The sequence below is a fragment of the Bacillus sp. ISL-7 genome, from assembly GCF_018613065.1.
In genome coordinates, this window is record NZ_JAGGQW010000021.1 from 57,672 (window position 1) to 152,250 (window position 94,579).

A 94,579-nucleotide genomic window follows, 5' to 3' on the forward strand; every position below is an offset into this window, starting at 1 on the left:
CAAGCAGGACTTGCAGGTTATGGTACGTTACTATTATTTGTGGCAGGATTATTGCTGATTTTCTTGGAGTTCTTTTTACCTGGAGCTATTTCTGGCACACTTGGTGTTGCCGCTTTAATTTTAAGTCTTTTTTTAGCAGGAGCTGACACCATTCAAATCGGGGTATCCATCTTAATTGCGATTTTCTTATCTGTCCTAGTTTTCTTTATGATGATTAAGATTTTTGATAAAAAGCTTGTTTTATTTAATAAAATGGTTCTTTTTGATTCAGCCAGAAAAGAAGATGGATATGTTTCTAATATTAATCGTACCGATCTATTGGGAATGGAAGGGATTGCATTAACCATATTACGCCCAGCAGGAACCGTTATTATTAACAACGAAAGAATTGATGCGGTAACCGAAGGCGGCTTTATCGAGCAGAATGTAATCGTTAAAGTCATTAAGGTTGAAGGAGCGCGTATTGTTGTAAGAGAATTAGAATAAAAGAAGGGGGTTAAAAAATGATTGTAGGCAGTGGAACGATTTTTATCATTGCAGTTGTCGTTGTTGCTTTAATCTTATTAGGGATCTTATTATCCTTTGTACCAGTCATGCTCTGGATCTCTGCGCTTGCGGCAGGAGTCCGTATTAGTATCTTTACGTTAGTTGGGATGAGGCTTAGAAGGGTAACGCCAAGCAGAGTGGTTAATCCACTCATAAAGGCCCATAAAGCTGGTTTAAACGTTACCACCAATCAACTGGAAAGCCATTATCTTGCCGGCGGGAATGTTGACAGGGTAGTCAATGCTCTAATTGCTGCACATCGGGCAAATATTGAATTATCGTTTGAACGCTGCGCTGCCATTGACTTAGCAGGGCGTGATGTTTTAGAGGCGGTACAAATGAGTGTTAATCCGAAAGTAATTGAAACTCCATTTATTGCCGGGGTTGCTATGAATGGTATCGAAGTAAAGGCTAAAGCGAGAATTACCGTTCGAGCTAACATTGAGCGTCTTGTCGGTGGTGCTGGGGAAGAAACCGTGGTTGCTCGTGTCGGTGAAGGGGTTGTTTCCACTATCGGTTCATCGGATAGTCATAGCAAGGTGCTCGAGAATCCAGATTTAATCTCGCAAACAGTTCTTTCAAAGGGACTAGATGCCGGAACAGCTTTTGAAATCCTATCGATTGATATCGCTGATGTGGATATCGGTAAAAACATTGGGGCTGAACTACAAACCGAACAAGCTGAAGCGGATAAGAAAATTGCCCAAGCGAAAGCTGAAGAGCGCAGGGCAATGGCTGTGGCGTTAGAACAAGAAATGAAAGCTAAGGTCCAGGAAATGAGGGCAAAGGTCGTGGAAGCGGAAGCGGAGGTTCCTCTTGCAATGGCTCAAGCGCTCAAATCAGGAAATATTGGTGTAATGGACTATATGAACTTTAAAAATATTTCAGCAGATACTGAAATGAGAGGTTCAATCGGTAAGATAACGGGAGACAAAAAAGACGGACAATAAAGCCCGCGTTGGGATAATAAAGGGGTGGTGATTTTTGGAAACCTTAGTATTTTTGATTGTCATGGGTATTGTCTCTGTTGTTTTCCGTAAGGCAAAAGGTAAGACAGGTCAATCTCGCAATAGAACATTTTCAAGGGATACTTTTGAAGAAATTCGGACACTAGTTAAAAAGCAACTCAATTATGATGAAATTCCAACAACCAGCACCTTAAAATCAAAGAATATACAATCGGAAATTCCACTGGATCAACTCGAAAAGCTCGAAAATAAATACCAGCAGTTGAAACAAGAGTCTGAGGTTAAACGGATTGGAATGTCAGTAGCCCAGCCAAAGGTCGAGAAAGTAGAAGTTAAATCCGGGCAAGAGGAAGGTAGCATCATTTCTCTTTATCCAGATGAAAAAACGCTCATTAATGGTATGGTTTGGTCAGAAATTCTTGGTGAGCCGCGTTCCAAAAAGCCCTTTTTCCCAAGAAAAGGTTAGTTATAAATCAACATAGCTAAATAGAAAAAGGTGTGCTAGAACCTCCTTTCATTTCATAAATATGAGATGAAAGGGGGTTCTTTTTTTATGGCGAAAAAATGGGGCCAACGGGTCCGTAACTGGATGGCTGAAAAAATGGATCTTCCTCAAGATGTCATGATGGATTTACCCCGCATTACGATGGTTGGGCAAATTCATATATATATTGAGAACCATCGCGGCTTGCTTGTGTTTACTGATAAAGAACTCCGTCTGCTATTAAAGCAAGGGCAGTTGTTAATAAAAGGTAAATATTTTGTGATTAAAACGATTTTACCTGAAGAAATTTTGCTCGAAGGGAAAATTGAACAGGTCATTTATATAACTGATAATCCGGGAGGAACAAAATGAATAACCAGTGGGTCGAATTTTTATATGGCAGGGTTACTGTTAAAGTATCAGGAAAGGGTATTGAACGCTTTTTAAATGTCCTTACCAGGAATGGACTTCATATTTGGCATGTCAAACGGCATGGAACAGAAACAATTACTTTTAAGATGAGACTTAGAGATGCCAAGAACATCAGACACTATGCAAGGAAAAGTGAATGCTCCATTTCCTTCCTGCGAAGGAGCGGAGTGCCTTTTTTAATTAAGAGAGTGCTTAAAAATAGTGGCTTTTTAGCGGGGGCAGGAATTTTCTTGCTTATCTTAATGGTTTTATCAAATGTTATTTGGGGGATTGAAATAAAAGGGGCAAAACCAGCGACAGAATATCAAATTCGTAAAGAATTGGACAAGATGGGTGTTAAGATTGGAAAGTTGCAATTATTTGTAGATAATGTGGAAGGTATTCAAAGGCAACTGACAAATAATGTTGGGGATCTAACATGGGTAGGAGTGGAATTAAAAGGGACAACCTTCCACCTTCAAGTTGTCGAGAAAAATGAGCCAAAAAAGCCAGAGAAATTATCACCGAGGAACCTTATCGCAAAAAAGAAAGCGATAATCGTAAATATGTATATTGAAAATGGCCAAAAAATGGTAGAAATTAATGATCATGTGGTGCCGGGGCAATTACTCGTTTCAGGTGAATTTGGGCAAGAAGGTACTCCGGAATTGGTTGCGGCCAAAGGAGAGGTTTGGGGAGAAACTTGGTATAAAAGTCATGTGGAGCTCCCGTTAGTAACCAACTTTAAAGTATATAATGGCAAAGAAAAGGAAAAGCATTTTATTTTACTGGGGGATTTCGAACTCCCTGTTTGGGGCTTTGGTAAGCCTGAATTCTTGAAATATGAAACAGAAATGAATGTTCATAAAATTCATTTCCTAAAGTGGGAATTGCCAATTTCTTATCTCAACAAAACCCTTCGCGAGCGGGAAGAAGTTCAGCGTACCTATTCAAATAAAGAGGCCCAACAAATTGCAATTGAGCTGGCAAAAAAACAAATAAAAGGTCGGTTAGATGAAGATGCTATGATAAAAGATGAAAAAATTTTACACAAAGCAATTAAAAATGGTAAAGTTATACTGGATATTCATTTTAAGGTAATTGAAAATATTGCAGTCGGACAACCGATTTCCAAGGAGACTAGTGAATGACAGAAAAGTTAACTACCATAAATGTACAACTTGAAAATCCTGCAGAAGCAATTAGTTTGCTAGGGAATTCTGATACCAATTTAAAAATTATTGAACAAGAGCTTGATGTTACCATCATTACTCGGGGTGAAGGTGTCAGTTTATCCGGTGATGAGGAAAATGTAAATCTGGCCGGACAAATATTAAATAAATTAATGATTGTGATTCGAAAGGGAATTAATATTAGTCAAAGAGACGTCCTATACGCGGTTCAAATGGCGAAAGCAGGGACACTTGAATATTTTGTGAATTTATATGAAGAAGAAATTGGCAGAAATGTTAAAGGTAAAACCATTCGGATCAAGACGCTTGGACAAAGAGAATATGTAACAGCAATTAAAAAAACAGATCTTGTATTTGGTATTGGCCCTGCCGGAACCGGGAAAACATATCTTGCTGTTGTCATGGCCGTGGGCGCACTCAAAAATGGGCAAGTGAATAAAATACTTTTAACAAGGCCTGCTGTTGAGGCAGGCGAAAGTCTTGGGTTTCTTCCAGGTGATTTAAAAGAAAAGGTAGACCCATATCTGCGACCACTATATGATGCTCTCCATGATGTGCTTGGGGCTGAACATACGCAAAGGTTAATTGAACGAGGAACCATTGAAATTGCTCCGCTCGCCTATATGAGAGGTCGAACATTAGATGATGCTTTTGTTATACTGGATGAGGCCCAAAACACAACCCATGCACAAATGAAAATGTTTTTGACAAGACTTGGCTTTGGGTCAAAAATGGTCATTACAGGTGATCAAACGCAGATCGATTTGCCAAAAGGTGCAAAATCAGGCTTAATTGCAGCCGAAGGAATTTTAAAAAATGTAAAGGGCATTTCCTTTGTCTTTTTAGAAACAACTGACGTGGTTCGTCATCCGCTTGTTGGCAGAATTATTGAGGCATACGAGAACAAAGCGAATCAAGAGGGGTAAACCTATTTGTGGTTTACCTCTTTTTGGTATGGAAAAGTGAACTTCAAACCAATCTTCTTCCAAAGAGGTGAAACTTCTTCGAAAAACTGTTATCATTTTACATAAAGCAGGAACAGTGAAAATATGACAATTTTTGAGAAATGATTTTTTTAATATAAAATCATTTTCATGGGCCGTGGTTGGAGGGATTTAGTTGGGTAAACTACAGCAATACTTCATACGGATACGCAAACTGCTAGATATCACCTTTTTTCTAGTTCTCTTTTTTATCATGTTAGGTACCGTATTATTTGCAGCGATGTATAGTAATGTAAAACCTGAAAAGTTGGATTTAAGCCTGTTTTCAGTAGCAGAAAAAACTATCCGTTCCCCTGGAACAGTGGAGGATAAGAAAAGTACTGAAAATAAGCGTAGGGATGCACTTGACCAAGTACAAGATGTGTATGCCTTGAAAAAAGAGTATACGCAAAATCGGGTCGATTTAATTAGCTCCATTTTTCAAGCAGTTACAGAAGTGAATGATGAAATAAATGCAGAAATCAAGAAGTTTGAAGAACTGGCCCCAGAAGAAAAACCAGCAAAAACGGAACCTAGTGATTCTGAAAAAGTGATCAGGTTAAAGGCAAAATTAACATCGAATGTATCAAAGGGGCTTTCTGACCAGGTTTTTACGGCCTTAGTCCAAGCTAGTAATGATGAATTATCGATCGCGAAGGATTTAACTGTTACTGCGATTAACAATGTTATGGCCCAACGGATTTCTGCTGATGAAGTAGAGAATGCCAAAAAAAGAGTGGAGGAAGAATTAAAATATACAACTTTAAATGATAATTTAAGAAATGGTGTCATTGAACTCGGAAGGTATGCTGTTATTCAAAATGAATTTTATGATCCCAATGCAACAGAAGAGCTGCGACAGCAAGCGGTAGAAAGTGTGGAGCCTGCCAAAATTCTTCAGGGTCAAATTATTGTTGAAGAAGGAGAATTAATCAACCAGGATATTTATAGACAGTTAAAATTAGTCGGCCTTCTTGATAATGAGAGATCCTTTAAGCCTTTTATTGGATTAATGGTTTTGATAACCATTATTCTGTCTTCAATCTATTTTTATTTTTACCAAATAAAATCAATTCCAGGAAAGAGACAGACAGACTTGTTGTTGTATGGGATTGTTTTCATACTTTCAATCTTTATTATGAAAATAATCAGCATGCTGCAAATTTTTAATTTTGCTGGAATTGGCTATCTTTTCCCTGCAGCTTTAGGGGGAATGTTAATTAAGATCTTGATTGATGAAAAGCTTGCCATTCTTATGTCGATTATTATGGCGGTATGCGGAAGTATTTTATTTAACGAGGGAATTACAGGGACACTAAATTTTTCAGAGGGGATTTACATCCTATTCAGTGCCTTAGCAGGAATTTTGTTTCTTAGTAACCAAAACCAGCGTTCAAAAATCTTGCAGGCTGGCTCGTTTGCGGCAATCGTAAATATTTTGTCTATATTAGCGTTAATATTTCTTCCAAATGGCCAATTTTCTGGTATGGAGTATGGATATTATATAACCACTGCTCTTGTTTCAGGTATAGGTTCTGCTGTGTTAACGATTGGATTACTTCCTTTTTTTGAGGCGAGTTTTGGCATTCTGTCGACGATGAGGCTGATTGAACTATCCAATCCAAACCATCCACTATTAAGAAAAATATTGATGGAAGCACCAGGTACATATCACCATAGTGTGATGGTTGCTAATTTATCGGAATCTGCATGTGAAGCAATCGGTGCAAATGGACTTTTAGCAAGAGTGGGCAGCTATTACCATGATATTGGAAAAACACGACGTCCGAATTTTTATATCGAGAATCAGATGCATCTAGAAAATCCTCATGATCGTCTGCCGCCAGATAAAAGTGCAAACATTATTATTGCCCATGTAACAGATGGCTCTAATATTTTAAAGAAGTACCATATGCCAAAAGAAATTATCGATATCGCTGAACAGCATCATGGGACAACCTTGCTAAAATTCTTTTATCATAAGGCAACCCAAGGTGAGACTGAAGTAAAGGAAGAGGATTATCGTTATCCTGGTCCAAAGGCAAAAACAAAAGAGTCTGCGGTGGTTGGTATAGCAGATAGTGTCGAGGCGGCAGTCCGCTCATTATCCCAGCCTACGCCAGAATTAATAGAATCACTGGTTAAAAAAATCGTTGCTGATCGTCTTCAAGATGGACAATTAAATGAATGTGATATCACAATGAGAGAAATTGAAACCGTATCTGAAGCTTTATGTGAGACTTTAAAGGGGATTTTTCACTCCAGAATTGAATATCCAGAAATGATAAAGAAGGTGAAGCAAGCATGACATTACTAATTGATTGTATCGACGAAACGGAAAAACTGACAGAAGAACAAATGCTTGAAATCGAAAGGATCCTTACCTTTGCGGCTAGAAAACAGGATGTTGAAGAGCATAGCGAAGTTTCAGTAACATTTGTTTCAAATGATAGAATACAGGAGATCAACAGGGAATACCGCGATAAAGACAAGCCTACGGATGTTATTTCGTTTGCAATGGAAGAGCTTGGGGAAGGTGAGGTAGAGCTGGTAGGGGTTGATATGCCTCGTGTCTTGGGGGATATTATTATCTCTATACCAAAAGCAATTGAGCAAGCAGAAGAATATGGACATTCTTTTATACGTGAGCTTGGATTTCTAGCTGTACATGGTTTCCTTCATCTCCTTGGTTATGATCATATGACCGATGAAGAGGAAAAAGAAATGTTCACATTGCAAAAGGAAATATTAGACGAGTATGGACTCAAACGATAAACGATCACAGCAGTCATGGTTGGGAACATTTTCAAATGCAATCGCCGGGATTTTAGTGGCCCTGAAGTCAGAGAAAAATATGCGGTTCCATTTCTTTTGCTCCATTCTTGTTGTACTCGTCTCTTATTATATTTCCATTACAAAGACTGAATGGATAATCATCCTGTTTGCTATTGCGGGAATGTTTGCATTGGAATTAGTCAATACCGCAATCGAACGAGTTGTCGATCTTGTTACACAAGAGTATCATCCATTAGCAAAACAAGCGAAGGATATGGCAGCTGGAGCGGTGTTAGTTTATGCCGTTCTATCGGTTGTAATTGGCCTATTAATATTTTTACCCTATGTACAAAAGCTTTAAAAAATTAAGCTGAATAGAGTTTATTTACCAGCATTTGAAATGGGATACTGAATTAGGTAAAATAACTTATCAGCAAAATAATTAAGACTTGCTGATTTGTGAGAAAATTCTAATTTTTATAAATTTTTTGCTTCAACCTAATGATTTTCAATCAATTTTGAGGTAAAATAAAGAAACAGCAGATTCCTGCTGGAAGGGAAGAACACTAGTGAACATCGATCAACTAATTAAAGAAACAAAAAAGGCAAGTTCCTTCATAACAGGAGGATCTATATGCTGAATAATGACAACGGAAGCAAAGGATACAAGTCCGGTTTTATTTCGATTATTGGCCGGCCAAATGTAGGTAAATCCACGTTTCTTAATCGCGTGATTGGCCAAAAAATTGCCATAATGAGTGATAAAGCACAAACAACTCGTAACAAAATCCAAGGTGTGTTAACAGTAAATGATGCTCAGATGATTTTTATAGATACACCAGGTATCCATAAACCCAAGCACAAATTAGGCGATTTTATGATGAAGGTTGCTGTAAATACGCTAAAAGAAGTTGATTTGATTTTATTTATGGTAAATGCTGAAGAAGGATTTGGACGTGGTGAAGAATTTATTCTTGAAAAATTCCAAACAGTTAATACGCCAATCTTTCTTGTAATTAATAAAATTGATCAAGTTCATCCTGATAAATTATTGCCGATTATTGAATCCTATAAAGAAAAATACCCGTTTAAAGAAATTGTCCCAATATCTGCGCTTGAAGGAAACAATGTGGAGCCATTGTTAGGACAGATTAAGTCCTTCTTGCCGGAGGGACCACAATACTATCCAGCAGACCAGGTCACAGATCACCCAGAACGGTTTATTATTACCGAGTTAATAAGGGAAAAAGCACTCCACTTAACACGCGAGGAAATTCCCCACTCTTTAGCTGTGGTTCTTGACAAAATGGAGCGGAGAGAGGGTAAAGAAATTATTGATGTCATGGCAACCGTCATAGTCGAACGTGATTCACAAAAAGGAATTATTATTGGTAAGCAAGGCAGCATGTTAAAAGAAATAGGCAAACGTGCACGAGTTGATATTGAAAATCTACTAGGGTCAAAAGTATATTTAGAGCTATGGGTAAAAGTTCAAAAAGATTGGCGCAATAAGATGTCCCAGCTGCGAGATTATGGCTTCAATGAGGATGAATATTGATTAATAATGGCCGACCAAGGCGTTTCAGCTTTTCTAATAACCCTAACTAAAATATTACCGATTATTTCAAATTATGCATGGACAACATTAACAAATATTTCGTCTTATGATTTTTGCGCTGGCAGGCTATGATAATTGTAAGGTTTGGGACCGAATGAAAGCTAGTCTAAATATGAAAGGTGGGGTTTTCGATGATGGATTTTACGTGGAAAGTATTCCTCCAAACAGGTAATATTGACACATATCTTCTCATTAAAGAACTTGAGAAGGAAAACCAAGAAATACCCGGAAATCTGAATGATGAGCTAGCACAAATCGATTTTCCCGTTTCATAAGTTTGTCTTCGTGCTACTTTAGAAGGTGACAATAATGCTTCAGAAGTGTGAAGGCATCGTTATTAGAACAACAGATTATGGTGAAACAAATAAAATAGTGACAATATATACAAGGGAATGGGGAAAGATTGGTGTGATGGCGCGTGGTGCAAAAAAGCCAAACAGCCGCCTTTCCTCCATTACACAACTTTTTACACATGGTTATTTTCTAATTACTAGAGGATCTGGTTTAGGAAGCATGCAGCAGGGTGAAACGGCTACATCCTTAAGATCGATTGGTGAAGACATTTTTTTAACTGCCTATGCTAGTTATATTGTCGAGTTAACCGATAAATGCACGGAAGAAAAAAAACCAAACCCTTTTCATTTTGAATTGCTCTATCAAACATTGAATTATTTAAATGAGGGCTATGACCCGGATATTCTCATGAATATTTATGAGATGAAAATGTTAAATGTATTGGGATTAAACCCAATCTTAAATCAATGTTCCGTTTGCGGCAGTACAGACGGACATTTTTCTTTTTCCATTCGTGAAGGTGGGCTTATCTGTCATCGTTGTCTGGATAAAGATCCGTACCATTTCAAATTAACACCGAGTACGATTAAATTATTAAGGCTATTTTATTATTTTGATCTTTCAAGGTTAGGAAATATTTCTGTTAAAGAAGAGACTAAGGCTGAACTTAAGAATGTTATTACTTCTTACTATGAAGAGTATTCGGGACTTCATCTCAAAACAAAGAAGTTTCTTAATTCCATGGATAAATTCAGAAATCTCTTATAAGCACACTGTTGACAATGTTTGGAGTTTTCGTTATTATTTTCATTAATAAAATATTTGCATTGACGGAGAAGAGTACTTAGCCATCTCTATAAAAGCGAACCTAGGGTGGTGGAAGCTAGGGTATAGGGCACTAAGGAAGGCGTTCCTGAGCAATCTTTGTGTTTATTAACACGATTAAAGAGGCTGTTTTTTACAGCAAATAGGGTGGAACCGCGGGTAACTCTCGTCCCTATGCTTACAAGCATAGGAACGAGAGTTTTTTTGTTTGAATAAAATTTATTAAAAGGAGCAATTTCAATGAATGTAACAATGGAACAAATCGTCTCACATGCAAAACACAGAGGATTTATTTTTCCAGGTTCAGAGATTTACGGAGGACTTGCAAATACTTGGGATTACGGCCCGCTAGGCGTTGAATTTAAAAACAATATTAAACAGGCATGGTGGGAAAAGTTTGTTCAAGAGTCGCCTTATAATGTTGGCTTAGATGCAAGTATTCTGATGAATCCTCGTACATGGGAAGCGTCAGGGCATATTGGGAACTTTAATGACCCAATGATTGATTGTAAAAATTGTAAAGCACGCCATCGCGCGGATAAATTAATTGAAAATGCACTAGATGAAAAAGGCATTGAAATGATTGTCGACGGCTTACCATTTGAAAAAATGGAAGAATTGGTTAAAGAACACAATATCGCATGCCCGGACTGTGGCAGTCATGATTTTACTGGTATCCGTCAGTTCAACTTAATGTTTAAAACCTTCCAAGGGGTAACAGAATCAAGTACGAATGAAATTTTCCTTCGTCCTGAAACGGCCCAAGGTATTTTTGTTAACTTTAAAAATGTTCAGCGTACGATGAGAAAGAAAATGCCGTTTGGAATTGCTCAAATAGGAAAGAGTTTCCGAAATGAAATTACTCCGGGGAATTTTACATTCAGGACAAGAGAGTTTGAACAAATGGAACTTGAATTTTTCTGTAAGCCTGGTGAAGAACTTAAATGGTTTGATTATTGGAAACAATTTGCAGAAGACTGGTTAATGTCCTTAGGTCTTACCAAAGAAAATCTAAGGCTACGAGATCACTCTGAAGATGAACTATCCCATTATAGTAATGCGACTACTGATTTTGAATTTAAGTTCCCGTTTGGTTGGGGGGAACTTTGGGGTGTCGCTTCAAGAACAGATTATGACTTGAAGCAGCATATGGAGTATTCCGGTGAAGATTTCCATTATCTTGACCCTGAAACAAATGAAAAGTATGTCCCATTCTGTATTGAACCTTCCTTAGGAGCGGATCGGGTTACGTTAGCATTCTTGATTGATGCCTATGATGAAGAACAGCTTGAAGATGGTACATCTAGAACGGTCATGCATTTCCACCCTGCTCTAGCCCCATTTAAGGCTGCAGTCCTTCCATTATCGAAGAAGCTGTCTGAAGAAGCACGAGAAGTTTTTGCTGCTTTAGCGAAGCACTTTTCAGTGGATTATGACGAATCAGGTTCCATTGGGAAACGCTATCGTCGTCATGATGAAATTGGTACACCTTTTTGTATCACTTATGATTTTGACTCTAAAGAAGACAATATGGTTACTGTTCGAGACCGTGATACAATGGAACAAAAACGGATCCCAGTAAGTGAACTTGTTAGCTTTTTGCAAGAAAAGATGACGTTTTAATGGAAAACTCGCCAATTGGCGAGTTTTCTTAATACATTCCATAGTATATAATATTCCTAATAAAGTATGACTTTTAGAAGGTTGTGGGTAACCCTTCATGATGTCATACAAAGGTGGTGTGTACAATCGAACTGACCAAACGGCAAGAACATATTTTACAAATTGTAAAAGAAAATGGGCCGATTACCGGAGAGCATATTGCCGATCAATTAAGTTTGACTAGAGCAACATTAAGGCCGGATCTGGCAATTTTAACAATGGCTGGCTTTTTAGATGCAAGACCGCGTGTGGGTTATTTTTATACGGGTAAATCTGGGACACAGCTGTTAACTGAAAATTTACAAAAAATATATGTGAAAGATTATCAATCCATCCCTATTGTGGTGAATGAAAATATTTCTGTATATGATGCAATCTGTACCATGTTCCTTGAAGATGTGGGAACATTATTTGTAGTGGATCAAAATACCATCCTTGTTGGGGTGTTGTCCAGAAAAGATTTGCTCAGAGCAAGTATAGGCAAACAAGAGCTTTCCACCATTCCTGTCAATATTATTATGACTAGAATGCCGAATATAACTATGTGTGAACGGGACGATTTATTAATCGATATCGCCAAAAAATTAATTGAAAAACAAATTGATGCCCTGCCAGTGGTTCGAAAATCAGAAAATGGATATGAGGTTATCGGCAGATTAACGAAAACAAATATTACAAAAGCGTTTGTTGGACTGGGTGATGAGTAAGTCACAAGTTAACTTGTAGAGGGGTTGTGTAGGGAGAATGGGTGTACCAATTATTTATGTTGTATCTGATTCAGTGGGGGAAACGGCTGAATTAGTTACCAAAGCAGCAATAAGCCAGTTTAATGGCTCTGGAATGAATTTAAAAAGATTTCCCTATGTAGAGGACCAGGAACATATTGATGAAGTTCTTTCACTTGTTTTACTAGATAAAGCTATGATTGCATTTACGCTTGTCAAACCTGAAATGCGTACCTATATCAAGGAAAGAGCGGAACAAGAAGGGATTCTGGCAGTCGATTTAATTGGTCCAATAATGGACAAGATTCAAGCTTTCAGTGGGAAGACACCTTTATGTGAACCAGGACTTGTTCGAAAACTTGATGAGGATTATTTTAAAAAAGTAGAAGCGATTGAATTTGCCGTGAAATATGATGATGGCCGTGACCCAAGAGGAATCCTAAAAGCAGATATTGTCCTAATTGGCGTTTCAAGAACTTCAAAGACACCACTTTCCCAGTACTTAGCCCATAAACGTTTAAAGGTCGCTAATGTCCCGCTGGTACCTGAAGTGGATCCGCCAGAAGAACTATATAGGGTTCCGATCGAGAAATGCTTCGGTTTAAAAATAAGTCCTGAAAAGTTAAACAATATCAGACGAGAACGATTAATTTCCTTGGGATTAAATGATAAGGCAAGTTATGCCAATATTGAACGGATTAAAGCGGAGTTAATCTTTTTTGAAAAAGTAGTGGAGAAAATAAGTTGTCCCGTTATTGATGTAACCAATAAAGCAGTTGAAGAAACAGCAAATGTTATCCTAAATTATATTCATAAAGGGAGACCTTAACACATAATCATTTGATTATGTGTTTTCTTCTGAAAGAAAGTGGAATAATAATGATAAAAAGTTATGGTAAAATGATAATAAATGTACTATAATAAAAAATTGTGATAAAAATATATCTTTTTAGGTTTAGACTTGCTTGTGAACGAATAAACTATTTATTGTTAGATGTCAAGGGGACCCCCTAAAAAGAATTCGACATAAATCCTTTTACAAAAGTTATTTGTTAAAGAAGGAATATGCGGAGAGATGTAGAATTAATACTAATGTAGAAGGCAATCCGACTATTTTTGTCGATGCAGATTCATGCCCACTGGGCAGAGATTGTCGAAATAGGATCCAAGTTAAGCGTCCGTGATCTTTTTGATGCTTCCTCCGTCTCCATATGAATGAAGAAAAATCTACATAGGAAGAGGAAATATGTTGACGCTGGGAAGGGAGAGGCCCTAAATCCTTCCAAACTGAAGATCGTTCAAAATTTATGACAAAATTAACAAAAATTTTGTCGAAATTTGCAGGAATTTAAAGATTGCCTGCCGAATACCTGATAGTACAAATGGAGTTGTTTTCATGGCAGAGCGTATTGCCGAAGAAAAGATTAATCAAATTCGTCAGGCTGTTGATATTGTCGAAGTAATCAGCGATTATGTTCAACTGAAAAAACAGGGGCGAAATTACTTCGGATTATGTCCATTCCATGGAGAAAGTACCCCATCATTTTCAGTATCAATTGATAAACAAATTTTCCATTGTTTTGGCTGTGGCGCTGGCGGTAATGTTTTTTCTTTTTTAATGGAACTTGAAGGGATTTCATTTCAGGAAGCTGCCATTAAACTAGCTTCGAAGGTAAATATCGACCTTGAAATTAATTTATCTGGGGGACAAGGCGAGAAAAAGGTTTCTCAAGAGCACCAAGCTTTTTTAGGGGCTCATGAGCTGTTACAGAAATTTTACCATCACTTGCTTGTAAATACAAAAGAAGGCGGGCAGGCTTTAGAGTATCTGCTGAGCAGGGGATTTACTCGCGAATCGATTGATAAGTTTCAAATTGGGTATTCCCTAAATTCATGGGATTTTGTTTATAAATTTCTATCTAAAAGAGATTTCCCACCTGAATGGATGGAGAAAGCCGGATTAATTATCAAACGTGAAAGGGATGGGACTTATTTCGATCGATTTAGGGATCGAATAATGTTTCCGATTTTTGACCGAAATGGTAATACGATTGCTTTTTCAGGCAGATCACTTGGGGCCGAAGAGCCCAAATATCTAAATAGTCCTGAAACGCCAATCTTTAATAAAAGTAAAATTTTATATAATTATCATAATGCGAAGCCAAGTTTAAAAAAATTGCAATATGCTGTTTTATTTGAGGGATTTGCCGATGTAATTTCCGCAGATCGCTCGGGTGTGGAAAATGGCATTGCCACAATGGGGACATCCTTGACAGATGAACATATAGCCCTTTTAAGGCAAAGTGTCCAATCCGTAACCATCTGTTACGATTCAGATAAGGCAGGAATTGAAGCTGCTTTTCGAGCGGGGAACCATCTTAACAATGCTGGCTTTCAAATAAAGGTAGCGATGATGCCAGACGGCATGGACCCCGATGAATACATTAAAAAGAACGGTCCTGAGAAATTCCGAAATGAGGTTATCGCAGCCGGCTTAACATGGATGGCGTTTAAATTTCTTTACTTTCGCAGAGGTAAAAATCTTCAGCTAGAAGGAGATAGGCTTGCATATATCGAAGTGATAATTAAAGAAATCAGCAATTTGAATAAAGCGGTTGAAAGAGATCATTATTTGCGGCAACTTGCAGCAGAATTTTCACTCTCATTAGATGCATTGAAACAGCAGCAAAAGCAAATTTTCTTCGCTGATAAAAGAAAAACAACCGGAAAAAACCAACCTGTTGATAAACCTATTTTAATTCCTAAGAAAGTAAGTGAACTCAAGCCAGCGCATTACACAGCAGAAAGGCGATTAATCGCACACATGCTAAAAGATCGAGATGTTGCTTATAAAGTTCAGGATTTATTACAAGGAAACACGTTTAATATTGATGAACATCAGGCAATAATAACCTATCTGTTAGGATTTTATGAGGATCATTTCCAACCTGATTCAAGTGCATTTTTATCCTATATTCATGATGACAATCTTAGAAGAATGGTTGCTAATATTGAAATGATGTCCATAAATGACGAATTAAGCAATCAAGAATTAACTGATTATATCAAACAGGTGTTGAATTATCAAAAATTGTTAAAGATAAAAGAAAAAGAAGTGGAACAAAAAGAAGCAGAGCGACAAAGTGATCTTGGTAAAGCTGCTGCAATTGCAATGGAAATTATTCAATTGCGTAAATCTCTATAGATTCCATTTTACTGTCTTTGATTCTGGAAGGAGGGGGACATATGGCTGCTGAAAAATCAGCCCGTTCAAAAGAAGTTGAGAATGAATTCACTTTTGAACAAGTGAAAGACCAGTTAACGGTACTGGGTAAAAAAACCGGCGTCCTTGCCTATGATGATATTGCTGAGAAATTGGCTAATTTTGAACTAGATTCACACCAAATGGACGAATTTTACGAGTTCCTCGGTGATCAAGGTATTGAATTAGTTGGTGAAAGTGAGGAAGATCCAAATCCTAAGCAATTAGCTAAAGGTGATGATGATGAATTTGATCTAAATGATCTTAGCGTCCCTCCAGGGGTTAAGATTAATGATCCAGTTCGTATGTACTTAAAAGAAATCGGCCGTGTTGATTTGCTTTCTGCTGAAGAGGAAATTAAGCTGGCTAACCGAATTGAAGCAGGAGACGAAGAAGCAAAACGACGTCTAGCTGAAGCAAACCTCCGTCTTGTAGTAAGTATTGCAAAACGCTACGTCGGTCGTGGAATGCTCTTTCTTGATCTTATTCAGGAAGGTAATATGGGTCTAATCAAAGCTGTTGAGAAGTTTGATTATCGAAAAGGCTTTAAATTTAGTACCTATGCAACTTGGTGGATTCGTCAAGCCATTACACGCGCGATTGCAGACCAAGCAAGGACCATTCGGATACCTGTGCATATGGTTGAAACCATTAATAAATTAATTCGTGTTCAGCGTCAATTACTTCAGGATCTTGGCCGTGAACCAACACCAGAAGAAATTGGTGAAGATATGGATCTAACACCTGATAAGGTTAGGGAAATTTTGAAAATTGCCCAAGAGCCTGTATCACTGGAAACACCTATTGGTGAAGAAGATGATTCCCACCTTGGTGATTTTATTGAAGACCAGGATGCAACCTCACCTTCAGAGCATGCTGCCTATGAATTATTAAAAGAGCAACTTGAAGATGTCTTAGATACTTTAACAGACAGGGAAGAAAATGTCCTTCGCCTGCGTTTTGGACTAGATGATGGACGTACTCGTACACTCGAAGAGGTAGGAAAGGTCTTCGGTGTTACCCGTGAGCGTATCCGTCAAATTGAAGCAAAGGCATTGCGGAAATTACGCCATCCTAGTCGCAGCAAACGATTAAAAGATTTCTTAGAATAAAATATTTCTAATGAATAGTCTACTTCATAACTGAAGTAGGCTTTTTTCTTATGCATCAATTAATGAATACACAGATGAAACACTTAAGTAAATGTAAGCACTTTCTCTATTTGAATCCATTTTACTGAATTGTCTCTCATTTTGCAAATAGACTTAAGAAAATTCATGGTCCGCTTTTTATTCTTTTATTTTAGGAGATGGGCTTGAATTTATCAAATACAACCGAACGTTTGTTAGAAGATGCCTGAGTACCTGTTAAGAACCTTTTAGGTAAGCTTAGAGAGGCCTTAAACAGTTTTTAATTATGGTCGATGGCCGGACAACGTATAGGGATTGCTGCAATGGCCGTAGGGATTGCTCAGGGAGCCTATGATTAATAAAATAAATTAGCAAATTTATAAACAGGCTAAACTAGATATTTTCACTAATTTGGCTTGTTATCTTTTTTTTATTAAGATTATAGTGATAAAATAAGTTTAGGGCTTTTCCTTCTGTTCATTTTCAAGTAAAATAGTAGTTGTTTGTAGACTTTATTCAATATTTAACAGACGTTCGTACATAAGGGAGGTTATATCATGAAGCGAAATCCGGTTATTCCTTTCGTTCTCATCATGGCATTTGGAATTGTGTTAATTCTAATTTTGTCTTTCAAAGGCCTTGGTGATATGAAAGAAGTTGCTAAGGAAAATGGGGAAGGCAATGAGAAAACAGAGGTTGCCGCATCAAAGCCAGAAGACATTTACAAGCAATCTTGTATTGGCTGTCATGGCGATCAGTATCAAGGGGTAGTAGGACCTACATTAAAAGGTGTGGGCAGCAAGTATTCTAAGGAAGAACTTATGACCATTGTTACAAAAGGTAAGGGTACAGTCATGCCAGCAGGTCTTGTTAAACCAGAACAGGCTGCTGCAATGGCAGATTGGTTAGCAAACATTAAATAACTAGAAAAGGTCCTTTGCATCTGTAAAGGACTTTTTTTATACTAGGCGTTGTTGAATATACAAGGACATTTTTCCTTAAATTAATAATCGAAACACTTTGATGCCTTTTTCGGGATTTTTATTTTGAATTAGCCGAATTGGAGAGACTTTGATGCTTTTTTCGGGACATTGTGTCTCCAATAGCTCCTATTGGAGACACTTTGATGCTTTTTTCGGGATTTTTGTCTTCAATAGCCCTGGTTGGAGACACTTTGATGCTTTTTTCGGGACATTTTGTCTCCAATAGCCCGGATTGGAGAGACTTTGATGCTTTTTTCGGGACATTTTGTCTCCAATAGCCCTGGTTGGAGAGACTTTGATGCTTTTTTCGGGACATTTTGTCTCCAATAGCCCGGATTGGAGAGACTTTGATGCTTTTTTCGGGACATTTTGTCTCCAATAGCCCGGATTGGAGAGACTTTGATGCTTTTTTCGGGACATTTTGTCTCCAATAGCCCGGATTGGAGACACTTTGATGTTTTTTCGGGACATTTTGTCTCCAATAGCCCTGATTAGAGACAATTTGATGCTTTTTTCGTGATTTTTGTCTTCAATAAGCCCGATTGGAGACTCTTTATCATTTTTTTCGGATTACTGTCTTCAATAACCTATGAAGAATATAATTTGGTGGAAACCAATAATAAAATTTAACAAGCCTTATATTAAGTAAATTACATATAAAAAGTGGTGGTATGATTGAATACAGATAAATTGTCAGCAAGATTGGCTTCGGTTTCTAACTATGTTCCAAAAGGAGCGAGGCTCGCAGATATTGGCTCAGACCATGCTTATTTACCTTGCTACTTAGCAAAAAATGAAGGATTACCATTTGCCATTGCTGGTGAGGTTGCTAAGGGACCCTTCCAGTTGGCTGAGAGGAATGTATTAGCTGAAGGGTTAGCGGGGGTTATTTCCGTGCGATTAGGTGATGGTCTGGAAGTTATTCAACCGGGTGAAGTGGATTGTATTACAATTGCTGGAATGGGGGGTGCCCTAATTGCAAACATTCTAGAAAATGGTAAAGATAAGCTGACTTCTGTCAAGCGCCTGGTGTTACAACCAAATATTAGCGCGATTTCTATCAGAAAATGGTTTATTGAAAATAACTGGGAACTAATTGACGAAGAAATACTCGAGGAAGATGGGAAAATATACGAGATTTTAATAGGTGAAAAGGGCGATCCGAATAAGCCTTATAAAAAAAATCTTGATATGGGGCTTTTAGTTGGTCCATTCCTTCTACAAAAACAAGATAAAACCTTTAAGAAAAAATGGACAGCAGAAATAAACAATTGGCAGCGTATTTATGAAGCACTTGAGGGTGCCAGCCAATCTCCTGAAACGAATGAAAAAAAACAAGAGATGATCGCCAAAATTAAGCTGGTAGAGGAGGCTTTAAAGAATGAAAATTCCTAACGGTCACGAAGTCATTCAACTATTTGAACAGTTTTCCCCGAAAGGGTTAGCGATGGAAGGGGATAAGATTGGCTTACAAATAGGACGCTTAAATAAAAAAGTTGAGCGAATAATGATTGCCCTTGATGTACTGGAAAATGTAATCGATGAGGCAATTGAAAAAAATGTTCAGCTCATTATTGCCCACCATCCGATTATTTATCGCCCTCTTAAGAATTTGCTAACTGACACGGTTCAAGGGAAAATGATCGAAAAAATATTAAAACATGATATTGCCGTTTACGCAGCCCATACGAACCTTGATGTCGCAAAAGGCGGGGTAAATGACCTGCTTGCAACTGCTTTAGAGTTGGAAGATGCAGAGGTACTCGTGCCGACTTTTGATACAAAGCTAAAGAAATTAGTTGTTTTTGTTCCAGTAAGCCATGCAGAAGTTATTAGAAAAGTCCTTGGAAATGAAGGCGCAGGATTTATTGGAAACTACAGCCATTGTTCATTTTCCGCAAATGGGACGGGAAGATTTGTATCTGGTGAAAACACCAATCCTTTTGTTGGTGAGGCAGGCAGGTTAGAGGAAGTGGAGGAAGTAAGAATCGAGACCATTGTTCCTGAACCACTTCTAAAGAAAACGATAACTGCTATGATCAAAGCACATCCATATGAAGAGGTTGCCTATGATGTCTACCCGCTGGAGAACAAAGGTGAAGTACTCGGTCTTGGCCGAATCGGGAAAGTCCGTGAAATGACATTAGGAGAATTTGCGGAAAAAGTGAAATTAGCACTTGAAGTTTCAACTGTCCGTGTGGTTGGCGATTTAAGCACTAAAATCAAAAAGGCAGCTGTTTTAGGCGGGGATGGAAATAAATACTTCATGAATGCCAAGTTTCAAGGGGCAGATGTGTATGTTACAGGGGATATTTATTATCACACGGCCCATGATGCAGCAATGCAGGGCTTGAATATGATTGATCCAGGCCATAATGTGGAAAAGGTGATGAAAAAAGGCCTGACTGCAACATTACAAAAGATGTGTCAAGAAACGGGTTATACCGTGGAGATTTTTCCTTCTGAAGTAAATACAGATCCATTCCAATTTGTATAATAGCAAAGAACCGGTCCACAGACTCGGTTCTTTTTATTTACTGCGCTTCAGTTTTTTTTACCTTTGGTAATATTCTGCTTAATTGGACCTTTTTTCGTCGTTCCCATGTAGCTTCATTATTTGGGTTAAATTGTTCAAGGAATGTGATTACTTCCTTTGTTATCGGTGTTGGAGTAGAGGCTCCGGATGTTACCGCGACATTTTTGGCATCCTTAATCCACTCAATTTCTAACTCAGTTATATCAGCAATGCGATACGCTTTTGTTCCAGCAATTTCCTCAGAGACCTGTGCAAGGCGATTGGAATTATTACTTTTTGGATCACCAACTACAATCGTCACATCAGCTTCTGTTGCTTGTTCTGCAACTGCTTCTTGGCGAATTTGCGTTGCATGGCAAATTTCATTAAAGACTTCCACTTTTGGATATTTTTCCTGAACTTTTTTCATTGTATCAGCCACATCCCATTGACTCATCGTTGTTTGATTTGTGACAAGTAACTTGTCACAGTCAATCATTAATGCTTCTACATCATTTGGAGTTTCAACCAGATGGACCATATCAGGGGCCACACCAACTGCACCCTCCGGTTCTGGATGTCCTTTTTTTCCAATATAAATTACTTGGTAGCCTTCTTTTGTTTTTTCTTCAATCAAATCATGGGTTCTCGTTACATCAGGACATGTCGCATCTATCGTTACTAGCCCTTTCTGTTTTGCGAGTTCTCTAACTTCTGGCGATATTCCATGAGCAGTAAAGATAACAGTACCTGTTTCCACTTTATCGAGAATATCTTTACGGTTTTTTCCGTCTAGGGTAATAATCCCTTCTTCTTCGAAAGCATCTGTAACATGTTTATTATGAACAATCATCCCTAAAATGTAGATTGGGCGTGGTAATGTTTTATCTAAAGCAGCGTTTCGTGCAATGACCATGGCATCGACGACACCATAGCAGTAACCGCGTGGTGAAATTTTGATAATTTGCATATAAAAAGTCCTCCTAAAAAAGACAGTGTTTAATAGTTTTACGTGTTTATTATATAAAACTAATAGAAATAATACAAAGATACAATTTTCCTTAGCTTTTTTAGGAAGAAAAGAAAGAATGCCGTCTCCAGCATTCTTCATTTATATATACATTTTCGGAACAGAACTTCCTTTTTGATATGGACCTTTCTTTGAAGGTATTTGCTGTTGCTTATTTTTACGTTGCCCTTTTTTATTGGACGTACTATTTACAGGCTCTTCATGATTTGATGATTCATCGACGGCGGCATCAGTTGATTGGTTATTTTCTACTGTTGCTTCATCCGTAGATTTTGAAGCATTTTTGAATCCTTTATAAATTTTCCACATTGCAGGAAGATTTTTTATCATTGGGCTATATTGTTGGATCATCGGTCCAATCGACTGGGCTGTCTTTAGCACCTGCTGCGTATTGTTCAACATGCTAGTTAGTCCGCCAGGGTTACTTAAAGATTGGAGCAGTCCTCCGCCCCCTGATGCTGCTTTTCCTGCTCCTTGCATTCCCATAAAGCCGCCAGCTTGGCTTCTTCCTCCGAGAATTTTCGAAAGTAATCCCCCTCCGCCTTTGTTCATAGGATTAGACCTTCCCATCATTTGCCCCATCATGGGGTTATTTCTTCCTCCAAACGGATTGGAAGGGGCTCCCATCATTGGATTCCTGCCGCCAAAAGGGTTAAAACCAGGGTTCATCATCTGATTATGTGGTCCAAAAGGTCCTGGCCCCATTCGCCCCTGCATAGGCATTCTTGGTCTTGGTTGCATCTCGTTGCCTCCTTTCAATTGCCTCATGCTTTAAATTATGCATTTACCCTAATTTGGTTTAGGTATTATACACAGGACAAAGACCAAATTTAATTGTTTAAAAGTCAGTAAAAAGTAGAAAATGATATTAAAACGAAAGATAACTGGAGTTTTGATGAAATATTGACTATAATTGCATGATGGAATAGAAAGTGTTGCACTTGCTAAAGTAAGAAAACTACTCCAAAATCATGAGATTTTAACTATAAGGAGCAAATATATGAAAGAAAATCGTTTTGATCGTTTTACGTTTCAACCATTTATTATAGAAACAGTTAAGGAGTTCGGTTTTACTGAGCCGACTGAAATTCAGGAACGGATGATTCCTGTTGTTTTAAAGGGAGAGAGTGCTATTGGTCAGTCACAAACAGGGACGGGTAAAACGCTTGCCTATGTTCTTCCAATCCTCGAAAAAATTGACCCGTCACGACAGGAAGTTCAAGCTGTCATTACTGCACCTACAAGAGAGCTTGCCTCTCAAATTTATCACCAAATATTAAAAATAACGTCACATTGCAGCCCAGAGCAATCCATTATGACTAGATGCTATATTGGGGGGACGGATAAGCAGCGGTCGATTGAAAAATTAAAGGTTCAGCCACATATAGTTGTTGGAACTCCGGGTAGAATCAAGGACCTGATGAGTGAAAAAGCTTTATTTGTTCATACTGCGGGAATGCTTGTCGTGGATGAAGCTGATATGATGTTAGATATGGGATTTATTGAAGATTTGGATCGAGTAGCAGCTAAAATGCCAGAAAACTTGCAAATGCTCGTTTTTTCAGCAACGATCCCGGAAAAACTAAAACCCTTTCTTAAAAAATATATGGAAAATCCAAAAACTGTTCAGATAGAACCGAAAAGAAGAGCAGCAGAAAATTTAGAGCATTACCTTTTGCCGTCAAGACACCGGAGTAAAAAGCAGCTCGTTCATGATGCCCTTCTTGCCTACAATCCTTATCTAGCGATTGTATTTACGAATACAAAAAAAATGGCTGAAGAAGTGGCATACTTTTTAAATGAAAAAGGTTTAAAAGTTGGCCGAGTTCATGGTGATCTAAATCCTCGGGAACGGAAACAAATGATGAAGCAAATTCAGGATTTGGATTATCAATATATTGTCGCAACAGACCTTGCTTCTAGAGGAATTGATATAGAAGGGGTCAGCCATATCATCAACTATGAACTCCCATCAGACTTAGATTTTTATATCCATAGAGTCGGGAGAACAGCGCGTGCCGGAAATTCGGGCATTGCCCTCACAATTTATGAGTCATCGGATGAAGATGCGTTAAACCGGTTAGAAAAAATGGGGATTCAATTTAAGAATGTCGATCTTAAAAATAACGAATTTGTTACCGTCGATGAACGAAATAAAAGGAAGACACGTGTAAGGCAGGAGGATAAGGCCGATCAAAAAGCTAAATCGTTGGTTAAGAAGCCAAACAAAGTAAAACCGGGTTATAAAAAGAAAATGCAATGGGAAATGGATAAAATTAAAAAGCGTGAACGAAGGATTGAGCAAAGAAAAAAATAATCAAACCAGGGAGAAAAAGGTATGCTTAAATTAGGATCACATGTTTCGATGAGTGGGAAAGATATGCTGCTTGCCGCAAGTGAAGAAGCTGTTTCCTATGGTGCAAACACGTTTATGGTCTATACAGGGGCACCGCAAAATACAAGAAGAAAAAAAATCGAAGACCTCAATATTGAAGCAGGGCGGAGGCATATGGAACAGAACGGTATCTCCGAAATTGTCGTTCATGCTCCTTATATTATCAATATTGGAAATACAACCAATCCAGATACTTTTGAATTGGGTGTTAGATTTCTTCGAACAGAAATTGAAAGAACAGAGGCAATTGGAGCAAAGCAAATCGTCCTGCATCCTGGAGCACATGTAAGTGCTGGTACCGAGGCTGGTATTAAAAAAATTATCGAAGGATTAAATGAAGTACTGACTGGCAAAGAGCAAGTACAAATTGCCTTGGAAACGATGGCTGGAAAAGGCTCCGAGTGTGGAAAATCCTTCGAAGAAATAGCGATGATAATGGATGGAGTTAACTATAGTGATAAGTTATCCGTTTGCTTTGATACCTGCCATACTCATGATGCAGGCTATAATATTGTTGAGGATTTTGATGGTGTATTAAATGAGTTTGACAAAATCGTTGGCTTGAACAAATTGAAAGTACTGCATATTAATGATAGTAAAAATGCGGTCGGGATGCGAAAGGATAGACACGAAAATATCGGGTTTGGCCATATCGGTTTTAAGGCCCTAAATTATATTGTCCACCATCCACAGCTTACCGATGTTCCAAAGATTTTAGAAACTCCATATGTGGGTGAGGATAAGAATAATAAAAAAGCCCCATATAAATTTGAGATTCATATGCTTCGGGAACAAAAGTTCAATGAGAACTTGCTTGACCTTATCACGCAATCATAAAAAAGAGCTGTGCAAGTGCACAGCTTTTTACTTTTTAGTTAACTGTATAAATAATTTATTTACTTCTCGGGCCGTTGCTGGACCCGCAGTTTTAGCAATTTCTTTCACTAATTGAGCCCGCTGTGAATCATCAAATATATTCACATTTTTCCCTCTTAAGTATTCGGCAATTTTCACTGCCTGCTGCCTAGTAACTGATATATTAAATTGATCCGCATATTTTACCAGTTCTTCAGCTGTTATCGTGTTAATTTTATGATTAATGATGCTCTGAAAAATTGTCACCCTCACCACTCCTCACCTTAATGTATGAAGAAGTTCCAGGAGTGTGATTAGAGATTTTTGTGAATTAAATCGACGAATGCCGGAGTGGCAGACTTTACATTCAAGAATACCTATTGTATACTACTTTAGGTTAAATCGGAATGATTCTTATAATTAAAGGTGATGCGCTGACTATGCAATCAATTATAGAAGTAAAAAAACTTTCGTATCGTTATGAAAAAGATGTTGTTCTAGAGGACATTAACATTACTATTCCAAGTGGTTCTTTTTTAGCGATTGTCGGTCCTAATGGGTCCGGAAAATCAACACTATTGAAGTTGATATTAGGGTTATTAAAGCCGCAAAAAGGGGACATCTTTTTATTCGGTAAGGAAATTAATAAGTTTAAAGATTGGCAAAAAATTGGCTATGTTTCTCAAAAGGCTAATTCCTTCAACACAGGTTTTCCTGCTACTGTATTTGAAGTTGTCGAGAGTGGTCTAACCAAAAAGCTTGGGATGTTTAAGTTTTTTAAAAAAGAACATGCGCAAAAAGTAATCGAAGCCTTGGAGGCAGTCGGTATGGAAGGGTTTAGCAACAGAAATATTGGTGAGCTCTCTGGAGGCCAGCAACAAAGAGTTTTCATTGCACGAGCCCTCGTTAGTGAACCAAGTCTCCTCATTCTGGATGAACCTACGGTAGGCGTTGATGCCGAGAACGTTAATAATTTTTATCAAATGCTGGGTGATTTAAATAAAAGTCATGATATTACCCTTTTATTGGTTACTCATGATATTGGGACGATTTCGGATAAAGTCTCACATGTTGCGTGCTTGAATAAACATTTGCATTTTCATGGGGAAACAATGGAATTTGAACAGCTCCGGGCTGATGGTATTTCTAAAATTTATGGCCATGATGTTCACATGCTAGACCATCATCATGAGCACGGAGGCGTTGTAAAATGATTCAAGGAATTTTTCACTATGAATTTTTACAAAATGCTTTTTTAACGGGGCTTATGATCGGAATTATTGCCCCGTTACTAGGAGTGTTTGTTGTTGTAAGAAGACTATCGTTAATTGCGGATGCACTCAGTCATGTTACTCTTGCAGGCATAGCTGCGAGCCTGCTTCTTGAAAGAAATATTGCGATGATGGCAGGAGTAAATCCACTATACTTAGGAATGGTTTTTTCTGTTGGGGGATCACTGTTCATCGAAAAACTTAGAGGCGTTTATAAGCACTACCAAGAACTTGCGATTCCAATTATTCTCTCTAGTGGTATTGGCTTAGGGGTTATATTTATTTCGCTTGCCAATGGTTTTAATACTGATTTGTTTAGTTATTTATTTGGAAGTGTTTCGGCAGTTAGCAGAACCGATTTATGGGTCGTATTTATTATCGGTATCTTGGTAATTTTAGTGATTATTTTATTGTATAAAGAGCTTTTTTTATTATCCTTTGATGAAGAACACGCAAAAGCCTCAGGGATAGCTGCCAAAAGTATTCATTTTATTTTTATTGTCATGGTGGCCTTGGTAATTGCAGCTTCTATGAGAATTGTCGGAATTTTGTTGGTTTCATCTTTAATGACGTTACCTGTAGCTGCCAGTATAAGGCTAGCCAAAGGATTTAAGCAAACTATTTTTTTATCTGTCCTATTTGGTGAAGTGTCAGTACTTGGCGGCTTGTTTACTGCGTATTACTTAGATTTAGCTCCCGGTGGAACAATCGTGATGATTGCTGTTCTTATCTTAATTTTTTCTATTTTTTATAAAAAATTCTTAATTCGTAAGGGGGTGCCGTCAGGTGAACGTTAATGAGGCAATCCAATACTTAAAAGAAAAAGGGTTTAAACAAACTGGTAAAAGAGAAGATATGCTTCAATTGTTTGCTGACAGTGATAAATATTTAACGGCTAAGGACGTCTTGGATCAGCTTAAAGATGATTATCCAGGTCTGAGCTTTGATACTATCTATCGTAATCTTTCCTTGTTTGTGAATATGGGGATTCTTGAGATGACAGAATTATCAGGAGAGAAACATTTCCGTTTTACATGTTCAAGACATCACCATCATCATCATTTTATCTGTATGACCTGCGGAAAAACGAAAGAAATTGAAACTTGCCCAATGAACGACTTAAGTGAAAATTTAAAAGGATACGATATTTCAGGTCATAAGTTTGAGATTTACGGTCTTTGTCCTGAATGTCATTAAAAAACAGCTTGTCTGCATACAAGCTGTTTTTTTGTATCTAAAATTAAATGCTGGAACTAGCCATTTCCCTGTGGACCTGCTGCTGCTTTTCCCAGTTTTCTACCCAAATATAAGCTTCTTTCCAGTTGTTAACCCGGATGACACCTTTTGGAAGAGGATCCTGATTATATGGTGTATCAAATAATATGACAGGAATCTGACACTCTTCATGGATCATCACAGCATTATCGTGTTTATCCTCAAAAAAGATATCAACCGAATGCTTTTTCACTGTGGCTACTTTGTCATGTGATCCAATTAATTCAATGTGGTCAAAGGTTAAGCCTTTATCAAGGAACCATTGGATGGTTACATCGAGTAAATGGGAGCCGCGTGCACTAATGAAAAATAACTCATGCTCTTTTTCCCATTTATTTAATACTTTTCCCGCTCCATCTGCGAGAGGAGAGCCTTTATAAATCATGGGTTCATTTTCAGAAAACCATGTGGCGAACTCTTTTTCTGAAACATTTACGAATGGAGTTAATTCATATTGATTAACGTCCTCATACAAAATATTCAAGTCAAATGCTTTATTAATAAAAGGGATGATGGATTTGGGGCATGTAACCGTTCCATCAATATCGATTCCAAACCTTTTTCTCATTTTTGCTCTCACCTTCATATAGCTTTTAGGATTCTCCTTTTAGTTTACCAAAATTGAGTGGTCAACGGGGGAAAAGAAACAAAAAACTAATTTAGGCAAACATTAACATACTAAAAAACAGACAGAGGCAAACAATAATTAATGCTCCTATTACTGAAAGTGAGGGATTAGGATGGCAGATGAAAGAGACACGAAAGTGCAGGAAGCTCTTCAAAGTGCAAATATTGGCCAAGATATTCCCAATTCTCCTACATCATATCGGGAGGAAACAGCATCAGAAATTGCCGCACCTATTAAGGCCCATTACACATTGAAAAAAGATGACAATACCCCTAACATTGGTGCTTCTGTTCCGATACGATCTTCAGAATATAGGGAAGAAACAGCAGCGGAAATAGCTGCTCCTGTTCCACTTATTCGAAGAAAGGAACAGACCGGGCAAAAGGAAAATGCTGCAGGTGGTACAGGTCTAGGAACGCTTGCTTTAGCGCTTTCGATTTTATCACTGTTTGTATTACCTATTCTTTTTGGAGCTGCAGGTATTGTGTTAGGTTTTGTTGCCAGAAGGAGAGGGGCCACAGGACTAGGTGCCTGGGCCATTGGTATCGGTGCAATATCGATTGTTATTGGTATCTTTATTCTTCCGTTCTTTTAACAAAACCTGCATAGGAGCAAAAAGAAACCCGGTGAAAATACCGGGTTTCTTGATGTTAATTCGTAATTTTATCTTCGACTGCTTTTTTCTGAAAATATTCTTCGGCAATTTGGTCAATTTCTTTTTTCAATTCCTCAACTAATTGCGCTTCAGGAACCTTGCGGACGATCTCACCCTTCCTGAATAATAACCCTTCACCTCGAGCACCGGCAATGCCAATATCGGCTTCACGGGCCTCTCCAGGTCCGTTAACGGCACAGCCTAAAACAGCTACTTTAATCGGAGCTTTAATTTTTTCAATGTATTCTTCGACTTCATTTGCAATACTAATAAGGTCAATTTCAATCCGGCCGCATGTTGGGCAAGAGATCAATGTGGCCGCGTTAGAAGAGAGACCGAATACCTTTAAAAGTTCTCTAGCAACCTTTACTTCCTGAACTGGGTCTGCACTTAAGGAAACACGTAGTGTGTTACCTATTCCCATGTGTAAAATAGTGCCTAAACCTGCCGCACTTTTTATGCTGCCTGCAAAAAGGGTTCCAGACTCAGTGATCCCAAGATGAAGGGGATAATCGAATGCTCTTGATGCCTTTTCATAAGCTTCAATGGCAAGATTTACATCAGAGGCCTTCATGGAAACGATAATATCATGGAAATCTAAATCCTCAAGAATTTTAATATGGTGCAGCGCGCTTTCGACCATACCATCTGCAGTTGGATATCCGTATTTCTCTAAAATTCTCTTTTCGAGCGAGCCAGCATTTACCCCGATTCTGATGGGAATACCTTTCTCCTTCGCGGCTTTTACGACAGCCTCGACTTTTTCTCGTTTTCCGATATTACCGGGATTGATTCTGATTTTATCTGCTCCGCCTTCAATTGCTTTAAGAGCCAATTTATAATCGAAATGAATATCGACAACAAGTGGAATGTTGATTCTTTTTTTGATTTCAGGAATGGCATTCGCAGCCCGTTCATCCGGACAAGCCACCCGAACAATCTGACAGCCAGCTTCCTCAAGACGCTTTATTTCAGCAACGGTTGCTTCAACATCATGTGTTTTTGTTGTGGTCATACTTTGTATAAATAATTCGTTACTCCCGCCAATCGTTAAGTTACCAACTTTAATTGGTCGAGTTTTTGTGCGGTGTAATATTTCACTCACGAGTAATTCGCTCCTTCAAAATGGGATTCGAATAAGGTATATAAAAACAATCCGACTCTATTCTATCAGCCTTTCACTATTTTTGACAAGAATAAGCACTATCCTCTTTATTTTGAGTAATCAGGGAAATGATATGTAGACCCGATTTGAATTTTTTCTGGAGTCTCCCCAGGATTTAATTTTCGAAAGTCCTCGATTAAGTCGGAAATCGATACGGGAAGTGATTTATCCAGTTGATGTTCCACGATAGATAGCACTGTTTCACCTGGTTCAACTTGTGCTTCGAAAGAAGGTATATTTGTTTCTGTTTTCAACTCCGTATTTTGTGTTTCGATTTTAGCATCCACCTGCTGTGTGAATGAGGAAGGAAGCGTGCCAACAGTTAAATCAATATAAATTACATATATGATTAAAACGGCTAATAAGAAACCAAATAACTTTTTCATCGGACAAGCCTCCAAATAGACAGTTTGTACATTGCTATGCTTGTCCGAATGTAAAAAGAACAAGTTAATAAAAAAAACGCCCGCTTTGGGCGCCTCTTAGTTCACTTTTTTGGGTTTTGGAATTTCAATTATGGCTAGGTATAAAACGATGATCACAACAAACCAATTAATTAAAAAGCTGTTAGGAACGGTTGTTTTAATTGCCGCCATAATGGTAAAAAACAATGTTGGTAATGTTTCGCTGTATGCAGCCATTCGCCACAACTGCCTGTAATTTAGTTTCCTACCTAAAAGGTTCTTTAATAATAAACCAATTAGAGCCAAAACCGATACCTCGATAAAACTGCCAGCACATGCAAACAAGTAGATAAACACAGAAACCACAGGGATTATTATCCATTTTATTCCGCTAATTGTGTTAATAAAATCCACAATGTCTCCCTTTGCAATGTTTAGCCCTTCTAACATGGAATAAGGATATGTATCAAATCGGCCGCCTGCAGCTAAAACAAATTGATCTTCTAACATGGCAAAAGAATTTCCCTCATCTTGGATATCATCTGCAGAAATAGCTCCAGTTGGGTCTAAAATAATAGAAAAATCATCCTTATTTAATGTAATGGGCACTTTAGTATCAGCTGTTAGATGCCCGTCTTGAATTGAAAAATCAGGTAATTCGTCAGTAATAATGGTTCTAGCCGTATCGACACCCGTGGTAAGTGCCGTACTTAAGTAAATTACTGACGGCAGAATCGAAATTAATGTTAAGAAGAAAACATATAATATTGTTTTTCCTATCCCTTGGAATCGAAATAAGGCAATATCTTTAGGAGAGTAGATACTTTTATACAATTGCTTGAAAATATTCATAATGACCACCTTTATACATTAAATCACAAATGATTGCTCCAGCATCTATTGTATCTTTAGTAAAGGTTATATACAAGAATGACAGCAACTCAATTTTATTTTTGAAACCTATTCCAAGTTTTAATCGTATGAAGGAAAGTGTACACTGTATAAAATATCTAGAAAAATTTTTATGAGGGATGGATAAAATGGAATTGGTCTATTGGAGTATCATCATTTTGTTATTTATTGTTGCATTTGTTGGTTTGGTGTATCCGATTGTTCCAAGTGTGTTATTTATACTGGCAGGCTTTTTATTGTATGGAGTCTTTTTTAATTTTCAACCCTTTCGATGGTACTTTTGGTTGATTCAAGGTTTGTTTATTGTACTTTTATTTGTAGCCGACTATATTGCTAATATGATTGGAATTAAAAAATATGGAGGTTCCAAGGCCGGAATCTGGGGAAGTACGATAGGGATTATCGTTGGACCATTTGTTATCCCTTTTTTAGGAATCCTTATTGGTCCATTTATCGGGGCAATAGGAGCAGAATTAATCTTCAACAAAAGAAATTTCACAGATAGTATTAAAATTGGTTTTGGCTCGGTCATTGGATTTATAAGCAGTGTTATTACAAAAACAATTATTCAAATTCTTATGATAGTTTATTTTTTTATTTTAGTCTTGTAAAAAGCCACCTTTCCGGGTGGCTTTTGTTTGATTAATTTAAGCCGCAAATTTCAAAGGAACAATTTTGACAGTCAACTTCTTCTTTTAAATAGTTGAGTTTTTTTATGGTAAACTTTTGATTATCGTAGGTAATGATCTCTTTCTCGCGAAGATCTTTTAAGGCTCGTTGAATAACTTCACGCGTCCCATAGGTTAAATTAGCTAATTCCTGATGTGTTAGGGGCAGATCAATAAGAATTCCATCCTCTGTCTTAATTCCATAAGTATTAGATAAGCGGATGAGGATAGAATATAAACCGCCTTTTTTACCATTCATAATTAGGTCTTGGCATTTCATTTGTGCCTTTAAATAACCTGTACTTAGCCATGCAACAAGAGCGCTCATTGCTTCTGGATCATTTTTAATAAATTCTTCAAATTGTTCCTTCTTGATAAAGATCATTTCACAATCTGTCATCGTTTTTGCGTAAAATTGATAATGAGGTGATGGTTTGAAAAGTTGATACTCTACAATTAATTCCTGGTCATTTAAGATTTTTAAGATAAAATCCTTGCCGCGTAAATGAACTCTTCCAAGTGAAATACTTCCTTTAAGCAATAAGAAAACATACTGGGCAGGGTCCTTCTCTTGAAAAAGAACGGAACCGGCTTTAATCTTTTGAATTGGTTCTTTTTTTTCGTAAAAGTAAACTAGTAAATTATATATGGAATAACTACTTTTCTGCATGGAAAATCACTCCTTAGCACCCTTCTCTTTGATTAAAATAAATTATTAACAAGGTGTCAATAGAGCCTTTACATGAATTGGTAGTGACAAAAGTCGGATATGACAAAATCGTTGACAGATTGCCCCTTGGATGAAAGGTGACAAATTATCGAATATTTATTAGGAGCGGTAGTGGATTACGTTTTAGTAAAATTTAGAATAAAATCCTTCATTAAGGGCATGGTATTTATGTTAAGAGCCTAAGCATTATATTTGAAACTGAGCACTGACTTTGGTATCTTAAAAAGGAAAGCTTTAGAAATATTCTAAATTCTAAGGCTGAAAAAATCACCATATACATAGGAGGAATAATCATGGCATTTGAATTACCACAATTACCGTATGCAGAAAACGCACTTGAACCACATATTGACAAAGAAACAATGAACATTCACCACACTAGACATCACAACACATATGTAACCAATTTAAATAACGCTTTAGCTGGTAATGAAGAATTACTTTCTAAATCAGTTGAAGAAGTTATTGCTAATTTGGATGCGGTTCCAGAAGCTGCACGTACTGCAGTTCGTAACAACGGCGGCGGTCATGCTAACCATTCTTTATTCTGGCAAATCCTTTCTCCAAATGGCGGCGGCGCACCTACTGGTGAATTAGCTGACGCAATCAGCAGCAAATTTGGCAGTTTCGAAAGCTTTAAAGAAGAGTTTGCTAAAGCAGCAACTACTCGTTTCGGATCTGGTTGGGCATGGCTATCTGTGTCTGGCGGAGAATTAGAAGTATCAAGTACACCTAACCAAGACTCTCCATTAATGGAAGGTAAAACTCCAATTCTTGGTCTTGATGTATGGGAGCATGCTTACTACTTGAAATATCAAAACAAACGCCCAGATTATATTTCCTCTTTCTGGAATGTAGTAAATTGGGATGAAGTTTCAAAACGTTACAGCCAAGCAAAATAATAGCAATAGTAAGAAGGCAGCTTTGGCTGTCTTCTTTTTTTTTGGATTTGAATAAGTGAATAAGAAAAACTTGCTTGTTAAAGACTACCCATAAGATAAAGGGGAGTTTTTTATGGCAAAAAAATTTAAGATTCTAGGTGATGTTAAACTAACAAAAGATTTATTACTTTTGCTTATTATTGGTGGGTTATATTCATTAAGTGTTGCCTTATCCAATACGTTTGTAAATATTTATCTTTGGAAACAAACGGGTAAGTATTCAGATATCGCCCTTTTTAATTTATCGATTGTTGTTTTACAACTGCTCACCTTCATTTTAGCTGGCCGATGGGCCAAGAAAATTGACAGAGTAATCGTGCTTAGAATCGGTGTGATTTTTTTAGCGTTATTTTATGTCATGGTTTTAATCGCTGGCACAAAGGCTTCTACTTATTTACTTTTATTAGGAAGTCTGTTAGGAGTAGGATATGGTTTTTATTGGCTTGCATATAATGTGCTAACATTTGAAATCACCGAACCAGATACGAGAGATTTTTTTAATGGTTTTTTAGGGATATTATCGTCTGCGGGTGGAATGATTGGACCAATCGCTGCTGGAATCATCATAACTAGATTTGACAAATTCACTGGATATACCATTGTTTTTGGGATGTCGCTGGCTTTATTTGCACTTGCGGTTTTTATGAGTTTTTCCTTGAAACCACGACCATCGGCAGGAAGCTATTGTTTTAAACAGATTCTTAATGAAAGAAAACAAAATGAAAATTGGCGTTTGATTACAAACGCTCACTTTTTCCAGGGACTGAGGGAAGGGACCTTTGCATTTGTCATATCAGTGCTTGTTTATATTTCGACGGGAAGTGAACTGTCTTTAGGTACATTTGGTCTCCTTAATTCAGGAATATCATTTATAGCGTATTATCTTGCGTCTAGGTTAATTAAACAAAAGTTTCGAAAAAAAGCGATTCTTATTGGTGGACTTATCCTATATGCGTCTGTCCTGTTAATTGTATGGGACGTGAATTTTGTCAAATTGTTAATCTATGGCGGGATGATTGCAATTGCCTATCCGCTTTTGCTCGTCCCATATATGTCCACTACATATGATGTGATTGGAACAGGTTGGAAAGCGGCAGAAATGAGGATTGAGTACATTGTAGTTCGGGAAATATTCTTGAATTTGGGAAGGATTGTTTCCATATTATCCTTTTTAGCTGCTATCACTTGGTTTAATGCAGAAATCAGTATACCAATCCTACTTCTTGCTTTGGGTGCAGGGCACACATGCATCTATCTTTTTATTAAAAGAGTACATTTACCAGCATCGTAATGCGATGAGTATTTTATTTACTCACCGCATTTTTCATTTTTCACTGAGGCTTTTATGCTAAAAATGGTAAGGGTTTTTCATAGATAAAAGCGGAATTATCCTTTAAAATAGAGAAAGTGACTTTAAGCCGTGAAAAAAGGAAGTGTTTATATACCTTGAATAATAAAAAGAAAAAAAAGAAGCAACATGTGCCCTTTCGTTTAAACATGTTATTCTTTGTCGTGTTTTTGCTATTTTCTATCCTTATACTTAGACTTGGTGAATTGCAAATCGTATTTGGTGATGATTTTAAACGTGAAATTGAACGGACGGAAGCTATTACTGTTAATAATCCTGTACCCAGGGGGAAAATGTTTGACCGCAATGGGAAAATCATTATGGATAATAAACCATTGAACGCGATTACTTATACAAAATATCAACAAACGGATCAAAAGGAAATGTTGCAAACTGCAGAACGATTAGCAAAAATAATCAATATTGATACGAAAAAAGTTCAGATTCGCGATAAAAAGGATTTTTGGATATTAAAACATCCTAAAGAAGCCGAAGCAAAAGTTACCGAAAAAGAATGGGCATTATATGAACAAAAAAAATTGGACGATAAGCAAATATATAAACTTCAATTAGATAGAATTACTGAAAAAGAAATTAACAGCATTAAAGGTGAAACACTGAGAACTCTTGCCATCTACAGGCAATTTAATAGTGGTTATGCTTTAACCCCACAAATTGTTAAAGTTAATGTTACTGATAAAGAGTTCGCCATTGTTAGTGAAAATTTAGAAAGTTTACCTGGTGTTGATACAACTACAGATTGGGAACGAAAGAGAATTTATGGTGACACATTAAAATCAATATTAGGTGGAGTAACTTCTTCCGAAGCGGGGATCCCGAAGGATCAATTAGAAAAGTATATGGCCCGTGATTACAGCCGAAATGATCGTGTTGGAAAAAGTTATCTTGAATTGCAATACGAAGATGTACTCCATGGTCAAAAGGCAAAAGTCAAAAATGTAACAGATAAGTCGGGAAAAATTCTTTCTACAGAAGTGGTTTCGGAGGGGAAAAGGGGCAAGGACCTCGTTTTAACCATTGATATGGACCTTCAGAAGAAAGTAGAAAATATCATCGAAGAAGAAATGTGGAGTGCAAAGCAAAAACCAAATACCTCCCTTCTAGATCGTGCCTTCGTCGTTCTGATGGATCCACATACCGGTGAAGTCCTATCACTTGCTGGAAAACAAATTGGAAAAGATAAAAATGGAAAAACAGTCATGAATGACTTTGCTGGAGGAAATATTACCACTTCGTATAACGTTGGGTCAGCGGTAAAAGGGGCAACAATTTTAACTGGTTATAAAACAGGGGCAATTCAACCAGGTTCTACACAACTCGATGAGCCTTTGAGAATTGCTAGCTCACCTGTCATGTCTTCATGGAGGACATTTGGCCGGATCAATGATTTAAGAGCACTACAGGTTTCCTCAAACGTATATATGTGGAAAACCGTTATAGCAATGGCTGGTGGACAGTATAGACCAAATCAACCGCTGCCATTAGATTATTCTGCCTTTGATACTATGCGGCAGTCATTTAGTCAGTTTGGTTTAGGTACGCGTACAGGGATTGACTTACCTAATGAAATGAGCGGCTTTCCAGGTCCTGAAAGGACTCCTGGTTTACTTCTTTTCCTTTCGATTGGTCAGTATGATACGTATACACCAATCCAACTCGCGCAGTACGTCTCCACAATCGCAAATGGTGGAAATCGTATCCAGCCACATTTGGTTAAGGAAATTCGCGAACCAGAAATGGAAAATAATGAATTGGGTCCTATTGTCGAGGAAATTCAGCCGAAAGTATTAAATCGTTTAGATATGAAGCAATCTTGGATTAATCGGGTTCAAGAAGGTTTTCGGATGGTCATGCAGGTGGGTGACGGTACAGCTGTAAGTTCCTTTAAGGGTGCAGATTATTCCCCTGCAGGAAAAACAGGAACAGCACAGTCGTTTTATGATGGATCTGATAAATCAAAGCGTGGCACAGAAGTAATGAACCTAAGTCTCGTGAGCTATGCGCCATCTGATGATCCCGAGGTAGCCATGGCTGTTGTCGTACCGTGGGCATATCAAGGAAATAGCGGACCAAGTGTTAATAACAAAATCGGCAAAAGAGTATTGGATGCTTATTTTGAATTAAAGAAAGAACGTCAAAATACAGAAAAAAATGCAACCTCTGATCAACAGGAAGTAAATAACGAATAAACCAAAACCAGTAAGCAAGCTGATCATTAATATTACTGAAACACCTGTCTCAATTTGAGGCAGGTGTTTTTTATTATTTAAAGATCATCTACTCTGCATCAATTAAATTTTTTATGGACAATATATATCTAGAGAATTTTATCGATTTACACAAACTCAACATATCTTTACAAAACCTTTACATTTAATTAAAACTCGGTTAACAGTTTAGTTTTATTCTTAGACATGTAAGGCAGAACAAATAACTAACAAACCAAATTCACAGGGGGAATTAAACAAATGAAAAGCTTTAAGAAATTTGGCCTATTACTTACTCTAGCAGCATTAATGGTATTTGTTGCTGCTTGTGGGGGAGCCTCTACTGATAAAAAAGATGAAACTGCTAATAAAGATAATAAAACTACAGAACTTTCTGGCTCATTAACCATTTCTGGTTCCTCTGCAATGCAACCTTTAGTTGCCGCTGCTGCTGAAGAGTTTATGGCAGAAAATCCAAATGTTGATGTTCAAGTAAACGCTGGTGGATCTGGTACAGGCTTATCTCAAGTTGCCGAAGGATCTGTGCAGATTGGTAACTCAGACGTATTCGCTGAAGAAAAAGAAGGTATTCCAGCTGATCAGCTTGTTGACCATAAAGTAGCTGTGGTAGGTATGACAGCAGCAGTTAACCCTAAAGTTGGTATTAAAGATATTAAAAAAGAAGATTTAATTAAAGTTTTCACAGGAAAAATTACGAACTGGAAAGAACTTGGCGGAGCAGATCAAAAGATTGTTCTTGTAAACCGTCCGGACTCTTCAGGTACACGTGCAGTATTCAATAAGTTCGCCCTTGATGGAGCAACACCTGCTGAAGGGATTACGGAAGATTCTTCAAACACCGTTAAAAAGATTATCAATGAAACTGATGGTGCAGTAGGTTACCTTGCATTCTCATACTTCACTGACAAATCTGTGACTCCACTTGCAATCGATGGAGTAGAACCAACTGAAGAAAATGTGCAATCTGGTAAATTCCCAGTTTGGGCATACCAACACTCTTATACAAAAGGTGAAGCAACAGATCTTGCTAAAGCGTTCCTTGACTATTTAATGTCTGACGATATCCAAAACACACTATTAAAAGAACAAGGATATCTACCAGTAACAAAAATGAAAGTTGAACGCGATGCTAAAGGAAATCAAAAAAACCTATAAAAACAGGTTGAATAATGAAAGGGTAAATGCATGTTTGCATTTACCCTATTATGACGTATTTTAGGGGTGTTTGGTGCATTATGGAAAAATTAGTTCCTGCAAAAGATAGATTGTTAAAATCTAAGAAAAATTGGCTCGATGGGGAATTGCGCGGGAAAATTCTCGTGATTTTGTGTGCTGTCATCATGATCTCAGCAACCATCTCGATAACTATTTTCCTTGGTTCAAAGGGTTTACAATCTTTTATAAAAAATGGTGTAAGTCTTATTGAGTTCATAACCAGTACCCACTGGAATCCTACAAATCAAGCGAAACCTGAATATGGGGCTTTACCGTTTATTTTTGGTTCCTTTGCGGTAACCTTTCTTGCAGCAATAGTGGCAGCACCATTAGGTATTGGCGGAGCGATTTTTATGACCGAAATTGCACCCTCATGGGGAAGGAAAATTTTACAGCCAGTGATAGAGCTTTTGGTCGGAATTCCATCTGTAGTTTATGGCTTCATCGGGCTTACAGTGTTAGTACCATTTATCAGGGAACATGTGGGCGGACTTGGTTTTAGCTTACTCTCAGGTACTATTGTATTATCCATCATGATTTTGCCGACAGTAACTACAATTGCAACCGATGCGATGAGTTCACTACCTAAAAATCTTCGTGAAGGTTCGTATGCTTTAGGTGCTACTCGCTGGCAAACTATAAGAAAAGTTTTAATACCTGCTGCATTACCTACCCTCTTGACTGCTATCGTTCTTGGGATGGCAAGAGCATTTGGAGAAGCTCTTGCGGTACAGATGGTGATCGGTAACGTAAGAGACTTACCAACAAGCTTATTAGACGCATCAGCAACCTTAACGACAATTATTACTCTTAACATGGGCCATACAACTTACGGTAGTGTAGAAAATAATACTCTTTGGTCAATGGGCTTAATTTTATTAATCATGTCGTTTGCGTTTATTCTCCTCATTCGCTACCTTTCGTCAAGGAGGAAAATGTGATGAACAGTAAAACAGCAGATCGGATTGCCACAGAAGTATTTATAGCCATTGCAATCATAATCATTTCTATATTAGTTGGTTTATTTTCTTATATTTTGGTAAATGGACTTAAACATATTTCTCTTGACTTTTTAACCACTCCGTCAAGCAATGTCCGTGCGGGCGGGGGAATTCGTGACCAATTGTTCAATTCGTTTTATATATTATTTATTACGATGTTAATTGCCCTTCCTCTAGGTATCGGCGGAGGAATATATATGGCTGAGTATGCAAAGCCAGGGAAAATTACTGACATTATCCGTTCTTGTATAGAAGTTCTAGCCTCTTTACCATCCATAGTAATAGGGATGTTTGGTTTATTAATGTTCGTTAATTTAACGGGCTGGGGCTACACTATTTTAGGAGGAGCCTTAGCCTTAACGGTTTTTAACCTGCCTGTAATTGTAAGGGTGAGTGAAGATGCGATCCGTGCCGTCCCAAGTGATTTGAAAGAGGCTAGTCTTGCCTTAGGGATTACCAAATGGCATACGATAAAAACCATTTTATTACCAAGTGCTTTTCCGACGATATTAACTGGTGCGATTCTTGCTGCAGGTCGTGTATTTGGTGAAGCTGCTGCATTATTATTTACAGCCGGTCTTTCAACACCAAGACTCGATTACGCAAACTGGAATCCATTTTCACCTCAATCACCGTTGAATATATTTCGTCCAGCAGAAACGCTTGCAGTTCACATTTGGTCTGTAAATACACAAGGGTTAATTCCAGATGTGGAAGAGGTTTCTAATGGTTCAGCTGCTGTTTTAGTAATATCGGTATTAGTATTTAACTTATTAGCTAGGTGGATAGGAAGCATGATTCATAAAAAGGTAACAGCATCAAAATAAGGGGCGGGGAGATAGGATGGTTACAGCATTTAAAGAAGAATCGACCGAAAATCAAGCTGTTCAGTCTAACAGCCAGTTGCAAAAGGAACATATCTTAGAGGTAAATAATCTAGAAATATTTTATGGAGAAAAACGAGCTGTCAATGGGATTTCACTTGATATTGAAAAAAATTCCGTTACAGCACTCATAGGCCCTTCAGGCTGTGGTAAATCCACTTTTTTAAGAAGTATTAATCGAATGAATGACCTGATCCCTGGAGCAAGGGCGGAGGGAGAAATCATATATGAAGATCTCAATATTCTGTCGGAACAAATAAATGTCGTTGCACTACGTAAGGAAATCGGCATGGTTTTTCAAAAGCCCAACCCATTTCCAAAATCAATTTATGAGAATATTACACACGCCCTTAAATTTTCTGGAATCAAAAAGAAAAGCAAACTTGATGAAATGGTGGAAGTGAGTCTGAAAAAAGCAGCATTATGGGAGGAAGTAAAGGACAGGCTTCATAAATCGGCTTTGTCACTTTCTGGCGGGCAGCAGCAACGACTTTGTATTGCAAGGACGATTGCGATGAAACCGACAGTCATGCTCCTTGATGAACCATCCTCGGCACTAGACCCAATATCCAATGCTAAAGTTGAGGATTTAATTGTTGAGTTGAAAAAAGAGTATTCCATTATAATTGTCACCCATAATATGCAGCAGGCATCACGTATTTCTGATAAAACAGCCTTCTTCTTGAGCGGTGATATAATTGAATATGATCATACGGAAAAAATCTTTACCAATCCATCTGTTAAAAAGACAGAGGAATATATCTCAGGTAGGTTTGGATAAGGGGGAAAAGTTGTGGCAATACCAACATTAACCAGACAAGTATTTGATGTCAAAGACCTGAATTTATGGTATGGAGAGCATCATGCGTTAAAAAACATCAACTTTCCAATTGACAAAAAAGAGGTTACCGCTATCATCGGTCCCTCGGGCTGTGGAAAATCTACATTTATCAAAACTTTAAACTTAATGATTAATATGGTCCCAAATGTAAAAATGACGGGCGAAATTAATCTAAATGGGCAAAATATATTAGACAAGAAAATGGATCTCGTCGAACTGCGAAAACATGTTGGAATGGTTTTTCAGAAGGGAAATCCATTTCCACAATCTATCTTTGATAATGTTGCCTATGGCCCAAGAGTCCATGGTATCACTAAAAAGAAGCATCTAGATGAGATTGTCATTAAATCACTGATGGATGTAGCATTATGGGAGGAAGTAAAGGATCGTTTAAATGCTCCTGCTTTAGGTCTTTCTGGGGGACAACAGCAAAGGCTATGTATTGCAAGAGCACTTGCAACGAAACCTGAAGTGTTGTTAATGGACGAACCTACTTCAGCATTAGACCCAATTTCTACGTTAAAAATTGAGGAAATGATCCTAGAATTAAAAGAAAAATATACGATTGTTATTGTTACCCATAACATGCAGCAGGCATCAAGGGTTTCAGACAAAACAGCTTTCTTTTTAATGGGTGAATTAATCGAGCTAGATTCAACTTCGACAATTTTTTCAAATCCAAAAGACTCACGGACTGAAGGATATATTACAGGAAGATTCGGATGATGAGGTGTCTACTATGAGTACGAGGACAAATTTTGATAATAATTTAAAAGAATTAAAAGATCTTCTATTAAAAATGGCTGAAAAATCGGAGCACGCTATCCAAGAATCGATGATTGCCTTAATAAATCAGGATATGGAAAAGGCGAAGCAGGTCATTGATGGTGATAATGAAATCGATGAGTTAGAATATGAAATTAATGATAAAGCATTATTATTAATTGCAAGACAATCACCAGTAGCCACCGATCTTAGGAAAATTAATGTGGCATTAAAGGTTTCGTCTGAGGTTGAACGTTTTGCAGATATAGCAGTAAATATAGCAAAATCGACCATCCATATTGGCAAGGAAGAGCATTTTAAAGAAATAATAGATATACCAAAAATGATGGAGATGGCCTTAGAGATGGTTTCTGATTCCATAAAAGCCTATTATTCAGAAGATGTTACATTGGCAAAAAAGTGCGCGGAAAAAGATGATGCAGTGGACAAAATGTTTGGAAGCTTAATCCAAGAATTATTGAGCTATATCCCACAAAATCCAAACTCTACGAATCAAATTATTCAATTAGCGTTTGTATGTAGATTTATTGAAAGAATCGCAGACCATTCAACCAATATCGCAGAGCAAGTCATTTACCTTGTGACAGGTAACCGTGTTAATTTAAATGCCTAATGATAAATAGTGTTTATTAAAGATAAGGATTTTTATGCCTTATCTTTTTTTATTTTAGGCTCTGTTAATCTTAGATGTTGATTTACGCTCCAGGCGCGTGCGGTTCGCGGGCGGTCAGGGGAGCCTCCTCGGCGCTAAGCGCCCCTGCGGGGTCTCCCCTGCCCCGTCCTCCCGCAGGAGTCTTCGCGCCTTCCGCTCCAATCAACTTGGCTGTAATATCAACAATGACCTTTATCACATCCTTATTTTACAAGGGAAACGGATTGGCATTTAATACTAAAGTCTTTCAAGAAACGACAATTTGCGTTTATTGTGCGCGGTTGAATCTGGTGGTACGATTAAATTATCATGTATTAAGCATAATTTGGAATTTGGTGCATATATTGATTGTTTGCAGAAATGGAGGAAGACATGATTAATGAGATTAGTAACCTAAAAGGAGATGGAAGAAATAAAACTAACAATCCATCTACAGATTTTATTCCAATTAAAGGTGAGTTGGCCGCAAAGCTTGTTACCCCCCGCAAATTGCTTCTCTACTGGGAAGTTTCCGATATACCCAAAAAAATGATAGAACTATTTTTTAATCTTAGCTTTGAGAGTCTTATCCCTGTTGTTCGGATCTATGATGTCACTGATTTGGTTTTTACCGGAAAAAATGCTCACCATTTTTTTGAGATCGCGGTTCCTTATAAGAAAGGACATTGGTTCATAAAAGGATTGGTTGCAAATCGCAGCTATATAGCAGAATTAGGGATTACTATTTCCAATCAGGAATTTTTCCCCCTATTCCGTTCCAATTCCATTCAAACTCCGATGATGGGAATACCGAATGGAAATGAGATGAATCATGATCTAATCCAACTTAAACAACATGAAGAGCAGCCGCCAAAGTGGATTGATCATGTTAGTACGTATAGTTATTACGTGGAATCAAAAAACATGGAGAATATTAATGGATAATATATTCTCCCAACACGATGATTTGCATAAAACCCCATCCAATTATCGGACATTAAAAATACTGATGCTTTGCTGGGAATATCCTCCTAATATTGTTGGCGGTCTTTCAAGGCATGTATTTGGATTATCCGATCATTTGGCAGAAAAAGGACATGAAGTTCATGTTTTAACGGCGTTAAATGGTAATCTTCCATCATTTGAAAATATGGATGGCGTAAATGTTCATCGCGTCAAACCAATAAACCAATACGATGATAATTTTCTTTCGTGGATAGGTGGACTTAATTTAGCTATGGCTTTCAAGGCAGAAAAATTAGCCGAGGAAATCCATTTTGATATCATCCATGCACATGATTGGCTTGTTGGTTCAGCCTCGATTGTATTGAAAGAATCACTGAAAATTCCACTACTAGCGACCATTCATGCGACAGAGTATGGAAGGAACAACGGTATTCATACTCAAATGCAACAGTTTATTCATAAAAAGGAACAGCAATTAATTGGCGAATCCGATCAAATTATTGTTTGCAGCGATTACATGAAAGATGTTCTCAACTCCGTCTTTAATGCGAAAAATGAAAAGATAGCCATTATTCCAAATGGTATTGCACCTGTCTTGAATGAACTAGATACAGAGGAAATATTTCCGGAACTTAAGGATCAGAAATACATTTTTTCAATTGGTAGGATCGTAAAAGAAAAAGGATTTGAAACCATAATAGAGGCAGCTTCGATCGCAAAAGAGAGGGAAATAGATTGCTTTTTTGTGATAGCGGGAAAAGGACCGATGCTCGAAACGTATCGAAGACAAATTAACGTGCGGAATTTAGAAAGCCATATTACATTTGTGGGATATGTTACTGATGAGCAAAGGAATTCACTCATTGCTGGAAGTGAACTAGCAGTCATTCCTAGTTTATATGAACCTTTCGGAATAGTGGTACTTGAAACGATGATCTTAGGTAAACCAACGATTGTATCCAAAACAGGTGGGATGAAGGGTATTGTGAAGCATCTACATACAGGATTACTAATGACCCCTGGGGATGCAGAGAGCATGCTCGAACAAATCGACTTTCTAATAAATCATCCACTTAAAGCAGAAGAAATTGGCAAAAAAGGAAGACAAATTGTAATAAGCCTGTATGGATGGAAACGTATTGCATCCGAAACAAGCAGGGTAATGGAAGATACTGTATTGAACAAACGCGTTCATACTGATGCACAAAAAGAAACTCCATATAATTTATAAAATGAAGTGGGTATGAAAGAATATACTGCCATGCCGAACTAGAAGGTTTTTACAGATCAAATTTGGAGTTCACTTCAAAAGGGGAACTTGAATTATCTTCCGATAGCCAAAGGTCCAGCGGCCAGTATTTTTGCAATGAAAATGACGATAGAGTCGCATGGAATTGCTAAAATGAACACATGGACCATGACAGGTTCCAACAAAAGTGAATTGATTTCAATGGAGGAAGCACTTTTAAAGAAAATTCACTGAAATGAATGAAAGTTTATTAACAAAAAAACATACTAGCATTTCCTTTTAAAAAATGATATTATGGAAAAGTCGTATGAAAGAAATGCTTAATTGTTTGGAGGGAAATAAACATGCGTGTGAATATTACATTGGCTTGCACTGAGTGTGGAGATCGTAACTATATTTCAACAAAAAATAAACGTAATAATCCAGATCGTCTTGAGCTTAAGAAATATTGCCCAAGAGAAAAACGTTCAACAGCACATCGCGAAACAAAATAAACAGTGGGGGCTTCCTGCTGTTTTTTTTGTTGTCTAAAAGTTAGGAGCTTACTAAAATGAATAATAAAAACTCTATTCGTAAGCAAATGAGAGAAACGCTTTCAAAGCTTACAAAACCTCAATACGAAGATTATTCGTATAAAATTGCTTGTACACTTTATGAGGATGAAGCATGGAAACAAGCAAAAGTTATTGGATTAACGGTTTCAAAACAACCAGAAGTGGATACATATCAATTGATTCGCAAAGCCTGGGAATCAGGAAAACAAGTTGTTGTGCCAAAATGTGATTCAAATGAAAGACGGCTATCATTTAGAACTTTAAATGAATTTTCTCAGCTGGAATCAGTATTTTATGGTCTATTTGAGCCGATTGAGGAAGTAACTAAGGAAGTTGATGCAGATAGGATTGACCTAATGATTGTTCCAGGTTTAGCCTATACAAAAGAAGGGTACCGTTTGGGTTTTGGTGGAGGCTATTATGATCGTTATTTACAAAATTACCACGGTATGACGATTTCACTTGCCTTTACTGATCAATTGGTCCCACAGTTTCTTGTTGAGGAGCATGATGTACCGGTATCCCAAATTATTACAAACCATGGAGTTATCAAAATAAAATGATCATAGCGATTTTGATTTTCGTTGGAATTCTATTGACAGGTGCGGCAGGTTATAAATCCAAATCCTTGACTAGATCAGGGGCCTTTGCTGCCATTTTAGTTGGACTTGCAGTGTATTTAGGCTTCGATGTAAATGGTCTTTTCCTGCTTGGGGTATTTTTTGCCTCTTCAAGTTTTTGGTCAAAATACAAAAGTAGTGATAAGAGCATAATAGAAGAAAAGCTTGCAAAAGGGGCTACAAGAGATTGGCGTCAGGTCGCTGCGAATGGAGGAGCGGCCGGGCTTTTCAGTATCATTCAGTATTTCAACAATGATATGATCTGGTTAGTTGGCTTTATAGTATGTCTGGCTAGTGCAAATTCTGATACCTGGGCCTCGGAAATCGGTAGTTTAAGCAAAAAAGAACCATTATACATACGTTCCTTTAAACGGGTTGAAAAGGGGACATCGGGAGCAATCAGTTTATTGGGAAGCTTGGCATCCCTTGCAGGTTCCTTCTTAATTTCAATCATAGGATTTTGGCTTTTTGATTTAAGTTATTTCTTAACAGCTCTTGTTTTCCTTTTTGGTTTTTTGGGAAATGTTATTGATACGTTGATTGGTGCCTTTTACCAACAGGTATATGTTTGTGTGAAATGCGGGATAGAGACTGAAAAAAAGAGGCATTGTGATTTGCCGGCAAATAGAATAAAAGGGTCTGTCTTTGTAGATAATGATATGGTGAATTTCCTTTCAGGTTGTGTTGCTGCTATGTCAGCGATAGGAATCATTTATTTGAATAACTAATTTTTTTGGGGATGAATGATATTGATATAGCAATATCTTTTACATGGAGGAATGGTCATGTTTAATCGCGTGAATAGAGTGGCTCTCATTGGAACGGGATTTGTGGGTTCAAGTTATGCTTTTGCCTTATTAAATCAAGGGATAACAGAGGAGCTTATCTTGATTGATTTAAATAAGGAAAAGGCAGAAGGAGACGCAATGGATTTGAATCACTGCCTACCATTTTCTCCATCCCGGACGAAAATCTGGTACGGAAGTTATCAGGATTGTGGTGAAGCAGACCTAATTGTTATCACAGCGGGTGCAAACCAAAAGCCAGGGGAAACACGACTTGACTTAGTTGAAAAAAATACAAGGATCTTTAAGGGAATTGTCGAAGAAATTATGGCAAGTGGGTTTGATGGTATTTTCCTCGTTGCTACAAATCCGGTCGATATATTAACGTATGCCGTTTGGAAGTTTTCAGGGCTGCCAAAAGAGCGGGTAATTGGTTCTGGTACAATTTTAGATACAGCACGTTTCCGCTTTTTGCTTGGCGATTATTTTGATGTAGATACGCGTAATGTTCATGCCTATATTATTGGAGAGCATGGTGATACAGAACTCCCCGTATGGAGTCATGCGGATATTGCTGGTACATCTATTAGTGAGTGGTCAAAAAACAAAACAGGGTTTAATCAAACGGACCTTGATCGAATTTTTATAAATGTTCGTGATGCTGCCTACCATATCATTGAAAGAAAAGGTGCAACGTATTATGGAATTGCTATGGGTCTCGTAAGATTGACAAAAGCGATTCTTCAAAATGAAAATTCTGTGTTAACTGTTTCTGCCTATCTAGATGGGGAATATGGACAGAATGATATCTATATAGGTGTACCAGCTGTAGTTAATCGAGATGGAGTTAGGCAAGTTGTGGAGCTTAAATTGAATGACGAAGAGCAGGGGAAATTCGTTAATTCTGTGAATGTATTAAAACAAACGATGGAACCGGTCTTTAAGAACTATTAATCAAAAGGATTGAATTCTTATACTTGAATTCAGTCCTTTTTTTATGGATAAAATGATGGTCATAATCGCAAAATACTAGTAGGAGGGATGAGAATGTCTCGTATGTTAACATCCATATTGATGATTGGTTCTATTGGTTATTTTGGTTTCCGATACAGATACCGTCTTATTAATGTGCTACTAGGGTCTAGTTGGATGCGCAGGCTTGCTGTAGGCTCAGTTATGAGCTTCCCAGGTGTAAAACAAAAAATGATGCAATCGGTTTTTGGAAGACCATCTGAATGGTGAAAACCACAGATGGTTTTTTTTTATGGAGAAGACGTATCTTAATAAAAATAAAAAGCTTGATTGATTATTGTTACTCGAGAATCGTTTATAATGAAAGATATAAGAAAAAGAGTTATCGCAGCTTGATATGGCCGTTTATTTTTACATAGGAAGCAGGGGGGAAATGAATAATAGAGAACGTTACATATTTTGGAAATTAGCGTATTCATTTATTTCAGATCATGGTTACCGTATTATTCAATTATTTGAAAATCAAAAAGAATTATGGCTAGAAAAAATAGAAAATAAAAAAGCACCGATCATTCGTCTGCTGCTCCACAATTTGGATTGGAGTAATGCTATGCAGCGTGATATTGAGTTTACTGCAGCAAATGGAGAGAGAGTCCGCAAGCAAATTGGTCGACATGAGTTAAATGTGGTCAATATTTATGTTAGTCAATTCCCACCAGTTGATGAATATGAATTTCGTCTCGCGAAACCTTTTGTCCATTCTGAAGGAAATAAAACGATGGTAAGCTCGATTCTTTTTGCACAAGGGGTATACGAAGCAGGTTTTCATCGTATTTCAGAGAGGCTTGGGGCTGAACTTCATTTTTCAATCAATGATGATCACTTAGAAGAGGATGTTGAGTCCGTTAAGAAAGCGGCATTGGATTATGCGATTAAGAAAGTTAAGACGGAAAGAGCAATTCTGTTGAACGGCAAACCAATATTTACGTATGTTTTCATTGCCATTCAGGTTGCTGTTTTTTTCTGGCTTCAGCTTCATGGTGGAAGCACCAATACTTCTACCTTGATTAAATACGGGGCCAAGGTCAACCAATTAATCGTGGAAGGAGAATGGTGGAGATTTATTACACCCGTTTTTCTTCATATTGGTTTTATCCATCTGGCAATGAACACTCTGGCATTGTACTTTCTCGGAACTGAAGTGGAAAGAATTTTTGGCAATCTTCGTTTTCTTTGGATTTACTTGTTTGCTGGAGTTACAGGTTTTATTGCCAGTTTCATCTTCAGTGCTAACTTATCAGCAGGGGCAAGCGGTGCTATTTTTGGCTGTTTTGGTGCATTACTTTATTTTGGAGTTATTTATCCGAAGTTATTTTTCCGAACAATGGGATTGAATTTGCTTGTCGTTCTTGGAATCAACCTTATGGTTGGGTTCTCTGCATCGGGAATTGATAATGCAGGTCATCTAGGCGGGTTGGCAGGGGGATTCCTAGCAGCTGGCACTGTCCACTTTCCAAAGAAGAACAAACTATGGCTGCAAATGTTGTTTTTTATTGCGTCTGTCGCACTGCTATATGGTTCTTTATCTTATGGTTTTAGCTCTTTAGGGAAATCACATGATGAAAATTCTCTACAAGAAATTAATCGCCAGCTTCAATCCTCTGACGAAGGAGAATAGAATAACCAAATTATATTTCTGAAAAAAAATTTCTTGTACTAATATGTTTCTCTCAATTAAAATACAAGGAGATATAAATGAAAACTATTTATGATATTCAGCAATTTTTAAAGCGCTTTGGAACCATTATTTATATTGGTGAAAGAGTCGCGGACCTTGAATTAATGGAAATGGAGCTAAAGGAACTATATCAATCACAGCTGATAGAGCCAATGGAGTTCCAAACAGCTCTGTTAATTTTGAGGCATGAGATACAATTTCAAAAAGAAAAAGTCAAAAAAGATAGGTGATTCTATTGTCAAGAAAATGGATTGTGGGTGTTGACCTCGGTGGGACAACTACTAAATTAGCCTTCGTAACAACTGATGGTGAAATCGTTCACAAATGGGAAATACCAACGGATAACACAAATGAAGGACAAAACATTACTGGTAATATTGCTAAGGCAATTGATGAAAAACTTGCTGAACATGATCAATTAAAAAGTAATTTACTAGGAATTGGTATGGGGGCACCTGGACCAGTTAACTATGAAAAGGGAATTGTTTTAAATGTCGTAAATTTAGGCTGGCCAGATAACTATCCCCTAAAGGACCATCTTGAAGCAGCGACCTCCCTACCAGCAGCGATTGAAAATGACGCAAACTCTGCGGCATTGGGTGAGATGTGGATGGGAGCGGGCGCTGGAGCGAAGGACCTTGTTTGTATCACACTCGGAACAGGTGTCGGTGGCGGCGTAATTGTTGGCGGCAAAGTTGTTCAAGGCATTAATGGTGCTGCGGGAGAAATAGGTCATATTACAGCCATCACATCGGGTGGTGCACCATGCAATTGTGGGAAGACAGGCTGTTTGGAAACGGTCGCTTCTGCAACAGGCATTGTTCGATTAGCTCAGATTGAACTAGCTAAGGGGTTAAAAAGTGAATTATCTGAAAAGATTGCTGAGAATGGCAGCATTACAGCAAAAGATGTCTTTGATGCAGCCCGTAATAGTGATGAATTGGCCCAATCAGTATTGGATGATTTTTCCTTTCATTTAGGATTCGTATTAGCTAGTATTGCCAACACCCTAAATCCGGAAAAAATTGTTCTTGGCGGCGGTGTTTCAAAAGCTGGCGATATATTAGTTGATCCAGTAAAAAATAATTTTGAAAAATTTGCTTTTTCATCCGTAAGAGATTCCACGAAACTTGCTTTGGCGACATTAGGAAATGATGCAGGTGTCCTTGGTGCAGCATGGCTAATAAAGAATAAATTAAATCAATAATCTCCAAAGGGAAAATCCGCAGTCATGCGGCTTTTTTCCTATTTAGTAATATTTTCTAAAAAGTTGAAACATTTTTGTCAAAAAAACGTACTAACCTATGAGAGTGAAAATGAGAGGAGGAAATATTGATAAATTGAGCCGGCAAAAAAGAAATTATCCTATTTTTCTGATCCTCCGTTTAATTTTTTTAATTCTCATTTTATCTGCATGTGCTCAAAAAGAGCAGTTGAAACAAAAAGTTACCGCTAAAAGTGAAAAGCCTAAAACACCTGCTACTGCTCTAGGAAACGAATGGAAATTACCTATTTCCATCCCTGAAGGTGAATTTTATAAATTCGTCGGCTGGCTTTCTGGAACCCAAGTCCTCTACATTACAAATCTAGAACAAACTTCAAGTGTCTATCAGTACAATCTTTTAACAGGTAAAAGTGAACTAATTTATAAAAGTGAATATCCCATAGTCAACGTCCAAATTAGCCCTTCAAAAAAGAGAATGTTAATTCATACCTCGCCGTCATCATACGAAGGAGTAGTTACAATTATAGATATAAAAGGGAAGGAACAATTGAAAAAATCTTTTGCTTCCTATGAATTAGCTTTTGAGTGGAATCCTTATAAGGAATCAGAGATTCTTGTCACGAAATTTAATGAGGATTGGAGCTTTCAAGTATTATTACTAGATCTAAATAAGTCAAACATTACCGAACTTACCTTGCCCCAACCCTTTATAAAATGGAAGGGTGAGAATGAGGTTGCCTTCATTAATTGGGATGAAAATAATCCTTCCCTATTTGCACCACTTATTGATAGAAGTTTAGAAAATGGGATGGAAAAGACACTGTTTTCTTCAGTGATCGATTTTTCTGAATTTCGCGATTTGCTCGTGACTGTCTCTGTTAATGAACAAGATCAATCGATGGCCAATTATTCATTTTTTGACAAAGAAATGAAAAAGCTATTCACGTTTTCTATTCCACAACTTACAAATTATTCAGATTGGTTAATTCCGTTCTATGACTATAATGAGCAGAAGGGACAATTTTTTACTTTTAGTCCTGTCACAAGTGGTGAAGCGGATTCCTATACAGAGGGCTTCCAACTCCTAGCTTACAATCCTAAGAACGGAAGTAGCAGCTTAATCATGGATGGGTTAGAAAATGAGCCCATTCATTTATCTCCTTCTGGTGATGCACTCTTGTATGGGAATCAGTTTGAAAAAATTATCGATATTAAGGCAAAGAAAATATATGAACTGATAAAAGAATGACAATATGGTTGTCATTTTTTTATTTAATCTCCCAATATGATAAAATCACGTTGTGATGAAAATATAGTAAAGGAAGGTAATAGTGCATGGCCATTGTAGATGTAGCAGTCATTCCAATTGGTACGGAAACACCAAGTGTCAGTAAATATGTGGCAAGTGTTCAAAAAGTTTTGAGGAAATATCAAGAAGAAGGGAAGATTCGTTTCCAATTAACACCGATGAATACCATAATTGAAGGTGAATTACCTATCCTTTTTGAAGTAATTCAAGAAATGCATGAGGTACCCTTCTCTGAAGGAATCCAGCGGGTCGCTACAACGATTCGTATTGATGACCGAAGGGATGTTAAGCGTAGTATGGAATATAAAGTAGAGCGGGTAACCACACTGTTAAACGAGGGATAGAAAAAAGACTGCCTGATGGCAGTCTTTTTAAGATTATTAGTGATGTCCTGTTGGAAAACCAGAATGAACAATGGTCATAACTGTAAACCAACCAAAAGTCACAAATGACGCTACACCCCAAAATGCACCTAAGAAATTTTTATTCTTTAGTGATGAAAATCCACCGAAAGCTGCAAGGATGGTTACGATAGCAAAAATAATCACTAAACCCATGGTAAATCCCCCTTTTTCATCATAAGCAGGCAATGCCTCAAACATTCCAAAGAAAATTATGTACCTATATTATATTCATTCGACTCTTATTTTATATTTTTTTTTTTCATTTGTCGAGTGCAAATAAGAGATCATTGAATTAGTATTCTTTCTCTCAACTGTTTACTTAGTGTAAAATAATGATATCGCAATTTCAATTGGAGGTACTAAATTTATGAAATGGCAACAAATCCCATTAGGGGCACTTCAAACTAACTGTTATATTGTAGAAAATTCAGATCGTTCGTGTTTAATTATTGACCCAGGCAGTGAAGGGAAAAAACTCATTCATTTGTTGAACAATAGGAAATTAAAACCTATCGCAATTTTTCTAACCCATGCGCACTTCGATCATATTGGGGGTGTTGATGAAGTAAGGGATTTTTATAAAATTCCAGTTTATCTTCACAAACAAGAGGAAAAATGGCTGGGTGACTCTTCATTAAATGGTTCACAATTTTTTATGATTCAGGATTCAATAACAGTAAAGCCAGCTGATTTTATTTTAAAAAATGAAGGAGAAATGAAAATAGGTGGTTTTGAGTTTGACATTTTTCATACACCAGGACATTCACCTGGAAGTGTCTCATTTTACTTCAAAAAGGATGGGTTTGTTCTTTCAGGTGATGCCCTGTTTCAAGGCAGCATTGGCCGTACAGACCTCCCAGGAGGAAACGAGGCACAGCTATTAAAAAGCATTCATGATAAGCTGCTTGTTTTGCCTGAGGAAACGTATGTCTTATCAGGCCACGGCCCTGTAACAACCATCGCTGATGAAATGGATAGTAATCCGTTCTTGAATGGATTTTAGAGGATAGAGAGAAGACAAAAATAGAAAAACCCTTCTCCAATTTGAGAAGGGTTTTTCTGGGGGATATTATATTCTAATATGGGAGGGGATAAAAGTTAAGCTACTATCCTTACAATATTATAAAGTTTACACTGTGTCAATAGTGTTTATTTAAAAAGGAGCATATATGAATATATTTTTAAAGAGTTTAATTTCAAATTCACCCAATGAGTTAATTACCTATGCGGATTTCATGGGGGCAGCCTTATATCATCCTGATTTCGGTTATTATATGAAAGATAAACAGAAAATTGGCCGACAAGGAGATTTCATAACAACAAGCAATATATCTGATATATACGGAAGAATGATGGCAAAATGGTTTTCTCACTTATGTGAAAGGACACAATTAGCTCCAGTATTTTGTGAAATTGGAGCTGGGAATGGACGTTTTGCGGAGGCATTTTTACAGGAATGGCATGAAACGATTAAAACCCCATTAAAATATATAATTGTAGAAAGCAGTCCCTATCATCAGAAACTGCAAAGGCAATTGCTAACTAATTTTTCGGTTGTCCAAGTGGAAAGTATCAGTAATGTTGAGGCTTTTGAGGGAATGGTTTATTCCAATGAACTATTCGATGCCCTGCCAGTTCGTGTGATCGAGAAAGTCGATGGGCAGCTTTTTGAGGTTATGATAGGGATTCGAAGGAACGAACTGTATGAGCAAAAAGTATTGTTAACGGATTCAGATATTCTGTTTTTTTTACAGGAAAGCAAGCTTAAACTAAATGAAAAACAGCGGATAGAGATCCCGTTAGCAATGAAAAAGATGATACGGGAAATTGCTCAGTCCCTCAGAAAAGGAATGGTTGTGACAGCTGATTATGGCTATACAATTGAGGAGTGGATGGACCCAAGGAGGGCAAAGGGGAGTCTAAGAGGGTATTATCAGCATCAGATGATTGATGATATTTTGCAGCACCCAGGTGAAATGGATATTACCACGCATATTCATTTTGATTATCTCATTCAAAAGGGTGAGCAGGTAGAATTGGAATTAATTACCAAACTCAGACAGGATGAATTTTTATTAAAGTCCGGAATTCTAAAAGAATTAGCGAACCATTATGACCCCAATCCATTTTCAGAAGTCAGCAAACGGAATCGAGCGATTCGTAGTTTGATCATGCCATCCGGGATAAGCACCTATTTTCATGTGGTTATCCAGCAAAAAGGGTTTAAGTTAAATGAAAATGACGTTTTCGTAGAATAAAGAAAAAACGCCGGAATATTCCGACGTTTTTTCTAAATGTTTCTCAATGACCTGCACCAGGCACCATCATGAAAGTAGACCAATAAGTGAAACCTGCGAAGAAAACTGTTAAATATGCTCCGAATACCCACAAATACATGCGCTCGGATAATTTAAGATAGCTAAGCAGAACGAAAAAACCTGTTTGGGCTAAGAATAGCATTGCCGTTTTATCCATATCACCTAGATAAAACATAACTGTAAAAATGCCCGTCCAGAAACCACAAACTCTGAACATGCGATCCATATGTATCCCCCTCCTTTTTCCCTACGATACCATCATTACAATATTATAAGGAAAAGGAGGCATAATGTAAATAATGGTTTCGAATTAGTTTGTAACCAGCGCTTGATATGAACAAGTTTCGCAGCCAGAAATAATATTATCTTTTTCAATCAACTCAACGGATTCAAATAGTGCACCAAACATTCCCTTTAGAAATTCATGGTGCATACTGCAAACTGTTTCCGAATGTTCTTCTGCCACTTCTTTAAATGGACAATTGAAAATTTGGAAATAGATTTTTGTTTTCTCACCGTTTACTTCAAATTCTGGATAAAAACCTGCAAGTGTTGCTGCGCTTTTTAATATTATTAGCTTTTGCTCAAATTCTAATTCCTCACCAAATGCCCTTTTTGCCTTTTCTTGTTCAATCACTTCTGTACCAAAACGTTTTCCGGTTAGATAAAGGGCTTCCTTTCCTGCTTCTCCTAGCGAAATCATTGTTTGGATTGCGACTTTGGATAAAAGCATGTAGTCGCGAAACGGGAAATGCAGCTGGATTACATCGTTAGATAAACGATATAATCTACTTGGTCTGCCGCCCTTACCTGTTTTTTTGGTTTCGGATGCTAACATATTTACATCTTCAAGCTTTGATAAATGCAATCTTGCTACATTCGGATGAATATTAAAATTTTCCGCCACCTCTTGAACGGTTACTTCTTGATGACGTTTTGTAATGTATTGATAAATATAGTACCGTGTTGGATCTGACAAAACGTTTGTTATTTTTAATGTTTGTTCCATCACTGTTCACCTCGAACCCCCATAATTTATTCCATTATAATACAGCTATAAAAACAAAGGAATGAGGTTAACAATGTTAACACTATAAGTTTAGAAAATGTTCACAATTTGCGACTTTATATTGTAACAATATAATAAAAAAATAGCCTAAATTCATTTATAATCTCTCGTCAATAGCAGGTATATAGTTATTTTGGAAAAATAACGAAGCAGACCCAGCATCCGCTCGTTACAATTTTCGTCTTTTTTTGACTTCAAAATAAACGATGTAGGGTAGAATTCCGAACCAGCGATACCAAAATGAAGCTTTTGTTTCTTTTCGAGCTGTACGAATTCGTTTTCGTTCATCCTTCGGTTGGTCTGCGTATTTCACGATGGTTTGGGTCATATATTTTACATAGTCGTTTGTTTTCATGGACACACCTGCCTTTAATTTTCATAAACAAGTATGTCCATATTTCTTCATTTTAATTCGACCCATTTACTTAATCTTTTTGTCCTTGTATCAAAATATCCCCGTCCAATGACTGTTTTGTCAACAGCATGAAGGTGAAGAGTAAAATTGACTTTTTGGACATATCCAGTAGGAGTTTCAGCTTGGTAATCCATGGTGCCGTTAACAAAACTAATTGTTCCCTTGACAGGTAAGATCGCACTCTTTTGAAATATTACTTCCACTTTTTTTACCGACGATAGAAAATAGTACTCCTCTTGGAGGATGATAGCCGTTTCATGTGCCATTTTTCTATCGGATAACAATTGTTCAATACGTACCGAGAAAAATAATAAAAAAAGGATGATCAGGCACAAGGTAAGTGGGTAAGTGAAGCCTTTTTCATTACTTTTCATGGGACTGGCCCCGAATTTACTAATGGAAAAGCTGTAACTGAGTATTCTTTTCCCCATAGATCCGTTACGATGGTTTTGACTGCATTGTTTATAATGGTGAACGAATATTGTGAAACATTTTGGAGGATTATTTCATGTCCAGTTGAATTCACACGTCTCCTAAGATTAGTACCGTACTTTTCATATTGAATGGTTTCAGTATCCTTCGTTAGAACTAACCTTCCGGAAATCACTTCGGCACGAGTGGACAGCCTTATTTCTTTTTTGATTTGGCTCGAAAAAACTTCCCATTCCATTGCCTGTAACGATGCCTCAGTGTCCTTATTAGTCAGGATAATTTGAAAAACAGGTGTCATAAAGAAAATAATCGTCGTAAAAATTGAAAAAGCAATTAGTACCTCGATGAGCGTAAATGCTTTTTCATTCAAGGGGCCTACAAATTTCGGTTTCAGGCTGTAATGAGTTTTTTTCAATTCTTACACACACCTCCTTTTGGTCAGCTGCTCCGGTGTCTTTCCATGTGATTTGGTATTCAACTCCATTCAAAATGGTAGTGTAATTTGAAAATGTTTTATTAGTGATTAATTTGGTCTGTAGTTCCTCATACATTAGCTGTCTCGCCTTGCTCTCCCATTCTAATTGTCGTGATTGTTCTCTTAGTTCAATCAATAAAGGCAGTAAAAATAAACTAAGCATTAACCAGGCAGATAAAGAAAGAAGCAGTTCAAGCAAAAAATATCCTCTAGTACTCCTTAACATAGAACCGACCCTTTCCAATTAAAAAGGTAATAACATATGTTTTATTTTTTGTTTGGATAAAAAAGTTTCCAAACTGATTTACATTTCCGTCGCTTAGGAATTTCAAATATAAGGGGAGAGAACCTTCTTTGAGATAAATATTTGTACTGTAATTTCGATTGACGATCGGCGTTGGTTCCGGCCACAAGCATAGATAATACCTATATTGATCTGGAACAAAAACAATGGATACTTCATCCTGATGGGAGATAGCATATTGTTGAGCATAATATAGGTCCGCTTTTAATTGGATTAAAAAGGCCTCATCCTCCATTACTGAGTGCTGTGGTTTTAAGGAGAAAACTGTAATTGAGGAGATAATCATGAAGATGGAGAGAACTAACAAGGACTCAATTAATGTAAAGCCTTTTTGATGCGTATTCATTATGGAGTGGTTACTGATGCAACAGCTGATACCGTACCTTCAGAATCTATTTCAACTGTCTTTCCGTTTGGACAACCTTTAGCGTCCCCCTTTATATATCCTTCTGCTTTTAGTTCCGCGATAGTTGGTACTTTATTCTTATCCATTTCATAAGCCTGAACTTGTGCCTGAACCATTTTAACATAGGCATCACAGCCTTTATTGTTGATGTTAGAATTATGTTTGGCAACGTTTGGAATTGTGATAATTAACAAGACCGAAATTACGAGCATGACGATCATCATTTCAATTAAAGTAAAGCCTTTTTCATTTTTCATCATTTTTAATAACCTCCATTTTTTTTATAAGATAAAAAAGTATAAGTTTTTGAACTTAGATAACTGTCCAGCTCCAGCGCCCAGCGGCTAGTGAACTTCGCTCTCCGCCCTACGATAAGTCAACATCGAATCGCTCCGCTCTCCGTGTTTCCTTTATCTCAGTTGGAGCGCTCCAGTCCATACGCCGCTAAACGGGCGCTTGCGCTTTTCTTAAATGCCGTCCAGTAGATGAAACATGGGTAACAGAATTGCTAAATACATCGAAACCACCATGAATCCAATGAAAATGTAAAGAATTGGCTGGATGGTTGTTAACCGTTTTTCTATCATTTCCTCCATGTTAGTGACACAATGCTTACTGAAAAATAATAACTCCTGCTCCAATTTTCCATTTTCTTGGCCGTGTTTTACAATCATCGGAAATTCTTTTTCGAAAAACGACAGAGACGCTAAAATTGTCTCCAACTTTTCTCCGGTAATTAGCTTAGTTTTAATTGTTTTAGCTAAGTGACTGTAAAAAGGATGCCTGAGATTCTGTTCAAATAGTTGTAAGGCTTCGGAAACTGATAATCCACCGGATAAGAGAAAGCTAAGTTGAATGGAAAAGTAGTGGGTAAACAGCAATTTGAGGATCCTGCCAACAAAAGGTATTCGAACAAGTTGTGACCTTTGTTTGAGGACGGAGAGTTTTCTAAAAAAGAGAAGATAATAAGCGGCTCCCAAAATTAGGATCAGAAGCAGGGTACCGATAACAGTTGGGAAGTATTGATCAAAAGCATAAATGACATTTGTGAAAAAATTTGCTTCCAGACCAAGCGATGAAAAAAGAGTGGTGAACCTTGGCAGCAATGTATTTTCTATAAATATAAATAGAAATCCTGTAATAACTAAAAGCACCATTGGATACTGAAGCAACTTGAGCAACTTGTGTAGGTCTTTATCTTTTAATAGGGCAAGATCACTTCCTTCTAACAGAGCATCAGCAAAGCTGCCATGCTGCTCCGCGAAATAGACGTAACCGACTAAGTCTTTGTTGAAACCAAGATTATTTAATGCATCATGAAACGGTAAACCCTTTTTCAACTCTTCTAAGCATCCATTTAAATCCTCCTTTCGTTTTGACGGTAATTGTAATGCTATGGATTCAATTGCTAGAGCAATTGGATATCCCCTTACCAATAGTTCACCGGTTCTTCTCAAGAAATTTGCTTGTTCATTCACTGACCATTTAGACCGTTTCATCGTTATACACCAATCGTTCATATTCAGATTCTTGAATATATCCAAGTGCAATGCCCTTATTAATTACATCTTTTATCATTCGGTAACGAATTTCTATTTTTTCTCCTTGAGCAGCTTTCATTACTGCGTGTAAATTTCGTCCGGATAAAAGTTCAAATACACTGGCGCGTTTCCATCTGCCATAGGAATAACAAATAGGTGAACACTCTCCTTCGCAAAAAGGGCAGGTAAGTTCAACCAACCTTTGGGCAGTAATGGCAATAAGTGTCTGCTCGACCTCTAACCAATTCACTCCAAATTCACGCAGGCGATAAACCGCTCCCTTCGCATCACGGGTATGCATCGTGGAAAGCACTAGATGGCCTGTTAATGCAGCCCTTACCGCAATCTTTGCGGTCTCAGCATCTCTAATTTCACCGACCATTATTATGTCAGGATCATGACGAAGAATTGCCTTTAGTCCGGCTGCATAGGTGACGCCTGCTTTTTCATTGACTTGGATCTGCAGGACTGAGTCATAGTTTTTTTCAATGGGATCTTCGAGTGTAATGACATTACGATGAAATAAGTGGGCGGTTTCATTTAAAAGGGAATAGAGAGTAGTCGTTTTTCCGCTGCCCGTCGGCCCGGTAAAAATTATTAATCCATGAGCGTGTTTGAGAAGGGCAAGAAGTTTTCGGGTCATTGCTGGGAAGAGTGAAAGTTGGTGAAAAGGAATTTGTTCTTGCTGTGGTAATAGCCGGATGACAAGGCTCTCTCTGTTATTAGACGGGAGTGTGGAAAGCCTGAGCCCCATTAAATTTCCGTCAACTTCACAAAAAATGGAACCACTTTGTGGTCGTCTTCTTTCTCCGATATCCATATTGGCTGTGAATTTAAAATGTGAAATTAATCTGTCGCATTCATCTTTTGGAAGGGATAGTCGAGGAATTAACTTGTTGGTTAATCGGATTTGGACGAGTGTGTCCCTCTTCCTTGGGATAATGTGAATATCTGTTGCCTGGTTTCGTGCAGCATCTGTAATGATTCGATTTGCTAAAATTTCTATCTCGCTAACAATAAGTACCACCGCCTTTTCAATTTTCTTTGGATAATATTCGACAAGGTTCCTCCTTATCCTTCTTTATTTTCAAAAAATATTTTTAAGGGTGTCAGGCACCATGTGAAAATTTCACATGGTGCCTGACACCCTGTCCCTTATATTGCTTTTTCAGTGAGATAAAAGAGGCCGCCATTGATGAAGGATATTGAGATTTTTGGTTCGTACTGTTCCTTTAGAGCCAATTTTTCGGTTTCAAAGTTTTCATTTTCATCTTCAACATCTTCGTAAAAATGATTCAAGAGACGTAAATCTTTATCCCAACGTTCTCGCGCATCTATTGCCCAAGAGTGGTCATCCTTCTCAATGATGGATGTAAGATAGGTTTCAACTCTCATCATCCCGCTTTGAGGTTTCACTAAAGGTGACAAAGTAAAGGAGTAATCAGGTATTTTTGGTGTTAACGATATTTCAAGCAGCCTGTCATGGAAATCTTCAACCATTTTTCCGTTAATGAGTTGTAAGCCGATTGATTTGAAAATATCCCGCTTACGGTCACATTGATAGGAGATTTTAACATTCATACAAAGCCATGGTAATAAAGGAGTTTGCTTGTTTTGATTCCGATGATTTTCATAAAGTCGGATATAGCTGGCTAAATTTTTCGTCGAAGTAAAAATTTGATGAAGCCGAGGTGAACCAAAATGAATGATTTCCCCCTTTATATTTTCAGGAGCGGCATCTTGATTCGTAATAAATGTTAATTTCATCGGGTTTGGAATTCCGCCCGTCTTTTCTAAATAGTGCCAGTAAAAAGGACGATTCATTAATTCCTTATCAAGTTCAACTGTTAACTGAACAGTCAAATAGCCTGGATTATTCGCCACAATTGCACAGTCATTAGCCTGAAAATAGTTCAATAAAAAGTTATGAATTTCCTGCTGCTGCATGGGAATCTCCCTTCTTCATGTCCTGAGCAAATTCAATCATTGATGATAAATTTTCCATTTTAATTCGCATTTCGCCTTCGGATGAGGATTGTCCAAAAATATCGATTAAATGGTCTTCTATATTGCCAAATTCCAACTTTGTTAATATATCGTCAAGTTCACCAATTACTTTTTCAAATAAATGTATTTTCTCATAAAGAAGCTTCAAAATATGTTCTTCGACAGTATTTTTTATCGCAAAATTATAAATCATGACATCCTTTTCCTGGCCCAGACGATGGATACGACCAATTCGTTGTTCGAGCCTCATTGGATTCCATGGCAAATCAAAGTTAATTATATGATTACAAAATTGAAGGTTAATTCCTTCACCGCCTGCTTCAGTTGCAATAAGGACTTGAGCATGCTTTTGGAATAATTCTCTCATCCAGTCCTTTTTTCCACGCTTAAAGCCGCCCCGAAAAGGGACAGATGAAATTCCATGCTGTTTTAAATACCATTGGAGGTACATTTGTGTTGCTCGGTATTCTGTAAAAATAATCACTTTATCATTTACTTTTTGAATTAATTCTAATGCTTTTTCCGCTTTTGAATTCTTCTGGACAGCTTCGACTTTTGTTATTAAATACTGAATTTGTTCTTCGAAAGCTGGGGTTGGATTTTCCTTTTTTTGCAGCATATTTTTTAATGTATAAAAAACTGCTTCTCTACTGCTGCATGCCTCACGCTGTAATGTCATTACGGAGAATGAACTTGCCTGTGCCCAATTCCCCTCATTCTTTAATTCCGTAATTGACTCATAAAGATCTTTCTCCTCTTGAGTGCATTCAATCGGAATGGTTTCCACATGCCTTTTCGTCCACTCAATGCCTGTATCTGCCCGCCGGTTCCGAATCATAACCTTGTTTACTAATTCTTTTAAATGCTCATCATCATTTAATGAACGTGCATCTCGTTTGTATTTTTCAAAGAATGTCGTTTCGCTGCCTAAATGTCCTGGTTTTAATAATGAAACCAGATTAAAAATTTCCTCGATACGGTTTTGAATGGGCGTTGCCGTCAATAGTAAACAAAATTTCTTTTTCAGATTTTGGACAAATTCGTAATTTTTTGTTTTGTTATTTTTAAGTTTATGGGCTTCATCAATGATAATAAGGTCATAGTCCTGCTTGAAAATGATGTCTCGATGAGGATTTCGTTTGGCCGTATCAATTGACGAAACGACAACATCACACTGTTCCCACACATAGCTTTTCCTTTGTGAAATGGCTGGAATGAAAAATTTGCTATTCAACTCCATCGACCATTGAGTAACTAAGGATGCAGGGACAAGAATCAATACCTTTTTTACCAATCCACGAATCATATATTCTTTTAGAATGAGCCCGGCCTCAATCGTTTTTCCGAGTCCTACTTCATCGGCAAGGATGGCTTTCCCATTCATGTTTTCAATTACTTGTTTTGCTGTTTCAAGCTGGTGAGGAAGTGGGGTTAGATTGGGTAAATGGCTAGGTGCTAATAAACCCATGAAATCTGGAATGACGAGATGTTTTTCAACTCCAATTGCTAGTTTAAAAAGTTCCCAATTCCCCCATGGACCATCGTTTTCAATTCTATGTAAAAAATCATCCTTCCAAGAGGAATCAAATTCAATTTCGATCGACATGGTTCCAACTCCTTTTTGTTCAATTTCCAGCTTTTTGCTTTTCTAATAAAGTTATTGCTCAATGTATTATTTTAATGGTAGGATGATAATAGCTTTGAATGTTTTAAATATTTTAATAAGGTAATTTATTTTATAAGTATAATTAGTATGACCAGTTTAGATAATATTATAATGCGAATGATAACAAGGGGAGAGACTACTTATGTAGCGCCGAAGGAGCAAGCAGAAATGTGAATCTCTCAGGCAAAAGAACTCTTGTAGGACGCAGCTCTGGAGAGCGCTGCTAGCTTTAAGCAGCCACCAAAGGGGAAAGCCTTTTTAGGTAAACTTTCAGGTGCAAGGACAGAGACCTTCTTACGTTTCATAGGAGGTCTCTGTCCTTTTTTATATTATCTAATGAATAATTTTCGCCAAAGATTGAAGGGGGATTAAGATGTCTGAATTAAAACGAACTCCACTTTTTGATGTGTATAAAGAATGGGGTGGAAAAACTATTGATTTTGGTGGCTGGGCACTGCCGGTCCAATTCTCTAGCATTAAAGAAGAGCATGAAGCTGTTCGCTCTAGTGCAGGATTATTTGATGTTTCCCATATGGGTGAAGTAGAAGTAAAAGGCACTAATAGCTTAGCATTTTTACAAAAAATGATGACTAATGACATTTCAAAAGTAAAGAATGGAGGTGCCCAGTACACCGCCATGTGTTATGAAAATGGCGGTACTGTTGATGACCTGCTTGTATATAAGATTGAAGACAATCATTACCTTTTAGTAGTAAACGCGTCAAATATTGAAAAAGATTACAAATGGCTTGAAGACCATTTATCTGGTGATGTCTCTTTAGAAAATTTATCGGAAAAAACAGCACAGCTGGCTATCCAGGGACCACTTGCGGAAAAAGTATTGCAAAAGCTTGCGGGAGATAATGATTTAAGCCAAATTGGCTTTTTCAAATTCCAACAAGATGTAATCCTAAATGGGAAAAAGGCACTTGTATCAAGAACTGGTTATACTGGTGAAGATGGCTTTGAAGTATATTGCGATGCAGAAGATGTTGTTGACCTTTGGAGAGACATTTTAACTGCAGGTAAAGAAGATGGAGTAATCCCCTGTGGATTAGGTTCACGCGACACACTTCGCTTTGAAGCAGTTTTAGCGCTTTATGGTCAAGAACTATCTCCAGAAATTTCACCACTTGAAGCTGGAATTGGCTTCGCTGTGAAATTAAACAAAGAAGATGACTTTATCGGGAAACAAGCGTTGATCCAACAAAAAGAAAAGGGCTTAACAAGAAAATTGGTTGGAATCGAAATGATTGATCGTGGGATTCCGCGTCATGGCTACCCTGTTTATAAAGGTGATCAGTTAATTGGTGAGGTTACAACTGGAACGCAATCACCCACGTTAAAGAGAAATATTGGTCTTGCCCTAATCAATGCAGAATTTGCGGGTCTTGAATCCGAAGTTGAGGTTGAAATTCGCGGCAAACGTTTAAAAGCTACTGTAGTTCCAACACCTTTTTATAAAAAAGAAAAGAAATAAGAGAAGGGAGTTAGGTTTATGAAACATCGCTATTTACCTATGACTGAACAAGATAAGAAGACTATGCTTGAGGCAATTGGTGTTTCCTCTATTGATGAACTGTTTAGCGATATTCCTGAGAAAGTAAGATTTAAGGGTGAGTACAATATAAAAGCGGCAAAGTCTGAAACGGACTTAATGAAAGAACTTTTTAAGATGGCTAGTCGGAACGCTGACCTGAAAAGAAACGTATCTTTTATAGGTGCAGGTGTTTATGACCATTACATGCCTGTAATTGTCGACCATGTTATTTCTAGATCAGAATTTTACACAGCTTATACACCTTATCAGCCAGAAATTTCACAAGGTGAACTTCAAGCTATCTTTGAATTCCAAACAATGATTTGTGAGTTAACTGGAATGGATGTTGCCAACTCGTCGATGTATGATGGCGGAACTGCACTTGCTGAAGCAGCGATGCTTAGTGCAGGCCATACCAAACGAAAAACAATAGTTGTTTCCAGTGCTGTACATCCAGAATCACGTGATGTTCTTAAAACTTATGCAAAGGGTCAGTACCTTAATGTGATTGAAGTGCCAGTCAAAGATGGTGTAACAGATCTAGACGCATTAAAAGGACTTGTTAATGAAGATGTTGCAGCCGTTATCGTCCAATATCCAAACTTCTTTGGGAGAGTCGAGCCGTTAAAAGAGCTTGAGGAAATCATTCATGCAAATAAGTCCATGTTTGTTGTTTCAAGTAACCCACTGTCCCTTGGGGTATTAACACCTCCAGGTAAATTTGGTGCTGACATCGTTATTGGTGATGCGCAGCCATTTGGGATCCCAACTGCCTTTGGCGGACCGCACTGCGGATATTTTGCTGTCACTACTAAGTTAATGCGGAAAGTTCCAGGCCGTCTTGTTGGACAGACAACGGATGATCAAGGGCGCCGTGGTTTTGTCTTAACACTGCAAGCACGTGAACAGCATATCCGACGTGATAAGGCTACATCAAATATTTGCTCCAATCAGGCATTAAATGCCCTCGCTGCATCTGTAGCGATGACCGCACTTGGTAAAAAGGGTGTCAGGGAAATGGCTGCGGCCAACTTGCAAAAAGCTCATTATGCGAAAAACGCTTTCAAGGAAGCTGGCTTTGAAGTTGGTTATGATGGCCATTCCTTCAATGAATTCGTTGTGAAATTAACTAAGCCTGTAAAAGAAATCAATCAAAACCTTTTACAAAAAGGAATAATCGGGGGCTATGATCTAGGGCGTGATTATTCAGAACTGGCTAACCATATGCTGATTGCTGTAACAGAACAAAGATCGAAGGAAGAAATTGATACTCTAGTGAAAGAATTGGGGGATTTCCATGCATAATCAAGACCAGGCACTCATTTTTGAACTTAGCACACCAGGACGCATCGGCTACAGCCTGCCGGAAATGGATGTACCGGAACTAGATCTCAGCGGTCTCCTTCCTGATGGTTACCTTCGTACAGAAGAGCCTGAACTTCCTGAAGTTTCGGAGCTTGATATTATGCGCCACTACACTGCCCTTTCGAGGAGAAATCATGGCGTCGATTCAGGATTCTATCCACTAGGCTCGTGTACGATGAAATATAATCCGAAAATCAACGAAAATGTAGCGCGTTTTAACGGATTTGCACATGTACATCCGCTGCAAGATGAAAGCTCTGTTCAAGGTGCTCTTGAACTTTTATACGATTTGCAGGAGCATTTAATCGAAATAACAGGTATGGATGAAGTGACCTTGCAACCTGCGGCAGGGGCTCATGGGGAATGGACAGGTTTAATGATGATCCGTGCTTATCATGAGGCTAACGGTGATATGAACCGTACAAAAGTAATCGTCCCTGATTCTGCTCATGGTACGAACCCAGCTTCCGCTACGATTGCTGGTCTAGAAACAATTACCGTTAAATCAAATGAACATGGTCTTGTCGACCTTGAAGATTTAAGAAGGGTTGTTGGCGAAGATACTGCTGCATTAATGTTAACCAACCCGAATACGCTTGGACTATTTGAAGAAAACATTCTTGAATTGGCTGAAATTGTCCATGAAGCCGGTGGTAAGCTTTATTATGATGGAGCAAACTTAAATGCAGTTCTTTCAAAAGCAAGACCTGGAGATATGGGATTTGATGTTGTTCACTTAAATCTTCATAAAACATTCACTGGCCCACATGGCGGTGGTGGCCCTGGTTCCGGTCCTGTCGGGGTGAAGGCAGACCTTATCCCGTTCTTACCGAAACCGATTATCACAAAGCAAGGCGAAGAATATGTCCTTGATTATGACCGCCCGCAATCAATTGGCCGTGTGAAGCCATATTACGGAAACTTCGGTATCAATGTTCGTGCTTACACATACATCCGCTCGATGGGACCAGATGGCTTAAAAGCGGTAACAGAGTACGCTGTATTAAATGCGAACTACATGATGAGAAGGCTTGCTGAATATTATGATCTACCATTTGATAGACATTGTAAGCATGAATTTGTACTCAGTGGAAGACGTCAGAAAAAATTAGGCGTTCGTACATTGGATATTGCGAAACGTCTGCTTGATTTTGGCTACCACCCACCAACCATTTACTTCCCATTAAATGTGGAAGAGTGTATTATGATCGAACCGACAGAGACCGAATCAAAAGAGACACTGGATTCGTTCATCGATATTATGATCCAAATTGCTAAAGAAGTGGAAGAAAATCCAGAAATCGTTCAAGAAGCACCACATACAACAGTGGTTGGCCGGATGGACGAAACAAAAGCAGCCCGTAAACCAATTTTGAAATACCAAGAAGCTTAATAAAAGGAAAGGTCAGATTCGAAAAATAATCTGACCTTTTATCTTGTGTAGCAGTTTTTGAAATTTAAAAAGGCTCCGAATCCGGAACCTTTAATGGTATCTTATTTCTTAGTTTTTACTTTACCTGACCATTTTTTGAACCCGCCTTGTAGCTGAGTAAGGTCTCGATAGCCTTTTCGGTGTAAGAATTGGGCTGCACGTGCACTGCGCATTCCACTCTGGCAATACAAATATACTGGCATATCAGAACGGATTTCTTTCATACGCATTTTCATTTGCGACATTGGGATATTACGTGCTCCTAAAATATGGCCGCCTTCGAATTCGTTTGCTTCACGAACATCTATTAGTTGTGCCTTTCTGTACCCCGCACGGAAGTCTTCTTCTGTTACCGTTTTAACAATTCTTTTCTGATAGAAAAATGTAAAAACGGAATAAATGATAACTGCTACAATGATGATTAATAATGGATAAAGTGAACTCAATTTCTTTTTGCTCCTTTCAAGCTTTCCTGCACTAGTATTTATTATATAAGTCAATCCGATAAAGATAAAGATGAATGCAAAAAAATCTTTTGATATTGCCTAAATAATTATAGCAGAAACATCTTATTTTGAATCTATATCAGATTTTGGTAGACTTAATTACGATATAATTATAAAAAAATGAGGTTTTAGAATGAAAAAAGAAGTTTGGCGTTTTATTGATACTGGAAATAGTTCACCATCTTTTAATATGGCTTTAGATGAAGCGTTACTCGATTGGCATAGTGAAGGGAAATTTCCTCCAGTGATTCGTTTCTATGGCTGGGATCCGGCAACGCTATCAGTAGGATATTTTCAAAAGGTAGAGAAAGAAATTGATATGGAAGCAGTTAAGGCTCACCAATTAGGTTTCGTAAGAAGACCTACAGGAGGACGTGGCGTTCTGCACGAGCATGAACTTACCTATAGTGTCATCGTTTCTGAAGAACATCCAGAAATGCCTAATTCTGTTACAGAGGCATACCGAGTAATTTCTGAAGGGATTTTAAAAGGTTTTCACCATTTAGGACTTGAGGCATATTTTGCTGTCCCAAAAACAGCAGAAGAACGGGATGCATTGAAAAACCCTCGCTCTGCAGTATGCTTTGATGCTCCAAGCTGGTATGAGCTTGTGGTGGAAGGCAGGAAGGTTGCCGGCAGTGCACAAACGAGACAAAAGGGTGTAATTCTACAGCACGGCTCCATTCTGTTAGATTTAGATGAAGATAAGCTATTTAGTTTATTTAAATATCCAAGTGAGAGAGTTAAGGAACGTATGAGAAAAGCATTTAAGGATAAAGCGGTTGCTATCAACAACATTAGTCCAAGAAGGATTTCACTTGAGGAAGCAAAGGAAGCTTTTTATAAAGGCTTTGCTGAGGGCCTAAATATTGAGCTTGAAACTTATCAATTAACCGAAGAAGAACTAGCTTATGTTGAAAAGATTGCAAAAGATCGCTATGAAAGTGATGAATGGAATTATAAAAGATAATTAGTAACGGCGAATTCGCCGTCTTTTTTTGTTGCCTTAACGATTAATGTAAAGAAGCAAACTGCGAAATTTGTTGAATTTTCCTGTTTTCTGACGAAAATCTATTAAAAGCTATTGATTACTTTTAATTCTATTATTTTTTAAGTTTGACAAAATAATTATAGTTTGCTTGACATACAATATATAGTGGTGTCGAAAATATTTTCGGTACTATATATTGATATTTAGTTGATTTATTCAGGTGGGCTATGATAACCTAAAAATACAAACCAACTAGATATAGCGTAAACCTGCTAGATTTAGCACAATAGGTGGATTTTTATTTTAGAAGGAGTTGTTCTAATGTCTGTAGTTTTTAGACAAACAATGAATATTGATTTTGAAAGGTTGAATGAGGATATTCAATTATTCCCCCAGGTGCATCCAGTTACCCCAGATATGAAAATAACTCACAAGGGTGTTTCTCGTTTGGTCATGTTGGACCGCTATACCTTTAAAGATACTGCAAAAATTACTCTTACAAACGGCGACTTTGTTGTTTTAACTATTAAAGAAGATCCGAAATTTCCAGCTCGTGGTCTTGGTTACATTATGGAAATAGACTGGGAAAAGAAAAAAGCGAAAGTTTTAGTCGAAGAGGAATTCAGGGGAGTACTCGATGATCCTGAGGAAGCTAGTACGGGTGTGATAGTCAGATCCTTAGATGTAATTGAGAAGCCTTTGGAGCTCTTCTATGAGCAAATTGCGAAGCGTAATGCTACTGGTCTTGCTTCTGTAGAAAAGACGGAAGAGAAGCGAAGAGAATGGACTGAGAGGTTTTATCAAGAGCTTGTTAATATGAACTTCATTCCTGCAGGACGTGTTCTTTACGGAGCTGGGGCAGATACTGATGTAACATACTTTAATTGCTATGTAATGCCGTTTGTTCCTGACTCTCGTGAAGGTATCTCTGATCATCGTAAGCAGGTAATGGAGATTATGAGCCGAGGCGGCGGTGTTGGAACAAATGGCTCGACGCTGAGACCGAGAAATACACTGGCTAGAGGCGTAAATGGTAAATCATCTGGATCGGTTTCATGGCTGGATGATATTGCGAAATTGACTCATTTGGTTGAGCAAGGCGGATCCCGTTAACTAACTCCAACGGCGGGATTAAAATCTCGTGAATTGCTGGAACACCCTTAGAGCTTTATCAACCACAACGTGACTGGTAACGGTGAGCGTGAAGGTTTGAAAATGATAAGGATTGGGCAATCAGCAGCGAAGCGTCTCTGGAAACGGAGATGAACGTTCAACGACTATTGAAACTCCCTAATTCTTACTTAAAACTTTACACAAAAAAAGGTGTGAATTTTGTATGGGAGAAATGGGAGGAGTAAGCCATAATGTACGGAAACGTCGTTATGGGGCGCGAGACAAGGAAGTGTTAATACGAGAAATTATTAATCTCCATAATAGTGGTTTTAGCCAAGTAGACATTGCCAAAAAATTAAAATTAAATCGTGGTACAATTAAACGTTGGAATGATGAGCTTAGCTTTATTGAATCCAGATCCCCTGGAGAAGCAGGTAAGCTCAAAAATAAAATTCATAGATATGATGAAAACTTCTTCGCAAAAATTATAAATCCGAACCAGGCTTATTTATTGGGTTATATTACTGGTGATGGAACAATATATGATCGCGGAAAATCAAAGCGATTAATTATAGCTTTGGCAGAAGAAGATAAACAGCTTATTTATGATATTGCTAAAGAATTTAACATACTTGGTGCTGTTAAGTTTCGAAAGAAAAATAAAGACAATGAACAAAACAAGTATTCTTTAGCGATAAATTCAACAAAAATGTGTAACGATTTAATTAATCTTGGAATAAGCCCAAGGAAAACAGGCAAAGAAAAATGGACTAATTTTTATGATGATAATCTTAATTGGGCCTTTTTAAGAGGATTTTTCGATGCTGATGGCCATATTAGAGTTTATGAAAGAAATGGTTATCTAAAAGCTAGAATGGGCTTTACCGGCAATGTTGAAATGTTGAAATCAATTTTACTTTTTTTAAAATCAAAGGGATTTGGAAAAAACGTTAATTCAATAACACATAAACAGGGGTGCTCGGATTTATATTTAAGCAGTGTTAATGAACTTCGTTTGATTTTTAAAGAAATGTATAGATATGGAGATATAAAACTTGCTCGAAAATATGAAAAGTTTACTTCCTTGATGATATAGTCTGATCTCATGTGAAAGCATGAGAGCTAGGCAGAAATGACCTAGCCACTCAATGTTTGAGTGTAACAAAAAAGCGTGGAGCACAAATGATCATGTTGGCCGACTGGCATCCAGACATTATTGAATTTATTATTTCTAAGATGCAAAATCCTAGAATTCTACGATTCTTGATTGAAAATACAAATGATGAAACGATTAAAAAACTTGCTAAAGACAAGCTAAAGTTCACCCCTCTAACTTTAAGGGAAACTGCAATGTACCAGGGAATTGTAAATTATAAAAACATTCCTGGGTTCGGTGGATTTGATGAAAACATCATCGCAGATGCAGAAGAGAAATTATTAACTGGCGGTAATTACACGGTCCACAATTCAGAATTCCTTACTGGTGCGAACATCTCTGTCTGTTTAACAAAGGAATTTATGGATGCTGTAGAAACCGATAGTGACTATGAACTCCGCTTCCCGTACGTTGAACAATACGATCAAGAGGAAATGGAGATTTACAACCAAGAATGGCATAAAGTTGGTGACGTTCGCGAGTGGGAAAAACAAGGGCATAAAGTACGAGTGTACAAAAGGTTCAAAGCAAAAGAACTTTGGAACCTAATCAATATTTGCGCGACCTACTCAGCTGAACCGGGAATATTTTTTATCGATAACGCAAACGACATGACTAATGCAAAAGCATATGGACAACAAGTTGTTGCAACAAATCCATGTGGAGAGCAGCCTCTCGCGCCATTTTCCGTCTGTAATCTTGCAGCTGTCAATCTCGCTGAGATGGCTGATAAGGACACAAAAACTGTTGATTTTGAAAAGCTAAAGAAAACAGTAGCTGTGGGCGTACGGATGCAGGATAATGTCATCAACGCAACCCCGTACTTCCTGGAAGAAAATAAAAAACAGGCGCTTGGTGAACGACGTGTAGGGCTTGGAGTCATGGGCTTACATGACATGCTGATTTATTGTGAAACGAAGTATGGATCACCAGAAGGAAACGAACTCGTTGATCAAGTATTTGAAATAATTGCAACTACTGCATACAGAACATCAATTGAATTGGCAAAAGAGAAGGGAAGTTTCCCATTCTTAACTGGTGAAACAACATCAGAAACCAATCGATTAAGACAGGCCTTCATAAATACAGGGTTTATGAAAAAAATGCCTGAAGATGTCCGCCAATCTATTTTAGAAAACGGAATTAGAAATTCCCATTTACTAACTGTGGCACCTACTGGATCCACAGGGACCATGGTTGGAGTTTCCACCGGACTTGAGCCTTATTTCTCATTCTCTTATTTCCGTAGCGGACGCCTCGGTAAATTTATCGAAGTAAAAGCGGATATTGTGAAAGAATACTTGGATCAGCACCCAGAAGCAGATGAAAACAATCTTCCGCACTGGTTTGTTACATCAATGGAGCTTTCAACTGAAGCCCATGCGGATGTTCAATGTGTCATCCAGCGCTGGATAGATAGTTCTATCAGTAAAACTGTCAACGCACCAAAAGGTTATAGTGTAGAGCAGGTCGAAAAAGTTTATCAGCGTTTGTACCGCGGCGGGGCAAAAGGTGGAACTGTTTATGTTGATGGTTCCCGCGATTCTCAGGTACTAACACTAAAAGCTGAAGAAAACACCAATGAACAATTATCAATTTTTAATGAAAAACCGAAGCAGCATGTTGTCCTTGTTGATACAATCAGTGAACTCCGCTCAACAAGTGTAACGATCGGCTCTGAAGTCGGTAACACTTGCCCAGTCTGCCGGACTGGAAAAGTAAAAGAAATGGGTGGTTGCAATACCTGTGCAAACTGCGGCGCTCAATTAAAATGTGGTTTATAATACGTATTTTTTAGAGGGGGAGAAAATCCCCCTTTTTTTGTGTTATAAAGGTCAATATCCGTCCCTGAAAGTTACATTATACTGCATCATATATAGCATATTTTGCTAATTGAAGTAGAACGAAGTCGGAATTTGTAATATAACTGTAATCTACCTGTTACGACCATGTTACTCTTTTTTTGTATATTATGAGTAACGGAGCACACAGGGGGATTAAACAATATGTTGAAAAAAATCATTTCAACCATGGCTATGGCAATTATTCTAAGTTCATTGTTTACCACTATGGGTGATAAAGCGGAAGCGGCCTATTACCATACAAAAGCAATCTCAGTAGCAAAATCAAATCTTGGCGTTCCATATAGATGGGGTGGATTAACACCTAAAGGTTTCGACTGCTCTGGTTTGGTTAAGTATTCTTACGGTAAGGCTGGAAAAGTATTGCCACGGACGGCAGCTGATATGTACTACAAGCAAGGATATCGTGTTAGTTCTTTACAAACAGGAGACTTGATGTTCTTTGCACCGAATAAGGCAAGCAGACCTACTCACGTTGCGATTTACATTGGTGGCGGAAAAATGATTCAGGCTGCATCTTCAAAAGGAGTTTCAATCGCTTATACAAGCAATAGTTATTGGAAACCAAGATACATTGGAGCAAAACGATTATAATGAAAAGTTAGGCGGTTTCAATATAGTTTAGTGACCAAGAACATCGAGCAAGGGCGATGTTCTTTTTTATATATAATAAATTTTCTACTTGTCCTTGGTACTATTTATTAAAATTACCGCTTAAAGATGTAAAAACGAGTACATCTTTGGGAGTGGCTGCCATGTATATAGACGGCGTTTTTTCTGGAGGAGGAATAAAAGGGTTTGCACTTATTGGAGCCTGCGAAGAAATAGAAAGTAAAGGTTTGCGATTTGTCAGAGTGGCGGGAACGAGTGCAGGATCGATCGTTGCAGCATTAATTGCCGCTGGCTACACAAGTAAAGAAATCTTCCAATTGGTCGACGAGTTAGATCTCTCAAAAATAATGGATGCCCGCAAATCAATTATCCCTTTCCCTTTTGCAAAATGGCTGTTTGTCTATTGGAAGCTAGGACTTTATAAAGGCAATGAACTTGAAAAATGGATTTGTAAGAAACTTGAAGCCAAAGGGTTAAGAACATTCGCTGATTTGCCCCCGAAGGCACTTCGAGTAATTGCATCAGACCTATCAAATGGGCAAATGATTGTTTTACCTGATGACTTACAAAGATATGGCATTTCACCTGGTTCATTTCCAATCGCAAAAGCGATTAGAATCAGCTGCAGTATCCCATATTTCTTTGAACCTGTTAAAATGCGTACAATGGATGGAATGAACATTTTAGTTGATGGCGGGGTCCTAAGCAATTTTCCTATGTGGCTTTTTGATAAGGAAAATGCACAAAAGGTAAGACCTGTCCTCGGTATTAAATTAAGCCCAAGTGAATATGAAACTGAAAAACATAAAATAAAAAATGCGATTCAACTATTTGGAGCCCTATTTGAGACGATGAAGGATGCACACGATTCTAGGTACATTTCTAAAAAACATGTAAAGAACATTATCTTTATACCGACTGAGGGTGTGTTATCAACAGAATTTCATTTAACAGAGGAAAAGAAACATGAGTTGTTCGATCTAGGAAAAGAGAGAGCAAAACAATTTTTGAAGACATGGGGTTATTAATAGGGATTAGACTAGGGTAAAAAGAAAATCGAGCGCCTATAGAGACGCTCGATTTTTCTTTTTACCCTTTTTACCGTCGATAACAGTTAAGTGAGCAGGAGATTTCTTTTTTGTTTTGTTGCTCTTCTTTAATGATGCTAGCGTCCCAAGAGAGGAGGTTTTTACAGCCCCGTCTCCACTCTTTTGCAGTAATCGTTTTTTTGATTTTTTGGCGGCTTTAAGAAATGCACGCTGCTCTTTTTTCTGAGGGTTTGATTTGGAAAACTTCCGTACTAGGAAATAAACGACTAAAACAATCAATGCGATGACAACTATTCTCTGAATGAAACCGGCCGGATTAGCTGTAAATGAACCAATAAGGCCAAGTAAAGCAAGAATGATAAGTCCCCCAACAACAACATTAACAAATGTCCGATTTTTCAAGAAAGCCACCTCCCTAAGAGCATCTTAAGCATTTTTTTATTCTTTTAAACACGATAAAACAAGAATTTAGACAATTTCTTCGCTTTTAACCAAGTACTCAGATTCCTTTTCTCTTCTTAATAATTCGTTAAAAGAAAGTATTGCCACTTCGACTTGATCATTTTGTGGTTCCTTCGTTGTTATTAGTTGCAGCCAAAGACCAGGATAACCTAGATACTTTAAAACTGGAATATCTTTAAGTTTATTAGTTAATTGAAGGATTTCAAAAGCAATACCCAAAACCACAGGAATTAAGAGGAGACGGTCGGCCACCCGTAACCAAAGCGGAGTTGAAGGTACCAGCATATAGACAAAAACACCAACAAAGACTGTAAACAGGATGAAACTACTGCCACAGCGGTAATGCAGACGGGAATGAGCCTGCACATTTTCAACGGTTAACTCAACTCCAGCTTCAAAGGTATTTATTACTTTATGTTCGGCACCATGATATTGAAACACCCTTTTTATCAATGGAGTAAGTGAAACAAAATAAATATAGGAAATTAATAAAATTAGTTTAAAAAAACCTTCCACTAACACTTGAGCAAAATGCGTTGGAAAAATTGGTTTTGTCAAAACTGCAAGGAACACAGGGATCAGCGTAAAAGCAAATTTACCAAATAAAAATGAAATCACACCAATTGCAGCAACACCAAGGTACATGGTCAATTTAGAGACTTCTTTTTCTTTTATAATTTCATCTTCTTTTGGATCCACATCAAATCTTTCCGTCGAGAAGTTTAAATGTTTCGATCCATTTGCACTCGACTCAATAATTGCGATAATCCCTCGCAGAAATGGGATTTTCTTTAGGATTGTAAAATAAGGATTTGCTTTACGAGGCAAATGAAAATATTCAACAGATTGATCCTTCCTGCGTACCGCGGTAACATAATGATGTTTTCCGCCAAACATAACACCTTCGACAACCGCTTGGCCGCCATAAACGGGTTTTTGAGAATTGGACATATATTTTACACCAACCTAATCTATAGTTGCACAACAGCTGAAAGATAAAATCTGTATGTACTTAATTCTATTCTACTAGAAAAACAAAAAAACCTCTAGGAATGACATAATATTTCCAATTAAAAAGTTTTTTTATATGTAAGGGATTGAATACCAAAGGACATAATAAGAAATGGAATTTATTATGGCCTTTCGTTGTCCCAATTATAGGACAGCATATCAAGTATATATAACAGCAAAAAGGGCACTTCCCGAATAAACAGAAAGTAAACGGAGGTTGTTACAATGGCGATTGAGAAGAAACTAGGAAATTATCCTAAGCCCATGTCCTTTTCGGTAATGGTATTTTGGACGGGTTTATTTGGAGGTCTGTTTTGGGGATTGATTGGCTGTATTGCGTCCTACTTAAGTTTTACAGAAATTCGTCCCAATGTCATTCTAGAGCCATGGGCACTAGGGCATTGGAAATACGAATGGCTGGGGACCGTCATTTCCATTATTTTAATTGGAATATGTTCCGTGATAGCAGCATTTATTTACTATGCAGTGCTGAGGAAATTCACAGGGTTTTGGTTTGGACTTGGCTATGGAATTGTATTATTTTTGGTGGTGTTCTTTATTCTAAATCCACTATTTCCAGGTATTAAACCATTTTTTGATCTAAAAAGAGATACGATCATTACATCTGTTTGTATTTATATCGTATATGGAATCTTTATTGGATATTCCATAAATTATGAGTATCAAAATACTAACGAGCAAGTGAACGAGGAGTCCTCCTAAGTTACGATTAGTCGGATGAAGTAGGTTGTGATAAAATATTTTTGTCCTCATATGGATTTGAAAAGGAGAGTGGAGAGCAATGGAAAAAATAGAAAAACTAAGATCTAATTTTTCAACACTTGGAATTGATGGGATTTTGATCACTAGCCCATATAATCGTCGCTATATTTCAAACTTTACTGGCTCAGCCGGTGTAGTTTTAATTAGTGCGGAAAAAACTTTGTTTCTTACGGATTTCCGCTATATTGAACAAGCGACTAAACAATGCCAAGGTTTCGAGATTATAAAAATAACCGGAACGATTCCTGAAGAAGTTGCACAACAAGTGAAGAACCTTGGAATTCAAAAGCTGGGATTTGAAGAGGATTTTCTAAGCTACTCCTCCTTTAGATTATATGATAAAGAAGTTGATGCTGAACTTGTTCCGTTTTCTGGTGTAATCGAAAAGTTACGCTTGATAAAGACTGATGCAGAGATTAAGATATTAAAGGTAGCAGCTGATATTGCTGATGCTGCATTTAAACATATTTTAGACTTCATTGGTCCAGGAAAAACTGAATTAGAAGTATCTAATGAGTTAGAGTTCTTTATGAGGAGAGCTGGTGCCACTTCCTCTTCATTTGATACAATCGTTGCTTCTGGTCATCGCTCAGCACTTCCACATGGTGTTGCTAGCGATAAGGTAATTGAAGCAGGGGATATTGTAACAATGGACTACGGCTGTTACTACAATGGATATGTTTCTGATATTACGCGGACTATTGCGATTGGAGAGCCAGACGCACAGCTTAAAAAAATTTATGAAGTTGTACTTGAAGCTCAATTACTTGGAATGGCGGGAATCAAACCAGGTTTGACAGGGAAGCAAGCAGATGCAATAACACGAGACTACATAAAAGAAAAAGGTTATGGTGAATACTTTGGTCATTCAACAGGGCACGGTATCGGACTTGAGATCCATGAAGGCCCTGGTCTATCGATGAAGTCTGATGTAAAATTAGAACCTGGAATGGTAGTAACATGTGAGCCGGGTATCTATATCCCAGGTCTCGGCGGCGTTCGGATTGAAGATGATACATTGATTACAAAGGACCATAACGAAGCACTCACACATTCTACAAAAGAACTAATTATAGTGTAATGATTTTTAGGAGGATCTTAATATGATATCTGTAAATGATTTTAAAACAGGATTAACAATTGAAGTGGATGGCGGCCTATGGCGTGTCCTTGATTTCCAACACGTAAAGCCAGGTAAAGGAGCAGCCTTTGTTCGTTCCAAGCTTCGTAACCTTCGTAATGGAGCAATTCAAGAAAAAACATTCCGTGCAGGTGAGAAAGTAGAGAAAGCTCAAATCGATAACCGTAAAATGCAATATCTTTATGCAAGCGGTGATAATCATGTATTTATGGATATGGAATCTTACGAGCAGGTAGAACTTCCTGCTTCAAGCATTGAGTATGAATTAAAGTTTTTGAAAGAAAATATGGAAGTACAAATTATGATGTTTAATTATGAAACTCTTGGAGTAGAATTACCAAACAATGTAATTTTAGAGGTTGCTGAAACAGAACCGGGTATTAAGGGGGATACGTCTTCTGGCGGTACCAAATCAGCTACACTTGAAACAGGTCTTTCTGTTCAGGTTCCTTTCTTCATCAATCAAGGGGATAAGTTAATTATCAATACGACTGATGGATCATACGTGTCACGTGCATAATCAGTTCAAAGCCTTAGTCCGAAAATTGTCGGATTAAGGCTTTTTTTTAACAATTCTTAATGAAAACTCCTTATATCCCCCTAACGGTATGCTTAAAAACTTCACTAAATAGTAAGAATTAGTTACTTATTGACTAATTTATTTTTGCTAAACTGAAATAGGAAAAAAATAAAAAGGAAGGGGTGCTACAGAAAATGAAACGAATAACATCTCTCTTGTTCCTTGGGATTTTGTTTGCAATTATATCCGCTGGCTGCAGTTCTAAACTTAATGATCAAAGTTGGAAACTTGATAAAAAACATTCGCCATTACCTGATTTTGTTCTAAATACATCAGAAAAAATTCAAGAAACGTATGTTATGGCAGCAACTTATCCAGAGGTAGTTGCGCAGGTTCCATGCTATTGTGGTTGTGTTAATGACGGTCATAAAAGTAACCTTGATTGTTTTATCAAAGGAATGGGACCAGAAAATGCAGTTGAAGAATGGGATTCACATGGTATAGCCTGAGATACATGCGTCAATATCGCCCGGGAGGCGGTAGAAATGCATCTTGACGGAAAAAGCCCAGCGAAAATTTATGATTTATTAACAAGAAAATATGAAGATATTGGGGAGCCAACCCCAACACCTGAACCTAAGTAAGGGGAAACCCATGAAGAAAATACTAATCGGATTTTACATTTTGATTATTATTGGAATTATTGTCTGTTTAAGTAATAGCCGTATTTTTGATAGCAAGAAATCAGAAGCAATTGCTGCTGGTGAAAAGGTATATAACAAAAATTGTATATTTTGTCACGGCGAAACAGGAAAAGGAGAAGGCTCAAAAACGGGGACGGCTTTAAATAGCCAGAATTTTTTAAGCTCCGTATCCGATAAAGACTTGTATAATTATGAGAAATATGGAAGAGAAGGCACAGTCATGCCTGCTTACGGTCCTCGAATGTCAGATAAGGATTTAAAAAACCTTGTTGCTTATATAAGAGACTGGCAGACAGAAGAAATCGAGTTTGATGTTCCAAAAACGATTTCAGGTAATCCTGAAAATGGAAAAGCACAATATAATTTATATTGTCTCAATTGTCATGGTGAAGCAGGGACAGGTAAGGATAAAATGGGAACCGCTCTCACTAATCCACAATACCTGAAATATACAACTGATAAGAAAATATGGATTAATGCAGCCTACGGTCGTGAAGAAACTAGAATGGGTCCTTCATTAAAGGGGCTTGAAGGTGCACGCCAGCTCAAGAAAAAAGATATTACCGATATTGTTACCTATATCCGATCTTTGGAGAAAAAATAAACTGAATACAGCATAAAAGACCTGAATCCATTACAAAAGGATACAGGTTTTTTTTGCCCATTTTTAATGTGTGAACATTTTGTGGTGGTTTTTTGTCGAAACCGCAACGATTTTTATCCTTTAACAAAATGTTCAAGAGTGAATCAACAAATAAGGATTGATAAAGATTATATTTATTTCAAAGAGGACTATAGTGAAAAATAGTACTTTCTAGTGATAAGTTTTTTAAGTCAAGGAGGATTAAGATGCTTAAAAATAAGTTGTTGGCATTATTCGTAATCGCATCATTTTTAACGAATTTCATCATCCCGAATGCTAGTGCTGAAACAGCCTTTCAGGCAGAAAAATTTCCTTTTAAGGAAATGCAGATTCAGGTAATGCCAGAGTTTGATTATCCCGAAGGTTGGTCGCGAGATATTCCATCTTTACTAGTGGGACAGTACGGAACAATTACCAATAAAAGTGGTCAAGATTTCGATGGGAAGATTAAGATTCCCGTTCCAGCAATGGAAAAAGGCTTTGAAGCCTTCTTGGTAGCAGAATTCCCAGAAAAAAATAAGCCTGAAGTACAACGTCCCTATGATGTCGATAAAGAAAATGGGATCATTACTTGGAAACCAGCTAAAACAATTAAGACTAACGAAACCTACGAATTTGTCATTGAGTACTATACAAAGTCAATTAACGTGAAGGACAACAAGAGCTTTACATATGAACTTAAAAATAAAGCTGATATCGAGCTGTTAGATGTTATCTTTTATGCTCCAATGGATGCAAAGGAAATAAATATTGAGCCAAAAGCAGCAAACAATTCGAAAAATGAATATGGAGAAGAGCTCTATTACTATCAATACAAAAATGTAAAGGCAGATTCTGGCTTGAAATACTCTTTCTCATATAAGAAAGATGGTACCGAATCAACAATGGAGGCGATCAATAAAAAGCAGCCACCAAATGATGAAAACCATAGTGGTGTAACTGCAACAGACCAAGTTGTTAAAAACGGGGGAACCACTAATTCATCAAAACGTCCAATTATCGGGCTGGGTGGTGCATCGATCATCGGTATTGCAATCATCATTGCCGGACTCTTTGTTTTTATTGGCTTAAAAGGAAATAAACAATCAGCATCTAAGGCAGCCAGTCAAAATAAAAAACAACCGAAGAAGCCGTCTCCAACGGTTAAAAAAGACAACAAAACAGCGAATTCTGAAGAAAAGAAGGAACTGCGCAAAAAACTTTTAACTGGAAAGATAGACCAAGAAATGTACGAAGAAGAAATGAAAAAATTAATCTAATGAGGTGAGAAGAATGAAAAAAAATACGATTATCATGCTTGGTGGGTTTATTATTGCAGGAGCTATTGTATTCCTTCTGATGGCAGCAACTCCTGGTTCAAGTGGTGTTGAGTTAACGATGAAAGAGCTCTTGGCAACTCAAGATCAACATAAAGATGATTTTGTAACTGTAGAAGGATTACTTATTGAAGATTCAATTAAATGGAATCCAGACAAAATTGAGTTGAAGTTTGATGTTAAAGATAACGACGGAAATGTTATGCATGTTATTCATAATGGTACCAAACCAGATAACTTTGCAGAAGGTGTCATTACTATTCTCCAAGGGGCTCCGACCAAAAAGAATACATTTGTGGCAGAGACAGTTAAAACTAGATGTCCTTCAAAGTATGAAGGAAAAGATATCAAAAATTATAATCCAGAGACACATAAAGATAAGTTAAATAAAACACCGAATGAAAAATAACAGGCTAACTTAAGAAGGTGACCAAATGTATTTATTTGCCAACGCAACGATTTATATAGGCTTAGCCATCGCAATTTATTCACTCCTCATTATCACGTTGGGGATTAGCACGAAAAATCAAAAGTTTATTAACAGTGGTAAAAGTGGATTGATTGCATTATTAGTATGTTCATCACTTGCAATGCTTTCATTGTTCTACCTATTAGCTACCTCTCAATTTCAATACGAATATGTTCATGATTACACAAGCAGTGAACTACCTATTATATATAAACTTACCGCACTATGGGCGGGTAATGCAGGCTCGTTGTTATTGTGGACATTCTTCTTAACTCTTTATACTTGTATGATTGCTTTCTCACGGAAGTTAAAAGGAAACCCGATGATTCCATACATATCGGCCATCTTACTTGCAAATGCGGTTTTCTTCTTTTTTATTTTAGGTTTTGTTGCAAAACCCTTCCTTCTATTAAATGAGATTCCTATAGAAGGAAAAGGATTAAATCCAATGCTTCAAAATCCAGGAATGATCATTCATCCTGTCACACTTTACCTTGGCTATGTAGGTCTTGCCATTCCATTTGCTTTTGCGATGGCGGCATTGATCTTGAAAAATGTCGATGATTTCTGGATTAAAATGACTAGACGTTGGACAATTATTGCCTGGTTATTTTTAAGTCTTGGAAATATCTTTGGTGGTCAATGGGCATATGTTGAACTTGGCTGGGGCGGTTACTGGGCATGGGATCCAGTTGAAAATGCCTCCTTTATGCCATGGTTAACAGCAACGGCCTTCTTACATTCCGTTATGATTCAAGAACGGAAAAACATGTTAAAAATTTGGTATATCAGCTTAATCATTGTCTCCTATGCACTTACCCTATTTGGTACATTCTTAGTGCGAAGCGGAGTACTGACATCTGTCCATGCCTTTGCTAATTCAAACCTGGGATTATACTTCTTAATCTTCATGGGTGTGGCAGTCATCGGAGCACTATATGTGTTAATGAGCCGTTACAACCTGCTGAAACGCAGTGCAGGGGAATTTAATTCCTTTGTTTCTAAAGAGAGCAGCTTCTTAGTAAATAATTTATTACTTGTCGGAGCAGCCTTTGCCGTATTCTGGGGGACGATTTTCCCGTTAGTATCGGAAGCAGTACGTGGTACAAAAGTAACGGTTGGTCTGCCATTTTTTAATAAAGTTGAAGCACCAATCTTATTATCAATGATGTTTGTCATGGCAGTTTGTCCAATGCTTGCTTGGCAAAAATCTACCGTGAAAAATCTTAAGAAAAACTTCATGATTCCAGCCATCCTCGCTGTTCTTGGCATGATTTTGATGGTAGTGTTAGGAATTCAAAAAGTATGGGCAGTCATTGGTTATGGAGTAATCATTCTATTATTAATCACCCACTTCTTAGAGTTTTATAGAGGTGTAAAAGCTAGAAGAAAATTGACTAAAGAAACACCACTAGTGGCGCTGTACCGCTTGATGATTCGAAATCGCCGCAGGTATGGTGGATACATCGTTCACCTTGGTATTGCCTTCATCACGATGGGGATTATTGGTTCACAGAATTATGATTTACAAACAATGAAAACAGTCGATTTAGGGCAGTCAATTGAATTAAAGGATTATCGTATCAACTACGACCGACTTGATCAGAAGAAAGAAGGCATTAATGATATCGTCTATGCCGATGTAACCGTTTTTAGAAATGGTAAAAAGCTAGGCACTTACCAGCCAGAAAAGGTATTTTACGGTAACTGGGAACAGCCTTCTTCCGAAGTGGCGATTATATCTTCGCTTAAGGAAGACTTATACATCGTGTTAAGTGCCTGGGAAGATGATGGAAAAGCTACATTTGTTGTAAAGATTAATCCAATGATGAACTGGTTATGGATTGGTTCATTCATGATTGTTATGGGCGCTCTGTTCGCCGTTTGGAATGGAAAATATGGAAATGTCACTCCGAGGTACACAGGAGTACGCAGAGAGGTGTCTTAATATGAAAAACAAAATTTATATTGGCCTTCTCATAATAGCGTTCATTTTTCAAGGATCATTCCTGCGCGTTGAAGCAGCAAAACAGATTGACTATAAATCAGCTGAATTCAAAGCCGTTGCTCAGCAATTCGCCTGCACATGTGGCTGTGGTCAGGATCATTATGAATGTGATCCGAATACGTGCAATCTTACCACAGAATTTAAAGCAGACCTGGTTGACATGATGAACAAGGGGTGGGATAAGGATAAAATTCGTGCCTATTATGTCAATATCTATGGTGAAGAAATATTGACTTCACCTGAAAAAAGCGGTTTTAGTTTAACAGCTTGGGTTCTCCCGTTTGTAGTATTGGCCGCAGCGGGAATATCATTGTATTTCGTTATTCGTAAATGGGTTAAGAAAAAAGCCTCAGATGAAACTGTTGCTGAGTACCAGAACACCGAGGATGAAGTAGAAGGAGAAATACTATCTTCCATGATTGATGAAGAACGCAAAAAGTATCTTTAGGATGTGAACAAAATGCAAGATATCACAGTCATCTCGATTATTTTTACCACCATATTTGCGCTAGCTTGTCTGTTTCTAATATTATCACCGTTATTTAAGTGGGATGCTTATTTACATGTTAGTTCAACGGGTCAGGATATCGGCGCCACGAAAGAAGCACTATTAACAACACTTAATGAAATAGAATTTGAGTACAAGATGGATAAAATCTCACACGCTGATTATAAAGTTTTAAAGAAGCAATACGAAACAGAAGTTGCCAGCCTTATGAAGGAAGAAGAACAATTGATGGATACAAACATTGATAAAGATTTAATGGATGAAGTTGAAAAAGAAATTGAAGCTCGAATGAAAACTTATAAGAATAAAAAGGGGGAAGGAAAGTGATCAAAAAAATCACGGTTTTCTTCCTCGGACTGATGCTATTCATTCCATTTCATGGATTAGCAGCTTCTGATTCAAAGGTTTCGATTGATATGCATTATATCGTTGTCAGCCCTGCAGAAGATGGCTCAACGAATATGATGAATATGGTTAATTATACTAATACCTCAGCTGAAGAATATAAAGGTGACGGTAAAAGTGAAGCGGTCTTAAATGTAACCCTTCCCGAAGGCGCAGAGGATCTCAACTTTTTAGACAATAAAGTTGCCTTTAAAGAGGTTGACAAAGGATTCATTACAACCACGGCAATTCCAGGAAATCAAACGATGGTGTTGCCTTACAGTTATCGGATAGCGAAGGGAGAAGAAATTAATTTAAAAGCTGACTACAACGTACAAATGATGCAAATTCTCGTTCCAGAAGGAAGAGGGAGTATTGAAGTTAAGGGGGCTGTTGCAACCAGTCAAGGCAGTTTTAAATTCGATGACGAAAATTATTTTGGATACAGTATCGAAGGGATTAAAGCTTATCAATCGTTTACACTTGTTTATAAGCCAGATGTACAGCCTGCAGCGAATGAGACAAAAAAGTCAGAAACAACTAATAAAAGTAATAGTTCGGTTACACACACGGCGCCTGCCTTTCATAATCCAGGCCATCTAAGAATATGGGCACAGTCCCCGCTACACCGCTTTGATCCACACGTCTTTTTAATCATTATAGGAGCTATTGTATTTGCTGGAATCTCCTATTATATCTATTTCAGAAGGAAAGCAAAGCTGGAAGAGGAAAGACTTGGAGCAGATAAAGAAGAGAAGGCATTTAAACTTTTAATGGCAAAGCAAAAAGCCATAATGGATAAGAGCATTGAATTGGAAGAATCCTTCGGAGATGGAAAGCTTTCAGAGGATGAATATCATGCAAAGCTAGAAGCTTATAAACAGCATCTTGTCCAAGTAAAATTAAACTTACGTAATTTTGTAGAGTAGTAGCTGGGATGGGAGAGACTGCAAATGATAGAAATAAAAAAGCTAATAAAGCAAGCGGATAATAAGCTCATCCTTCGTGGTGTAGATCTCTCAATCAAAAAAGGAGAAACGGTTGCCATCCTTGGACCAAATGGTGCCGGAAAAAGTACGCTTCTAAAAGTACTCACAACCTTAATAAAACCTACATCTGGGTCTATATTGGTTAATAATATGGATTTGAAAAAAAATCATATCGAAATAAAAAAAATAATGGGTTATTTACCCCATTCCAGTTTGCTTTATGATCATTACTCTCCATTAGAAAATATTGTGTTCTTTGGGAATATCTATGGTGTTAAAAATGTTGAACAACGAGCGATTGCACTTGTCAAAGAAGTAGGTTTGTCATTCTTTTTAAATGAACCGGTAAAGAATTTCTCCCGTGGAATGATTCAACGGATTGCGATTGCACGAGCGATTGTTCATGAACCGAGAATTCTCCTTTTGGACGAACCGCACACAGGATTAGACCAAGGAGCAATTACCATACTTAATAACGTTATTCTTTCCATGAAAGCAAAAGGCACAACTACTTTAATGGTTACACATGATTTCAAACAAGCAGCTGAAATCTGTGACAGAATTATCATTGTGAAAAATGGCAAGATCGTCGATGATTTTAGGATTGAAAATCAAAACTTAGGTTTTGTTTCTGAAAAATATGAGCAATTAGTGGAGGGAGTATCATGAACCTTTTTCGAACAGCCCTCTTACTAGCAAAAAAGGATTTATATTCCGAATTAAAAACAAAACAAATTATGGTGACCCAAATTATTTTCGCTGGTCTGGTGATTGTTGTTTTCAGCTTCGCCTTTGACCCTGCCAATAATACAACAAAAGCAGTTATACCTGGAGTCATTTGGGTCATTATCGTCTTTGCTGGAATTTTAGGGCTTAACAGATCATTTATATCCGAGCAGAGAAATGATACGATGCAAGGATTATTGGTTGCACCAATGGAGGCAACGAGCATTTATTTAGGAAAGTTCTTAGCCAATTTTTCGATGATGCTGATCGTAGAACTGGTTTCCATCCCGTTTTTATTTTTGTTATTTGATTTCAAATTTTTTGGCAGCATTCCTTATTTTATCTTAGTTGTATTCTTAGGTAGTTTTGGATTTATCGTCATTGGAACATTCTTGGCGGCATTGGCAGCCAATTCCAAAAGCAGTGAGATGCTGCTTCCACTATTGCTGTTTCCAATTACAACGCCAATCCTAATCGGGGTTGTTCAAGCCACTCGAATCATCTTAACGAATATGGAGAAATTTTCAAGTGCAGTCGCTTGGATTCAGTTAGTCACTGCCTATGATGTTATCTTCTTTGTTGTTTGTTTCTTATTAATTGATTATGTGCTGGAGGTTTAAGTGATGAGTATGAATCTCGAACGAGAGAAAGCGGTACTTACTGGATCTCAATTAACTGTTAAGAAGAGCCCGGATCTATCAAAGATTTTGTTTGGTGCTACAGTTATTTCCATGTTGGTCGCCCTTTATTTTATCTTTATCTTTTCTGCTGAAGAAGTATCGATGGGAGCAGCCCAAAAAATCTTTTATTTTCATGTTAGCTCAGCATGGCTGGCGTTCATGGCATTTTTTGTGACATTTGTCTTCAGTATTTTATTCTTAGTCAAACGGAAAAGAATATTTGACACCTATGCTTATATTTCTGCAGAAATCGGTGTGGTCTTTACGATTATTGTCTTAACAACTGGCCCAATTTGGGCAAAATCATCATGGAATACTTGGTGGGTTTGGGAGCCGCGGTTAATTACAACGTTAATTCTTTTCTTTATCTATATAGCCTACATTATGATTCGTCAAATGGATGGAGTATGGGATAAAAAAGCCAGGCTTGCTGCTGTATTTGGAATCATCGGGTTTGCTGATGTTCCAATCGTATTTTTCGCGATTCGCTGGTGGCAAACAAAGTTTCACCCAATCGTGTTTGGTGAGGGACCTTCCCAAAAAGGTGGAGGTATTGAGAGTTCTATGCTAGTGGCGTTGTTTGTTTCACTTGCAGCATTTACCATTCTATATTCATACCTTCTTCATAAAGCAGTTTCTTTTGAAAATATGAAAATTAAAGTAGAGCGCTATAAAGAAAAATTAAGAGAAGAATTGGAAAAATAGGAGGAATTTATCATGGGTTTTGAATTTATGTATAGTGCCTATTCTGTTGCATGGGTTGTTATTTTTGGATATATGTTAATACTCGGTAAAAGACATTCAAAGCTTAAGAAAGAAATTGAATTCTTAAAACAACTAGAAAAATAACTAGTAGTAATAATTAGGCCTGTGAAGCATAAACAGGCCTTTTGCATAGAACCTTACTGGTGTCAGGAGGAAATACGATGAACAAGCGGGTCATCAAATTACTCGTATTGATTCTTATTGTTGGTATGTTTGGTTTCTTTGGTTATAGTTTAGTTACAAAAGGTGAACATACAGATGTTGGTGATAAGGCATATAATTTTTCGTTGCCAAATTTGGATGGAAGTACAACTAAGCTCTCCGATTTTAAGGGGGAAGTGGTTATTCTGAACTATTTTGCCAGTTGGTGTGCTCCATGTAAAGAGGAGCTGCCAGAGCTAGAATCCTTCCAAAAAGAATATGGTGATCAATATCATTTTTTTATGATTAATCGCGGCGAGACAATGGATAAGATTAATAAAGTAACGGAGAAAAATAAAGCCGGAATGAACTATTTATTTGATTATAATGCAAAGGTTTCTAAAATGTATAATGTGACAGGGCAGCCTGAAACCTTTGTGATTGATAAACAAGGAATAATTAGAGAACATTTTAACGGTCCAGTTACAGAAATGCAGTTATATAATTGGGCAAAGAAATATGATAACTAAAACTCACAAAAAAGGATTGAACCTGATCATAAGGTTCAATCCTTTTTTTCTAAAATGGTTTAAAGTGAAATTCTGCGATCACATCAGCCTTGACTGTTATTTGTCCTGGTTCAATTTGTGTGGAGGCAGCTCCTTTCACGAAAGCTCCAGGCTGGTTAAAAACAGGCTGGACCGTTTTGCCTCCTTCGATAATTAACCTCGGTGTGGGGATTAACGATACATTTAATGTCCCTGCAATGGTTTTAGCCCTTTCAATTGCATTATTTACTGCCATAACTAAGACCTGTTTATAAAAAGACTCTTTGTCTTTCACTGTAAATTGGACGTTAGAAACATAGTTCACACCGTTTTGAACAGCGGTATCCACGACCTTGCCAACGATTGATAAGTCCTCTATTTTTACCTGCAGGATATGGGTTATTTTATAACCACGAAATATTTGTTTCCCTTGGTCATAATCGTAATCGGATTCAATTCGATAATCGAAGGTCTGTATATTATTTTTGGTAATTCCCAGTGAAATAAGAGAGTCGATTACCTTTGTTACTTCAAGAGAATTCTGCTGCTGGGCGTTTATTACCTGCTTGCTTTCCGTTATAATTCCTAGGTTTACCGAAGCGGAGTCAGGTTGGATTGCCAATTCTCCTTCACCAGACACTTTAATTAAATAGTCCTTGGGAGGTAATCCATTTCGATTTAACGGATGGTAATTGTACACTTCCCTCTCCCCCTTTATGTTTATTCTTTCTTTAAAATACGACTGACTTCCAAAAATGTTCCGATATTAAAATTTATCCCTTTCTACTTTTCTTATTTTTGTTCTAGCATTCATCTCAGAAAATAGAAAAGAAATGACAGTTTTGAAAGTCATAATGTGACCAAGCAGGCATACATTTTAAATAATGAGAAAGGCAAATATGAGGAGGTTGCACACGTGGAAACGATCCTAAACTTTTTACCAAAAAATATAGCCGACCTAATCAGCAAAATCCCTCCTAACCAAAAAGAAGAACTGGAAGAAATCCGCATACGAATTAACCGGCCGATTGAAATGACAATGAAAGGCGCACCCAGGTTTTTACCGTATATTGTCCAGCCTGATGATGCTTTTCACCTAATGAATAAAATAAGTCATTTCTCCATCTATACCCTCGAAGAGGAACTTAAGCAAGGATTTATAACTGTTTCCGGGGGCCATCGGATTGGGCTGGCTGGTAAGGTGATCCTTGAGGGTGGAAAGGTCAAGGCGATCAGGGACATTTCCTCTTTTAATATTCGGATAGCTAGGGAAAAGGTAGGGATAGCTGAACCAATTATCCCTTATATCTATCAAGGAAATTGGATGCATACGATGGTGATTGGTCCGCCCCAAACTGGAAAAACAACATTACTGCGTGATATTGCAAGAATTGCATCCTCAGGTTACTTAGCAAGGGGTATACAGGCAATTAAGGTAGGGATTGTCGATGAACGAAGTGAAATTGCTGGATGTGTTAATGGGATACCCCAATTGACCTTTGGTGACCGTTTGGATGTGCTAGATGCCTGTCCGAAAGCTGAAGGAATGATGATGATGATTCGCTCGATGAGTCCAGATATTCTAGTTGTTGATGAAATAGGCCGGAAAGAAGATGCTGAAGCCATCCAAGAGGCTGTTCATGCGGGAATAAAGTTAATGATGACCACACATGGGACGAGCATTGAAGAAGTAAGAAATAGACCATCTTTACGGACGATTCTTGATCAAAAAATTTTTCAACGTTTTGTTGTACTTAGCAGGGCATCAGGACCGGGAACTATTACTCATATTTTAGATAGAAATGGTAAAGAAATGAATCAAAAAGTGAGAGTGACATAAATGATTAAGCTTATAGGTGCTGTTTTCATAATTGTCGCAACAACATGGATCGGATTTGAGATTTCCAGACGTTTTAGTGAACGAACAAGGCAGCTCAGGGCATTAAGGACTGCACTACAATCACTTGAAGCAGAAATAATGTACGGTCATACGCCATTACATGAAGCAGCCAGAAGGTTAGCAGAACAGCTTTCAAAGCCGCTTTCAACCTTTTTTGAGTCCTTTTCCAAGAAATTAACGGACACCGAAACAACAGTAAGAGACGCTTGGGAAACGAGTTTAAGAGAAATATGGAATGCTACAGCATTAAAGCAGGGAGAATTTGAAATTATGAAGCAATTTGGGGAAACCCTGGGTCGACATGATCGTATGTCCCAGCAAAAACATATCATGCTGACACTAACACATCTTGAAAGAGAAGAGGCGGATGCAGTTCAAGCCCAAGCAACATACGAAAAAATGATCAAGAGTCTCGGATTCTTATCAGGATTATTACTGATTATTTTATTATTTTAGGGGGAAATGCAATGGGTTTAGAAGTGGATATTATTTTTAAAATTGCTGGTGTGGGAATAGTTGTTGCCTTTTTGCATACCGTTCTTGATCAGGTGGGGAAAAAAGAATACGCACAGTGGGTAACGTTGTTTGGGTTTATCTATATATTATTTCAGGTAGCATCCATTGTGGATGATCTCTTCCAAAAAATTAAATCTGTATTTTTATATCAATAGAAGGGGGGTCCCTAAGATTGAAATCATAAAAATAGTTGGCATAGCTCTTGTAGCAACCTTTCTAGCTTTAATTGTGAAAGAACAAAAGCCCAATTTTGCATTCCTCTTAGTTGTCTTTGTAGGTTGTGTCATTTTCCTTTTTTTGGTGGATAAAATTTATGAAATCATTCATATGCTTGAGAAACTGGCAGTGAATGCAAAAGTGAATATGGTTTATATCGAAACGATTTTAAAAATCATTGGAATTGCTTATATTGCTGAATTTGCCGCTCAGATTACAAAGGATGCTGGTCAGGGAGCACTCTCTTCTAAAATTGAATTAGCTGGAAAAATTATTATCCTTGCTATGGCGATCCCGATTTTAACTGTTTTGATTGAAACGATAATCAAACTTATTCCTAGTTGATGACAAACCTGAAAAAGAGGTGTAGATAGAATTGAAGCAGCGATTGCAGTTTATTCCTATTATAGTTCTTGTATTCTTTTTTTTATCCTTTACAGGTGTACAAGCTGCCGAAGAGACTAAAGACCCCAACCCTCTTTCTCCGCAGGAGTTAGTTGATGCCCAGCTTAAATCCCTTGATATTACAGAACTCAAACAATTTTGGGAGGACATTACCTATAAATACGGGGGATTTCTTCCTGAAAGTCAAAAGGGGAGCTTGTATGACTTCGTAAGCGGCGAGAAGAAATTCTCATTTAAACAATGGGGGTTGGGAATAGTAAAGTTTGCCTTTCAAGAGTTTGTTTCTAACGGGAAATTACTGGGGTCATTGATCATGCTAACCATCTTTAGTATGTTCCTTCAATCGATGCAGAATGCCTTCGAGAAAAGCGCGATTAGCAAGGTTGCATATTCAATCGTTTATATGGTCTTAGTCATAATTGCCCTGAATAGTTTCCATATCGCCATAAGTTATACAAATGAAGCAATCGGATCGATGATCTCTTTTGTGCTAGCACTTGTTCCACTGTTACTCGCATTAATTGCAGCCTCTGGCGGTCTTATATCAGCAGCTTTCTTTCATCCGGTGATCTTGTTTTTAATGAATATAAGCGGTTTATTCATGCAATATATTATCCTGCCTCTCCTGTTTCTAGCCACCTTGTTGAGTATTGTAAGCACGATGTCAGAACAGTATAAAGTGTCACAATTAGCTGCCCTGCTAAGAAACTGGAGCATTGGGTTAATGGGAATCTTCTTGACGGTGTTTCTAGGTGTTATATCAGTACAAGGAGCATCAGCAGCTGTAACAGATGGTGTTACGATTAGGACAGCGAAATTTGTAACGGGGAACTTTATACCTGTTATCGGCCGGATGTTTACAGATGCTACAGATACGGTGGTTAGTGCATCTGTCCTATTAAAAAATACAGTAGGCATTGCTGGTGTTGGTATCCTGCTTATCATTGTAGCCTTCCCAGCTATTAAAATCTTAATGATTGCCTTTATCTATAAATTCGCTGCCGCAATCTTGCAGCCATTAGGCGGCGGGCCAATCATTACCTGCTTGGATATTATTAGCAAGAGTGTCATTTATGTATTTGCAGCTTTAGGAATCGTTTCACTGATGTTCTTTTTATGTATAACAGTTATAGTTGCGGCAGGAAACCTGACGATGATGATGAGATAGGGGGGATTCATATGGAATTTTTAATAGAGTGGGTAACGAATATTATTCTCTTTATCTTGTTAGCCACGGTAATTGATATGCTCCTCCCCAATTCAAGTATGCAAAAGTACACAAAAATGGTTACAGGACTCCTTTTAATTGCCATTATTCTTACCCCAATTTTTAAATTGATTTCCAAGGATTTTGAATCAGCAATGGGTTCGATCCCTTCATATCAAGCCCCTGGAGAAAAAAATATGAAAAATTCAATAGATTTCAAGAAAAAAGAAATACAAGCCCAACAACATGCATATATTTTAGAAGAAATGGCTGTCCAACTGAAAAAGGACGTGAAAGAGGAGTTGATGGAACAATACGGATTGGAGATAGCAAAAATTGATCTAGCTACAAATGAAGAAAGCGACCAAGCATTCCCAGACAACCTCCAAAAGGTTATGGTTCTTCTGAAGCAACCAGAAAATGAAGTGAAGACAGTCGAAGCGATCAAACAAGTCGAAATTAACACAGAAACACCTCTTCCATCTAAAAGCTCAACAGAAGAAGCTGAAAAAATTGCCGCTTTTCTTTCGCAAAAATGGAATGTGACCAAAAAAACAGTTGAAGTTTCGATTGAAGGGGGGATTAATAACCAAAATGAATAACAACCAAGGACCATTTTCATGGCTTAAAAAGGTGCTTAAAATAGAAGGTAAATCTGACAAGAAACCAGGGAAATACCAGTATATGCTTGTTGTTCTATGTATCGGTGCAGCCTTTATGCTTGTTGGCAATATTGTATTTAAAACAGATTCGAACTCAGCGGATACACCTGTTGCGACGAGTGAAAAAGTAAATTCCGAAGATGTACCGGCATTTGGTCTAAATAAGGGCTCAAGCAATAAGGCATTGGATAAATATGAAGAAAAATATGAAAATCAGCTTAAGAAAGCCCTTCAGGAAATGCTAGGGGTTAACGATGTTACAGTTGTTGTCAATATTGATTCCACTGATAAGAAAGTGCTTGAAAAAAATAGGGTTTCCAAATCACAAACGACTGAAGAAACAGATCGAGAAGGTGGGGAACGGAAAGTTGAGGAAGCCTCAATTGATGAACAACTAGTGATTATCCGTGAGGGTGAAAAAGAGGTTCCGATTGTAGTAGAAACGAAAAAACCTGTAATTCGCGGTGTCTTAGTAGTTGCGAAAGGCGCAGAGAATATACAAGTGAAAAAGTGGATTGTAGAGGCAGTTACACGCGCTTTAGATGTACCAAGTCACCGAGTTGCTGTCATGCCTAAAAAATAAAAGGGGTGTTTTCCTATGCTATTGAAAAAACAAACAGTTTGGTTATTAACGATGTTAAGTTTAGTAGTTGTCTTATCCGTTTATTACATTACCTCTCCGGAACAGAAGAGTAATGATCTAGCTGCTGTTTCGCAAAAAGCGAAAGATCAAAATCAGGGTAAAACAAAAACGGAAGCTAAGGATGATAAAACAATTGTATCAACTGTTGCGGGTGATGAAGCGTTTGAAGAATTACGTATGAAGCTCGATGACCTAAGGAGCGAACAGCGAGAGGATCTAACGACGGAGCTTGCCTCCACAGATATTCCTGCGGTTGAGCGAAGTAAAGTAAAAGATCAAATGGACAAATTGAATCAAACGGCCAAACAAGAAGAAATTCTTGAAACGTTAATTAAAACAATGGGCTATGAAGATGCATTAGTAAGAGCAGATGGTGAAAAAGTAAGAGTCACAGTTAAATCTAAGAAGAAACCTTCAGCAACTGAGGCCAACAAAATCATCTTACAGGTGAAAAAAGAAATTGGAGAAACCAATTATGTAGCAGTAGAATTCCAACCAATGAAATAAATGAATGTAAAAAAGGAAAGTCAACGACTTTCCTTCAGATTGTCGAGAAAGGGCATTTTCTCGGCAATTTTTTATTCTCAGCATTTAATTATTCATTGTACCTGCTAATGGGCCTGTTGATTTCCGCTCTAGGCACTTCGCTTTCCGCAGGCGCTTCAGCGAGGGCACTGAAAAAGTCCCTTGTTTTATAGCAGTTGTAGGTTGATTTTATTAACTCTTCAACTGCTTTTTATTTTATAATTGTGGTAATAAAACATTTTAGGTGGTATACAAATGATTTCCTTTCAAGATTCATTCAATCTTAGCCCATACATAGCAATTTATGATCTCGTTGTGCCAAAAAATAATATGCTTCGTCAAATTAAAGAACTAGTCGACTTCTCATT

107 protein-coding genes, 3 pseudogenes, 2 riboswitches and 1 other annotated feature (1 of these 113 running past the window's edge) are annotated in these 94,579 nt (G+C 37.6%); of the genes and pseudogenes, 85 read left to right on the top strand and 25 right to left on the bottom strand.

The annotated features are described in order from the left end of the window. The 21 genes and pseudogenes from J7E66_RS05960 to J7E66_RS06055 form a co-directional block, all read left to right on the top strand. Positions 1-486 carry the 3' portion of an NfeD family protein gene (locus J7E66_RS05960; protein WP_214998473.1) on the top strand. It extends 150 nt beyond the left edge of the window, so only the last 486 of its 636 coding nucleotides appear in the window; the start codon falls outside the window, past its left edge; the stop codon is at positions 484-486. A gap of 17 nt (positions 487-503) precedes the next feature. After that, on the top strand, positions 504-1,496 hold the full coding sequence (gene floA / locus J7E66_RS05965; protein ID WP_214998474.1) for a flotillin-like protein FloA: 993 nt from the start codon (positions 504-506) through the stop codon (positions 1,494-1,496). Positions 1,497-1,530: 34 nt separating this feature from the next. Next, positions 1,531-1,980 carry a hypothetical protein gene (locus J7E66_RS05970; protein WP_214998475.1) on the top strand — a complete coding sequence of 150 codons (450 nt, stop codon included), beginning with the start codon at positions 1,531-1,533 and terminating at the stop codon, positions 1,978-1,980. Positions 1,981-2,067: 87 nt separating this feature from the next. Continuing rightward, on the top strand, positions 2,068-2,370 hold the full coding sequence (gene yqfC, locus J7E66_RS05975) for a sporulation protein YqfC (RefSeq protein ID WP_168245116.1): 303 nt from the start codon (positions 2,068-2,070) through the stop codon (positions 2,368-2,370). Further along, positions 2,367-3,560: a sporulation protein YqfD gene (gene yqfD, locus J7E66_RS05980; protein WP_214998476.1), complete on the top strand. Its 1,194-nt coding sequence runs from the start codon at positions 2,367-2,369 to the stop codon at positions 3,558-3,560. The genes yqfC and yqfD overlap by 4 nt, the downstream gene beginning before the upstream one ends. Continuing rightward, entirely contained in the window at positions 3,557-4,528 is a 972-nt protein-coding gene (locus J7E66_RS05985; protein WP_214998477.1) for a PhoH family protein, read from the top strand. The genes yqfD and J7E66_RS05985 overlap by 4 nt, the downstream gene beginning before the upstream one ends. A gap of 193 nt (positions 4,529-4,721) precedes the next feature. Continuing rightward, on the top strand, positions 4,722-6,893 hold the full coding sequence (locus J7E66_RS05990; protein ID WP_214998478.1) for an HD family phosphohydrolase: 2,172 nt from the start codon (positions 4,722-4,724) through the stop codon (positions 6,891-6,893). Beyond that, positions 6,890-7,360, top strand: coding sequence for an rRNA maturation RNase YbeY (ybeY, locus tag J7E66_RS05995; RefSeq protein WP_088089019.1), 471 nt, complete (start codon positions 6,890-6,892; stop codon positions 7,358-7,360). The genes J7E66_RS05990 and ybeY overlap by 4 nt, the downstream gene beginning before the upstream one ends. Beyond that, a complete protein-coding gene (locus J7E66_RS06000; protein WP_214998479.1) occupies positions 7,344-7,721 on the top strand; it encodes a diacylglycerol kinase family protein in 378 nt (125 codons plus the stop codon). The genes ybeY and J7E66_RS06000 overlap by 17 nt, the downstream gene beginning before the upstream one ends. Positions 7,722-7,994: 273 nt before the next feature. Then, positions 7,995-8,918, top strand: a complete 924-nt coding sequence (era, locus tag J7E66_RS06005) for a GTPase Era (protein WP_214731518.1) — start codon at positions 7,995-7,997, stop codon at positions 8,916-8,918. Between the two features lie 191 nt (positions 8,919-9,109). Next, positions 9,110-9,253 (top strand): YqzL family protein, encoded by a 144-nt coding sequence (locus tag J7E66_RS06010; protein ID WP_066257674.1) that lies wholly within the window; start codon positions 9,110-9,112, stop codon positions 9,251-9,253. 34 nt (positions 9,254-9,287) lie between these two features. Then, entirely contained in the window at positions 9,288-10,040 is a 753-nt protein-coding gene (gene recO / locus J7E66_RS06015; RefSeq protein ID WP_214731515.1) for a DNA repair protein RecO, read from the top strand. Positions 10,041-10,090: 50 nt separating this feature from the next. Beyond that, positions 10,091-10,274, top strand: a binding site (T-box leader). 63 nt (positions 10,275-10,337) lie between these two features. Further along, positions 10,338-11,720, top strand: a complete 1,383-nt coding sequence (locus J7E66_RS06020) for a glycine--tRNA ligase (RefSeq protein ID WP_214998480.1) — start codon at positions 10,338-10,340, stop codon at positions 11,718-11,720. Positions 11,721-11,836: 116 nt separating this feature from the next. Then, positions 11,837-12,466 carry a transcriptional regulator CcpN gene (ccpN, locus tag J7E66_RS06025; RefSeq protein ID WP_179195921.1) on the top strand — a complete coding sequence of 210 codons (630 nt, stop codon included), beginning with the start codon at positions 11,837-11,839 and terminating at the stop codon, positions 12,464-12,466. A gap of 37 nt (positions 12,467-12,503) precedes the next feature. After that, the gene (locus J7E66_RS06030; protein WP_214998481.1) at positions 12,504-13,313 is read left to right on the top strand and encodes a pyruvate, water dikinase regulatory protein; all 810 of its coding nucleotides are present in this window, start codon (positions 12,504-12,506) and stop codon (positions 13,311-13,313) included. A gap of 567 nt (positions 13,314-13,880) precedes the next feature. Beyond that, entirely contained in the window at positions 13,881-15,689 is a 1,809-nt protein-coding gene (dnaG, locus tag J7E66_RS06035; RefSeq protein ID WP_214998482.1) for a DNA primase, read from the top strand. 41 nt (positions 15,690-15,730) lie between these two features. Beyond that, positions 15,731-16,858 carry an RNA polymerase sigma factor RpoD gene (gene rpoD / locus J7E66_RS06040; RefSeq protein WP_168245105.1) on the top strand — a complete coding sequence of 376 codons (1,128 nt, stop codon included), beginning with the start codon at positions 15,731-15,733 and terminating at the stop codon, positions 16,856-16,858. 194 nt (positions 16,859-17,052) lie between these two features. Beyond that, a pseudogene (locus J7E66_RS32775) lies at positions 17,053-17,232 on the top strand (acyl-CoA dehydrogenase); the annotation flags it as partial. Between the two features lie 201 nt (positions 17,233-17,433). Next, positions 17,434-17,799, top strand: a complete 366-nt coding sequence (gene cccA, locus J7E66_RS06045) for a cytochrome c550 (RefSeq protein WP_214998483.1) — start codon at positions 17,434-17,436, stop codon at positions 17,797-17,799. A gap of 735 nt (positions 17,800-18,534) precedes the next feature. Then, positions 18,535-19,254 carry a tRNA (adenine(22)-N(1))-methyltransferase gene (locus tag J7E66_RS06050; RefSeq protein WP_214998484.1) on the top strand — a complete coding sequence of 240 codons (720 nt, stop codon included), beginning with the start codon at positions 18,535-18,537 and terminating at the stop codon, positions 19,252-19,254. Then, a complete protein-coding gene (locus J7E66_RS06055) occupies positions 19,241-20,356 on the top strand; it encodes a Nif3-like dinuclear metal center hexameric protein (RefSeq protein ID WP_214998485.1) in 1,116 nt (371 codons plus the stop codon). Before J7E66_RS06050 ends, J7E66_RS06055 begins: the two co-directional genes overlap by 14 nt. Positions 20,357-20,393: 37 nt before the next feature. Here J7E66_RS06055 and J7E66_RS06060 read toward each other — a convergent pair whose 3' ends face one another. Both J7E66_RS06060 and J7E66_RS06065 read right to left on the bottom strand, forming a co-directional pair. Next, on the bottom strand, positions 20,394-21,344 hold the full coding sequence (locus tag J7E66_RS06060) for a 4-hydroxy-3-methylbut-2-enyl diphosphate reductase (protein ID WP_214998486.1): 951 nt from the start codon (positions 21,342-21,344) through the stop codon (positions 20,394-20,396). 141 nt (positions 21,345-21,485) lie between these two features. Next, positions 21,486-22,145 carry a YqfQ family protein gene (locus J7E66_RS06065; RefSeq protein WP_214998487.1) on the bottom strand — a complete coding sequence of 220 codons (660 nt, stop codon included), beginning with the start codon at positions 22,143-22,145 and terminating at the stop codon, positions 21,486-21,488. 259 nt (positions 22,146-22,404) lie between these two features. Between J7E66_RS06065 and J7E66_RS06070 the strand changes: the two genes are divergently transcribed. Further along, on the top strand, positions 22,405-23,721 hold the full coding sequence (locus J7E66_RS06070) for a DEAD/DEAH box helicase (RefSeq protein ID WP_214998488.1): 1,317 nt from the start codon (positions 22,405-22,407) through the stop codon (positions 23,719-23,721). 21 nt (positions 23,722-23,742) lie between these two features. Next, positions 23,743-24,636, top strand: coding sequence for a deoxyribonuclease IV (locus tag J7E66_RS06075; protein WP_214998489.1), 894 nt, complete (start codon positions 23,743-23,745; stop codon positions 24,634-24,636). Between the two features lie 27 nt (positions 24,637-24,663). Here the strand turns inward: J7E66_RS06075 and J7E66_RS06080 are convergent, their stop codons facing one another. Further along, positions 24,664-24,921 (bottom strand): DUF2624 domain-containing protein, encoded by a 258-nt coding sequence (locus J7E66_RS06080; protein ID WP_168245097.1) that lies wholly within the window; start codon positions 24,919-24,921, stop codon positions 24,664-24,666. Positions 24,922-25,094: 173 nt separating this feature from the next. Here J7E66_RS06080 and J7E66_RS06085 point away from each other — a divergent pair, with 173 nt between their 5' ends. Genes J7E66_RS06085 through zur form a run of 3 tightly spaced genes read left to right on the top strand, consistent with a single transcriptional unit; the run spans position 25,095 to position 27,122 of the window. Continuing rightward, the gene (locus tag J7E66_RS06085; RefSeq protein ID WP_214998490.1) at positions 25,095-25,868 is read left to right on the top strand and encodes a metal ABC transporter ATP-binding protein; all 774 of its coding nucleotides are present in this window, start codon (positions 25,095-25,097) and stop codon (positions 25,866-25,868) included. Further along, positions 25,865-26,722: a metal ABC transporter permease gene (locus J7E66_RS06090; RefSeq protein WP_214998491.1), complete on the top strand. Its 858-nt coding sequence runs from the start codon at positions 25,865-25,867 to the stop codon at positions 26,720-26,722. The genes J7E66_RS06085 and J7E66_RS06090 overlap by 4 nt, the downstream gene beginning before the upstream one ends. After that, complete coding sequence (gene zur / locus J7E66_RS06095) at positions 26,712-27,122, top strand: zinc uptake transcriptional repressor Zur (protein WP_088089001.1); 411 nt, start codon at positions 26,712-26,714, stop codon at positions 27,120-27,122. The genes J7E66_RS06090 and zur overlap by 11 nt, the downstream gene beginning before the upstream one ends. Positions 27,123-27,165: 43 nt before the next feature. Here zur and J7E66_RS06100 read toward each other — a convergent pair whose 3' ends face one another. Further along, a complete protein-coding gene (locus tag J7E66_RS06100) occupies positions 27,166-27,768 on the bottom strand; it encodes a 5' nucleotidase, NT5C type (protein ID WP_214998492.1) in 603 nt (200 codons plus the stop codon). A 310-nt stretch (positions 27,769-28,078) separates the two neighbouring features. Here J7E66_RS06100 and J7E66_RS06105 point away from each other — a divergent pair, with 310 nt between their 5' ends. Continuing rightward, entirely contained in the window at positions 28,079-28,423 is a 345-nt protein-coding gene (locus J7E66_RS06105; protein ID WP_251032792.1) for a hypothetical protein, read from the top strand. 55 nt (positions 28,424-28,478) lie between these two features. On the opposite strand, the gene ispG is transcribed toward J7E66_RS06105, so the two are convergent. The 3 genes from ispG to J7E66_RS06120 all read right to left on the bottom strand — a co-directional run bounded on the left by ispG (position 28,479) and on the right by J7E66_RS06120 (position 30,904). Then, positions 28,479-29,579, bottom strand: coding sequence for a flavodoxin-dependent (E)-4-hydroxy-3-methylbut-2-enyl-diphosphate synthase (ispG, locus tag J7E66_RS06110; protein ID WP_214731935.1), 1,101 nt, complete (start codon positions 29,577-29,579; stop codon positions 28,479-28,481). A 116-nt stretch (positions 29,580-29,695) separates the two neighbouring features. Then, positions 29,696-30,034: a hypothetical protein gene (locus J7E66_RS06115; RefSeq protein WP_214998493.1), complete on the bottom strand. Its 339-nt coding sequence runs from the start codon at positions 30,032-30,034 to the stop codon at positions 29,696-29,698. Positions 30,035-30,130: 96 nt separating this feature from the next. Beyond that, complete coding sequence (locus J7E66_RS06120) at positions 30,131-30,904, bottom strand: DUF1189 domain-containing protein (protein ID WP_214998494.1); 774 nt, start codon at positions 30,902-30,904, stop codon at positions 30,131-30,133. A 188-nt stretch (positions 30,905-31,092) separates the two neighbouring features. Between J7E66_RS06120 and J7E66_RS06125 the strand changes: the two genes are divergently transcribed. Next, positions 31,093-31,575, top strand: coding sequence for a DUF456 domain-containing protein (locus J7E66_RS06125; protein ID WP_088088995.1), 483 nt, complete (start codon positions 31,093-31,095; stop codon positions 31,573-31,575). 31 nt (positions 31,576-31,606) lie between these two features. On the opposite strand, the gene J7E66_RS06130 is transcribed toward J7E66_RS06125, so the two are convergent. Beyond that, positions 31,607-32,302 carry a Crp/Fnr family transcriptional regulator gene (locus tag J7E66_RS06130; RefSeq protein ID WP_214998495.1) on the bottom strand — a complete coding sequence of 232 codons (696 nt, stop codon included), beginning with the start codon at positions 32,300-32,302 and terminating at the stop codon, positions 31,607-31,609. Positions 32,303-32,655: 353 nt separating this feature from the next. Between J7E66_RS06130 and J7E66_RS06135 the strand changes: the two genes are divergently transcribed. From J7E66_RS06135 to J7E66_RS06240, 22 genes are all read left to right on the top strand, one after another. After that, a complete protein-coding gene (locus J7E66_RS06135; RefSeq protein ID WP_088088992.1) occupies positions 32,656-33,264 on the top strand; it encodes a superoxide dismutase in 609 nt (202 codons plus the stop codon). Positions 33,265-33,376: 112 nt separating this feature from the next. After that, positions 33,377-34,594 carry an MFS transporter gene (locus tag J7E66_RS06140; protein WP_214998496.1) on the top strand — a complete coding sequence of 406 codons (1,218 nt, stop codon included), beginning with the start codon at positions 33,377-33,379 and terminating at the stop codon, positions 34,592-34,594. A gap of 206 nt (positions 34,595-34,800) precedes the next feature. Then, positions 34,801-36,861, top strand: a complete 2,061-nt coding sequence (locus tag J7E66_RS06145) for a peptidoglycan D,D-transpeptidase FtsI family protein (protein WP_214998553.1) — start codon at positions 34,801-34,803, stop codon at positions 36,859-36,861. A 279-nt stretch (positions 36,862-37,140) separates the two neighbouring features. Beyond that, entirely contained in the window at positions 37,141-38,055 is a 915-nt protein-coding gene (locus J7E66_RS06150) for a phosphate ABC transporter substrate-binding protein (RefSeq protein ID WP_214998497.1), read from the top strand. Positions 38,056-38,135: 80 nt separating this feature from the next. Continuing rightward, complete coding sequence (pstC, locus tag J7E66_RS06155; protein ID WP_168245086.1) at positions 38,136-39,056, top strand: phosphate ABC transporter permease subunit PstC; 921 nt, start codon at positions 38,136-38,138, stop codon at positions 39,054-39,056. Further along, positions 39,056-39,943 (top strand): phosphate ABC transporter permease PstA, encoded by an 888-nt coding sequence (gene pstA, locus J7E66_RS06160; protein WP_214998498.1) that lies wholly within the window; start codon positions 39,056-39,058, stop codon positions 39,941-39,943. Before pstC ends, pstA begins: the two co-directional genes overlap by 1 nt. Positions 39,944-39,959: 16 nt before the next feature. Continuing rightward, positions 39,960-40,781, top strand: a complete 822-nt coding sequence (pstB, locus tag J7E66_RS06165) for a phosphate ABC transporter ATP-binding protein PstB (protein WP_214998499.1) — start codon at positions 39,960-39,962, stop codon at positions 40,779-40,781. 12 nt (positions 40,782-40,793) lie between these two features. Further along, a complete protein-coding gene (pstB, locus tag J7E66_RS06170) occupies positions 40,794-41,567 on the top strand; it encodes a phosphate ABC transporter ATP-binding protein PstB (protein WP_214713383.1) in 774 nt (257 codons plus the stop codon). A gap of 13 nt (positions 41,568-41,580) precedes the next feature. Further along, positions 41,581-42,240, top strand: coding sequence for a phosphate signaling complex protein PhoU (gene phoU, locus J7E66_RS06175; RefSeq protein WP_214998500.1), 660 nt, complete (start codon positions 41,581-41,583; stop codon positions 42,238-42,240). Between the two features lie 411 nt (positions 42,241-42,651). After that, positions 42,652-43,203 carry a DUF4912 domain-containing protein gene (locus J7E66_RS06180; RefSeq protein ID WP_214998501.1) on the top strand — a complete coding sequence of 184 codons (552 nt, stop codon included), beginning with the start codon at positions 42,652-42,654 and terminating at the stop codon, positions 43,201-43,203. Next, positions 43,196-44,455 carry a glycosyltransferase family 4 protein gene (locus J7E66_RS06185; protein ID WP_214998502.1) on the top strand — a complete coding sequence of 420 codons (1,260 nt, stop codon included), beginning with the start codon at positions 43,196-43,198 and terminating at the stop codon, positions 44,453-44,455. Before J7E66_RS06180 ends, J7E66_RS06185 begins: the two co-directional genes overlap by 8 nt. Before the next feature lie 87 nt (positions 44,456-44,542). Next, complete coding sequence (locus tag J7E66_RS06190; protein ID WP_214998503.1) at positions 44,543-44,707, top strand: hypothetical protein; 165 nt, start codon at positions 44,543-44,545, stop codon at positions 44,705-44,707. Between the two features lie 110 nt (positions 44,708-44,817). Next, positions 44,818-44,967, top strand: coding sequence for a 50S ribosomal protein L33 (gene rpmG, locus J7E66_RS06195; RefSeq protein ID WP_066064234.1), 150 nt, complete (start codon positions 44,818-44,820; stop codon positions 44,965-44,967). Positions 44,968-45,023: 56 nt separating this feature from the next. Further along, positions 45,024-45,590, top strand: a complete 567-nt coding sequence (locus J7E66_RS06200) for a 5-formyltetrahydrofolate cyclo-ligase (protein WP_214998504.1) — start codon at positions 45,024-45,026, stop codon at positions 45,588-45,590. Further along, the gene (locus J7E66_RS06205; protein ID WP_214998505.1) at positions 45,587-46,375 is read left to right on the top strand and encodes a DUF92 domain-containing protein; all 789 of its coding nucleotides are present in this window, start codon (positions 45,587-45,589) and stop codon (positions 46,373-46,375) included. The genes J7E66_RS06200 and J7E66_RS06205 overlap by 4 nt, the downstream gene beginning before the upstream one ends. Positions 46,376-46,432: 57 nt before the next feature. After that, positions 46,433-47,386 (top strand): L-lactate dehydrogenase, encoded by a 954-nt coding sequence (locus J7E66_RS06210; protein WP_214998506.1) that lies wholly within the window; start codon positions 46,433-46,435, stop codon positions 47,384-47,386. A 93-nt stretch (positions 47,387-47,479) separates the two neighbouring features. Next, entirely contained in the window at positions 47,480-47,674 is a 195-nt protein-coding gene (locus tag J7E66_RS06215) for a hypothetical protein (RefSeq protein ID WP_088088978.1), read from the top strand. Positions 47,675-47,837: 163 nt separating this feature from the next. Then, the gene (locus J7E66_RS06220; protein ID WP_214998507.1) at positions 47,838-49,082 is read left to right on the top strand and encodes a rhomboid family intramembrane serine protease; all 1,245 of its coding nucleotides are present in this window, start codon (positions 47,838-47,840) and stop codon (positions 49,080-49,082) included. 77 nt (positions 49,083-49,159) lie between these two features. Beyond that, a complete protein-coding gene (locus tag J7E66_RS06225) occupies positions 49,160-49,372 on the top strand; it encodes a YqgQ family protein (protein WP_088088976.1) in 213 nt (70 codons plus the stop codon). A gap of 5 nt (positions 49,373-49,377) precedes the next feature. Then, entirely contained in the window at positions 49,378-50,349 is a 972-nt protein-coding gene (locus J7E66_RS06230; protein ID WP_214998508.1) for an ROK family glucokinase, read from the top strand. A 109-nt stretch (positions 50,350-50,458) separates the two neighbouring features. Continuing rightward, a complete protein-coding gene (locus tag J7E66_RS06235) occupies positions 50,459-51,616 on the top strand; it encodes a YqgU-like beta propeller domain-containing protein (RefSeq protein ID WP_214998509.1) in 1,158 nt (385 codons plus the stop codon). 86 nt (positions 51,617-51,702) lie between these two features. Then, on the top strand, positions 51,703-52,020 hold the full coding sequence (locus tag J7E66_RS06240; protein ID WP_088088973.1) for an MTH1187 family thiamine-binding protein: 318 nt from the start codon (positions 51,703-51,705) through the stop codon (positions 52,018-52,020). A gap of 36 nt (positions 52,021-52,056) precedes the next feature. Here the strand turns inward: J7E66_RS06240 and J7E66_RS06245 are convergent, their stop codons facing one another. Then, positions 52,057-52,233, bottom strand: coding sequence for a DUF2759 domain-containing protein (locus tag J7E66_RS06245; protein WP_088088972.1), 177 nt, complete (start codon positions 52,231-52,233; stop codon positions 52,057-52,059). Between the two features lie 214 nt (positions 52,234-52,447). On the opposite strand from J7E66_RS06245, the gene J7E66_RS06250 reads away from it, so the two are divergent. After that, positions 52,448-53,083 carry an MBL fold metallo-hydrolase gene (locus J7E66_RS06250; protein WP_214998510.1) on the top strand — a complete coding sequence of 212 codons (636 nt, stop codon included), beginning with the start codon at positions 52,448-52,450 and terminating at the stop codon, positions 53,081-53,083. A 166-nt stretch (positions 53,084-53,249) separates the two neighbouring features. Beyond that, positions 53,250-54,338: a class I SAM-dependent methyltransferase gene (locus J7E66_RS06255; RefSeq protein WP_214998511.1), complete on the top strand. Its 1,089-nt coding sequence runs from the start codon at positions 53,250-53,252 to the stop codon at positions 54,336-54,338. A gap of 43 nt (positions 54,339-54,381) precedes the next feature. Here J7E66_RS06255 and J7E66_RS06260 read toward each other — a convergent pair whose 3' ends face one another. From J7E66_RS06260 to J7E66_RS06315, 12 genes are all read right to left on the bottom strand, one after another. Beyond that, positions 54,382-54,624 carry a DUF2626 domain-containing protein gene (locus J7E66_RS06260; protein WP_214998512.1) on the bottom strand — a complete coding sequence of 81 codons (243 nt, stop codon included), beginning with the start codon at positions 54,622-54,624 and terminating at the stop codon, positions 54,382-54,384. A gap of 84 nt (positions 54,625-54,708) precedes the next feature. Beyond that, positions 54,709-55,407 carry a helix-turn-helix transcriptional regulator gene (locus J7E66_RS06265; RefSeq protein ID WP_214998513.1) on the bottom strand — a complete coding sequence of 233 codons (699 nt, stop codon included), beginning with the start codon at positions 55,405-55,407 and terminating at the stop codon, positions 54,709-54,711. A 229-nt stretch (positions 55,408-55,636) separates the two neighbouring features. After that, positions 55,637-55,822: a YqzE family protein gene (locus J7E66_RS06270; protein WP_088088967.1), complete on the bottom strand. Its 186-nt coding sequence runs from the start codon at positions 55,820-55,822 to the stop codon at positions 55,637-55,639. A gap of 47 nt (positions 55,823-55,869) precedes the next feature. Beyond that, positions 55,870-56,256, bottom strand: coding sequence for a competence type IV pilus minor pilin ComGG (gene comGG / locus J7E66_RS06275; RefSeq protein WP_214998514.1), 387 nt, complete (start codon positions 56,254-56,256; stop codon positions 55,870-55,872). After that, a complete protein-coding gene (gene comGF / locus J7E66_RS06280; protein ID WP_251032784.1) occupies positions 56,253-56,729 on the bottom strand; it encodes a competence type IV pilus minor pilin ComGF in 477 nt (158 codons plus the stop codon). Before comGF ends, comGG begins: the two co-directional genes overlap by 4 nt. Beyond that, on the bottom strand, positions 56,677-56,988 hold the full coding sequence (locus tag J7E66_RS06285) for a hypothetical protein (protein ID WP_214998515.1): 312 nt from the start codon (positions 56,986-56,988) through the stop codon (positions 56,677-56,679). Before J7E66_RS06285 ends, comGF begins: the two co-directional genes overlap by 53 nt. A 10-nt stretch (positions 56,989-56,998) precedes the next feature. Further along, on the bottom strand, positions 56,999-57,439 hold the full coding sequence (gene comGD / locus J7E66_RS06290; RefSeq protein WP_214998516.1) for a competence type IV pilus minor pilin ComGD: 441 nt from the start codon (positions 57,437-57,439) through the stop codon (positions 56,999-57,001). Then, a complete protein-coding gene (gene comGC, locus J7E66_RS06295) occupies positions 57,439-57,759 on the bottom strand; it encodes a competence type IV pilus major pilin ComGC (protein ID WP_285289198.1) in 321 nt (106 codons plus the stop codon). Before comGC ends, comGD begins: the two co-directional genes overlap by 1 nt. A 207-nt stretch (positions 57,760-57,966) precedes the next feature. Then, entirely contained in the window at positions 57,967-58,998 is a 1,032-nt protein-coding gene (comGB, locus tag J7E66_RS06300) for a competence type IV pilus assembly protein ComGB (RefSeq protein WP_214998517.1), read from the bottom strand. Further along, complete coding sequence (gene comGA, locus J7E66_RS06305; protein WP_282599549.1) at positions 58,985-60,067, bottom strand: competence type IV pilus ATPase ComGA; 1,083 nt, start codon at positions 60,065-60,067, stop codon at positions 58,985-58,987. Before comGA ends, comGB begins: the two co-directional genes overlap by 14 nt. 128 nt (positions 60,068-60,195) lie before the next feature. After that, the gene (locus tag J7E66_RS06310) at positions 60,196-60,987 is read right to left on the bottom strand and encodes a YqhG family protein (RefSeq protein WP_214998518.1); all 792 of its coding nucleotides are present in this window, start codon (positions 60,985-60,987) and stop codon (positions 60,196-60,198) included. Next, a complete protein-coding gene (locus J7E66_RS06315) occupies positions 60,965-62,653 on the bottom strand; it encodes a DEAD/DEAH box helicase (RefSeq protein ID WP_214998519.1) in 1,689 nt (562 codons plus the stop codon). Before J7E66_RS06315 ends, J7E66_RS06310 begins: the two co-directional genes overlap by 23 nt. A gap of 177 nt (positions 62,654-62,830) precedes the next feature. Continuing rightward, positions 62,831-62,918: riboswitch (glycine riboswitch) on the top strand. 3 nt (positions 62,919-62,921) lie between these two features. After that, a riboswitch (glycine riboswitch) is annotated at positions 62,922-63,001 on the top strand. Between the two features lie 85 nt (positions 63,002-63,086). Here J7E66_RS06315 and gcvT point away from each other — a divergent pair. From gcvT to gcvPB, 3 genes are read left to right on the top strand one after another with little or no spacing between them, the layout of a single operon-like run. After that, complete coding sequence (gene gcvT / locus J7E66_RS06320; RefSeq protein WP_214998520.1) at positions 63,087-64,193, top strand: glycine cleavage system aminomethyltransferase GcvT; 1,107 nt, start codon at positions 63,087-63,089, stop codon at positions 64,191-64,193. 18 nt (positions 64,194-64,211) lie between these two features. After that, on the top strand, positions 64,212-65,558 hold the full coding sequence (gene gcvPA / locus J7E66_RS06325) for an aminomethyl-transferring glycine dehydrogenase subunit GcvPA (RefSeq protein ID WP_214998521.1): 1,347 nt from the start codon (positions 64,212-64,214) through the stop codon (positions 65,556-65,558). Beyond that, on the top strand, positions 65,551-67,011 hold the full coding sequence (gene gcvPB / locus J7E66_RS06330) for an aminomethyl-transferring glycine dehydrogenase subunit GcvPB (protein ID WP_214998522.1): 1,461 nt from the start codon (positions 65,551-65,553) through the stop codon (positions 67,009-67,011). Before gcvPA ends, gcvPB begins: the two co-directional genes overlap by 8 nt. A gap of 101 nt (positions 67,012-67,112) precedes the next feature. Here the strand turns inward: gcvPB and J7E66_RS06335 are convergent, their stop codons facing one another. Beyond that, positions 67,113-67,496 (bottom strand): rhodanese-like domain-containing protein, encoded by a 384-nt coding sequence (locus J7E66_RS06335; protein WP_214998523.1) that lies wholly within the window; start codon positions 67,494-67,496, stop codon positions 67,113-67,115. 193 nt (positions 67,497-67,689) lie between these two features. Between J7E66_RS06335 and J7E66_RS06340 the strand changes: the two genes are divergently transcribed. From J7E66_RS06340 to J7E66_RS06365, 6 genes and pseudogenes are all read left to right on the top strand, one after another. Beyond that, on the top strand, positions 67,690-68,526 hold the full coding sequence (locus J7E66_RS06340) for a lipoate--protein ligase family protein (protein WP_214998524.1): 837 nt from the start codon (positions 67,690-67,692) through the stop codon (positions 68,524-68,526). Positions 68,527-68,868: 342 nt separating this feature from the next. Beyond that, positions 68,869-69,657 (top strand): annotated as a pseudogene (locus J7E66_RS06345) (ribonucleotide reductase N-terminal alpha domain-containing protein); the annotation flags it as partial. 226 nt (positions 69,658-69,883) lie between these two features. Further along, a complete protein-coding gene (locus J7E66_RS06350; RefSeq protein ID WP_214998526.1) occupies positions 69,884-70,756 on the top strand; it encodes an LAGLIDADG family homing endonuclease in 873 nt (290 codons plus the stop codon). 50 nt (positions 70,757-70,806) lie between these two features. Next, a pseudogene (locus J7E66_RS06355) lies at positions 70,807-72,600 on the top strand (vitamin B12-dependent ribonucleotide reductase); the annotation flags it as partial. Between the two features lie 222 nt (positions 72,601-72,822). Continuing rightward, on the top strand, positions 72,823-73,272 hold the full coding sequence (locus J7E66_RS06360; protein ID WP_214998528.1) for a C40 family peptidase: 450 nt from the start codon (positions 72,823-72,825) through the stop codon (positions 73,270-73,272). 161 nt (positions 73,273-73,433) lie between these two features. Further along, positions 73,434-74,318, top strand: coding sequence for a patatin-like phospholipase family protein (locus tag J7E66_RS06365; RefSeq protein ID WP_214733183.1), 885 nt, complete (start codon positions 73,434-73,436; stop codon positions 74,316-74,318). A gap of 36 nt (positions 74,319-74,354) precedes the next feature. Here J7E66_RS06365 and J7E66_RS06370 read toward each other — a convergent pair whose 3' ends face one another. Beyond that, positions 74,355-74,750: an SA1362 family protein gene (locus J7E66_RS06370; protein WP_308162475.1), complete on the bottom strand. Its 396-nt coding sequence runs from the start codon at positions 74,748-74,750 to the stop codon at positions 74,355-74,357. A 57-nt stretch (positions 74,751-74,807) separates the two neighbouring features. Beyond that, a complete protein-coding gene (locus J7E66_RS06375; protein ID WP_214998530.1) occupies positions 74,808-75,752 on the bottom strand; it encodes a DUF1385 domain-containing protein in 945 nt (314 codons plus the stop codon). 285 nt (positions 75,753-76,037) lie between these two features. On the opposite strand from J7E66_RS06375, the gene J7E66_RS06380 reads away from it, so the two are divergent. The 16 genes from J7E66_RS06380 to J7E66_RS06460 all read left to right on the top strand — a co-directional run bounded on the left by J7E66_RS06380 (position 76,038) and on the right by J7E66_RS06460 (position 88,119). Further along, on the top strand, positions 76,038-76,535 hold the full coding sequence (locus J7E66_RS06380; RefSeq protein ID WP_214998531.1) for a YqhR family membrane protein: 498 nt from the start codon (positions 76,038-76,040) through the stop codon (positions 76,533-76,535). Between the two features lie 79 nt (positions 76,536-76,614). Next, positions 76,615-77,676: a M24 family metallopeptidase gene (locus J7E66_RS06385; RefSeq protein ID WP_214998532.1), complete on the top strand. Its 1,062-nt coding sequence runs from the start codon at positions 76,615-76,617 to the stop codon at positions 77,674-77,676. Between the two features lie 22 nt (positions 77,677-77,698). Continuing rightward, complete coding sequence (gene efp / locus J7E66_RS06390; RefSeq protein ID WP_088088945.1) at positions 77,699-78,256, top strand: elongation factor P; 558 nt, start codon at positions 77,699-77,701, stop codon at positions 78,254-78,256. Positions 78,257-78,450: 194 nt separating this feature from the next. Further along, positions 78,451-78,900, top strand: coding sequence for a PCYCGC motif-containing (lipo)protein (locus J7E66_RS32780; RefSeq protein ID WP_374103831.1), 450 nt, complete (start codon positions 78,451-78,453; stop codon positions 78,898-78,900). 40 nt (positions 78,901-78,940) lie between these two features. Next, on the top strand, positions 78,941-79,564 hold the full coding sequence (locus tag J7E66_RS06405; RefSeq protein ID WP_251032785.1) for a c-type cytochrome: 624 nt from the start codon (positions 78,941-78,943) through the stop codon (positions 79,562-79,564). A gap of 245 nt (positions 79,565-79,809) precedes the next feature. Beyond that, entirely contained in the window at positions 79,810-80,862 is a 1,053-nt protein-coding gene (locus tag J7E66_RS06410; RefSeq protein WP_214998535.1) for a hypothetical protein, read from the top strand. A gap of 13 nt (positions 80,863-80,875) precedes the next feature. After that, positions 80,876-81,328, top strand: coding sequence for a cytochrome c maturation protein CcmE (locus J7E66_RS06415; protein WP_088088940.1), 453 nt, complete (start codon positions 80,876-80,878; stop codon positions 81,326-81,328). A 25-nt stretch (positions 81,329-81,353) separates the two neighbouring features. Then, a complete protein-coding gene (locus tag J7E66_RS06420) occupies positions 81,354-83,336 on the top strand; it encodes a heme lyase CcmF/NrfE family subunit (protein ID WP_214998536.1) in 1,983 nt (660 codons plus the stop codon). Between the two features lies 1 nt (position 83,337). After that, entirely contained in the window at positions 83,338-83,844 is a 507-nt protein-coding gene (locus tag J7E66_RS06425; RefSeq protein WP_214998537.1) for a cytochrome c-type biogenesis protein CcmH, read from the top strand. Positions 83,845-83,856: 12 nt separating this feature from the next. Further along, positions 83,857-84,231 carry a hypothetical protein gene (locus J7E66_RS06430; RefSeq protein ID WP_214998538.1) on the top strand — a complete coding sequence of 125 codons (375 nt, stop codon included), beginning with the start codon at positions 83,857-83,859 and terminating at the stop codon, positions 84,229-84,231. Next, positions 84,228-85,217, top strand: coding sequence for a hypothetical protein (locus J7E66_RS06435; RefSeq protein WP_214998539.1), 990 nt, complete (start codon positions 84,228-84,230; stop codon positions 85,215-85,217). The genes J7E66_RS06430 and J7E66_RS06435 overlap by 4 nt, the downstream gene beginning before the upstream one ends. Positions 85,218-85,241: 24 nt before the next feature. Next, entirely contained in the window at positions 85,242-85,946 is a 705-nt protein-coding gene (locus J7E66_RS06440; RefSeq protein ID WP_214998540.1) for an ABC transporter ATP-binding protein, read from the top strand. Beyond that, the gene (locus J7E66_RS06445; RefSeq protein ID WP_214998541.1) at positions 85,943-86,623 is read left to right on the top strand and encodes a heme exporter protein CcmB; all 681 of its coding nucleotides are present in this window, start codon (positions 85,943-85,945) and stop codon (positions 86,621-86,623) included. The genes J7E66_RS06440 and J7E66_RS06445 overlap by 4 nt, the downstream gene beginning before the upstream one ends. Positions 86,624-86,626: 3 nt before the next feature. After that, positions 86,627-87,388 (top strand): cytochrome c biogenesis protein, encoded by a 762-nt coding sequence (locus J7E66_RS06450; protein WP_214998542.1) that lies wholly within the window; start codon positions 86,627-86,629, stop codon positions 87,386-87,388. Between the two features lie 12 nt (positions 87,389-87,400). Then, complete coding sequence (locus J7E66_RS06455) at positions 87,401-87,532, top strand: CcmD family protein (RefSeq protein ID WP_214998543.1); 132 nt, start codon at positions 87,401-87,403, stop codon at positions 87,530-87,532. A 77-nt stretch (positions 87,533-87,609) separates the two neighbouring features. After that, positions 87,610-88,119: a TlpA family protein disulfide reductase gene (locus J7E66_RS06460; protein ID WP_214998544.1), complete on the top strand. Its 510-nt coding sequence runs from the start codon at positions 87,610-87,612 to the stop codon at positions 88,117-88,119. 49 nt (positions 88,120-88,168) lie between these two features. Here J7E66_RS06460 and J7E66_RS06465 read toward each other — a convergent pair whose 3' ends face one another. Continuing rightward, complete coding sequence (locus tag J7E66_RS06465) at positions 88,169-88,837, bottom strand: SIMPL domain-containing protein (protein ID WP_214998545.1); 669 nt, start codon at positions 88,835-88,837, stop codon at positions 88,169-88,171. A gap of 216 nt (positions 88,838-89,053) precedes the next feature. Here J7E66_RS06465 and spoIIIAA point away from each other — a divergent pair, with 216 nt between their 5' ends. From spoIIIAA to J7E66_RS06505, 8 genes are read left to right on the top strand one after another with little or no spacing between them, the layout of a single operon-like run. Next, on the top strand, positions 89,054-89,977 hold the full coding sequence (spoIIIAA, locus tag J7E66_RS06470) for a stage III sporulation protein AA (protein ID WP_214998546.1): 924 nt from the start codon (positions 89,054-89,056) through the stop codon (positions 89,975-89,977). After that, positions 89,978-90,493 (top strand): stage III sporulation protein SpoIIIAB, encoded by a 516-nt coding sequence (gene spoIIIAB / locus J7E66_RS06475; RefSeq protein WP_214998547.1) that lies wholly within the window; start codon positions 89,978-89,980, stop codon positions 90,491-90,493. A gap of 11 nt (positions 90,494-90,504) precedes the next feature. Continuing rightward, complete coding sequence (gene spoIIIAC / locus J7E66_RS06480) at positions 90,505-90,708, top strand: stage III sporulation protein AC (RefSeq protein ID WP_066060661.1); 204 nt, start codon at positions 90,505-90,507, stop codon at positions 90,706-90,708. After that, positions 90,665-91,114, top strand: a complete 450-nt coding sequence (gene spoIIIAD / locus J7E66_RS06485) for a stage III sporulation protein AD (protein WP_098931474.1) — start codon at positions 90,665-90,667, stop codon at positions 91,112-91,114. The genes spoIIIAC and spoIIIAD overlap by 44 nt, the downstream gene beginning before the upstream one ends. Before the next feature lie 31 nt (positions 91,115-91,145). After that, on the top strand, positions 91,146-92,342 hold the full coding sequence (spoIIIAE, locus tag J7E66_RS06490) for a stage III sporulation protein AE (protein WP_214713120.1): 1,197 nt from the start codon (positions 91,146-91,148) through the stop codon (positions 92,340-92,342). A gap of 11 nt (positions 92,343-92,353) precedes the next feature. Further along, complete coding sequence (spoIIIAF, locus tag J7E66_RS06495) at positions 92,354-92,983, top strand: stage III sporulation protein AF (protein WP_214998548.1); 630 nt, start codon at positions 92,354-92,356, stop codon at positions 92,981-92,983. Further along, positions 92,976-93,626, top strand: coding sequence for a stage III sporulation protein AG (gene spoIIIAG / locus J7E66_RS06500; RefSeq protein ID WP_214998549.1), 651 nt, complete (start codon positions 92,976-92,978; stop codon positions 93,624-93,626). The genes spoIIIAF and spoIIIAG overlap by 8 nt, the downstream gene beginning before the upstream one ends. Before the next feature lie 15 nt (positions 93,627-93,641). Then, positions 93,642-94,193, top strand: coding sequence for a SpoIIIAH-like family protein (locus tag J7E66_RS06505; RefSeq protein WP_214998550.1), 552 nt, complete (start codon positions 93,642-93,644; stop codon positions 94,191-94,193). Positions 94,194-94,579 lie beyond the last annotated feature (386 nt).

Bases quoted from the DNA above. Each gene is read 5' to 3' on its own strand.
- comGB (WP_214998517.1), bottom strand. From the start codon at position 58,998: ATGAAACGGTCTAAATGGTCAGTGAATGAACAAGCAAATTTCTTGAGA.
- J7E66_RS06455 (WP_214998543.1), top strand. From the start codon at position 87,401: ATGGGTTTTGAATTTATGTATAGTGCCTATTCTGTTGCATGGGTTGTT.
- cccA (WP_214998483.1), top strand. From the start codon at position 17,434: ATGAAGCGAAATCCGGTTATTCCTTTCGTTCTCATCATGGCATTTGGA.
- phoU (WP_214998500.1), top strand. From the start codon at position 41,581: ATGAGTACGAGGACAAATTTTGATAATAATTTAAAAGAATTAAAAGAT.
- J7E66_RS06065 (WP_214998487.1), bottom strand. From the start codon at position 22,145: ATGCAACCAAGACCAAGAATGCCTATGCAGGGGCGAATGGGGCCAGGA.
- J7E66_RS06130 (WP_214998495.1), bottom strand. From the start codon at position 32,302: ATGCAGAAAAGTAGTTATTCCATATATAATTTACTAGTTTACTTTTAC.
- J7E66_RS06265 (WP_214998513.1), bottom strand. From the start codon at position 55,407: ATGGAACAAACATTAAAAATAACAAACGTTTTGTCAGATCCAACACGG.
- J7E66_RS06340 (WP_214998524.1), top strand. From the start codon at position 67,690: ATGAAAAAAGAAGTTTGGCGTTTTATTGATACTGGAAATAGTTCACCA.
- pstC (WP_168245086.1), top strand. From the start codon at position 38,136: ATGGAAAAATTAGTTCCTGCAAAAGATAGATTGTTAAAATCTAAGAAA.
- J7E66_RS06250 (WP_214998510.1), top strand. From the start codon at position 52,448: ATGAAATGGCAACAAATCCCATTAGGGGCACTTCAAACTAACTGTTAT.
- spoIIIAF (WP_214998548.1), top strand. From the start codon at position 92,354: ATGGAATTTTTAATAGAGTGGGTAACGAATATTATTCTCTTTATCTTG.
- J7E66_RS06055 (WP_214998485.1), top strand. From the start codon at position 19,241: ATGAAAATTCCTAACGGTCACGAAGTCATTCAACTATTTGAACAGTTT.
- J7E66_RS06245 (WP_088088972.1), bottom strand. From the start codon at position 52,233: ATGGGTTTAGTGATTATTTTTGCTATCGTAACCATCCTTGCAGCTTTC.
- J7E66_RS06270 (WP_088088967.1), bottom strand. From the start codon at position 55,822: ATGAAAACAAACGACTATGTAAAATATATGACCCAAACCATCGTGAAA.
- J7E66_RS06235 (WP_214998509.1), top strand. From the start codon at position 50,459: ATGAGAGGAGGAAATATTGATAAATTGAGCCGGCAAAAAAGAAATTAT.
- J7E66_RS06010 (WP_066257674.1), top strand. From the start codon at position 9,110: ATGATGGATTTTACGTGGAAAGTATTCCTCCAAACAGGTAATATTGAC.
- comGG (WP_214998514.1), bottom strand. From the start codon at position 56,256: ATGAAAAGTAATGAAAAAGGCTTCACTTACCCACTTACCTTGTGCCTG.
- J7E66_RS06310 (WP_214998518.1), bottom strand. From the start codon at position 60,987: ATGCAGCAGCAGGAAATTCATAACTTTTTATTGAACTATTTTCAGGCT.
- J7E66_RS06375 (WP_214998530.1), bottom strand. From the start codon at position 75,752: ATGTCCAATTCTCAAAAACCCGTTTATGGCGGCCAAGCGGTTGTCGAA.
- dnaG (WP_214998482.1), top strand. From the start codon at position 13,881: ATGGCAGAGCGTATTGCCGAAGAAAAGATTAATCAAATTCGTCAGGCT.
- yqfC (WP_168245116.1), top strand. From the start codon at position 2,068: ATGGCGAAAAAATGGGGCCAACGGGTCCGTAACTGGATGGCTGAAAAA.
- efp (WP_088088945.1), top strand. From the start codon at position 77,699: ATGATATCTGTAAATGATTTTAAAACAGGATTAACAATTGAAGTGGAT.
- J7E66_RS06210 (WP_214998506.1), top strand. From the start codon at position 46,433: ATGTTTAATCGCGTGAATAGAGTGGCTCTCATTGGAACGGGATTTGTG.
- J7E66_RS06410 (WP_214998535.1), top strand. From the start codon at position 79,810: ATGCTTAAAAATAAGTTGTTGGCATTATTCGTAATCGCATCATTTTTA.
- comGD (WP_214998516.1), bottom strand. From the start codon at position 57,439: ATGAATACGCATCAAAAAGGCTTTACATTAATTGAGTCCTTGTTAGTT.
- J7E66_RS06385 (WP_214998532.1), top strand. From the start codon at position 76,615: ATGGAAAAAATAGAAAAACTAAGATCTAATTTTTCAACACTTGGAATT.
- recO (WP_214731515.1), top strand. From the start codon at position 9,288: ATGCTTCAGAAGTGTGAAGGCATCGTTATTAGAACAACAGATTATGGT.
- J7E66_RS06360 (WP_214998528.1), top strand. From the start codon at position 72,823: ATGTTGAAAAAAATCATTTCAACCATGGCTATGGCAATTATTCTAAGT.
- pstA (WP_214998498.1), top strand. From the start codon at position 39,056: ATGAACAGTAAAACAGCAGATCGGATTGCCACAGAAGTATTTATAGCC.
- J7E66_RS06350 (WP_214998526.1), top strand. From the start codon at position 69,884: ATGGGAGAAATGGGAGGAGTAAGCCATAATGTACGGAAACGTCGTTAT.
- J7E66_RS06315 (WP_214998519.1), bottom strand. From the start codon at position 62,653: ATGTCGATCGAAATTGAATTTGATTCCTCTTGGAAGGATGATTTTTTA.
- J7E66_RS06120 (WP_214998494.1), bottom strand. From the start codon at position 30,904: ATGAATATTTTCAAGCAATTGTATAAAAGTATCTACTCTCCTAAAGAT.
- era (WP_214731518.1), top strand. From the start codon at position 7,995: ATGCTGAATAATGACAACGGAAGCAAAGGATACAAGTCCGGTTTTATT.
- J7E66_RS06440 (WP_214998540.1), top strand. From the start codon at position 85,242: ATGATAGAAATAAAAAAGCTAATAAAGCAAGCGGATAATAAGCTCATC.
- J7E66_RS06215 (WP_088088978.1), top strand. From the start codon at position 47,480: ATGTCTCGTATGTTAACATCCATATTGATGATTGGTTCTATTGGTTAT.
- J7E66_RS06070 (WP_214998488.1), top strand. From the start codon at position 22,405: ATGAAAGAAAATCGTTTTGATCGTTTTACGTTTCAACCATTTATTATA.
- J7E66_RS06365 (WP_214733183.1), top strand. From the start codon at position 73,434: ATGTATATAGACGGCGTTTTTTCTGGAGGAGGAATAAAAGGGTTTGCA.
- rpmG (WP_066064234.1), top strand. From the start codon at position 44,818: ATGCGTGTGAATATTACATTGGCTTGCACTGAGTGTGGAGATCGTAAC.
- J7E66_RS06030 (WP_214998481.1), top strand. From the start codon at position 12,504: ATGGGTGTACCAATTATTTATGTTGTATCTGATTCAGTGGGGGAAACG.
- comGC (WP_285289198.1), bottom strand. From the start codon at position 57,759: ATGATGAAAAATGAAAAAGGCTTTACTTTAATTGAAATGATGATCGTC.
- J7E66_RS06430 (WP_214998538.1), top strand. From the start codon at position 83,857: ATGCAAGATATCACAGTCATCTCGATTATTTTTACCACCATATTTGCG.
- J7E66_RS06460 (WP_214998544.1), top strand. From the start codon at position 87,610: ATGAACAAGCGGGTCATCAAATTACTCGTATTGATTCTTATTGTTGGT.
- J7E66_RS05985 (WP_214998477.1), top strand. From the start codon at position 3,557: ATGACAGAAAAGTTAACTACCATAAATGTACAACTTGAAAATCCTGCA.
- J7E66_RS06100 (WP_214998492.1), bottom strand. From the start codon at position 27,768: ATGAGAAAAAGGTTTGGAATCGATATTGATGGAACGGTTACATGCCCC.
- rpoD (WP_168245105.1), top strand. From the start codon at position 15,731: ATGGCTGCTGAAAAATCAGCCCGTTCAAAAGAAGTTGAGAATGAATTC.
- pstB (WP_214998499.1), top strand. From the start codon at position 39,960: ATGGTTACAGCATTTAAAGAAGAATCGACCGAAAATCAAGCTGTTCAG.
- gcvT (WP_214998520.1), top strand. From the start codon at position 63,087: ATGTCTGAATTAAAACGAACTCCACTTTTTGATGTGTATAAAGAATGG.
- J7E66_RS06380 (WP_214998531.1), top strand. From the start codon at position 76,038: ATGGCGATTGAGAAGAAACTAGGAAATTATCCTAAGCCCATGTCCTTT.
- J7E66_RS06150 (WP_214998497.1), top strand. From the start codon at position 37,141: ATGAAAAGCTTTAAGAAATTTGGCCTATTACTTACTCTAGCAGCATTA.
- J7E66_RS06420 (WP_214998536.1), top strand. From the start codon at position 81,354: ATGTATTTATTTGCCAACGCAACGATTTATATAGGCTTAGCCATCGCA.
- gcvPB (WP_214998522.1), top strand. From the start codon at position 65,551: ATGCATAATCAAGACCAGGCACTCATTTTTGAACTTAGCACACCAGGA.
- J7E66_RS06200 (WP_214998504.1), top strand. From the start codon at position 45,024: ATGAATAATAAAAACTCTATTCGTAAGCAAATGAGAGAAACGCTTTCA.
- J7E66_RS06085 (WP_214998490.1), top strand. From the start codon at position 25,095: ATGCAATCAATTATAGAAGTAAAAAAACTTTCGTATCGTTATGAAAAA.
- J7E66_RS06185 (WP_214998502.1), top strand. From the start codon at position 43,196: ATGGATAATATATTCTCCCAACACGATGATTTGCATAAAACCCCATCC.
- J7E66_RS06425 (WP_214998537.1), top strand. From the start codon at position 83,338: ATGAAAAACAAAATTTATATTGGCCTTCTCATAATAGCGTTCATTTTT.
- J7E66_RS06135 (WP_088088992.1), top strand. From the start codon at position 32,656: ATGGCATTTGAATTACCACAATTACCGTATGCAGAAAACGCACTTGAA.
- J7E66_RS06075 (WP_214998489.1), top strand. From the start codon at position 23,743: ATGCTTAAATTAGGATCACATGTTTCGATGAGTGGGAAAGATATGCTG.
- J7E66_RS06255 (WP_214998511.1), top strand. From the start codon at position 53,250: ATGAATATATTTTTAAAGAGTTTAATTTCAAATTCACCCAATGAGTTA.
- J7E66_RS06505 (WP_214998550.1), top strand. From the start codon at position 93,642: ATGCTATTGAAAAAACAAACAGTTTGGTTATTAACGATGTTAAGTTTA.
- J7E66_RS06140 (WP_214998496.1), top strand. From the start codon at position 33,377: ATGGCAAAAAAATTTAAGATTCTAGGTGATGTTAAACTAACAAAAGAT.
- ybeY (WP_088089019.1), top strand. From the start codon at position 6,890: ATGACATTACTAATTGATTGTATCGACGAAACGGAAAAACTGACAGAA.
- J7E66_RS06260 (WP_214998512.1), bottom strand. From the start codon at position 54,624: ATGGATCGCATGTTCAGAGTTTGTGGTTTCTGGACGGGCATTTTTACA.
- gcvPA (WP_214998521.1), top strand. From the start codon at position 64,212: ATGAAACATCGCTATTTACCTATGACTGAACAAGATAAGAAGACTATG.
- spoIIIAD (WP_098931474.1), top strand. From the start codon at position 90,665: ATGATCTCTTCCAAAAAATTAAATCTGTATTTTTATATCAATAGAAGG.
- spoIIIAC (WP_066060661.1), top strand. From the start codon at position 90,505: ATGGGTTTAGAAGTGGATATTATTTTTAAAATTGCTGGTGTGGGAATA.
- spoIIIAB (WP_214998547.1), top strand. From the start codon at position 89,978: ATGATTAAGCTTATAGGTGCTGTTTTCATAATTGTCGCAACAACATGG.
- J7E66_RS06415 (WP_088088940.1), top strand. From the start codon at position 80,876: ATGAAAAAAAATACGATTATCATGCTTGGTGGGTTTATTATTGCAGGA.
- spoIIIAG (WP_214998549.1), top strand. From the start codon at position 92,976: ATGAATAACAACCAAGGACCATTTTCATGGCTTAAAAAGGTGCTTAAA.
- J7E66_RS06225 (WP_088088976.1), top strand. From the start codon at position 49,160: ATGAAAACTATTTATGATATTCAGCAATTTTTAAAGCGCTTTGGAACC.
- floA (WP_214998474.1), top strand. From the start codon at position 504: ATGATTGTAGGCAGTGGAACGATTTTTATCATTGCAGTTGTCGTTGTT.
- J7E66_RS06220 (WP_214998507.1), top strand. From the start codon at position 47,838: ATGAATAATAGAGAACGTTACATATTTTGGAAATTAGCGTATTCATTT.
- J7E66_RS06205 (WP_214998505.1), top strand. From the start codon at position 45,587: ATGATCATAGCGATTTTGATTTTCGTTGGAATTCTATTGACAGGTGCG.
- J7E66_RS06450 (WP_214998542.1), top strand. From the start codon at position 86,627: ATGAGTATGAATCTCGAACGAGAGAAAGCGGTACTTACTGGATCTCAA.
- J7E66_RS06180 (WP_214998501.1), top strand. From the start codon at position 42,652: ATGATTAATGAGATTAGTAACCTAAAAGGAGATGGAAGAAATAAAACT.
- J7E66_RS06145 (WP_214998553.1), top strand. From the start codon at position 34,801: ATGTTATTCTTTGTCGTGTTTTTGCTATTTTCTATCCTTATACTTAGA.
- J7E66_RS06445 (WP_214998541.1), top strand. From the start codon at position 85,943: ATGAACCTTTTTCGAACAGCCCTCTTACTAGCAAAAAAGGATTTATAT.
- J7E66_RS06240 (WP_088088973.1), top strand. From the start codon at position 51,703: ATGGCCATTGTAGATGTAGCAGTCATTCCAATTGGTACGGAAACACCA.
- J7E66_RS06125 (WP_088088995.1), top strand. From the start codon at position 31,093: ATGGAATTGGTCTATTGGAGTATCATCATTTTGTTATTTATTGTTGCA.
- yqfD (WP_214998476.1), top strand. From the start codon at position 2,367: ATGAATAACCAGTGGGTCGAATTTTTATATGGCAGGGTTACTGTTAAA.
- J7E66_RS06020 (WP_214998480.1), top strand. From the start codon at position 10,338: ATGAATGTAACAATGGAACAAATCGTCTCACATGCAAAACACAGAGGA.
- J7E66_RS06000 (WP_214998479.1), top strand. From the start codon at position 7,344: ATGGACTCAAACGATAAACGATCACAGCAGTCATGGTTGGGAACATTT.
- J7E66_RS06060 (WP_214998486.1), bottom strand. From the start codon at position 21,344: ATGCAAATTATCAAAATTTCACCACGCGGTTACTGCTATGGTGTCGTC.
- J7E66_RS06115 (WP_214998493.1), bottom strand. From the start codon at position 30,034: ATGAAAAAGTTATTTGGTTTCTTATTAGCCGTTTTAATCATATATGTA.
- J7E66_RS06090 (WP_214998491.1), top strand. From the start codon at position 25,865: ATGATTCAAGGAATTTTTCACTATGAATTTTTACAAAATGCTTTTTTA.